At 58.4% G+C, this 109,235-nt stretch carries 119 protein-coding genes and 12 pseudogenes (1 of these 131 running past the window's edge); 55 read left to right on the plus strand and 76 right to left on the minus strand.

The window, feature by feature from the left end; all coding sequences use genetic code 11:
* Positions 1-92, minus strand: a pseudogene (locus tag AC1Q6Z_RS28770) (damage-inducible mutagenesis protein); the annotation flags it as partial.
* 210 nt (positions 93-302) lie between these two features.
* Between AC1Q6Z_RS28770 and AC1Q6Z_RS28775 the strand changes: the two are divergent.
* From AC1Q6Z_RS28775 to AC1Q6Z_RS28800, 6 genes are all read left to right on the plus strand, one after another.
* Positions 303-833, plus strand: a complete 531-nt coding sequence (locus AC1Q6Z_RS28775; RefSeq protein WP_439619132.1) for a lipocalin family protein — start codon at positions 303-305, stop codon at positions 831-833.
* Positions 834-1,198: 365 nt separating this feature from the next.
* Positions 1,199-2,161 (plus strand): galactofuranose ABC transporter, galactofuranose-binding protein YtfQ, encoded by a 963-nt coding sequence (gene ytfQ, locus AC1Q6Z_RS28780; RefSeq protein ID WP_439619129.1) that lies wholly within the window; start codon positions 1,199-1,201, stop codon positions 2,159-2,161.
* Between the two features lie 79 nt (positions 2,162-2,240).
* Positions 2,241-3,761 (plus strand): galactofuranose ABC transporter, ATP-binding protein YtfR, encoded by a 1,521-nt coding sequence (gene ytfR / locus AC1Q6Z_RS28785; protein ID WP_439619128.1) that lies wholly within the window; start codon positions 2,241-2,243, stop codon positions 3,759-3,761.
* A complete protein-coding gene (locus AC1Q6Z_RS28790) occupies positions 3,758-4,783 on the plus strand; it encodes an ABC transporter permease (protein WP_439619127.1) in 1,026 nt (341 codons plus the stop codon). Before ytfR ends, AC1Q6Z_RS28790 begins: the two co-directional genes overlap by 4 nt.
* Entirely contained in the window at positions 4,780-5,748 is a 969-nt protein-coding gene (yjfF, locus tag AC1Q6Z_RS28795; RefSeq protein ID WP_439619126.1) for a galactofuranose ABC transporter, permease protein YjfF, read from the plus strand. The genes AC1Q6Z_RS28790 and yjfF overlap by 4 nt, the downstream gene beginning before the upstream one ends.
* A gap of 76 nt (positions 5,749-5,824) precedes the next feature.
* On the plus strand, positions 5,825-6,547 hold the full coding sequence (locus tag AC1Q6Z_RS28800; RefSeq protein WP_439619131.1) for a FadR/GntR family transcriptional regulator: 723 nt from the start codon (positions 5,825-5,827) through the stop codon (positions 6,545-6,547).
* A gap of 51 nt (positions 6,548-6,598) precedes the next feature.
* On the opposite strand, the gene AC1Q6Z_RS28805 is transcribed toward AC1Q6Z_RS28800, so the two are convergent.
* The 14 genes and pseudogenes from AC1Q6Z_RS28805 to AC1Q6Z_RS28870 form a co-directional block, all read right to left on the minus strand.
* Positions 6,599-6,844, minus strand: a complete 246-nt coding sequence (locus AC1Q6Z_RS28805; protein WP_492649968.1) for a hypothetical protein — start codon at positions 6,842-6,844, stop codon at positions 6,599-6,601.
* Positions 6,817-7,054 (minus strand): annotated as a pseudogene (locus AC1Q6Z_RS28810) (type II toxin-antitoxin system RelE/ParE family toxin). The gene AC1Q6Z_RS28805 and the pseudogene AC1Q6Z_RS28810 overlap by 28 nt, the downstream one beginning before the upstream one ends.
* 41 nt (positions 7,055-7,095) lie before the next feature.
* A complete protein-coding gene (locus AC1Q6Z_RS28815) occupies positions 7,096-7,404 on the minus strand; it encodes a type II toxin-antitoxin system RelB/DinJ family antitoxin (protein ID WP_492649969.1) in 309 nt (102 codons plus the stop codon).
* A gap of 160 nt (positions 7,405-7,564) precedes the next feature.
* Positions 7,565-7,879, minus strand: coding sequence for a LysR substrate-binding domain-containing protein (locus tag AC1Q6Z_RS28820; RefSeq protein WP_492649970.1), 315 nt, complete (start codon positions 7,877-7,879; stop codon positions 7,565-7,567).
* The gene (locus tag AC1Q6Z_RS28825) at positions 7,797-7,988 is read right to left on the minus strand and encodes a hypothetical protein (RefSeq protein ID WP_492650074.1); all 192 of its coding nucleotides are present in this window, start codon (positions 7,986-7,988) and stop codon (positions 7,797-7,799) included. Before AC1Q6Z_RS28825 ends, AC1Q6Z_RS28820 begins: the two co-directional genes overlap by 83 nt.
* A gap of 336 nt (positions 7,989-8,324) precedes the next feature.
* A complete protein-coding gene (locus AC1Q6Z_RS28830; RefSeq protein ID WP_093003340.1) occupies positions 8,325-8,600 on the minus strand; it encodes a hypothetical protein in 276 nt (91 codons plus the stop codon).
* 90 nt (positions 8,601-8,690) lie between these two features.
* Positions 8,691-9,071 carry a DUF6481 family protein gene (locus tag AC1Q6Z_RS28835; protein WP_492649971.1) on the minus strand — a complete coding sequence of 127 codons (381 nt, stop codon included), beginning with the start codon at positions 9,069-9,071 and terminating at the stop codon, positions 8,691-8,693.
* 31 nt (positions 9,072-9,102) lie between these two features.
* The gene (locus tag AC1Q6Z_RS28840; RefSeq protein ID WP_492649972.1) at positions 9,103-9,327 is read right to left on the minus strand and encodes a hypothetical protein; all 225 of its coding nucleotides are present in this window, start codon (positions 9,325-9,327) and stop codon (positions 9,103-9,105) included.
* A 122-nt stretch (positions 9,328-9,449) separates the two neighbouring features.
* Positions 9,450-9,659 carry a cold-shock protein gene (locus tag AC1Q6Z_RS28845; protein ID WP_037135461.1) on the minus strand — a complete coding sequence of 70 codons (210 nt, stop codon included), beginning with the start codon at positions 9,657-9,659 and terminating at the stop codon, positions 9,450-9,452.
* Between the two features lie 356 nt (positions 9,660-10,015).
* Entirely contained in the window at positions 10,016-10,294 is a 279-nt protein-coding gene (locus AC1Q6Z_RS28850; RefSeq protein WP_492649973.1) for a hypothetical protein, read from the minus strand.
* Positions 10,295-10,303: 9 nt separating this feature from the next.
* Complete coding sequence (locus AC1Q6Z_RS28855) at positions 10,304-10,603, minus strand: DUF982 domain-containing protein (RefSeq protein WP_492649974.1); 300 nt, start codon at positions 10,601-10,603, stop codon at positions 10,304-10,306.
* Between the two features lie 78 nt (positions 10,604-10,681).
* On the minus strand, positions 10,682-11,152 hold the full coding sequence (locus AC1Q6Z_RS28860) for an Hsp20 family protein (protein ID WP_492649975.1): 471 nt from the start codon (positions 11,150-11,152) through the stop codon (positions 10,682-10,684).
* Positions 11,153-11,393: 241 nt separating this feature from the next.
* Positions 11,394-11,684 carry a hypothetical protein gene (locus AC1Q6Z_RS28865; RefSeq protein ID WP_492649976.1) on the minus strand — a complete coding sequence of 97 codons (291 nt, stop codon included), beginning with the start codon at positions 11,682-11,684 and terminating at the stop codon, positions 11,394-11,396.
* 93 nt (positions 11,685-11,777) lie between these two features.
* Positions 11,778-12,050: an usg protein gene (locus tag AC1Q6Z_RS28870; RefSeq protein WP_112821152.1), complete on the minus strand. Its 273-nt coding sequence runs from the start codon at positions 12,048-12,050 to the stop codon at positions 11,778-11,780.
* A gap of 276 nt (positions 12,051-12,326) precedes the next feature.
* Here AC1Q6Z_RS28870 and groES point away from each other — a divergent pair, with 276 nt between their 5' ends.
* Positions 12,327-12,641, plus strand: coding sequence for a co-chaperone GroES (gene groES, locus AC1Q6Z_RS28875; protein ID WP_492650067.1), 315 nt, complete (start codon positions 12,327-12,329; stop codon positions 12,639-12,641).
* Positions 12,642-12,693: 52 nt separating this feature from the next.
* The gene (gene groL / locus AC1Q6Z_RS28880) at positions 12,694-14,322 is read left to right on the plus strand and encodes a chaperonin GroEL (RefSeq protein ID WP_492649977.1); all 1,629 of its coding nucleotides are present in this window, start codon (positions 12,694-12,696) and stop codon (positions 14,320-14,322) included.
* A gap of 347 nt (positions 14,323-14,669) precedes the next feature.
* Here the strand turns inward: groL and AC1Q6Z_RS28885 are convergent, their stop codons facing one another.
* The gene (locus tag AC1Q6Z_RS28885; RefSeq protein ID WP_492649978.1) at positions 14,670-14,972 is read right to left on the minus strand and encodes an EamA family transporter; all 303 of its coding nucleotides are present in this window, start codon (positions 14,970-14,972) and stop codon (positions 14,670-14,672) included.
* A gap of 418 nt (positions 14,973-15,390) precedes the next feature.
* On the opposite strand from AC1Q6Z_RS28885, the gene AC1Q6Z_RS28890 reads away from it, so the two are divergent.
* From AC1Q6Z_RS28890 to AC1Q6Z_RS28900, 3 genes and pseudogenes are all read left to right on the plus strand, one after another.
* Positions 15,391-16,419 (plus strand): IS110 family RNA-guided transposase, encoded by a 1,029-nt coding sequence (locus AC1Q6Z_RS28890; protein WP_492649979.1) that lies wholly within the window; start codon positions 15,391-15,393, stop codon positions 16,417-16,419.
* A 327-nt stretch (positions 16,420-16,746) separates the two neighbouring features.
* Positions 16,747-17,444: pseudogene (locus AC1Q6Z_RS28895) on the plus strand (transposase); the annotation flags it as partial.
* Positions 17,445-17,624, plus strand: a pseudogene (locus AC1Q6Z_RS28900) (arsenical resistance protein ArsH); the annotation flags it as partial.
* Here the strand turns inward: AC1Q6Z_RS28900 and arsK are convergent.
* From arsK to AC1Q6Z_RS28920, 4 genes are all read right to left on the minus strand, one after another.
* Entirely contained in the window at positions 17,616-18,860 is a 1,245-nt protein-coding gene (gene arsK, locus AC1Q6Z_RS28905; protein WP_492650068.1) for an arsenite efflux MFS transporter ArsK, read from the minus strand. The pseudogene AC1Q6Z_RS28900 and the gene arsK sit on opposite strands and share 9 nt — an antisense overlap.
* Positions 18,826-19,191: an ArsR/SmtB family transcription factor gene (locus AC1Q6Z_RS28910; protein ID WP_492649980.1), complete on the minus strand. Its 366-nt coding sequence runs from the start codon at positions 19,189-19,191 to the stop codon at positions 18,826-18,828. The genes arsK and AC1Q6Z_RS28910 overlap by 35 nt, the downstream gene beginning before the upstream one ends.
* Before the next feature lie 245 nt (positions 19,192-19,436).
* Positions 19,437-19,805 (minus strand): response regulator, encoded by a 369-nt coding sequence (locus tag AC1Q6Z_RS28915; RefSeq protein WP_256120302.1) that lies wholly within the window; start codon positions 19,803-19,805, stop codon positions 19,437-19,439.
* A 30-nt stretch (positions 19,806-19,835) separates the two neighbouring features.
* Positions 19,836-21,275 (minus strand): DUF7125 family protein, encoded by a 1,440-nt coding sequence (locus tag AC1Q6Z_RS28920; RefSeq protein WP_492649981.1) that lies wholly within the window; start codon positions 21,273-21,275, stop codon positions 19,836-19,838.
* A 280-nt stretch (positions 21,276-21,555) separates the two neighbouring features.
* Here AC1Q6Z_RS28920 and AC1Q6Z_RS28925 point away from each other — a divergent pair, with 280 nt between their 5' ends.
* Together AC1Q6Z_RS28925 and AC1Q6Z_RS28930 are read left to right on the plus strand one after the other, a co-directional pair.
* The gene (locus tag AC1Q6Z_RS28925) at positions 21,556-23,577 is read left to right on the plus strand and encodes a hybrid sensor histidine kinase/response regulator (protein ID WP_492649982.1); all 2,022 of its coding nucleotides are present in this window, start codon (positions 21,556-21,558) and stop codon (positions 23,575-23,577) included.
* A 9-nt stretch (positions 23,578-23,586) separates the two neighbouring features.
* Positions 23,587-24,264, plus strand: coding sequence for an SDR family NAD(P)-dependent oxidoreductase (locus AC1Q6Z_RS28930; protein ID WP_492649983.1), 678 nt, complete (start codon positions 23,587-23,589; stop codon positions 24,262-24,264).
* 19 nt (positions 24,265-24,283) lie between these two features.
* Here AC1Q6Z_RS28930 and AC1Q6Z_RS28935 read toward each other — a convergent pair whose 3' ends face one another.
* A complete protein-coding gene (locus tag AC1Q6Z_RS28935; RefSeq protein WP_492649984.1) occupies positions 24,284-24,754 on the minus strand; it encodes a response regulator in 471 nt (156 codons plus the stop codon).
* Positions 24,751-25,878, minus strand: a complete 1,128-nt coding sequence (locus AC1Q6Z_RS28940) for a PAS domain-containing protein (protein WP_256120308.1) — start codon at positions 25,876-25,878, stop codon at positions 24,751-24,753. The genes AC1Q6Z_RS28935 and AC1Q6Z_RS28940 overlap by 4 nt, the downstream gene beginning before the upstream one ends.
* A gap of 297 nt (positions 25,879-26,175) precedes the next feature.
* Here AC1Q6Z_RS28940 and otsA point away from each other — a divergent pair, with 297 nt between their 5' ends.
* The 4 genes and pseudogenes from otsA (at position 26,176) to AC1Q6Z_RS28960 (ending at position 28,739) form a co-directional block, all read left to right on the plus strand.
* A complete protein-coding gene (gene otsA, locus AC1Q6Z_RS28945; protein ID WP_492649985.1) occupies positions 26,176-27,564 on the plus strand; it encodes an alpha,alpha-trehalose-phosphate synthase (UDP-forming) in 1,389 nt (462 codons plus the stop codon).
* Between the two features lie 33 nt (positions 27,565-27,597).
* A pseudogene (locus AC1Q6Z_RS28950) lies at positions 27,598-27,762 on the plus strand (hypothetical protein); the annotation flags it as partial.
* Positions 27,763-27,864: 102 nt separating this feature from the next.
* Complete coding sequence (locus AC1Q6Z_RS28955; protein ID WP_492649986.1) at positions 27,865-28,155, plus strand: cation transporting ATPase C-terminal domain-containing protein; 291 nt, start codon at positions 27,865-27,867, stop codon at positions 28,153-28,155.
* Between the two features lie 116 nt (positions 28,156-28,271).
* Positions 28,272-28,739 (plus strand): pyridoxamine 5'-phosphate oxidase family protein, encoded by a 468-nt coding sequence (locus tag AC1Q6Z_RS28960; protein WP_492649987.1) that lies wholly within the window; start codon positions 28,272-28,274, stop codon positions 28,737-28,739.
* A 28-nt stretch (positions 28,740-28,767) separates the two neighbouring features.
* On the opposite strand, the gene AC1Q6Z_RS28965 is transcribed toward AC1Q6Z_RS28960, so the two are convergent.
* Positions 28,768-30,609: a heavy metal translocating P-type ATPase gene (locus AC1Q6Z_RS28965; RefSeq protein ID WP_492649988.1), complete on the minus strand. Its 1,842-nt coding sequence runs from the start codon at positions 30,607-30,609 to the stop codon at positions 28,768-28,770.
* A gap of 156 nt (positions 30,610-30,765) precedes the next feature.
* On the opposite strand from AC1Q6Z_RS28965, the pseudogene AC1Q6Z_RS28970 reads away from it, so the two are divergent.
* Positions 30,766-31,104: pseudogene (locus AC1Q6Z_RS28970) on the plus strand (MgtC/SapB family protein); the annotation flags it as partial.
* A 322-nt stretch (positions 31,105-31,426) separates the two neighbouring features.
* Positions 31,427-32,020: a DUF4010 domain-containing protein gene (locus AC1Q6Z_RS28975; protein WP_492649989.1), complete on the plus strand. Its 594-nt coding sequence runs from the start codon at positions 31,427-31,429 to the stop codon at positions 32,018-32,020.
* A 44-nt stretch (positions 32,021-32,064) separates the two neighbouring features.
* Here the strand turns inward: AC1Q6Z_RS28975 and AC1Q6Z_RS28980 are convergent, their stop codons facing one another.
* The 3 genes from AC1Q6Z_RS28980 to AC1Q6Z_RS28990 form a co-directional block, all read right to left on the minus strand.
* Positions 32,065-32,565: a cytochrome b gene (locus AC1Q6Z_RS28980; protein ID WP_492649990.1), complete on the minus strand. Its 501-nt coding sequence runs from the start codon at positions 32,563-32,565 to the stop codon at positions 32,065-32,067.
* A 41-nt stretch (positions 32,566-32,606) separates the two neighbouring features.
* Entirely contained in the window at positions 32,607-33,032 is a 426-nt protein-coding gene (locus tag AC1Q6Z_RS28985; protein ID WP_492649991.1) for a plastocyanin/azurin family copper-binding protein, read from the minus strand.
* Between the two features lie 134 nt (positions 33,033-33,166).
* Positions 33,167-33,997 carry a universal stress protein gene (locus AC1Q6Z_RS28990; RefSeq protein WP_492649992.1) on the minus strand — a complete coding sequence of 277 codons (831 nt, stop codon included), beginning with the start codon at positions 33,995-33,997 and terminating at the stop codon, positions 33,167-33,169.
* Between the two features lie 177 nt (positions 33,998-34,174).
* Here AC1Q6Z_RS28990 and AC1Q6Z_RS28995 point away from each other — a divergent pair, with 177 nt between their 5' ends.
* Entirely contained in the window at positions 34,175-34,999 is an 825-nt protein-coding gene (locus AC1Q6Z_RS28995) for a universal stress protein (protein ID WP_492649993.1), read from the plus strand.
* Positions 35,000-35,108: 109 nt separating this feature from the next.
* Here AC1Q6Z_RS28995 and AC1Q6Z_RS29000 read toward each other — a convergent pair.
* The 9 genes and pseudogenes from AC1Q6Z_RS29000 to AC1Q6Z_RS29040 form a co-directional block, all read right to left on the minus strand.
* Positions 35,109-35,690, minus strand: a pseudogene (locus tag AC1Q6Z_RS29000) (methyl-accepting chemotaxis protein); the annotation flags it as partial.
* Complete coding sequence (locus AC1Q6Z_RS29005) at positions 35,663-36,223, minus strand: caspase family protein (protein WP_492649994.1); 561 nt, start codon at positions 36,221-36,223, stop codon at positions 35,663-35,665. The gene AC1Q6Z_RS29005 and the pseudogene AC1Q6Z_RS29000, both read right to left, overlap by 28 nt.
* 28 nt (positions 36,224-36,251) lie before the next feature.
* Positions 36,252-36,425, minus strand: coding sequence for a caspase family protein (locus AC1Q6Z_RS29010; RefSeq protein ID WP_492650069.1), 174 nt, complete (start codon positions 36,423-36,425; stop codon positions 36,252-36,254).
* A gap of 214 nt (positions 36,426-36,639) precedes the next feature.
* Complete coding sequence (locus tag AC1Q6Z_RS29015) at positions 36,640-37,893, minus strand: ATP-binding protein (RefSeq protein ID WP_492649995.1); 1,254 nt, start codon at positions 37,891-37,893, stop codon at positions 36,640-36,642.
* An 86-nt stretch (positions 37,894-37,979) separates the two neighbouring features.
* Complete coding sequence (locus tag AC1Q6Z_RS29020) at positions 37,980-38,588, minus strand: TraH family protein (protein WP_492649996.1); 609 nt, start codon at positions 38,586-38,588, stop codon at positions 37,980-37,982.
* A gap of 14 nt (positions 38,589-38,602) precedes the next feature.
* Positions 38,603-39,775, minus strand: a pseudogene (locus AC1Q6Z_RS29025) (conjugal transfer protein TraB).
* Positions 39,765-40,028 (minus strand): S26 family signal peptidase, encoded by a 264-nt coding sequence (locus AC1Q6Z_RS29030; protein ID WP_492650070.1) that lies wholly within the window; start codon positions 40,026-40,028, stop codon positions 39,765-39,767. Before AC1Q6Z_RS29030 ends, AC1Q6Z_RS29025 begins: the two are co-directional and overlap by 11 nt.
* Positions 40,026-40,450: pseudogene (locus tag AC1Q6Z_RS29035) on the minus strand (3-keto-5-aminohexanoate cleavage protein); the annotation flags it as partial. The gene AC1Q6Z_RS29030 and the pseudogene AC1Q6Z_RS29035, both read right to left, overlap by 3 nt.
* A gap of 26 nt (positions 40,451-40,476) precedes the next feature.
* Complete coding sequence (locus AC1Q6Z_RS29040; protein WP_492650071.1) at positions 40,477-41,196, minus strand: SDR family oxidoreductase; 720 nt, start codon at positions 41,194-41,196, stop codon at positions 40,477-40,479.
* A gap of 7 nt (positions 41,197-41,203) precedes the next feature.
* Here AC1Q6Z_RS29040 and istA point away from each other — a divergent pair.
* Positions 41,204-42,697 (plus strand): annotated as a pseudogene (gene istA / locus AC1Q6Z_RS29045) (IS21 family transposase).
* Entirely contained in the window at positions 42,694-43,452 is a 759-nt protein-coding gene (istB, locus tag AC1Q6Z_RS29050; protein ID WP_492649997.1) for an IS21-like element helper ATPase IstB, read from the plus strand. The pseudogene istA and the gene istB overlap by 4 nt, the downstream one beginning before the upstream one ends.
* 453 nt (positions 43,453-43,905) lie before the next feature.
* On the opposite strand, the gene AC1Q6Z_RS29055 is transcribed toward istB, so the two are convergent.
* Entirely contained in the window at positions 43,906-44,349 is a 444-nt protein-coding gene (locus tag AC1Q6Z_RS29055) for a DUF3597 family protein (RefSeq protein ID WP_492649998.1), read from the minus strand.
* 473 nt (positions 44,350-44,822) lie between these two features.
* Between AC1Q6Z_RS29055 and AC1Q6Z_RS29060 the strand changes: the two genes are divergently transcribed.
* Entirely contained in the window at positions 44,823-45,065 is a 243-nt protein-coding gene (locus AC1Q6Z_RS29060) for a hypothetical protein (protein ID WP_492649999.1), read from the plus strand.
* 93 nt (positions 45,066-45,158) lie between these two features.
* On the opposite strand, the gene AC1Q6Z_RS29065 is transcribed toward AC1Q6Z_RS29060, so the two are convergent.
* The 3 genes from AC1Q6Z_RS29065 to AC1Q6Z_RS29075 form a co-directional block, all read right to left on the minus strand.
* Positions 45,159-45,503, minus strand: coding sequence for a hypothetical protein (locus AC1Q6Z_RS29065; RefSeq protein ID WP_492650000.1), 345 nt, complete (start codon positions 45,501-45,503; stop codon positions 45,159-45,161).
* Between the two features lie 764 nt (positions 45,504-46,267).
* On the minus strand, positions 46,268-47,227 hold the full coding sequence (locus tag AC1Q6Z_RS29070) for a quinone oxidoreductase family protein (protein WP_492650001.1): 960 nt from the start codon (positions 47,225-47,227) through the stop codon (positions 46,268-46,270).
* Between the two features lie 40 nt (positions 47,228-47,267).
* Positions 47,268-48,008 (minus strand): alpha/beta fold hydrolase, encoded by a 741-nt coding sequence (locus AC1Q6Z_RS29075; protein WP_492650002.1) that lies wholly within the window; start codon positions 48,006-48,008, stop codon positions 47,268-47,270.
* A 94-nt stretch (positions 48,009-48,102) separates the two neighbouring features.
* Here AC1Q6Z_RS29075 and AC1Q6Z_RS29080 point away from each other — a divergent pair, with 94 nt between their 5' ends.
* Positions 48,103-49,011: a LysR family transcriptional regulator gene (locus AC1Q6Z_RS29080; protein WP_492650003.1), complete on the plus strand. Its 909-nt coding sequence runs from the start codon at positions 48,103-48,105 to the stop codon at positions 49,009-49,011.
* Between the two features lie 29 nt (positions 49,012-49,040).
* Here the strand turns inward: AC1Q6Z_RS29080 and AC1Q6Z_RS29085 are convergent, their stop codons facing one another.
* The 4 genes from AC1Q6Z_RS29085 to AC1Q6Z_RS29100 all read right to left on the minus strand — a co-directional run bounded on the left by AC1Q6Z_RS29085 (position 49,041) and on the right by AC1Q6Z_RS29100 (position 52,897).
* Positions 49,041-50,012 (minus strand): LysR family transcriptional regulator, encoded by a 972-nt coding sequence (locus tag AC1Q6Z_RS29085; RefSeq protein WP_492650004.1) that lies wholly within the window; start codon positions 50,010-50,012, stop codon positions 49,041-49,043.
* Between the two features lie 173 nt (positions 50,013-50,185).
* The gene (locus AC1Q6Z_RS29090; protein ID WP_492650005.1) at positions 50,186-50,911 is read right to left on the minus strand and encodes a L,D-transpeptidase; all 726 of its coding nucleotides are present in this window, start codon (positions 50,909-50,911) and stop codon (positions 50,186-50,188) included.
* Positions 50,912-51,097: 186 nt separating this feature from the next.
* On the minus strand, positions 51,098-51,874 hold the full coding sequence (locus AC1Q6Z_RS29095; RefSeq protein WP_492650006.1) for an MBL fold metallo-hydrolase: 777 nt from the start codon (positions 51,872-51,874) through the stop codon (positions 51,098-51,100).
* A gap of 108 nt (positions 51,875-51,982) precedes the next feature.
* Entirely contained in the window at positions 51,983-52,897 is a 915-nt protein-coding gene (locus AC1Q6Z_RS29100) for an AraC family transcriptional regulator (RefSeq protein ID WP_492650007.1), read from the minus strand.
* A 330-nt stretch (positions 52,898-53,227) separates the two neighbouring features.
* Here AC1Q6Z_RS29100 and AC1Q6Z_RS29105 point away from each other — a divergent pair, with 330 nt between their 5' ends.
* Complete coding sequence (locus AC1Q6Z_RS29105) at positions 53,228-54,223, plus strand: homoserine dehydrogenase (protein ID WP_492650008.1); 996 nt, start codon at positions 53,228-53,230, stop codon at positions 54,221-54,223.
* Between the two features lie 17 nt (positions 54,224-54,240).
* Here AC1Q6Z_RS29105 and AC1Q6Z_RS29110 read toward each other — a convergent pair whose 3' ends face one another.
* Complete coding sequence (locus AC1Q6Z_RS29110) at positions 54,241-54,981, minus strand: SDR family NAD(P)-dependent oxidoreductase (RefSeq protein ID WP_492650009.1); 741 nt, start codon at positions 54,979-54,981, stop codon at positions 54,241-54,243.
* Positions 54,982-55,154: 173 nt separating this feature from the next.
* On the opposite strand from AC1Q6Z_RS29110, the gene AC1Q6Z_RS29115 reads away from it, so the two are divergent.
* Positions 55,155-56,024, plus strand: a complete 870-nt coding sequence (locus AC1Q6Z_RS29115; RefSeq protein WP_492650072.1) for an AraC family transcriptional regulator — start codon at positions 55,155-55,157, stop codon at positions 56,022-56,024.
* A 23-nt stretch (positions 56,025-56,047) separates the two neighbouring features.
* On the opposite strand, the gene AC1Q6Z_RS29120 is transcribed toward AC1Q6Z_RS29115, so the two are convergent.
* A complete protein-coding gene (locus AC1Q6Z_RS29120) occupies positions 56,048-56,470 on the minus strand; it encodes a winged helix-turn-helix transcriptional regulator (protein ID WP_492650010.1) in 423 nt (140 codons plus the stop codon).
* 92 nt (positions 56,471-56,562) lie between these two features.
* On the opposite strand from AC1Q6Z_RS29120, the gene AC1Q6Z_RS29125 reads away from it, so the two are divergent.
* Positions 56,563-57,444, plus strand: coding sequence for an NmrA/HSCARG family protein (locus tag AC1Q6Z_RS29125; RefSeq protein ID WP_492650011.1), 882 nt, complete (start codon positions 56,563-56,565; stop codon positions 57,442-57,444).
* Positions 57,445-57,512: 68 nt separating this feature from the next.
* Here the strand turns inward: AC1Q6Z_RS29125 and AC1Q6Z_RS29130 are convergent, their stop codons facing one another.
* Together AC1Q6Z_RS29130 and AC1Q6Z_RS29135 are read right to left on the minus strand one after the other, a co-directional pair.
* Positions 57,513-58,511: an aldo/keto reductase gene (locus AC1Q6Z_RS29130; protein ID WP_492650012.1), complete on the minus strand. Its 999-nt coding sequence runs from the start codon at positions 58,509-58,511 to the stop codon at positions 57,513-57,515.
* Positions 58,512-58,613: 102 nt separating this feature from the next.
* Positions 58,614-59,717 (minus strand): Gfo/Idh/MocA family protein, encoded by a 1,104-nt coding sequence (locus tag AC1Q6Z_RS29135; protein ID WP_492650013.1) that lies wholly within the window; start codon positions 59,715-59,717, stop codon positions 58,614-58,616.
* Positions 59,718-60,034: 317 nt separating this feature from the next.
* On the opposite strand from AC1Q6Z_RS29135, the gene AC1Q6Z_RS29140 reads away from it, so the two are divergent.
* Positions 60,035-60,874 carry an SDR family NAD(P)-dependent oxidoreductase gene (locus AC1Q6Z_RS29140; protein WP_492650014.1) on the plus strand — a complete coding sequence of 280 codons (840 nt, stop codon included), beginning with the start codon at positions 60,035-60,037 and terminating at the stop codon, positions 60,872-60,874.
* A 114-nt stretch (positions 60,875-60,988) separates the two neighbouring features.
* On the opposite strand, the gene AC1Q6Z_RS29145 is transcribed toward AC1Q6Z_RS29140, so the two are convergent.
* The 4 genes from AC1Q6Z_RS29145 to AC1Q6Z_RS29160 form a co-directional block, all read right to left on the minus strand.
* Positions 60,989-61,243 carry a hypothetical protein gene (locus tag AC1Q6Z_RS29145; protein WP_492650015.1) on the minus strand — a complete coding sequence of 85 codons (255 nt, stop codon included), beginning with the start codon at positions 61,241-61,243 and terminating at the stop codon, positions 60,989-60,991.
* Positions 61,233-61,466 (minus strand): hypothetical protein, encoded by a 234-nt coding sequence (locus AC1Q6Z_RS29150; RefSeq protein ID WP_492650016.1) that lies wholly within the window; start codon positions 61,464-61,466, stop codon positions 61,233-61,235. Before AC1Q6Z_RS29150 ends, AC1Q6Z_RS29145 begins: the two co-directional genes overlap by 11 nt.
* 71 nt (positions 61,467-61,537) lie before the next feature.
* Positions 61,538-61,780: an alpha/beta fold hydrolase gene (locus tag AC1Q6Z_RS29155; protein ID WP_492650017.1), complete on the minus strand. Its 243-nt coding sequence runs from the start codon at positions 61,778-61,780 to the stop codon at positions 61,538-61,540.
* A gap of 61 nt (positions 61,781-61,841) precedes the next feature.
* Positions 61,842-62,540 (minus strand): type 1 glutamine amidotransferase domain-containing protein, encoded by a 699-nt coding sequence (locus AC1Q6Z_RS29160; RefSeq protein WP_492650018.1) that lies wholly within the window; start codon positions 62,538-62,540, stop codon positions 61,842-61,844.
* Positions 62,541-62,687: 147 nt separating this feature from the next.
* On the opposite strand from AC1Q6Z_RS29160, the gene AC1Q6Z_RS29165 reads away from it, so the two are divergent.
* The 11 genes from AC1Q6Z_RS29165 (at position 62,688) to AC1Q6Z_RS29215 (ending at position 72,516) form a co-directional block, all read left to right on the plus strand.
* Positions 62,688-63,590 (plus strand): LysR family transcriptional regulator, encoded by a 903-nt coding sequence (locus tag AC1Q6Z_RS29165; RefSeq protein WP_492650019.1) that lies wholly within the window; start codon positions 62,688-62,690, stop codon positions 63,588-63,590.
* Between the two features lie 525 nt (positions 63,591-64,115).
* Positions 64,116-64,877 (plus strand): helix-turn-helix domain-containing protein, encoded by a 762-nt coding sequence (locus tag AC1Q6Z_RS29170; protein ID WP_492650020.1) that lies wholly within the window; start codon positions 64,116-64,118, stop codon positions 64,875-64,877.
* A 233-nt stretch (positions 64,878-65,110) separates the two neighbouring features.
* Positions 65,111-65,518, plus strand: a complete 408-nt coding sequence (locus AC1Q6Z_RS29175) for a GlcG/HbpS family heme-binding protein (protein ID WP_492650021.1) — start codon at positions 65,111-65,113, stop codon at positions 65,516-65,518.
* A gap of 40 nt (positions 65,519-65,558) precedes the next feature.
* Positions 65,559-66,371: an SDR family oxidoreductase gene (locus AC1Q6Z_RS29180; protein ID WP_492650022.1), complete on the plus strand. Its 813-nt coding sequence runs from the start codon at positions 65,559-65,561 to the stop codon at positions 66,369-66,371.
* 69 nt (positions 66,372-66,440) lie between these two features.
* Complete coding sequence (locus AC1Q6Z_RS29185; protein ID WP_492650023.1) at positions 66,441-66,944, plus strand: nuclear transport factor 2 family protein; 504 nt, start codon at positions 66,441-66,443, stop codon at positions 66,942-66,944.
* 30 nt (positions 66,945-66,974) lie between these two features.
* Entirely contained in the window at positions 66,975-67,811 is an 837-nt protein-coding gene (locus tag AC1Q6Z_RS29190) for an oxidoreductase (protein ID WP_492650024.1), read from the plus strand.
* A gap of 44 nt (positions 67,812-67,855) precedes the next feature.
* On the plus strand, positions 67,856-69,667 hold the full coding sequence (locus AC1Q6Z_RS29195; RefSeq protein WP_492650025.1) for a monovalent cation:proton antiporter-2 (CPA2) family protein: 1,812 nt from the start codon (positions 67,856-67,858) through the stop codon (positions 69,665-69,667).
* A gap of 3 nt (positions 69,668-69,670) precedes the next feature.
* Complete coding sequence (locus tag AC1Q6Z_RS29200) at positions 69,671-70,411, plus strand: gamma-glutamylcyclotransferase (RefSeq protein WP_492650026.1); 741 nt, start codon at positions 69,671-69,673, stop codon at positions 70,409-70,411.
* Positions 70,412-71,750: 1,339 nt separating this feature from the next.
* Positions 71,751-71,891, plus strand: a complete 141-nt coding sequence (locus tag AC1Q6Z_RS29205; RefSeq protein WP_492650075.1) for a hypothetical protein — start codon at positions 71,751-71,753, stop codon at positions 71,889-71,891.
* An 11-nt stretch (positions 71,892-71,902) separates the two neighbouring features.
* The gene (locus tag AC1Q6Z_RS29210) at positions 71,903-72,037 is read left to right on the plus strand and encodes a BA14K family protein (RefSeq protein WP_492650073.1); all 135 of its coding nucleotides are present in this window, start codon (positions 71,903-71,905) and stop codon (positions 72,035-72,037) included.
* 212 nt (positions 72,038-72,249) lie between these two features.
* Positions 72,250-72,516 (plus strand): PepSY domain-containing protein, encoded by a 267-nt coding sequence (locus AC1Q6Z_RS29215; RefSeq protein WP_492650027.1) that lies wholly within the window; start codon positions 72,250-72,252, stop codon positions 72,514-72,516.
* Positions 72,517-74,549: 2,033 nt separating this feature from the next.
* Here the strand turns inward: AC1Q6Z_RS29215 and AC1Q6Z_RS29220 are convergent.
* The 3 genes from AC1Q6Z_RS29220 to AC1Q6Z_RS29230 all read right to left on the minus strand — a co-directional run bounded on the left by AC1Q6Z_RS29220 (position 74,550) and on the right by AC1Q6Z_RS29230 (position 76,341).
* Positions 74,550-75,212: a BA14K family protein gene (locus AC1Q6Z_RS29220; RefSeq protein ID WP_492650028.1), complete on the minus strand. Its 663-nt coding sequence runs from the start codon at positions 75,210-75,212 to the stop codon at positions 74,550-74,552.
* A 193-nt stretch (positions 75,213-75,405) separates the two neighbouring features.
* Positions 75,406-75,999, minus strand: a complete 594-nt coding sequence (locus AC1Q6Z_RS29225) for a general stress protein (protein WP_492650029.1) — start codon at positions 75,997-75,999, stop codon at positions 75,406-75,408.
* 24 nt (positions 76,000-76,023) lie between these two features.
* Positions 76,024-76,341, minus strand: a complete 318-nt coding sequence (locus AC1Q6Z_RS29230) for a PepSY domain-containing protein (protein WP_492650030.1) — start codon at positions 76,339-76,341, stop codon at positions 76,024-76,026.
* 177 nt (positions 76,342-76,518) lie between these two features.
* Here AC1Q6Z_RS29230 and AC1Q6Z_RS29235 point away from each other — a divergent pair, with 177 nt between their 5' ends.
* The 3 genes from AC1Q6Z_RS29235 to AC1Q6Z_RS29245 all read left to right on the plus strand — a co-directional run bounded on the left by AC1Q6Z_RS29235 (position 76,519) and on the right by AC1Q6Z_RS29245 (position 79,154).
* The gene (locus AC1Q6Z_RS29235) at positions 76,519-76,926 is read left to right on the plus strand and encodes a DUF1236 domain-containing protein (protein ID WP_256120283.1); all 408 of its coding nucleotides are present in this window, start codon (positions 76,519-76,521) and stop codon (positions 76,924-76,926) included.
* 135 nt (positions 76,927-77,061) lie between these two features.
* The gene (locus AC1Q6Z_RS29240) at positions 77,062-78,498 is read left to right on the plus strand and encodes a sensor histidine kinase (RefSeq protein ID WP_492650031.1); all 1,437 of its coding nucleotides are present in this window, start codon (positions 77,062-77,064) and stop codon (positions 78,496-78,498) included.
* Positions 78,495-79,154 carry a LuxR C-terminal-related transcriptional regulator gene (locus tag AC1Q6Z_RS29245; RefSeq protein WP_492650032.1) on the plus strand — a complete coding sequence of 220 codons (660 nt, stop codon included), beginning with the start codon at positions 78,495-78,497 and terminating at the stop codon, positions 79,152-79,154. Before AC1Q6Z_RS29240 ends, AC1Q6Z_RS29245 begins: the two co-directional genes overlap by 4 nt.
* Here AC1Q6Z_RS29245 and AC1Q6Z_RS29250 read toward each other — a convergent pair.
* Positions 79,151-79,576, minus strand: coding sequence for a hypothetical protein (locus AC1Q6Z_RS29250; RefSeq protein ID WP_492650033.1), 426 nt, complete (start codon positions 79,574-79,576; stop codon positions 79,151-79,153). The genes AC1Q6Z_RS29245 and AC1Q6Z_RS29250 overlap by 4 nt on opposite strands.
* A gap of 235 nt (positions 79,577-79,811) precedes the next feature.
* On the opposite strand from AC1Q6Z_RS29250, the gene AC1Q6Z_RS29255 reads away from it, so the two are divergent.
* From AC1Q6Z_RS29255 to AC1Q6Z_RS29275, 5 genes are all read left to right on the plus strand, one after another.
* A complete protein-coding gene (locus tag AC1Q6Z_RS29255) occupies positions 79,812-80,549 on the plus strand; it encodes a DUF1236 domain-containing protein (protein ID WP_492650034.1) in 738 nt (245 codons plus the stop codon).
* Between the two features lie 71 nt (positions 80,550-80,620).
* Complete coding sequence (locus AC1Q6Z_RS29260; RefSeq protein WP_492650035.1) at positions 80,621-80,797, plus strand: hypothetical protein; 177 nt, start codon at positions 80,621-80,623, stop codon at positions 80,795-80,797.
* Positions 80,797-81,117 carry a hypothetical protein gene (locus AC1Q6Z_RS29265; RefSeq protein WP_492650036.1) on the plus strand — a complete coding sequence of 107 codons (321 nt, stop codon included), beginning with the start codon at positions 80,797-80,799 and terminating at the stop codon, positions 81,115-81,117. The genes AC1Q6Z_RS29260 and AC1Q6Z_RS29265 overlap by 1 nt, the downstream gene beginning before the upstream one ends.
* A gap of 151 nt (positions 81,118-81,268) precedes the next feature.
* Positions 81,269-82,111: a DUF1206 domain-containing protein gene (locus AC1Q6Z_RS29270; RefSeq protein ID WP_492650037.1), complete on the plus strand. Its 843-nt coding sequence runs from the start codon at positions 81,269-81,271 to the stop codon at positions 82,109-82,111.
* Positions 82,112-82,373: 262 nt separating this feature from the next.
* A complete protein-coding gene (locus AC1Q6Z_RS29275) occupies positions 82,374-84,428 on the plus strand; it encodes a putative bifunctional diguanylate cyclase/phosphodiesterase (RefSeq protein WP_492650038.1) in 2,055 nt (684 codons plus the stop codon).
* A gap of 130 nt (positions 84,429-84,558) precedes the next feature.
* Here the strand turns inward: AC1Q6Z_RS29275 and AC1Q6Z_RS29280 are convergent, their stop codons facing one another.
* The gene (locus tag AC1Q6Z_RS29280) at positions 84,559-84,756 is read right to left on the minus strand and encodes a hypothetical protein (protein WP_492650039.1); all 198 of its coding nucleotides are present in this window, start codon (positions 84,754-84,756) and stop codon (positions 84,559-84,561) included.
* 799 nt (positions 84,757-85,555) lie between these two features.
* Between AC1Q6Z_RS29280 and AC1Q6Z_RS29285 the strand changes: the two genes are divergently transcribed.
* Both AC1Q6Z_RS29285 and AC1Q6Z_RS29290 read left to right on the plus strand, forming a co-directional pair.
* On the plus strand, positions 85,556-85,678 hold the full coding sequence (locus tag AC1Q6Z_RS29285) for a hypothetical protein (protein ID WP_492650040.1): 123 nt from the start codon (positions 85,556-85,558) through the stop codon (positions 85,676-85,678).
* A gap of 211 nt (positions 85,679-85,889) precedes the next feature.
* Positions 85,890-86,894: pseudogene (locus AC1Q6Z_RS29290) on the plus strand (chromate transporter); the annotation flags it as partial.
* Between the two features lie 115 nt (positions 86,895-87,009).
* Here AC1Q6Z_RS29290 and AC1Q6Z_RS29295 read toward each other — a convergent pair.
* Together AC1Q6Z_RS29295 and AC1Q6Z_RS29300 are read right to left on the minus strand one after the other, a co-directional pair.
* Complete coding sequence (locus AC1Q6Z_RS29295; RefSeq protein WP_256120293.1) at positions 87,010-87,303, minus strand: type II toxin-antitoxin system RelE/ParE family toxin; 294 nt, start codon at positions 87,301-87,303, stop codon at positions 87,010-87,012.
* Complete coding sequence (locus AC1Q6Z_RS29300) at positions 87,300-87,608, minus strand: type II toxin-antitoxin system RelB/DinJ family antitoxin (protein WP_492650041.1); 309 nt, start codon at positions 87,606-87,608, stop codon at positions 87,300-87,302. Before AC1Q6Z_RS29300 ends, AC1Q6Z_RS29295 begins: the two co-directional genes overlap by 4 nt.
* A 209-nt stretch (positions 87,609-87,817) precedes the next feature.
* Here AC1Q6Z_RS29300 and AC1Q6Z_RS29305 point away from each other — a divergent pair.
* Positions 87,818-88,965, plus strand: a pseudogene (locus AC1Q6Z_RS29305) (IS3 family transposase).
* A 257-nt stretch (positions 88,966-89,222) separates the two neighbouring features.
* Here the strand turns inward: AC1Q6Z_RS29305 and AC1Q6Z_RS29310 are convergent.
* From AC1Q6Z_RS29310 to AC1Q6Z_RS29325, 4 genes are all read right to left on the minus strand, one after another.
* The gene (locus tag AC1Q6Z_RS29310; protein WP_492650042.1) at positions 89,223-90,947 is read right to left on the minus strand and encodes a putative bifunctional diguanylate cyclase/phosphodiesterase; all 1,725 of its coding nucleotides are present in this window, start codon (positions 90,945-90,947) and stop codon (positions 89,223-89,225) included.
* Positions 90,948-91,013: 66 nt separating this feature from the next.
* Positions 91,014-92,000, minus strand: a complete 987-nt coding sequence (locus AC1Q6Z_RS29315) for a GlxA family transcriptional regulator (protein ID WP_492650043.1) — start codon at positions 91,998-92,000, stop codon at positions 91,014-91,016.
* 359 nt (positions 92,001-92,359) lie between these two features.
* Complete coding sequence (locus AC1Q6Z_RS29320; protein WP_492650044.1) at positions 92,360-93,007, minus strand: MEDS domain-containing protein; 648 nt, start codon at positions 93,005-93,007, stop codon at positions 92,360-92,362.
* Between the two features lie 15 nt (positions 93,008-93,022).
* Positions 93,023-93,580, minus strand: coding sequence for a GAF domain-containing protein (locus AC1Q6Z_RS29325; RefSeq protein WP_492650045.1), 558 nt, complete (start codon positions 93,578-93,580; stop codon positions 93,023-93,025).
* 441 nt (positions 93,581-94,021) lie between these two features.
* Between AC1Q6Z_RS29325 and AC1Q6Z_RS29330 the strand changes: the two genes are divergently transcribed.
* The 3 genes from AC1Q6Z_RS29330 to AC1Q6Z_RS29340 all read left to right on the plus strand — a co-directional run bounded on the left by AC1Q6Z_RS29330 (position 94,022) and on the right by AC1Q6Z_RS29340 (position 97,163).
* Positions 94,022-95,725 (plus strand): sensor histidine kinase, encoded by a 1,704-nt coding sequence (locus tag AC1Q6Z_RS29330; protein WP_492650046.1) that lies wholly within the window; start codon positions 94,022-94,024, stop codon positions 95,723-95,725.
* 4 nt (positions 95,726-95,729) lie between these two features.
* Positions 95,730-96,365, plus strand: a complete 636-nt coding sequence (locus tag AC1Q6Z_RS29335; RefSeq protein ID WP_492650047.1) for a response regulator transcription factor — start codon at positions 95,730-95,732, stop codon at positions 96,363-96,365.
* A gap of 303 nt (positions 96,366-96,668) precedes the next feature.
* Positions 96,669-97,163 (plus strand): hypothetical protein, encoded by a 495-nt coding sequence (locus AC1Q6Z_RS29340; protein WP_492650048.1) that lies wholly within the window; start codon positions 96,669-96,671, stop codon positions 97,161-97,163.
* A 108-nt stretch (positions 97,164-97,271) separates the two neighbouring features.
* Here the strand turns inward: AC1Q6Z_RS29340 and AC1Q6Z_RS29345 are convergent, their stop codons facing one another.
* The 10 genes from AC1Q6Z_RS29345 to AC1Q6Z_RS29390 form a co-directional block, all read right to left on the minus strand.
* Positions 97,272-97,700, minus strand: a complete 429-nt coding sequence (locus AC1Q6Z_RS29345; protein WP_492650049.1) for a PRC-barrel domain-containing protein — start codon at positions 97,698-97,700, stop codon at positions 97,272-97,274.
* A gap of 136 nt (positions 97,701-97,836) precedes the next feature.
* A complete protein-coding gene (locus tag AC1Q6Z_RS29350; RefSeq protein WP_492650050.1) occupies positions 97,837-98,379 on the minus strand; it encodes a DsbA family protein in 543 nt (180 codons plus the stop codon).
* A complete protein-coding gene (locus AC1Q6Z_RS29355; protein ID WP_492650051.1) occupies positions 98,366-98,857 on the minus strand; it encodes a redoxin domain-containing protein in 492 nt (163 codons plus the stop codon). The genes AC1Q6Z_RS29350 and AC1Q6Z_RS29355 overlap by 14 nt, the downstream gene beginning before the upstream one ends.
* 21 nt (positions 98,858-98,878) lie before the next feature.
* The gene (locus AC1Q6Z_RS29360) at positions 98,879-99,490 is read right to left on the minus strand and encodes an HdeD family acid-resistance protein (protein ID WP_492650052.1); all 612 of its coding nucleotides are present in this window, start codon (positions 99,488-99,490) and stop codon (positions 98,879-98,881) included.
* 337 nt (positions 99,491-99,827) lie between these two features.
* Positions 99,828-100,127 carry a putative quinol monooxygenase gene (locus AC1Q6Z_RS29365; RefSeq protein ID WP_492650053.1) on the minus strand — a complete coding sequence of 100 codons (300 nt, stop codon included), beginning with the start codon at positions 100,125-100,127 and terminating at the stop codon, positions 99,828-99,830.
* 72 nt (positions 100,128-100,199) lie between these two features.
* Entirely contained in the window at positions 100,200-101,882 is a 1,683-nt protein-coding gene (locus AC1Q6Z_RS29370) for a cation:proton antiporter domain-containing protein (RefSeq protein ID WP_492650054.1), read from the minus strand.
* A 345-nt stretch (positions 101,883-102,227) separates the two neighbouring features.
* On the minus strand, positions 102,228-102,881 hold the full coding sequence (locus tag AC1Q6Z_RS29375) for a BON domain-containing protein (RefSeq protein ID WP_492650055.1): 654 nt from the start codon (positions 102,879-102,881) through the stop codon (positions 102,228-102,230).
* 214 nt (positions 102,882-103,095) lie between these two features.
* Positions 103,096-103,599, minus strand: a complete 504-nt coding sequence (locus tag AC1Q6Z_RS29380) for an Hsp20/alpha crystallin family protein (protein WP_492650056.1) — start codon at positions 103,597-103,599, stop codon at positions 103,096-103,098.
* Positions 103,600-103,612: 13 nt separating this feature from the next.
* Positions 103,613-103,996 carry an Hsp20/alpha crystallin family protein gene (locus AC1Q6Z_RS29385; RefSeq protein ID WP_492650057.1) on the minus strand — a complete coding sequence of 128 codons (384 nt, stop codon included), beginning with the start codon at positions 103,994-103,996 and terminating at the stop codon, positions 103,613-103,615.
* Positions 103,997-104,009: 13 nt separating this feature from the next.
* A complete protein-coding gene (locus AC1Q6Z_RS29390; protein ID WP_492650058.1) occupies positions 104,010-104,447 on the minus strand; it encodes an Hsp20/alpha crystallin family protein in 438 nt (145 codons plus the stop codon).
* A gap of 191 nt (positions 104,448-104,638) precedes the next feature.
* Here AC1Q6Z_RS29390 and AC1Q6Z_RS29395 point away from each other — a divergent pair, with 191 nt between their 5' ends.
* Together AC1Q6Z_RS29395 and AC1Q6Z_RS29400 are read left to right on the plus strand one after the other, a co-directional pair.
* Entirely contained in the window at positions 104,639-105,553 is a 915-nt protein-coding gene (locus AC1Q6Z_RS29395) for a DnaJ C-terminal domain-containing protein (RefSeq protein ID WP_492650059.1), read from the plus strand.
* A 3-nt stretch (positions 105,554-105,556) separates the two neighbouring features.
* Positions 105,557-105,907, plus strand: a complete 351-nt coding sequence (locus AC1Q6Z_RS29400; RefSeq protein ID WP_492650060.1) for a chaperone modulator CbpM — start codon at positions 105,557-105,559, stop codon at positions 105,905-105,907.
* Positions 105,908-105,968: 61 nt separating this feature from the next.
* Here AC1Q6Z_RS29400 and AC1Q6Z_RS29405 read toward each other — a convergent pair whose 3' ends face one another.
* From AC1Q6Z_RS29405 to AC1Q6Z_RS29420, 4 genes are all read right to left on the minus strand, one after another.
* Complete coding sequence (locus tag AC1Q6Z_RS29405; RefSeq protein ID WP_492650061.1) at positions 105,969-106,556, minus strand: nucleotide exchange factor GrpE; 588 nt, start codon at positions 106,554-106,556, stop codon at positions 105,969-105,971.
* Complete coding sequence (gene dnaK / locus AC1Q6Z_RS29410; protein ID WP_492650062.1) at positions 106,549-108,465, minus strand: molecular chaperone DnaK; 1,917 nt, start codon at positions 108,463-108,465, stop codon at positions 106,549-106,551. Before dnaK ends, AC1Q6Z_RS29405 begins: the two co-directional genes overlap by 8 nt.
* A gap of 109 nt (positions 108,466-108,574) precedes the next feature.
* Complete coding sequence (locus AC1Q6Z_RS29415; protein WP_492650063.1) at positions 108,575-109,219, minus strand: hypothetical protein; 645 nt, start codon at positions 109,217-109,219, stop codon at positions 108,575-108,577.
* A gap of 5 nt (positions 109,220-109,224) precedes the next feature.
* Positions 109,225-109,235, minus strand: partial view of a helix-turn-helix domain-containing protein gene (locus AC1Q6Z_RS29420; RefSeq protein ID WP_492650064.1) — the 3' end only. The gene runs 640 nt beyond the window's last position; the window shows 11 of its 651 coding nt (coding positions 641-651); its start codon lies beyond the right edge, outside the window; the stop codon is at positions 109,225-109,227.

Here is a 109,235-nt window from a genome sequence, read left to right on the forward strand (position 1 = left end):
CGGCGAGATGCCACCATTGGCAGGCGCACAAGCTCGGCAACCATCACCGCCACGCCTCCGAACCGCAGTATCTCTTCCGCGCTGCCGAGGACGCCAACCGCATGCGGCAGCACTCTTCGCGATACCTCAAATTTTTGAAAGGCAGGCTTTTTGGGACGGTGCGACTGAACCGGTGCGCAAAAATTCTCGTAATGGACGCTGTTGAACGAATGCGCTTATGCGCACGATCGACAAGAAAGACCGCATCCTTCTGCCGCCAACGTGGGAGCCTGCATTTGCGTACAATTGCTTTGGAAACGACCATGCCATTAAAAGTTCGCTTCTTAGTTATTCTGGCCTTGGCGGCCAGCCTGACTGCGGGAGTCGCTGCCAGTGCTAGTGCCTCCCCAAAAGTGGTCAAGGTTGGGCTTGACCACTATCGCGGCACGTGGCTCGAAATCGCGCGGACGCCCATGTTCTTGACCGACGGTTGCGTCGCAGGGTATTCGACCTACCGGAAGGGTAGGGCCCCCGACGAAGTCCTGGTCGAAGACGGTTGCCGCGTCGATACCCCAAAAGGCCGCTTGAAGACTGTCACCGGTAGCGGAAAAATAGAAGATTTCGGGACAACAAACGCCAAGATGCGTGTCCGTTATCCGCTGCTGATCAAATTCAACTACTGGGTCCTCTACAAGTCCCCGGACAATTCTTGGTTCATTAGCGCTAGTCCGTCGATGAAGGAACTTTGGATCTACTCTCGAGCCGTTCCTTCGAAAAAGAGGCTAGAGCGGATGGTGCGAAAGGCGAGCGAGCTCGGCTATGATGTTAGAAAGCTCGAGTTCCCGGCTCAATGACTTTTTAAAGCTTGCCGGTTGAACGGCGATCACTTGATTGGCGATGTCTTGGCCGTCCCTTGCGACAGTTCCATCGTGGGGAGCTAACGCTCAACCGAGAACCCGCTGCTCAGCACATCTAGCGTTGCGTCGTTATCGGATTGCTCGCGTATGCCCGCGTGTAAGTTTGCGGACATCCGCGTTGCTAGGCGTCACGATCGACGCATCGCTTGAAGGCGGCGTTGTCACTTCATTACAAAACTTGCTCCGTCACCCATGGTAACTGAGCCTTTCGAGGATTGATCGAACTTTGATGGTTTACAATAGTAATACAATATGATGTTTTAAGGATGCTGCCGAGCGGTAGCTTTCTTTGGGAGGAAATCATGAAAATCAAAATCGCACTCGCGAGTGCAACGATCCTTGCTGCCTCGATGTTCGGCCCCGCATCCGCTGCCGAACTTACCGTCGGTTTTTCGCAGATCGGCTCAGAATCAGGCTGGCGCGCCGCGGAAACTACGCTCACAAAGCAGCAGGCAGAGCAGCGCGGCATAGACCTGAAATTCGCCGATGCGCAGCAGAAGCAGGAAAACCAGATCAAGGCTCTGCGTTCCTTCATTGCCCAAGACGTCGATGCCATCCTCGTGGCGCCCGTCGTGGCAACCGGCTGGGATGAGGTGTTGCAGGAAGCCAAGGATGCGGAAATCCCGGTCATTCTGCTCGACCGCACGGTCGATGCGTCCGACGACCTCTACATGACCGCCGTCACCTCCGACCTCGTGCATGAGGGCAAGGTTGCCGGCCAGTGGCTGGTGGACACGGTTGCCGGAAAACCCTGCAATGTCGTTGAGCTCCAGGGCACGACCGGCTCCTCGCCGGCGATCGACCGCAAGAAGGGTTTTGAGGAAGCGCTGGCCGGTAAAGACAACTTGAAGATTGTCCGCAGCCAGACCGGCGATTTCACACGCACGAAGGGCAAGGAAGTCATGGAAAGCTTCCTGAAGGCGGAAAACGGCGGCAAGAACATCTGCGCGCTCTATGCCCATAATGACGACATGGCCGTCGGCGCCATCCAGGCGATCAAGGAAGCTGGCCTGAAACCGGGCACGGATATCCTCGTCGTCTCGATCGATGCCGTGCCGGATATCTTCCAGGCTATGGCTGCCGGCGAGGCAAACGCCACCGTCGAACTGACGCCGAACATGGCAGGCCCCGCCTTCGACGCGCTCGATGCCTTCCTTAAGGACGGTAAGGCGCCGCCGAAGTGGATCCAGACCGAATCGAAGCTCTACACTCAGGCCGATGATCCGGCGAAGGTGTACGAGGCGAAGAAGGGCCTCGGCTACTGATCTCTCCCCAGCGCGCCCCACGTCCAGCTCCTAACTTGGCGTGGAGCGCGCGCGAAAAATTTCATGCGGGGTCGGGATCATGCAGCCGGTCAGTTCCTATGTTCTTTCGGCGACGGGGATCGACAAGATCTTCCCGGGCGCCAAGGCGCTCAGCCGGGTAGATTTTTCGCTCCGGCACGGCGAAGTGCACGCGTTGCTCGGCGAAAACGGCGCGGGAAAATCGACGCTCGTCAAATGCCTGACGGGTGCCTACCGCCGGGATGGCGGGCGCATTCTCGTCGATGGCGCGGATGTCGATCCGCAGAGCACGCTGGAAGCCCAGGCGCTGGGCATCGGCACGGTCTACCAGGAGGTGAACCTGTTGGCGAACCTGACGGTCGCCGAGAACCTCTTCCTAGGCCGCCAGCCGAAGCGGTTTGGCCTCGTCAGCCCGCGCGAGATGAACCGGCGGGCGCGGACGCTGCTTGCCGAATACGAACTCGAAATCGATGTCACCGCTGAGCTTGCCGCCTATTCTGTCGCCGTGCAGCAGGTGGTGGCAATTGCGCGTGCGGTCGATCTCTCCGGCAAGGTGCTGATCCTCGACGAGCCGACGGCGAGCCTTGATGCGCATGAGGTCACGATGCTGTTCGGCATCGTCCGGCGGCTGAAGGCGCGGGGCCTCGGCATCGTTTTCATCACGCATTTCCTCGAACAGGTCTATGAGATATCAGACCGCATCACCGTGCTGCGCAATGGCCAGCTCGTCGGCACGCGCGAAACGGCGGCGCTGCCGCGTCGGGAGCTGATCGCCATGATGCTCGGCCGCGAGCTGGTGCAGGAAGTCGCCGCCGGACACGGACCGAAAGGCGAGGACGGCGCGGTGCGCTTCCGTTTCCGCGATTTCGGCCGCAAGGGCCATATCCAGTCGTTCGATCTCGACGTGCGCACGGGCGAGGTCGTCGGTATCGCCGGCCTGCTCGGCTCGGGGCGCACCGAGACGGCGGAAATAATGTTCGGCGCCGAGCGTGCCGACAGCGGCACGGCGGAGGCCGACGGCCGCGCACTCGACCTTTCATCGCCGCGCGCCGCCATCCGCGAAAAATTTGGCTTCTGCCCGGAGGATCGTAAGGTGGACGGCATCGTCGGCGATCTGTCCGTGCGCGAAAACATTGCGCTCGCCTTGCAGGCCCGACGCGGCTGGGCGCGGCCGATCAGCCGTGGCGAGCAGGATCGCCTCGCCGACCAATACATCAAGGCACTCGATATCCGCACGAGCGACCGTGAAAAGCCGATCAAGCTGCTCTCCGGCGGCAACCAGCAGAAGGCGATCCTCGCCCGCTGGCTCGCCACCAATCCGGACTTTCTGATCCTCGATGAGCCGACGCGCGGCATCGATGTCGGCGCGCATGCGGAAATCATCCGCCTCATCGAATCCCTGTGCGAAAAAGGCATGTCGCTGATCGTGATTTCCTCCGAACTCGAAGAACTCGTCGCCTATTCGAGTCGTGTCATCGTGTTGCGCGACCGGGCGCATGTCGCGGAACTGACCGGCGAGCGCGTCACCACGCATGGCATCGTCGAAGCGATCGCCGCTTCCGCCGGGAAGGTGGACGCATGAGCGCGACACTGAAAACCTATGCCATTCGCCTCTTCCCGCAGGTCGCAGCCCTCGCCGTCATTCTCGTTATGGTGTCGATCGCCTTTCCCGGCTTCTTCCGGCTCGAAATGCAGAACGGCCGGCTGTACGGCAGCGTGATCGACATCCTCAACCGCGGCGCGCCGGTGGCGCTGCTGGCGATCGGCATGACGGTGGTCATCGCCACCAAGGGTATCGACCTGTCTGTGGGCGCCGTCATGGCGATCTGCGGCGCGGTCGCCGCCGCCTGCATCACATCCGGCCATTCGCTTGCTATCACGCTTCTCATCACGCTCGGCACCGGCATTCTCTGCGGCCTGTGGAACGGCATCCTCGTCGCGGTGCTCGATATCCAGCCGATCATCGCCACGCTGGTGCTGATGGTCGCCGGCCGCGGCATCGCGCAATTGATCACCGAGGGCGCTATCCTCACCTTCAACGATGCGGGCTTGATCTTCCTCGGCAGCGGCTCGTTCTTCGGTCTGCCCATGCCGGTCGTCATCTGGCTCGTCTTCGGCTTGCTGGTGGCGCTCCTCGTGCGCCGTACCGCGCTCGGCATGCTGATCGAAGCGCTCGGCATCAACCGCCGCGCCGCCATGCTGTCGGGCGTATCGACGGGCGTGCTGCTGATCGCGGCCTATGTGCTCTCCGGCCTCTGCGCTGCCATTGCCGGCATCATTGCGGCGGCCGATATCCGCGGCGCGGATGCCAACAATGCCGGCCTCTGGCTGGAGCTCGATGCGATCCTTGCTGTCGTCGTCGGCGGCACCTCGCTGCTCGGCGGGCGCTTTTCCATCGCGGCCTCGCTGTTGGGAGCGCTTATCATCCAGTCGATCAACACCGGCATCCTTCTGTCCGGCTTCCCGCCGGAGTTCAATCTAATCATCAAGGCGGCGATCATCGTGCTGATTCTGGTTATCCAGTCGCCGCGCGCGCAGTCGGCCTTCGTCTTCCTGTCGCGTCCACGAGCGGTGGCGGAGAAGACGGAGCAGGAGGCGAAATGAACCCGCGCTACCTTCCGCTCGTCGCCACCGTCGCGATCTTCCTGATCGCCTATGCTGTCTGCTTCGCCCAATACCCGAACATGCTGTCGACGCGGGTGATCGGCAATCTTTTGACGGACAATGCCTTTCTGGGCATCGCCGCCGTCGGCATGACATTCGTCATCCTATCCGGCGGTATCGACCTGTCGATCGGCGCCGTCATCGCCTTTACCGGCGTCTTCCTCGCGGTGCTGCTCGAACAGACGGCGATCCATCCGCTCGTCGCCTTTGCCCTGGCGCTCACGCTGACGACGGCCTTTGGCGCGCTGATGGGCGCGATCGTGCACCACCTCGAAATGCCGCCCTTCATCGTCACGCTCGCTGGCATGTTTCTGGCGCGCGGCATGGCCTTCGTCTTGTCGATCGACTCGATCCCGATCAAGCACCCCTTCTATGCGACGCTGAAGAGCTTCTACTACAAGCTGCCCGGCGGCGGGCGCATCACGCTGATCGGCGGCCTGATGCTTCTCATCTTCGCGGCAGGCATCCTGATCGCCCACCGCACCCGCTTCGGCGCCAATGTCTATGCGCTTGGCGGCGGGGCGGCGACGGCGCGGCTGATGGGCGTGCCGATCGGCCGCACGACGATCCTGATTTATTCGCTGTCCGGCTTTCTGGGCGGCCTGTCCGGCATCGTCTTCTCGCTCTACACCTCCGCCGGCTATTCGTTGGCGACGGTCGGCGTCGAACTCGATGCCATTGCTGCCGTAGTCATCGGCGGCACGCTGCTTACGGGCGGCTCCGGTTTCGTGGCGGGCACGCTGGTCGGCATCTTCATCCAGGGCCTCATCCAGACCTACATCACCTTCGACGGATCGCTCTCGAGCTGGTGGACGAAAATCCTAATCGGCCTGCTGCTCTTCGCCTTCATCCTGCTCCAGAAGGGCCTGATCCAGCTCACGGCGCGGCGGAGGCGATATGCCTGACGGATGCGCCTTCGCAACGACGTTTCAGCGCTTAGGAGAGGGCGGAGCTGTGCGCAAAAAGGGCCTGCTCGAAACGATGGTAAGCGGAGCGGTGGCACATACCAGCCACTTGCAGGTCGTCACGGAACTCGGCAAAGCCATCGTTTCCGGCGAGTTTCCTGTCGGAGCCACGCTGCCCCGCGATGTCGAGCTTGTAACCCGCTTCGGGGTGTCGCGCACCGTGCTGCGCGAGGCAATGAAGACGCTTGCGGCCAAGGGGCTCATTGTGCCGCGTGCCCGCATCGGCACGCGCGTGACCTCCAAAGACCAGTGGAACCTCTTCGACGGCGACATCCTAACGTGGCATTTCGCCGCTGGCGTGGATGAGAACTTCCTCTTGCATCTCAGTGATATTCGCGGCGGTTTCGAGCCACATGCCGCAGCACTGGCCGCCCGTGAGGCCAGCGAAGCAGAAATTAACCAGATGATGCACCTTGCAGTAGCCATGGGCGATCCGGATCATACCCCGGAAACGCTGGCGCTCGCCGATCTGCGCTTCCACCTTGCCGTCATGGAGGCTTCGCATAATCCATTCATGCGCACCGTAGGAAACCTTATCGAGGCGGCACTTGCCGGGGTGTTCAAGCTGAGTTCACCGGCCGGCGACCGGAGAAAGATTGGCGACGTCGCGGCCAATCACATGCGGATCGTTGAAGAAATCCGACGCCGCGACGAGATGGGCGCTCGGCAAGCGATGGAGAACGTTATCAGTGTCGGCCGGAGGCGCATTCTTTCGAGAAAGGGTGATCGAGGGGATTGAAGGCTGTCAAATTCTAACTCGCTCGATTGGCGCAACCTGCCATAGATACCATCACGAGACGGCCGCGCCCGTGCCATAGCCGGCTTCCAAGGCAAGAGTGGTTGTCGCCATCCAAAGCGATGCGACATTGGTGGGGTTGTCATAGCGGTTGGCTTTCAGAAGGATACTGACCCATTTTTTTGACCCAAAGACACAAGACACAGAATTCACGTTCGCATTTGCTTCAGCCATAGGGGATACGAACTGCCGCCCCGCTGATGGGAGTCGAATCACCCGCCTGGCAATGAGTCCGGCCATTCCTGCGCACCATGTAGGACGCGAAAAATACGGATCGTTGTCTCGGCAACGGTATATGCCACGATATAAGGCGTGCCGTTGATCACAAGCTCGCGCGTCCCGGCAATCCTACCAACGCGCCCGCTCGCGGGAAAATCGATCAGGCGACGAGTGGCGCTCGTCGATCAAGATGGCGGCTGAAGGATTGACTTCCTCAGAATATGTGAAAATGCCGTCGCGATCCGATAATGCAAACGCAGACTAGGTGAGCTTCACGATCTGGATGCAACGGATTTGCGACGGGCCGCTGCTCGACGTTGCGCAAAATGCGAATCGACTTCTTCATCGGACACATCTGGTCGAGTATCGCTCAACGCTTCGAGCACCCTCGCGCGAAACCAAGCATCATGCGCTTCACTTCTCGAAAGAAGCTCAAGTGGCAGCGCACCCTCGTTGGCTGTACGGGTTAGCAAAATACGGACCGCATCAGATACCGTAAGTCCCATGCTCTCAAGCACGGCGGAGGCACGGTCCCGAACGTCGGAATCAATGCGTGTTGGGACAAGAGCGTTTGCAGCCATAGCGATCTCCCACATCTAAGGATATAGTAATGCAATTGCATGACGAACTCCAGAGTGGAACTCAAACCATTTTCGCGCCGCCATGTGCTAATTAAGTTCTTGAACCGTATCGAACCACCGACCTGTTGTTGCTGAAGGACAGGACGTCCGGCATTCTCGGTCACACGCTTTGCGCGGTAACGATCGATCCTGCGAAGCCGGCGAAAGCGCGCGCTTTCGCGCTTGCCAGCCTGCCGGTCGGGAAGACCGCCCAGAGATCGATCCGTGGAAGTTCCCAGTCTTCAAGGACGCGCCGCACCGTACCGTCTGCCAGTTCCGGCGCAAACATCCAGTCGGACGCGACCGCGAGGCCCATATGTGACAGGACAGCGGTGCGGATGCCTTCCGCAGCGCTAAACCGCGCCCGGCCCGAAAACAGTGACCGAAGCCTGTGTTCCCTCACGGGTGCTCGACGCGCCGACGAGTTCGCCGCCACGGCTTTTGATTGCGGAGATGGTAATCGAGATCGGCACCTTCCGGCCGTCTCGATAGCGGCGCGTCGTCTGGAAGGGTTCGATCCGCTCGCTCATCTTCAGCCGGAGCAAGATGTCGCCTGTTCATCCCGTGTGTCATCGGGAATGATCAGATCGATCGACTTTCAGGCCGCCTCGGTTTCCGCATAGCCGAACATGCGTTCGGCCGCCTTATTTCAGCTACAATCGTGCCGGAAAGATGCTTATTGATGATCGCGTCGAAGGAAGACTAGACGATAGCTGCGAGCCGTTCTGCGCTGTGCTCTTCCACGTAAGACCGCTTGTATTGCTACGGATTCGATAGTTTGATTTAGGCGGACGCCTGACAGGTCAACCTCGCGGACCATAAGAATTTCAATCAAAACATCGTACTCACCCAAAGACTGGTTGCCGATGACAGTTCGTCACTTAGGCGCGGTCGAAGGTAAAGGAGGTGAGCAGCGTGGTCACGAAATTGCTCGCTCGTTCCTTGACGAGCACCTCGGTCCATTCGGTGGTTCCCCGAAGCCGGAGATCAGTATGGATGCTGTCGACCGCGGCCTCTTCGATGCGCGCGATCTGCTCCTTGAAATGTTCCTCTCCGCCGGCGCGGTACATGTCGCGAATGACCATGCGCAGGATTTCCTGGATTGCGATTTGCCAAGCTGTGTCTATTGCCTGAAGTTCGTTCGTATCAGCTGCCATGGGCGGCTCCTGAGGAATGAGTAAGTTCGGGCATGACCAGGTCATGCCTGATTTTACGGACCCATCCAGCCGAGGGTGGGTGCGTGAACGTCAAGCCTGCCGAGCCTTGCGGGCGGCATAACGTCTGTCGGGTTCAACCTTGCGAGCGGCCTCATCTTGAACGACCCGTGATATCCGGGCATTCTCCGCCGCCTGTCGGGCCTCGATCTCGGTCGCAGCTGCTGCCTCGATGGCCGCCTGTTCCTGAGCCGCAAGGATCTCGAGCCGGTTACGCTCCTCATGCTTCAGTCGATCCCGTTCCGCACGGCGCGCCTCGCGCGCTTCAAAAAGGGAGATGCGCTCGGCCTGTCTGGTGGCCTGTGACGGCTCAGTCGCCGTCTTTGCAGCTCGGTAGGCTGTGAGAAGAGCTGTCATTGCGTCCGCAGCAGCGGAGCGTCGGTCGGTAAGTTCGTTGTTTCTGGCGTGTCTCAAATTTTTATCCTAATATTCGTATTTGGGATGATCAGCCGGCCTTGGATCGTTTGGCACGCAGGGCAGATGTTGCAGACATCCGGTCGGCTTGCTCCTTGGCGAGGCGAGCTTCGCGCAGCCTGAACGTCTTGACATCGCGCGCCTGGGCCACGGAATCGAGCTCTTCCGCCGCATTATACTTGGCGAAAAATTCGGTCTGGAGATTGCCGAAGGCGGTCTCTGCCCGCTGGCGGGATTTACTATAAGTCTCTGTCATTGAATGTCCTGGATCTTGGCTGTGAGGCCAACGAAAAAGGCCAGGCGAAGTGCCTGGCCTTAAACTGATAATTGCTTCCGGCGATGCCAGTACATCCGTGGTCAAAGGGAAGCAGATACCGATTAAGCGTTCTGCAGATTGCAGGCCGACATCTTGCCCGACTTGTTGTCGCGCTCGAGTTCAAAGCCAATCTTCTGGCCTTCGACCAGCTCGCGCATTCCGGCGCGCTCGACAGCGGAAATATGAACGAAGGCGTCAGCGCCGCCGTTGTCAGGCTGGATAAAGCCGAAGCCCTTGGTGGAATTGAACCATTTTACTGTGCCAGTGGTCATGATGAACCCTTTCAAGCATAGAGTGAGGGACCGCGAAGCAAGCGCCACGCAGCAGTAAACCGACTATTTTTGAAAGAGAAGTTCGCTTAGAGCGCGGTGCCAATCGCGCGGTAGACAAAGCTCGGCAAGCAAAAGATCGATGACGCACCATTATGCGAATTGTAACGTTCCGTCAACGATTAGTTTTTTGACAGCCCTCGACTGCGCGCAAGTGTTGAACGCCAGCGCCGAAATAAACGGTAACGGCCAATTGTGCCGAATTCATCGAGCGCTGAATAAACCACCACCAGGAAGAACGGTCGCGGGTCGCTCGAAATTCGGACGCGTCCGCGACCTGGAACACCCGTGGGGCCCCTCTACGAATGATGCAGCCCGTCCAGTTCTTTGAGCGCAGACTGAATCTCGTCGATTAAGACAGGCTCATTCATCCCTGGCAATTGTCGAAAAGCCGGCTTTGAATCGACCGCATAGAAGTCGGATGCCCACGCAGCAAGGATGGCGCGCTTGTCATCGACCGAGAGAGATGGGGTTCTCACGACATCGATCGGCCGCCGGAGTTGCATGCCTGGCATCAATACGGCAGGGCCCATGGTGACTGCACAGTCGATCGCCTGCTGCAAGATGGCGTTTTCCATGGCATGGCCTCATTGCACGTGGGGATCGCGGTCGCGCCGCATGCGAGAGGCAGCAATCGCTGACGTTTCGGGAGCCAGCAGATCATGCTTCGCCGCAAATGCTGCGAACAGGCCGCGTGCCGTCTCTGCTTCGATTTCCCCGTGAAGCGCCGCCCGACACGCTTTCAGGGCAACCGAATGCGCCGCGTCTTTGAACGATACCGGCCATTCGACCAGGTGTCGGTATGCATCTAGCACGCCACGAACCTCCGCAGGGAAGCCCAAGCCGACAAGAATGGTGAAAGGTTGTCTGAACATATCGGGTTTCATCGCTCTCTCCTTTCCAACCCGGAATGTTGACGGGCGCCACCGCAATGGCGCCCCTGACCTACTGGATGAACTTAACGATCAAGCCGCCTTATGTGCTTCGATCTGAGCCGGAGCGGCCGAAGTTAGAGCAGGCGTGCTCTGGATCGAAATCTTCCTGGGCTTCAGGGCTTCCGGGATTTCACGAACAAGATCGATGGACAGGAGACCATTGCTCAGATCCGCGCCGTTCACCCGCACATGGTCGGCAAGCTCGAACCGATGCTCGAACGGGCGCCCAGCGATCCCGCGATGCAGGTAGGCGTCGGCAGAGGCCTCCTGCTTCTTGGCGGTGACAGTCAGCAGGTTGGACTGGAAAGTGATTTCGAGGTCGTCCTGGGTGAAGCCCGCCACCGCAATCGAGATTCGGTAGCCGTCATCGCCTGTCTTGACGATGTCATAGGGCGGCCAGTCGCTGATCGAGCGGGCGCGCTGGGCGTTTTCGAGAAGATTGAAGACCCGATCGAAGCCAACGCTCGAACGGAAAAGCGGTGCGTAGTCAGATGTTGCCATAGCCATATCCTCCTTGAAGCAACATGGGTACAGAAGCGCGGAAAGACGGCGCTCCCAGCAAGGCCAGCTCTATGTTCAGCAGCTGGCGGCGGACGATTTGGTTTTTGAGAATTCTGAATTCAAGATCCGCGGCGCGAAAAATTTTGCCTCAAGTAGGCTCAGCTGATTTCGATGTTTTCGCTCTCGCCGCCGAATTCCCCGGCCTCGACGAAGGCCCGAGACCACGTCTGCCTCATCATCCTTAGTGAACAGACCGACTGATAACCCGATGAGGATACGCAGCCTTGAATTGCGCCATCATCGCGCTAGCCTGCTGGAGCACACTTTCTGTCTTTTCAGGATTATCGCGAGCAAGCTCGTCGGCATTGACCCGCATTGCTTCCGCCATGCTGGCCGACATCATGGCAAAGCGACCTTCGCCGTGAACCAGTGCGCCCTGCGACGCTGCGCCAAGCCATCGGGCGAAATCGACGATGATCTCTTCGCGTTCATCGATACCAGCGCTCTTGATGATGTTGATATTCTCTTCCATAAAGGTGTCACTCCATACGCAATCGGCGCTGACACCGAGGTCAACGCCTCGGCGGTCGATCAGCTAGGAAGCGGAAAAATCAAATTCAAGAGTTCATTGAAGCTTGAACTCGCCCTCGACACGGCGCCATTCGTTCGGTCCAATCAGGCGCTGGTGTGTATAGCGGACAGAGTGGAGAGGCCCGTCGAGGCTGTCGCGCCAAAAGTCCAAGAATTTGCGCATCTCGGGGAAGTCGGGAGCGAGGTCGTAATCTTGCCAGACGTAGGTTTGAAGGACAGATTCGTAATCGGGAATGCGATAGAGGATATGCGCGGTGGTGAGACCGTAACCGTTGAGTTGACGCTCCAGATCCGACGAGAATTGCATGCTTCATCTCCTTTCATGACACTGCCAAAGGTGGCGTAACATCATGCATCCATCAACGGTTTTCGTAAATCTTCAAGGGAGGTTATTGTTCCTTTCCAGCATGTTAGCAGCCAGCGACATCGAGTGCTGATTTTTTCTCGCGAGTCTCTTGAAATCAAAAAATCTCGAAAATAAATTTTGCCTGCGAACGCTCTACGAGGTTCTCACCCGCCCGGACTGGTCATCCGGTCCGGCCTGGGTCTTCAACGTCATCATTTTTGCTCAACGGAGGAAAACATGTCGTTCCGACCGCTTCATGATCGCATTCTTGTCCGCCGGGTCGAATCCGAGGAAAAGACCAAGGGCGGGATCATCATCCCTGATACTGCCAAGGAAAAGCCGCAGGAAGGCGAAGTTGTCGCCGTCGGCCCTGGTGCACGCAACGAGGCCGGCCAGACCCAGGCGCTCGACGTCAAGGCTGGCGACCGGATCCTGTTCGGCAAATGGTCTGGCACCGAAATCAAGATCAACGGCGAAGACCTCCTGATAATGAAGGAAAGCGACGTCCTGGGCACTATCGAAGCTCAGGCCGAGCAGAAGCAAGCCGCGTAATCACACATTACCGCCCATCAGTCAAGAAACTGCCTATTGAAGGAGTGAACAAATGGCTGCGAAAGAAGTCAAATTTAACACAGATGCCCGTGAACGCATGCTGCGTGGGGTCGATGTTCTCGCCAATGCGGTGAAGGTCACGCTCGGCCCAAAAGGCCGAAATGTCGTCATCGACAAGTCGTTCGGCGCGCCACGCATCACCAAGGACGGCGTTTCCGTCGCCAAAGAGATCGAACTGGAAGACAAGTTCGAAAACATGGGCGCGCAGATGCTGCGCGAAGTCGCATCGAAGACCAATGATCTCGCCGGCGACGGTACCACCACGGCAACTGTGCTCGCCCAGGCCATTGTTAAGGAAGGCGCCAAGGCGGTTGCATCGGGAATGAACCCGATGGACCTCAAGCGCGGCATCGATATTGCCGTCGACGCTGTCGTCAAAGAATTGAAGACCAACGCCCGCAAGATCACCAGCAATTCCGAAATTGCCCAGGTCGGCACCATCTCGGCCAATGGCGACGAGGAGATCGGCAAGTATCTGGCCGAAGCGATGGAGAAGGTCGGCAATGAGGGTGTGATCACCGTCGAGGAAGCCAAGACTGCCGAGACCGAGCTGGAAGTCGTCGAAGGGATGCAGTTCGACCGCGGTTATCTGTCGCCCTACTTCGTGACCAATCAGGACAAGATGAGGGTCGAGCTCGAAGAGCCTTATATCCTCATCTATGAAAAGAAGCTCTCCAACCTTCAGTCTTTGCTGCCGGTGCTGGAAGCCGTGGTGAAGTCCGGTAGGCCTCTGCTCATCATCGCGGAAGATGTCGAAGGCGAGGCGCTCGCAACGCTGGTCGTCAATAAGCTACGCGGCGGCCTGAAGATCGCTGCTGTCAAGGCTCCGGGCTTCGGCGACCGCCGCAAGGCCATGCTGGAAGACATTGCGATCCTGACGGGCGGCACCGTCATCTCGGAAGACCTTGGCATCAAGCTCGAAAACGTGACACTCAACATGCTCGGCCGTGCCAAGAAGGTGGCGATCGAGAAGGAGAATACGACGATCATCGATGGCGTCGGTTCCAAGTCCGAGATCGACGGACGTGTGGCCCAGATCCGCGCGCAGATCGAGGAGACCACCTCCGACTATGACCGCGAAAAGCTGCAGGAACGTCTCGCCAAACTCGCGGGCGGTGTCGCCGTCATCCGCGTCGGCGGCTCGACCGAAGTCGAGGTCAAGGAGAAGAAGGACCGCGTCGATGACGCACTGCATGCGACCCGTGCTGCCGTTGAGGAAGGCATCCTCCCGGGCGGCGGTGTTGCACTGCTTCGCGCCGTGAAGGCACTCAACGGTCTGCCGACTGCCAACGACGATCAGCGGGTCGGTATCGATATCGTCCGCCGGGCGATCGAGGCACCTGTGCGTCAGATCGCTGAGAATGCCGGCGCCGAAGGCTCGATTATCGTTGGCAAGCTTCGAGAAAAGTCCGATCTGTCGTTCGGATGGAACGCGCAGACCGGCGAGTACGGCGATCTCTACGCGCAGGGTGTGATCGACCCGGCCAAGGTCGTCCGCACCGCTCTCCAGGATGCGGCCTCGGTTGCCGGCCTCCTGGTGACGACGGAAGCGATGATCGCCGAAAAGCCGAAGAAGGACGCCGCCCCCGCCCTCCCCGCTGGCCCGAGCATGGACTTTTAAATAAGCTGTGGCCTGCCCCATTCGTGGGGTGGGCCATCTTGGGGAGATAAAAAGTGCCAGCAACGATCTCGAAAGAAGATGCGCGCTTTTGTGCGAGTGTGGTCAAGGAGGTCGCGCGCGCTCAAGGCGTCGCGCGGGATCCAGCTGCGATCGGCAGGCTGACCGCAGCGGTCGCGAGACTCTATAATAGGGGCACGCACGATCGTGACGAGCTTTTACAAGCGGCTATGCGGTCGGTTCGCCTTGAATTAAACACGCTGCCTCCGTCTGATGATCAGCCGGTGTAGGCAGCGCGGTGTACCCCGTGCGCGACAGTAGTTCCAGTTCTTCTGCGGCAGTGGACCCAATCACGCCTCACCTCTAGCAGTGTATTTACGGTGCCTTGGTGCATCCGCCATAGCGAAATTGGCGCCGCTGAGCATCACTATGATGCCAATGATGTCTAGCAGCTTAACCTCCTCGGCGAACAACATCGCTCCAAGCGCCACGGCGATGACAGGCGAGACAAACGCATAGCTGCCTGCCCTTGAAGCTCCGACATCTCTTAGGAGGCGCATGTAGGTGGTGTAACCAATAGGCGAGCCGAAGACGACAAGGAAAAGCCAGCTTATCCAGGCGATAGATCCCCAATGCCCTGAAAGCGCCGTCATAGCACCGGTCTCAAATATCACCGCCACGACGACAAGGCCCAGTCCCCCACGAAGGTCGTGATCCCTGCAATCAATAATGCTGGATAAGCACGAAGAAGCGGGGGGGGCCAGGACCGATCCGTAGCCGTAGGTGAATGCGGCCGACGCCACCCCCATGTCACCTACCAAGCTTGCGCCGGGAAAGGCCTCCGGCTTAGGCAATGCAGCAACTGTCGTGGATGGCCAGAATAGGACGATTAGGCCGGCGACCCCCAACCCTATCGCGATGATGCGCCTCACACCTAAAGCCTTTTCACGCAGCAACAGGGCAAAGTGTTGATTGCCACTGAGAACTGATGGAGTGGATGCCCCCTACCGACGGCATTGCAATGTGCCAGAGTGATGTTCGCCAGAACGTCACTTAGAGGAGAGAGCATCCATGAAGGAAGTTAGCATCGTCGGCCTGGACCTTGCAAAGCGGGTGTTTCAGGTTCATGCCGCCGGAAGCGGTGGCGGTGTGGTCTTGCGCAGGAAACTGTCTCGCGGCCAAGTGGTGACCTTTTTTTCGGAACTGCCCAAATGCACGGTCGCGATGGAAGCTTGTGCCACAGCGCACTACTGGGCGCGCGAGATCGGCAAACTTGGCCACGATGTTCGCTTGATCCCGCCGGCTTACGTTAAGCCGTTTGTCAAACGGCAGAAGAATGATGCGGCCGACGCAGAAGCGATCGTTGAAGCAGCGACCCGGCCGTCGATGCGGTTCGTCGTTCCGAAGACTGAATCCCAGCAGGCCTGCTCCATGCTCTTCCGGACGCGGGACCTCTTCGTTCGTCAGCGAACACAGCTTATCAATGCCCTTCGCGCACATCTGGCCGAGCATGGTGTTATTGCACCTCAAGGCGTTGCGAACCTGGCCCTGTTGGCGGAGATTATTGAAGATCACGAGGCCGGCCTCGAACTTATCGTTGTAGAGACCGGGCGACTGTATCTGGACCAAATCGACGCGCTGTCCTCTCGGATCGCATCGCTGGAAAAGGCCCTCAGATCGGAAGCGAAGCGTTCGCAGAGCACCGCTCGCCTCATGTCCATGCCCGGCATGGGACCAATTACCGCCATGGCAGTTGAGGCCTTCGCGCCCACGATGGCTACTTTCCGCAGGGGGCGAGACTTTGCGGCCTGGCTCGGCTTGGTGCCAAAGCAGCATTCGAGTGGAGGAAAGCAGGTTCTAGGCCGAACATCGAAGATGGGACAACGCGACATCCGCCGGCTTCTCATCATTGGCGCGATGACCGTCATTCGATGGGCATGCCGGAAGGCTCCACCCGAGAACTCGTGGCTGGCACGAATGCTGGCGCGCAAACCTCGCATGCTCGTCGCGATCGCCCTCGCCAACAAAATGGCTCGATCCATCTGGGCAATGATGACCAGGAACGAAGATTACAAGGATTCCGCTCTGGCTGCAGCGTAAGATGGCTGAGCTGAAGTCAGGACAGATCGTCGGCGTGTGAGGAGGTCAGCGAACGGTAAGGACGAAGATCGGTGAGAGTGGGTCTGGGAATGCATCCGGGTCAGTGAGCCACGAGCTCGTAGAGCTGATTTTGCACCAGGTCCGCGTAGCTCCATACCGGCCAGCGGTCGTATTCGGGCCGCACAACAGGCCTGATACATGACCGCACCCGATCACACGTTCAAAGCCGCTCGACGAACTGCTTGCATGAACGGGGGCATCCATACGTGACCCGGCGTGGCCTGATAGGGGATGCGGACTAAAACTTGGACCACCAGGAGGTAGTTCATGTATTCCCACGCTGACAGAATTCGCGCGGTCGAGCTGTATTTCAAGCTCGGCAAGCGGGTTAACGCGACGATCCGCCAATTGGGGTATCCGACCAAGAATGCGATGAGGAACTGGTATCGCGAATACCAGCAGCATCAAGACCTGCGCGTTCGTTGTGCGGCACGCGCGCCGAAGTTTTCCGAGGCCCAGAAGCAGGCGGCGCTTGAGCACCACCGCACCCACGGTCGCTGTATCTCTGCGACGATGAGGGCGCTGGGTCATCCAGGTCGGGGGACTTTGACAGCATGGGTTCGAGAGGTGTCTCCTGAGGCGAGGACTTCGATGGTCGGTCGATCCTGGCTTCCGGGTTACCCTGAAGCGTTGAAGCAGGTCGCTGTGCTCGATCTTTGCAGTGGAGAGGAAAGTGCCCAGCAGGTAGCCGACCGGATAGGCGTATGCCGGCCGACGTTGTACGCTTGGAAGAATGAGTTACTCGGTCATGAGGCTGCCTCATCGATGAAACGCCGCAAAACCTCTGCGCCAGCACCTGAGCGTGAAGAGCTCGAGCGACAGCTTGAGGCCCTCCAGCGCGATGTCCGACAATTGCAGCTCGAGCATGATCTGCTGAAGAAGGCCAATGAACTGCCAAAAAAGGTCCGGGCGTCGATCTGCAACTCCTGAGTAATCGGGAGAAGACACAGCTGGTTGACGCCCTCGACGCTGACGGCCGGATGAAGCCCTCGCCCTACTACGACCGGGTCGTGGACGTCTGCGAAGAACTGGTGAAGTTCACCATCCTCACGCGCGATGCTTCGGCCTATCTCACCGACCGCTATAGCGAGCGCAAGGAACAGGCGGCCGAACTTGAGAAGCGCGTGGCGTTGCGGTCAATTTGACGGGCTCGGGCTGGCGACGAGGGTCCGCTTCGTCGCCATCGCCACCGAGACAAAGGCAGCTATGCCTATAAAACCGAGAGCCGCGCTCAAGATGAGCGACGCGCCTATGCCGAACTGCTCCATCGTCGCCGCGAAGGCGAAGGGGGCTGCTGCGCCTGCAGCCAGTCTTGAGGCGGCCATCTTACCGGTCAGCGCGCCGTATCCGTCGGAGCCGAACAGGTAGAGGGGCAAGCTGCCCTGGGCGATGCTGTTGATGCCCGATCCGAGGCCAAGGCAGATCGAGAAGGCAACGGCACCGGGAAGCCAATTGCCGGACAGCGCCAGGATGACGACACTCAGGACCATGAGAGTTGCGGAGACCACCGCAAGGCCCGGCGGTGCGAGCCGCGTGCCGAAGATCATGTTGATCAGGCGGCTAAGAACCTGGGCCGGGCCAAACAGCGAGCCGATGACGACGGCGGCGCTTCCGAAGCCGAGCGCTCCGAGCATCGGCACCATATGCGCCAGCATCGCGCCAAGGGTGAAGCTGATCAGCGAGAATGCAGCCGACACGACGACCACCGCGCCGCGCCGACGCTCGCGCGGAATGGCCCCGATGACAGGATCGCGCATCGGTCTTTGCCCACCGGCCGCGGCCACCTTGCCTTTCCGCATGATCCAGGCGTGGAACGGCATGCAGACGAGAAGGTTGAGACCGGCATAGACGAGGTAGATTTCTCGCCAGGACAGATAGCCAAGCAGCGCCGTGGCGATCGGCCAGAAGATCGTCGAAGCAAATCCCGCGATCAGCGTGAGATAAGTGATACTCCGCGATGCTGACCGGGGATCGGCCTCGACCAGCGCCGCGAAGGCAGCCTGATACTGGACCATGCCGGACGATATCTCCAACAGGACGATGGCCAGCGCGAAGACGGCCACTGATGGCGACCAGGCGCAGAGGATCAAGGTCAGCGCGGACAATGCCGAGCCGATCGCCATAACCGTCGCGGCGCCCATGCGATCCATCTGCCGGCCGATGTAGGGCGCTGATAGACCGCCAACGAAGAGCGAGGCGGAGAAGACGGCAAAGACCTGCGCGACGGTGATGCCAAGATCCGCCGCCATGCCGGGCGCCAGGATGCTGAAGCTGTAATAGAGCGTGCCGTAACCAATGATCTGGGTAAGGCCGAGCGCGGCGACGATACCGACAGGTACATTCCGATCACGCAACGGCGTCGCCCTCGCTCTGGGCAGCATCCGGCTTGCAGCAGCCATCGGATCGCTGCACATCGCGGACCATTGAATGACCGGCGCAGCAATCCTCCATGAGGAATTTCACAAGATCGGCCAGGGCATCGTAGCTGGCGCTATAGACGATGGAGCGCGATTCCCGCCGCTGCGCGATCAGGCCCGACCGTTCCAGCTCCTTCAGATGGAAGGACACGTTCGAGCGCGAGACGCCCATGCGCTCAGCGATCAGGCCGGCGGCAAGTCCGTCAGGTCCGGCGACGACAAGCGTTCGGACGATGGCGAGGCGGGTTTCTTGCGACAGGGCCGCGAATGACGTGAGGGCTTGACGCTCGTCCATATTTCAATAATCATTGAATCATTGAATAACAGCAGTAGCGCACATGAACGCGATCGGCAAGCGAGTTTCCAGCGATACTACGTGTGGCGCGCTTCTCTGCCTGCTTGCGTCCGCCGCTGATTTTTTTCTACGAAGAGCAGCCCATGACGGGCATCTATTATGGCATCGATTTCAAGGTGGGTGCGTTTACGCGCAGAGCGTTGTTGTGCCAGCATCGCGTGCGTCTGCAAGATCTGATATCTGCCTCATGAGCGCCCGTCAGAGAGAAGCTCTTCGATGATGGTAAGCATGGTACCAAGTTGGTACGGCTTGTCTAGAACGGCGTCGAAAAGTCCAGGATGTGCACGGCCGATAGATGCCTGCGCCCCGCTTACTAGAACGATCGGCAGTTCCTTCTTGTCTGCATTGTCGCGGACGGCTTGAGCAAGCTCAAGTCCGGTCATCGCAGGCATCATATAGTCGGTGACGATGAGATCCACACTCTTCGAACGAATCATCTCAAGTGCTGCCAGCCCGTTCGGCGCCGCCAAAGCTTCGTGCCCAGCATCTTCCAAGAACGACACCAGCATGTCGGCCAGCAGGAATTCATCCTCGGCGACTACGATCACCGCCATGTTTCGTCTCGGCTCGAGTGTCTCACAGGGTCATTGCTCCAAAGGTTGGGCGATACCTGTCGCCGCGCCTGCCACCGGTTGGAGCGGTAACGCAACCTTGACCCCCTGGTTCCCAATCGCAATTTCATGGATTATCGGCTCAAATTCGCCGTCTCTGACCTTGAGAACGGATATGACGCGCTTCAGTCGAGACTCCAGCTCCACGTGGCGCAGCATGATGAGATTATCGACAACGCTGGAAATCTCGGGTCCCGGAGCTGCGACTGTCGGGCCGAAAATGTCCCGCAACTCCCACGTTGCAACGGTTGTCGTGCCCAAAGCGCGAAGTTGGTTTGTTAAAGCAGCAAAAAATTCCACCAGCCGCGGCCGATAAACTGCGGCTCTTTCGAAGCCGCCCAGCCCATCTATAAACAGGCGTTTTACGTTGTTTCGGGTCACGCGCTGCAAGAGATCATGGGCCAGTTTGTCGAGGATATTTTCCGTCAGCGGGTGCCAGGCGAAATCGAGATGGCCCGATGTGTGCTTTTCCTCGAGGTCGATGTCAAACGCGCGGGCTTTCGCAAACAGTCTGGCCGGTGTCTCGTAGAAACCAAAGTGCAGGGCATGCTCTTCTTCGCTCGCCTGCTGCAAGAAGTTTATGCCGAACGACGTTTTCCCACTTCCCGAGGGGCCAAACAACAACGTCACAGAGCCACTTGGAACACCGCCCCCCAGCAGGCGGTCGAGCCCTCGAATACCTGACGGTACGCGCGCATTGTGGAAGACCTTGTCCTCCAATCCGCTCCCTATCGATTCCAGCCTCGGCCAGACCGAGATGCCGGTTGCAGCAATCTCAAACTGGTGAAAGCCTCCCAGCGCTGCGCTGCCACGCGACTTCTTGACCTGCAACCGCCGGACCGAGCGCACGCCGGCCAGTTCGTCATGCAGTTCGATGACGCCATCAACCATCGTATGTTCCGGGCTTTCTTCCTTAACCCGGGCACTCGTCAGAAAAAGCACGGTACATCCGACAAATGCGGCTTGGCTTTGCACCTCCGCTACGAAGGTTTTGACGTCGAGATCTGAATGGGAGGTATCCCGGGCGTTCAACAATCCATCGAATATGAGAAGCGACGCATTATGACGCTGCGTTTCCTTCCGCAGAAGCTTCACGACGGCGCTCAGTCCATCGTCTCTCAGCGTCTGAAACACGCTCATATAAGTGATGTCACGCCCGAGCCGCGCGCGATCAAAGAAATCGAATGTGCTTAGTGATTGGAACAGCCGGTCATGAGTCTCGGCCAGCAGCGTTACATAAAGGACCTTGCGATCCTTCAAAATGTTGGAGAACGCAACCTGGTTTGCAAAAATCGTTTTTCCCGCACCAGGCTGACCCTGGATGATATAGGAAGCGCCTTCGATGAAGCCCCCTCCCAAAATATCGTCTAGCCCGGCGATGCCCGATCGAAGTCTTGGAAGAAGCGTGCTCACGTGTGACCCTCATCTAATCGGGTGCACCTTATAAAAGCGGTGTGGATTTGCAAAGCAAAAGACGGCTCTGTGTCCCCTGCATGCAAGGGCAACGGGCGAAACAAGCTTTGGGCTTTCACCGGGTGGATCGGGCCTTGCCCTCTTGCGACGCAGGTTAAATTGACAAAGATTGATCATTGCCTATCAACCGCTTCCAAAATCGCGCGAAGGGAGCATATACCGTCCTTTGACGAGCCAGAGATCCTGCACCATGCATTTTATTAGAACGACAAGTGGGGAAATGAGTGAGCGGATCGCCGGCAACAACTGGGAGGCGACGGATTTCGGCCCGCTTCAAAGCTGGCCGGACGAACTCAAGATGACAATCAACCTCTGCCTTGGCACGACGATGCCCACCGCGATCTATTGGGGAAAGGACTTGCGCCTGCTCTACAATGATGCGTGGGCTCCCATTGCGGGCGAAAAGCATCCGTGGGCGCTGGGGCGTCGGGCACAGGAGGTATGGTCTGACATCTGGGATGTCATTCAACCTCAACTTCATGCCGTGCTCGAAACAGGCATAGGCTTTTCTGTAAAAGATCAGATGCTGCCTATGAGCAGGGGCGGCCGTATCCAACAGACGCATTGGGACTATAGTTTCACGCCTATCCACGACGCAGATGGAGCCGTAGTCGGCATATTCAATCAGGGGAACGAGACGACCGCTCGCTTGTCAGCCGAACGGGCGCTGCGCGCGAGCGAACAAAGGCTGGAATACGCGCTAGGAGCGACCGATACCGTCGGAACATGGGACTGGGACGTTCCGAATGACAGGGTATTTGCAGACGCGCGTTTTGCAAAACTTTACGGTGTGGATCAGGCGCGCGCGGCTGAGGGCGTCTCGATCTTGGAGTTCTTTCTAGGCGTTCATCCAGAAGACTTGCCCCAGCTGCGACGCGCCGTAGAGATTGCGATAAGCGCCGGCACGCTCTTTTCGCAAGAGTACCGGCTTCTTCACGCGGATGGTTCCGTGCGCTGGGTGATTGCGGAAGGCCGACCTGTCCTGACCCCGAATGGCACGCCGCTTCGCTTTCCGGGCATCAGCTTCGATATAACGCAACGAAAGAATGCCGAGACCGCGCTACGCGAAAGCGAGGAACGCTTTCGCGCCATAACGAACTCCATCGATCAAATGATTTGGTCGACCAAACCCAACGGCTTTCATGATTTCTACAACTCAAGATGGTACGAATTCACGGGCGTGCCTTACGGCTCCACTGACGGCGAAGCCTGGAATGATATGTTTCATCCAGATGATCAGGAACGCGCTTGGGCAACCTGGCGTCACTGTCTTGAGACAGGAGAGCCTTACCACATCGAATACCGGCTGAGACATCATAGCGGTCAATACCGCTGGGTTCTCGGGCGCGCCCAAGCGGTTCATGACGACAACGGAACCATCACCCGATGGTACGGCTCGTGCACCGACATTCAGGAGATCGTCGATGCTCGTGAAGTTCTGGCGAAGTCGCGTGGGGATCTTGAGCGAGAGATTGCGGATCGCACAGCCAAGCTGATGGAAACCGAAGCGCATTTGCGCCATGCCCAGAAAATGGAGGCGATAGGACATCTGACGGGTGGTATTGCGCACGACTTCAACAATATGCTGGCGGTGATCCTCGGTGCGATCACCATGCTGGAAAGGCGAGCAGCACGCGGCGAGACGGACCTGACGCGCTACATCGAGGCCGCCATGGACGGCGCCAATCGCGCCGCATCGCTTACCCACCGCCTCCTCGCCTTTTCCCGCAGGCAGTCCCTTGAACCCGTTGTACTCGATGCCAATCGACTGGTGCAGGGCATGAAAGATTTGCTGGAGCACGCTCTGGGGCAGGCGATCGACGTCGAGATCCGCATGCAGACGGGGCTTTGGACGATACGAGCCGATGCCAGCCAGCTCGAAAATGCGCTCTTGAACCTCGCCGTCAATGGAAGAGACGCGATGCCTGACGGCGGGAAGCTCACTATCGAGACGGCAAATGCGAACATCTCGAAAGAATACGCAACGGAAAACGCTATCACAGCCGGTCAATATGTAGTGCTGACCGTCACCGACACCGGCATCGGAATGGACGAAGACACGGTCGCGAGAGCGTTCGATCCGTTCTTCACCACGAAAGATGTAGGCAAAGGCTCAGGTCTCGGCCTCAGCCAGATATTCGGCTTTGTCAGACAGTCGAACGGGCAAGTGAAGATTTTCTCGAGACTGGGCTCTGGAACGACCGTCAAAATCTATCTTCCCCGTCATCACGATCAGAACTAGGCCGCACGCATGAAGGCACTCGTCATCGGTTCGTCCGGGGGAATTGGCAAAGCGCTGACGGAGTGCCTGAGGGCTGACACTCGATTTGACACGGTGGCGACGCTGTCGCGAAGCGCCGATGGCCTCGACATCAGCAACGAGAACTCAGTGTCAGTCTGCGCCCGCCAAATGAAACAGGTGCACCACGCTTTCGACCTGATCATAAATGCGGCGGGCGCGCTCGTCATCGACGGCAGCGTGCCCGAGAAGTCCATCAAGGCGATCAGGGTCGACGCCTTGATGAACCAGTTTCTGGTGAATGCCATAGGTCCTGCACTGCTGCTCAAACATTTCCATGGGCTTTTGCCGCGGAATGCGCGCAGCGTATTCGCATCCCTGTCGGCCCGCGTCGGCTCGATCGATCATAATCGCCTGGGCGGCTGGATCTCGTATCGGGCAGCAAAGGCGGCCCAGAACCAGATCGTCAAGACAGCCTCGCTGGAGATCGCCCGCACGCATCCCGCAGCCATCGTGGTCGCACTTCATCCGGGAACAGTCGCGACGCAATTGTCGCATCCGTTCATAAGCGGCCATCAGGCTACATCGCCGGAAGATGCAGCGGCGAGGCTATTAGCGACCATCGAAAGACTTCAACCGCATCAATCCGGCGGCTTCTTCTCCTATGATGGCCAATCTATTGCTTGGTAGCACGTTGCCACCGCGCCTGTTAGCTTCGACCACCAAGTCCGTATTTGTAGTGAGGATCAGCCTTACACGAGCCCGGCTCCGCCCCAGCGCTTGCATTCGCCAGTACGAGGCTTACAGGCGGCAAACCAGGATCGTCACCCGCTACGATCGCGGACACATAGGCGAGCGCGTTCTTCATCCCATTCATCGTGTAAGGCTTCTCGATCGCGCCGACAGCACCGGCGAAATCCTGGGGGATCTTCTTGATGTTCCCGCTGACAAAGACGTAGGGAATGCGCGCCGCGGCCAATTCTCGTCCGACTTCGATCCCGGTCGGACCGTCCTTCAGATGGATGTCCACGAATGCGAAGTCCGGTCTGGACGCACCGATCTTCTCGCGTGCCTGGCTGCTGCTCATGGCGATGCCCGTCACCTCATGTCCTGCAATCTCCACTTCGCTCTCGAGCTCCATGGCGAGCAGCACTTCGTCTTCAACAATCATGACTTTCAATGCGCATTCTCCTGATCATCGCCGACAAGCAGAACAACGTCGACGATCGTTTTGTTGCCTTCACGCTTTCGCTCAATCTGCGCGCCGAGCTGATGCGCCGACGCCTCCAGCAGCAATCGGCCGAGCTCAGCGTTCTCGATGTCCGGCTCCACAGGCTCCGACGTGTCTTCTATCCTGATCAGGAAATGTCCGTTTAGCCGCCGGACGACGACATGGATGTCGCCGCCGCCGTCGTTTAAGCCGCGGCGCACGGCATCGCCAACCAATTCGTTCACGATCAGGGAAAGCGGCGTGGCCTTCACGGCCGGCACCAGCAGCGGCGAAAGCTCTAGCGAGAGCCGGATATCTTTACGTCCGGTCGCGTCCACGAGGTCCGTCACGAGCTCGCGCACGAATTCGGACATGTCGAATTTTGAGACGTCGTCGAGCGTGAACAATTTTCGCTGGACCGTGCTGAGAGCCTCTATGCGGTTGAGTACGGACATCAGCGTCTGCCTTCGACCAGCGTCCGTCGTGATTCTGGCCTGCATTTTCACGATCGAAGCCATCGTAAGCAGGTTGTTCTTCACCCGGTGGTCAACTTCATGGACGAGCAGCGTACGTGCCTCGAGCGCTGCACGAAGGTTGGCCGTGTGTTGGGCAACCTGGGCTTCCGCCTCATGCCGTGCGGCTGCCAGATCGGCTTCACGGCTTTTGACATTTGTGAAATCGAGCTGCGACGCAAAGAAATAGGCAATCGCACCCGCCTCGTCCCGCACGGGGCTGATGAAGACGGCGTTCCAAAATGTGCTGCCGTCCTTTCGATAGTTGAGAATGTCGACGGCGACGTCCTGACCGACGGCAATCGCAGTACGGATCTTCCCAATCGTAGCCCTGTCCGTCTCCGGCCCCTGCAAAAAGCGGCAATTGCGGCCAATGATCTCATCGTCGCCGTACCCCGTCAGCCTTCTGAACGCCTCGTTGCAGAAGATGATCGGATTGTCGTGTTGATTGGGGTCCGTCACAATCATTGGCATGCGGGTTGCCTTGAAGGCGGCCGCGAAAGGATCCTCGCTGACATGTCCGGCGACAAGACGATTGCCCGCATCCCGGGCGTCGGTTCGTTGCTGATCCTTTTCCTGCATAAAGGCCCCGTCAGTGTTATCGCGCGATAAAAGCCACCACACATGAAATGGTTCCCGTCGCGGGCATTAGATCGGCGAGTGGCATCTACTCCAGGCTGCTACTCGCTGGATCGGGTACGACGAGCGATGGCAGCCGGCATGCAGGCCTGTGGCTATTTCGGAACCTTTTTGCCGCCAAGAGGTTTCCAATGCACTGCAATAAAAGTGCGATGGCACCTCGCTTTTGCGAGACATTCCTTCCTTGGCCTTCTGCCCAGCGAAGGTTAGCCCATCCGAAAAATCTGGTGCCGTAACATCATGAGTCATCTTATCGTCGTTTCCAACCGCGTTCCCATTCCGGACAAGACGGGGACGGCGCCTGCCGGCGGCCTTGCGGTTGCGCTTCAATCCGCACTCGAAGCGCGTGGCGGATTGTGGCTCGGCTGGTCGGGACAGTCCTGCGCGGAGGACCGTATCGGGCCGTTGCAGATGCTGCGGGACGGCAATATCGACTATGCGCTAACGGACCTCACCGAGCGCGATGTCGAGGAATATTACCAGGGTTTTGCGAACCGTGTTCTCTGGCCGATCTGCCACTACCGTCTTGACCTTGCCGAATATGGCCGGCGTGAAATGGCCGGCTACTTCCGCGTAAACCGTTTCTTCGCCAGCCGTCTCCTACCGCTGATCGGAGAGAACGACCTTATCTGGATACACGATTACCACCTGATCCCGCTTGCGGCGGAGCTTCGCCGACAGGGCGTGAAAAACCGGATCGGCTTCTTTCTGCACATCCCCTGGCCGGCGCCGGACGTCTTTCTTGCCATGCCCGTGCACGAGGAAATCCTCTCCAGCCTGACCGCCTACGACGTGCTCGGTTTCCAGACCGAACACGACCGCGAGAACTTCGCGGCTTGTCTTGCACGGCAAGGGCTCGGCGACCGGCTTGACAAGGCGCATTTCGCGCTGGGCAGCCGGACATTCACTGCACGGCCCTACCCGATCGGCATCGAGACGAATGAGTTTGTGACGCTGGCGCAACGCGCGGCGGGGACCACCCTTCACAAACGCATGCTAGACAGCCTCGACGGCAAGGGTTTGATCATCGGTGTCGATCGGCTCGATTATTCCAAGGGCATCACACAGCGCATCGACGCCTTCGAAACCTTTCTCAAGCGAAATCCCGATAGCCAGCGCAAGGTGACGCTGCTGCAGATCACACCAAAATCCCGCTCTGAAGTCCCCGAATATGAGGCGATGCAGCGGGCGGTGGCCGAGCAGGCCGGCCGCGTCAACGGCGCGCTCGGAACTGTGGATTGGGTACCGATCCGCTATATCAACCGCTCCCTCCGGCGTCCGGCCCTGGCCGGCCTCTACCGCATGGCCAAGCTCGCCCTCGTCACGCCGCTTCGCGACGGTATGAATCTTGTCGCGAAGGAGTTCGTCGCAGCGCAGAACGAAGCGGACCCGGGCGTGCTTCTGCTATCGCGGTTCGCGGGGGCGGCACACGAATTGAAAGACGCGGTGCTCGTCAATCCCTACGATGTGGAAGGAACTGCGGATGCTATCGCGCGCAGCCTGACCATGCCCTTGGATGAACGCCGTGACCGATGGAAAAGCATGATGAACGCACTACGTGCGAACGATGTCTTCACCTGGTGCGACACCTTCCTTGGCGATCTTTCGAGATATGAACAAGTAGAATAAAAGAACACCGCCTGAGAACAGGCCTATAAATATGTTACCCGCCGCCGAATTGAAAAAGCTCAGGAAATGCTTGCCGGGTCGCAGCTTTCAATTCCTGCCATCGCATCTGCGTGCGGGTTTAACGGGGCGACGCAGGTCGGGCACGCATTGAGGGAACTCGTGGACAAAATGCCGATTGGGTTCCGCCGATCAGTTTAGGATATACCTGCCCCTTCCAATGCTCATGGTAATCTCGAGATCTTCGTTTCTAACTCCAGAGGGCTCCACTCGGATCCCCTTCGGAGATCGCAGCTCAGTGTCGTGTGCTTCCGCATCTCACGCGGGGGAGATGCGAGCCTGGCCGGCACCAAGGGTACCCCTGCCGTGCCCGCCGCCATCGCAGTCGTTGTGGCCGCACAGCTCCTCTTCACCTTCGCGCCGTTCATGCACGCGCTTTTCGGCACGGCTCCCATCGCCTTGCCCGACGGACTGCTCATCCTCGCCATCGGCGTGATCACGATGGCGGTGCTGGAATCCGAGAAGGCAGTGGTCCGAAAGGTATGGTCTGGAAGCGCGAATGGTAATGGGAGTAGCGGGTCGGCTAAAGCCTAGAGCATTTCCGCCCGATTGGGCGATGCGTGAACTCCTTTGCCTTGCGTCCATGTGCTGGGAATCAAAGTCGACGAAAGTGGCATCAATCCGCGCACGGATCGAAGGAGGAACTTCCGATGATGATCCGCGAAATGACCCATAACGAATGCGTAGCGACGATTGCGGCTCAACGGCTGGCGCGACTGGCTTGCGCCGAAAACGACAGTCCTTACGTCGTCCCGAACTGCTATGCTTATTCGGCAAGCCGGCTTTTTGCATTCTCGATGCCCGGCAAGAAGCTTGACATCCTGCACGCCAATCCTCGCGCATGTCTGCTCGTCGACGCTTTGGAAGCGCGGCACAAATGGAAGAGCGTCATCGTTGACGCCCTGTTTCATGAGCTTCCCGATACTGAAGAACTGCACGAGGAGCGCCTGAAAGCCTGGGCTCTCCTCGCAAAGGATTTCGACTGGTGGGAGCCGGGCGCACTCAAGCCTCAGCCGCAACCCGTCGTGACCACCTCGCCCCACGTCTTCTTTGAACTCGAAATCCTCGGGGTGAGCGGGCGAGAAGCCGTGAGCGAAACAACCGAACTGTCGCACTGAGAACTCCAGCGGGGTTTTCAGCCTCACATCACCGAAGGGCCCTCAGCGCATTGAGGATCACGGCCACGTCGATCGCCTCCTGGAGGATCGCACCTTCGACAGGCTGCAGATATCCGCATGCCGCCGCAACCATCGCCCCGACCGAAAGCGTCAGTCCCACCGACAAACTCTGCAACGCGATCCGGCGGCTTCGGCACGCAATGGCAATTGCTTTGGCCAGCGGCGCAAGCTCGTCGACAAGGAGCACGACACCGGCAGCCTCCGACGATGAAGCCGTACCGCGCGCGCCCATGGCGACACCGATGTCGGCCGCAGCGAGCGCAGGCGCATCGTTGACGCCATCGCCGACCATCATGACCGGGCCATTGCCGGTCTCCTTCCTGACAGCATCGACCTTGGCTTCCGGCGTTAGATCGCCGAAGACGCTATCCATACCAAGCACCTTGCCCACGGACTGGGCGATCTCCGTACGATCGCCGGAAGCCAGCACCAGCTTTCGGACGCCCGCAGCGCGGAGATCGTTCAGAACCGACAGCGCATCCATGCGGACCTGATCCTTCAGAACGATCATTCCCGCGAGCGCTCCATCGATGGCGACTGCTACCGTCATTGAGGCGCGCATTTCGGGTGCGATCAATTCATGCGGATCGTCGCAGCCGGACGTGCGCTGCACGAAATCGCTGCCGCCGACAACAATCCGCCTTCCGTCGACATAGCCTTCGATGCCAGTGCCTGGCACTTCGCGCACACCCTCTGGCCTCGAAAGAGGCAGGCCTCTTTCGGCTGCCACGCGGACCAGCGCATCGGCGACGACATGGCCGGAAGCCTGATCGAGGCCTGCGGCAGCCTGCAGTACGGCCTCCGCCGCAAAAGGCGGTCTCGTCCTGATATCGACCACCGCTGCCTGGCCATGGGTGAGCGTGCCGGTTTTGTCGAGAACCGCCGTCTGCACGCGCGCCAGCATTTCAAGCATGCCGCCGTTCTTCACGAGAACGCCGATACCCGCCGCCTTCGACATGCCGGAAATGATGGCGACGGGAACCGCAAGGATCAGGGGACAGGGAGTCGCGACGACAAGGACGGCGAGTGCACGGATCGGATCTTGCGAAAAGTACCACGCGGCGCCCGTAATGATGAGGGTCAGGACAAGGAAGCCCATCGCGAAACGGTCTGCCATGCGGACCATGGGCGCTTTGCTCGCCTGCGCGGCCTCGACCAGCCGGACGATCCCGGCATAGGTGCTTTCGGCGGCCGTCCGGTTGGCGACAAGATCGAAGGCCGCGCCCACGCAGGTCGAGCCGCTGAGCGCCTCGGTTCCAGGTTGAGCGGGCTGCGGCAGTGGCTCTCCCGTCAAGGCCGCCATGTCCAGTGCAGCACCATCACCGGAAACGATCCCGTCCACCGGCAGCACCTCGCCCTGCCGGATCAGCAACCGGTCGCCTGGCTGTATTCGGGAGATCGCGACTTCTTCGAGCCCGGAAGAACCATAGCGCATCGCAAAATGCGAGACGCGCCCCATCAGAGCCGTCATCTCCCGACGCGCACGCCCTTGCGCAAAGGATTCCAGCAACTGGCCGCCCGCGTACATCAAGCCGACGACGTTTCCGGCAAGCGGCTCGCCGAATACGATTGCCGCAGACATGGAAAGCGCCGCAACGATATCGAGCCCGACATCGCCCCGGCGCAATGCACTGAAAACCTGGAGGAGCAGACTCATAAGGACGGCCAGCGTCGCGGCGCTCCAGACAAGATGCGCGTAGCGAGCGGCCTGCCACGACAAGACCAACCCGATCGCCAACCCACCGGCGGCGATGGCGACAAAGATCATGCTCGAATGTCGTTGCCAGAGGCCGTTGTCGGTTTGTGGCACGTTCCCCGCTCCTATCGGCAGAATGCAAAGAGAGTAAGCCCAACCACGGTTGCAGTCGCCTTGCGCAAGATCAATTCCGGGAGCGGCGATTTCTCTACAATGCAATAAGCGACCACCGCGACTTGGCCGGCTGGTTCATTCTTTGTGGTTCTGCAAATGGATACGCTCATAGCCAGATTGGGTCTCGCGCTATCGATCGGCCTTCTGGTCGGACTCGAACGTGGCTGGCAGGAGCGGGAGGCTCCCGAGGGCAGCAGAACCGCCGGCATGCGCACGTTCGGGATATCGGGACTGCTTGGCGGCGTGCTGGCGGCCCTCGCTCAGACCCTTAACTCTCCGATGATGTTTGCAATCGGGTTCCTGGGCTTCGCCGTGACGCTGGGCGTGTTCAAGCTGCGCGAGGCGCGTTCGGATTCCGATTATAGTGTCACCACCGTCATGGCGGGTCTCGGCGTTCTGGCGCTTGGCGGCCTGGCGGTCACCGGCGATGCGCAAGCAGCGGCAGCGGGCGGCGCAGCCCTTGCAGCCACGCTTGCAAGTCGGAACGTCCTGCATGGCTTCCTGAAGCGCCTGACCTGGATGGAACTGCGCTCTGCGTTGATGCTTGCTGTCATGACGGCGGTGGTCCTGCCGATCCTGCCGAACGAGCCCACCGACCCGTGGGGAGGGCTTAATCCTTGGAAGGTTTGGTTCTTCACCGTTCTGACCGCAAGCCTCTCGTTCCTCGGCTATATTGCCGTCAGGATCTTCGGAGCGAGCAAGGGCTTCGTGCTGAGCGCGGATTGCCGGCTCCCTCGTCTCGTCCACCGCCGTCACCATGGTTCTCGCGCGAACCGCGAAACGCTCTTCCGATCCGCTTCCGCTTGCCGGCGCTGCGGCGCTCGGCGCAGCAGTGTCCATCCTGCGCGTGATGGGCCTGATCCTGCTGATCGATCCGGCAGCGATCATTGCCGTCGGCCCGACTGCTGCCACGGTAGCGATCGTCTTCGCCGGGTCTGGGCTCACTATCTTCTACTGGCGGCAGGACAAGCAAATCGCGGACGTGCCGGCCAGCAACCCCTTCGAGATCGCTCCGCTCCTGATCTTCTCGACGGTTTTCGCGGCAGCCGCCATTGCAAGCGCTGTTCTCGTCTCGCGCTTCGGTAGCTCGGGTCTTTTGGCCACAAGCGCATTGACAGGCACGGTCGATGTCGATGTCGCCGTACTGGCTGCTCTGCAAGTGGGCCGGAACGCCATGCCTATCGACGTGATTGGAGAGGCAATCCTTATCGCCATAGCAACGAATGCCGTATGCCGTGCAGGCATCGCAACCGTCCTCGGACCATCGACCTTCAGCAAAACTTTTGTCGCCCTCACAATCACCGCCGGCGCGGCAGCGTTTGCCGTTCACACCATTATCGCCGGAATGTGACAAGCGCGCTCGACGGCGTGGCCGCCGAGCACAGGAAAGGACGATCAGCCAATCGTCATGCGCCGCAGCACATTCGTCCTCCAATAGAACTGATGCGCCAGCGCGCCGAGGACATGAAGGCCGACAACAGCCCACAGCACGGCCTTGAGAACATCGGCATGGAGGTCGCCCGCGCCCTCGAATCCGATGTAGTAGGCAGCGGCGCCGGTAACCGGCATTGCGAGCAGAAGAAGGTAGAGGGTCCATTCGGAAACCTTCGCAACCAACTTGAACATCTGTGGATCCTCGGATGGTGCAGCCGGCACGCCCTGGACCTGCCGGAGCAAAAGGCGAGCCGCCAGGAGAACGAGGATCGCAATACCGGCATAGGCATGGATGTTGGCGCTTGCCACCTGTTTGGCGCTCGCCGCACCGGTTTGTTTGATGCTCCGGTTCCACGCATTCATGCCGTCCGGAAAGAGCAGGTTGAAGAAGACGAACCCCGCAGTGAGCCAGTGCAAGACGCGCTGCGGCAGGGAAAAGGAAAGCGATGCGGTCGTAGCCACGGGCGTGGTTCGCCTTGTTTCGTGTGATAGCATCAGGGGGATTACTTCGTCACCGTCAGCAGGGCGTGCATTCCCACCTCGTAGTGACCCTTGATGTTGCAGAGCAGGAGATAAGATCCAGGGGCAAGTTTCGCCTTCAGCTGCCCGTCTGTGCCGGGCTTCAGGTCCGATACTTCGCCCAGACTTTTCAGCTGCTTCTCATTCACCCGATGTTTGGACGCGATCACATCGATCTTCTGATCGGCCGACTTCAGCTTGACCAGGACCATTTCGTGCTCCTCGGTCACCGCGTCGTTGTGCACCACGAACGTCGTTTCTCCAGCCTTTATCGTGGAGTGGTCGAGTGTGAGCGTCATCGGACCGCCGCCTTCGCCACCTTCTATGACCTTGACGGTTTTCGCGGCCCATGCAGGCGAGGTGATTGCGACGACGGCGAGCGCGGTGAGGATATTGCGACGGATATTCATGTCAGCTTCCTTTTGGCTGGAACTCCATCGGGGATTAGGTCGTCATGCTGACAGGCGCCTGAACGATAACCGGAGACGCTAGTGAACCGGGATGAGCGTCCCATTGCAAAATGAGCATTGGGGCGCTCCCTCTCTTACCGCACCATGAAGACCGGCACGTCGCATTTGTCGAGGATCGAAGCGGTAACACCCCCAAAGACACGTTCGCGCAGACGTGAATGGCCATAGGCTCCCATGACGATCATGTCGCAGCCGAGTTCGAGCGCATGCTGACGGATGGCGTCTTCCGTCGGCCGCTGGCCGCTCGCGATCTGCTCGACCACGACCTTTGCGCCATGGCGCGACAGGAACGCCGCCATGTCGGCGCCCGGCTCTCCACCATTCTCGAAGTAAGACGAATCCGGATCGACGACGACGAGACGGACCGTATCGGCGCATTTCAGCATCTCGATAGCCGCCTTTGCGGCGCTGGCCGCTTGCGGGCGGGAATTCCAGGCCAGAAGCACGTTTTTCGGCTTCAAGGTGGCACGACCGGTTTTCGGCACCAAGATCAGAGGCGTACCGGCATTGAACGCTGTCGCCGCAATTGCAGCCTTGCGAAGCTCGGTGTCTGAGCGGACACCTTCACCGGCGACGACCACGTCTGCATACATTGCCCGCGTGCCAATGTTGCTCTCGATAATGAAGCGATCGTCGTAGATATGGTCGACATCGAACGATACGCCACCTTTCCTGCAGCGCTCGTCGGCGATGCGTCGAACATCCACCACCTCGTCGATTTCCCGTTGGCGCTCATTCAGCCAGGCGGCTGCGGCCGGGTAGTCGGCCCCGAAAGGCGTTTTCGCCGTTCTCAGCGCCAAGACGGAAAGGTGCGCGTCGCTTTCTGCTGCCAGCGCGACGGCCTTGTCGATATCTGCATCGGCACTTGTCGTGCCGATGAGCGAAAGTATGGTCCTGAACGACATTTCTGAGCTCCTTCACCAGAATGGATGCGATGAAGGAGAGATTGCTCTGGGCAGATGCACGCCGCGATGATCTGCGTCAAAAGAGAATCCTGAACTGGCCTACTTGACCGGTGTCAACGCGCATGGCGCGGCGCACGCTAGTCTCATGATATTCCAACTGTCGGCGGAGGCGGAACCGTGAGCTATCGTACCATTCTCGTGACCCTGGACATCGATCGCCCAGTCAAGCCGATCACAAATGCTGCGGTCGACCTGGCATCGCAAGTAGGTGCGCGACTGATCGGTCTGTGTGCTGCCCAGCCCCTCCTTTCTCCGTTCGCCGTGCAAGCGACTAGCTCCGCGGCAACGATCGCCATGCAGCAAATGTACAGGGACCTTGAAGACCGCATGGAGCAGGTCCATCAAAAGTTTCATGCCACGGCGGCCGGTAGGGTCGAACTCGAATGGCGCGCGGAGATGAGGGCGCCCACCGAGGCAATTGTTGAAGCTGCCCGCGCCGCCGACCTGATTATCATGGCTGCAGCGGAAGGTGCGCATTCTGGGGATTCCTATAGAACCGCTGATCCGGCCAGTGTCGTGCTGCGCGCAGGTCGCCCCGTGCTTGTTGCGGGAAGCGGGAAAAATGCGATACCGGTGGAAAAGATCGTAATTTGCTGGAATGACACGCGCGAGGCAAGGCGCGCAGTGATCGATGCCATTCCCCTGCTTCCGTTGGCCAAGGATGTGACCGTCGTCTCGGTCAGCTCCGAACCCGACGCTTCGCTGCGAAAGAGCAATGCGGATGTCGTTTCCTACCTCGCCGGTCACAACGTGAAAGCCAGGCCTCATATCTCCAAGAGCGCGGATGAAACGATCGGACTGCTGCAGTTTGTCGATCAGAGCGGCGCAGACCTCATCGTGACGGGTGCATATGGACATAGCCGCCTACGAGAATGGGTATTTGGCGGGATCACTCGATTTCTTCTCGACGAGACCACGCGGAGCCGGTTCATGTCGAGCTAGCGATAGACTCTTGAAAGGGATCGAACTCCCGACCCAGTCAACTTCGCTCCTAGCAAATGCGAATTTGTCAATTGAGATCATCATCGTATGAGACGCCGTCTACGTCCCATCAAAACTCTTCCCAATAATCTGCCTTAAGAGCAGCGTTGCCTCTAAAGGAACTCATGACCTTTGTGTCCGTACCACGGGCTGGAGAAAACGAACCTACGCTCGACTGCCGCACAAGACCGGGCGCATGTTTAGCCGGTGCACCTACGTTGAACTGGCCCAGCAGTTCAAACAGTTGTTCGGCCTCACGCGCAAGGCTGTGGGCTGCAGCCGTCGTTTCCTCAACCATCGCTGCGTTCTGTTGCGTTCCTTGGTCCATCGTATTCACGGCGGTGTTGATCTCTTTGAGACCAGTCGCTTGTTCCCTCGAGGCTTCAACAATGGCGCCCACATTGCTGTCGACTTGAACGACCTGCGTTACAATTTCCTCGAGAGCCTTGCCCGTGTCGCCCACAAGTGTGACGCCGCTCTTCACGTGCCCATTTGACGCGTTTATCAGTTCCTTGATCTCTTTCGCCGCCTTGGCGGAGCGCTGAGCCAATTCACGGACTTCCTTTGCGACCACTGCGAAACCTTTTCCCGCTTCACCCGCACGGGCGGCTTCGACGCCAGCATTCAAAGCCAGCAGATTTGTTTGGAAAGCGGCAGGATAAGCACAGTTGCAGTCTCCCCGTAGGCCGCGGAACGCTGACTGCCATCCATTATGTCGGCGTCACGTTTCGCGGTCTGGGCGACGACCTCATCCAGCGTCGGGCCGGGCGCGGACAATGTCTGCAGTAATATGATGAAGAACGGGCTGTCCATGGCATCCCCATCGCCCGCCGTGCTGCCGGGCTGCGTGGGGTGGGGTGGGGTGGGGTGGAGGACGATGTTGTTGTCTGCCGGCGTCGGTGAAGCGGCGAGACCCATACGCATCCGCTCCGCAATCGGATCGTTCGACGGGCGCGCGGGGCCACGGGATTTCCCAATCGTCTTTGCCGCGACAAACGGATTATCCCGGCAGGCATCGACTATCAGCAGAGCGCCCTTCCGCACCCTGCTGACCGCCGCCGTCAGATCGTGCCGTGTCAGCGCGACGTACCGTAGCTCTTCCTTGTCGCGAACGACCGTGTCGACGGGTAAAAGGTAGCGGACGCAGCCTGTTTCGACACAGTGACCGGCATAGAACACGACCACGATATCGACACCGGCCGCCCTTTGGAATTTAGGCAGGTAGCGTTACCAGGTCTGCCCGGCTGAGATTTTCAACGATCTCGACGTCGTCGAACCCGATGTCCGCCAGACGGTTGGCGATCACGGTCGCATCGCGTCGCGCATTCGGCAGACTGGAGATTTCGGTGTAGTCGGAACTCCCGGTGACCAGGGCGAGCCGCTTCAGACCGTCCTGGGGACGGCGTACCCGGCGTAATCCCGAATCCTAAGCCGGGTGCGAAATCTCTGCACGTCGTTTCAGCATAGGGTGAGTCAGGCGTTTGAGCCGCGAGGCCGCCTCGTTCTGCTCCAGCAGGTCGGGTGTGGCGGCAGTCAAATCGGCAAGCTTTTGTCAACTGCCGGTATCACTGCTGAATAGTAGGACGACTGAAGTCCCCACTTCACATCGACCAGAGGATCGAGAGGGGCGCAGCCTGAAGGCGTTGGGCAAACGGCGTGATCCGGTCATGATCATGCAGGACGAGGCCACGCACGAAACGGTCACCCACCGCTGCCTGCAACTGACGTAACCCGCGAAAATCATCGGCCTTGACGGTCGCAGACGCCTTCACTTCAATACCGATGATTCGCCCGCGCCGATCCTCAATCACGACATCGACCTCATCCAGATCCTTCGTTCTATAATGCGAAAACGATACGCGTCTCTCGGACCAGGATGCCAGCTTCATCAGTTCGGAGACGACGAAGCTCTCCAGCAGGGCGCCAAATCGGGTCTTGTCGTCGGATAGCCTGGCCAGTTCGTCTTCGCGCAAAGCCGCCAGAAGTCCTGTATCGATGAAATGAAGCTTTGGCGTTTTGACAAGCCGGCTGAGCCGGTTGTTCGACCATGGCACCAGGGTTTTGATAAGGAATAGCCGCTCTAGAATGGCTATGTATTTCTGAGCGGTGACGCCGGACAATCCCAGTGCGGAACCGAAGCTGCTATTGTTGATCAATTGGCCGGCATGTTCCGCAAGGATGTTCAGGAGGCGCGGCAAACGATCGAGCTGATCGATGTTGGCAACGTCGCGCACATCACGATCTAGGATCAGAGTGACATAGTCTTCGAGCCACGAGACGCGCCGGGCCAACGTGGTTCGCCTCAAGGCTTCAGGATAGCCTCCAGCCAGAATCATGCTCATCAAGTCCTTGCCCAGAACAACCTCACCCTCTACGGCCGGTTCGTCCCCCGCAAACAGCCTGTCGAGCATGAGGCCCGGACTCGATCGGATTTCGGCCTGCGCGAAGGGAAGAAGCGGAATGACTGCCATTCGGCCGGCCAGGGAGTCGGCAATAGCCGGAATGGTCGCGAGATTGGCGGAGCCCGTTAGCAGAAACCGTCCCGGCTCCTGATCGTCATCCACGCTTGCCTTGATTGCAAGCATCAGATCGGGGGCTCGTTGGACCTCGTCGACAACCGCGCGCTTGATCCCGCGGATAAACCCGGTCGGGTCGGCCTTCGCGGCGTTCAAGGTACCCGCATCATCCAATGTGATGTATGGTCGATCCTTGTCCGAGAACATGCGCGCGAGCGTCGTCTTACCAGCCTGCCGTGGCCCCGATATCAATACGACACGGGTGTCGGCCAGAGCTGCCTCCACGAGAGGCAGCGCTTTACGATCAACAAGGGACTTAGAATTCGAGTGCTCGTTCATACGGCCATTCTTAACTGATTGAGCGTCTATTTTAAAGTGGAATGCCGTCCATTTTTAATCGAAAAAGCGTCCAAATTTGATTATCATCACTTTCGGCCTCCAATCCTCGTCAGATCGATCCGGATGCTAGCATTGTCGGGCTTGATCGGCGTTTCCTCCGGCATTTCAGGACGTTCTTGGTTCTGGACTTTATCGGCATTCTCGACCTCCACCTTCGAACGCTGCACGACCGCGCCACCCGGATCCTCAGCCTGGAACACGCTCTCACGCTCGAACTTGCCGGTCCGCCAGGCGTGGAACGCGTCATCGAACAGCTGCGGGAACACCTCTTCGCTTGTCGGATTTCCATACCACTTCGCAACGATGCGGAGGATCTTGGCGAACATCGCTGTGCCCATCCGCAGATTGGCGCAGGGATCGACGAGATCCACCTGCAGCTCCGACGCGTCTTTCACCCCTATACCCGCCGGGATCTGGGTGAGACCAACCCGCACGATAGAGCCAGCAATGTTCTCTCGGACGATCTCGATCGCTTCCTCGGGTGTTTTCGGTTGGGGAATCAGGATCAGACGGCCCCCGGACTTCACCGTGATGGCAAGCGGATCGTCCGAGCCGACCGCCTGGACGAACTGCACGACGATGGCAGGCTTCAACGAAGGATCGGCACATTCCTCGATCAACGCAGCATCCAGCATGCGAGCTCCATGTTTCAAATGTTGAATGACGTGACGAGAGGAAGATCAAACAGGCGGGCCCAGGCCTCGCTGCTCGCTCGTTGAATGTCGATGATCGACGTCCCCGCGGTCCACCAACCGTTTCCGACTGCGATTATGACGTCGGGGCGGTGGAATGCCGATTGCAAAACCGGCCAGATGAGGAGTTGTTCGTAGCAGATCAGCGGCGCGACTTTTGCAGTACCGACGTCGACAACGGGGTTGGCGAAGAAATGTGCCCGCGCGCCAGCTTCATCATCGCCACCGCCGCCACTCCAACCTCGCCACGGCTGCCACATGGATCCAGGCACCGGCATTCACTCCCGGTAGAGAATCTCCGTCTTCTTAGCGGATATCGTCACGAGCACGTTGTCGTAGCCGCGACCATCGATGAGTGCCGCTCCAGCGATGACCGTGACATCGGTCCCGGTGAGCCCTTTCTGCCAGAGGCGAGCAACCGTCGGCGTCCAGAAACCGAGAGCACTTTCTGGCAACACGATCCTCGTGCCGGGCGGTCGGGCGCGAGCGATATCAATCAGGTCCTGTTGCCGCTGGAGGCCAGCTTCGCGGTCGAGAGATATGCCCATTCCAAGGTCGACACCGGTCCACGACGCAGGTAGAATCGGCGGCGTCCACTCAGCGGCGGACCAGAGCCATAAGCCTGCCAAGGCCATGGCTGCAGCCGGCCTATAAGGCGTCGCCAGGACGGCCAGGCCGGCTGCCATGACTGCCAGACCCCAGCATCCCCCGCTTGAGAACAGAACACCTGCGGCGGTGATCGGATGTGACCATCCCAGAATGCCAAAAGGTGGAACTGCCATTACAACACACGCAGCCATGTATCGGAGCGGTTTCTGCCACCCCTCGCGATTCGTCCCGAGCACCACATGGACGACCACGAAGGCGGAGGTGGCGACAAGCCAGAGCAGCCGACCGGGCCAGATATGCGATGAATAGAAGTTTGCCACACCCTGCGGCAATCCACGCGATGCAGCGAGGAAGTAGGCTGCAGAGACCGCCGTCGCCTGGAGCCGCGTCCGTGCAAGGGACCAAAGCACGGGGAAGGCACCTGCGACGGGAAGAAGGAGCACATGCCCGCTCCAGCTGATCCATCCGGCGCCGGCTGATAATGCGACGAGGACAACCGTTCGGAAGAACTCACGGTGCATAGGTCCAGACCGCATGCGCCAATTCAAGGATGCCATCCATCGGCAGAGGACCGAAGTACCGGCTGTCGAACGCACCCGGGAACTCGGAATGGAGAAAGACCGCGCCGGGCGGAACGACACCACCATCGTAGTGCACCGTCTCACGTCTCTGGCCGTCCGTCCGTACAACACGAGAGTGAGCGAGTCCACGTCGGCATAACTGGGGAATTTTACTTCGGCACTTCTGGGGAAAATTCACGCGGCATTGACACACTAGGTCTCGTGTGCTCTCCAGATGGTTCGGCTCCCATTCGTGCTGGAACGTCTTGTACTTGTTGAGAAGCGGACAGAGGCCGAAATTGATGGAGCCCATGTTGAGCGAAGCGAGTTCCGGCGCAAAGGACACGCTCCTCCACCTTCATGAACGGGCTTCCACCGGTCGTGCGGTTGACCACCGCATCCGTACCGGCCGCGACCGACGGCAGGAGCTGCGCAAAAACCTTCGGGACTCCGGTCCGGCCGACCGTCCACGCGGTTCCGGGCATGGATATGAAGGATGGCGGCGCCGGCTTCTGCGGCGGCAAGCGCTTCGGCGATGATCGCCTCCGGCGCTACAGGCAGATGCGGCGACATACTGGGCGTGTGAATGGAGCCGGTCAGGGCACAGGTGATGATGACGGGGTGACCCTTGGACATTGCTGCGATCCGTATTGGCTGAGTGATCAGAGAGTTTCGAAGTTGCCGTCGACACCGATAAGCTGGCCGGAAATGTTGCGCCCGGCCTTCGAGAGCAGAAACGCCGTCGTCGTCGCCACATCCTCTGGATCGACCATGCGGCGAAGCGAAATATTCTGGAGATAGCGATCACGCATCTCTTCCACCGGCACACCCACCTGCGCCGCGCGCGACGAGATCACGCCATCCATGCGCGGGCCGGCGACGATGCCGGGCAGAAGCGCGATGACTCGGATTTCGGAGGGGCCAAGTTCCTTGGCAAGGCTGAGAGTGAAGCCGACCACACCGAACTTCGCCGCAGAATAGGGCGTGCGATAGGCATAACCGTGTCGGCCTGCGGATGAGGACATATTGACGATCGCGCCGCCACCCGTCGCCTTGAGCACGGGCACCGCGGCGCGCGCGCACAGGAACTGGCCCGTCAGGCAGATATCGAGCGTCCGGCGCCATTCCATCGGATCGATCTCGTCCACCCCACCCGTTGGGCCGGCGATACCAGCATTGTTGACGAGGGCATCCAGCCCACCGAGCTTTTCGGCGGCCGCTTCGAATAGGCGGGCGACGTCCCCCTCGTTCGACACATCCGCCTTCATGAGAGCGGCGGTGGAAAAGTCGGCCACGTTAGCGGCGGAATAGTCCAGCCGCGGGCGGAGTAAAATCCGGCCACCTATTTCCTTTCTGCAATGAACGCAGGAGGGACAGGGGATCTACACCGTGGAACTTTATCTGAGGGTTCGGCTGGCTGTTTCGGAAGGGATGACGAAGCGCCAGGCAGCAAAGCATTTCAATATATCGCGCGACAGCGTGGCCAAGATGATGGCCTATTCGACGCCGCCGGGCTATCAGCGGCGATCACCGATCCGGCGTCCGAAGCTGGATGCGTTTGTGTCAACGATCGAACATTGGCTTGATGGAGACCTGAAGGTGCCGCGCAAGCATCACCATACGGCCAAGCGGGTGTTCGACCGGCTTCGCGACGAGTGCGGGTTCACGGGCGGCTACACGATCATCAAGGATTACATGCGCGAGCGGGATCAGCGTCGCCAAGAGGTGTTCGTGCCTCTGTCGCATCCACCCGGCCATGCGCAGGCTGACTTCGGCGAGGCGACGGTGGTGATCGGCGACGTCGAGCAGAAGGCGCGCTTCTTCGTCCTCGATCTGCCGCATAGCGACGGCTGCTATGTGCGTGCCTATCCGGCGGCAGTGGCCGAAGCCTGGGTGGATGGTCATGTCCACGCCTTTGCGTTCTTCGGGGCGTGCCGCAGTCGATCGTCTATGACAACGACCGTTGCTTGGTGGCAAAGATCCTGCCCGACGGCACACGCAAGCGGGCAGCGCTGTTCAGCGGCTTCCTGTCCCACTACCTGATCCGGGATCGCTATGGCCGTCCGGGAAAGGGCAACGATAAAGGGAATGTCGAGGGTCTCGTGGGCTATGCCCGTCGCAACTTCATGGTACCGATCCCACAGTTCCCGACATGGGATGCGTTCAACGCCTTTCTGGAAGAGCAGTGCCGCAAACGCCAGCGCGACAAGCTGCGGGGCGAGAGCGAGACGATTGGCGAACGGCTGCAGCGCGATCTTGCGGCCATGCGTCCCTTGCCGGCATCGCCGTTTGATGCCTGCGACCAGGCCAGCGCTGTTGTGACAGCCCAGTCGCTGGTGCGCTACAAAACGAACGACTATTCCGTACCGGTAGCCTACGGCCATCAGGACGTCTGGGTCCGGGGCTATGTCGATCAGGTGGTGATCGGCTGCCGCGGCGAGATCATCGCGCGTCATCCGCGATGCTGGGAACGGGAAGACGTCGTCTTCGATCCCGTCCATTACCTGCCGCTGATCGAGCAAAAGATCAATGCGCTGGATCAGGCAGCGCCACTCCAGGGCTGGGATCTGCCGGACGAGTTCGCGACGCTGCGCCGGCTGATGGAAGGCCGCATGGCAAAACATGGGCGGCGGGAATATGTGCAGGTTCTCCGTCTTCTGGAGAGCTTCGACCTTGCCGACCTGCATGCGGCCGTGAAGCAGGCCATCCAGCTCGGCGCGATCGGCTTCGACGCCGTCAAGCATCTGATCCTGTGCCGGGTCGAGCGCCGGCCGCCGCGGTTGGACCTGGCGATCTATCCCTACCTGCCGAGGGCGACTGTCGAGAAGACGTCGGAAAAGGCGTATGCGCCTCCTGTCATCTGATGCGGGAGAAGCGGCATGAGCAGCGACGCGCCAGAGATCTTGCTTGGCCACTATCTCAAAACCCTCAAGCTGCCGACCTTCCAGCGCGAGCACCAGAAGCTGGCCCGGCTATGCGCCACCGAAGGCGTCGATCATGTCGGCTACCTGTTCCGGCTTGCCGAGCGGGAGATGATCGAACGGGACCGCCGCAAGGTCGAACGTCGGATCAAGGCGGCCAAATTCCCGGTCGTCAAAAGCCTCGACAGCTTCGACTTCGCCGCCATTCCGAAGCTGAACAAGATGCAGGTGCTGGAACTGGCCCGCTGTGAATGGATCGAGCGCCGCGAGAACGTCATTGCGCTCGGCTCCAGTGGAACCGGCAACACGCATGTCGCGCTCGGTCTCGGCCTAGCCGCGTGCCAGAACGACCTGTCCGTCGGCTTCACCACGGCCGCCGCCCTGGTAAGCGAGATGATGGAGGCGCGCGACGAGCGGCGTCTGCTCCGGTTCCAGACGCAGATGGCCGCCTACAAGCTGCTCATCATCGATGAACTGGGCTTCGTGCCGCTGTCGAAGACCTGGGCGGAATTGCTGTTCGAGCTGATCTCCAAGCGTTACGAGCGCGGCGCCACCTTGATCACCAGCAATCTGCCTTTCGACGAATGGACGGAAACACTGGGGTCCGAACGTCTCACCGGCGCGCTGCTCGATCGCATCACCCACCACGTCAACATCCTCGAGATGAACGGCGACAGCTATCGTCTCGCTCAAAGCCGCGCCCGAAAAGCTGGCTGAAGCCCCCTCGAAAATCGCCGCGCCGGCCTGAGACCCCCGCTCGGGCTACGCCCTTCCGGCCGTCTCAGGCCGTGTGCCGACTGTGCGATGTTGGGATATAGAAAGGCGAGAGCGGACATCAAGGGGACGGGTATCCTGCCGGGCGGTGGTGTTGCGCTATTGCGCGCCGTCAAGGCACTCGACAATCTCGCAACCGCCAACCAGTACCAGAAGGTCGGTATCGAGATTGTCCGGTGCGCCAGATCGCCGAGAAGCCCGAGAAGGGCGCCGCCCCCGCCCTGCCTGCCGGCGCTGGGAAGGATTTCTGATTGATCATACGGGCTCGCCTCACCGCCAGAGGCGAGCCTTTCTAGAGGAAAACTATGAGCTTGCCGTCGAGAGAAGATGCGCGCCTCTCCGTGTCCGCAATAAGCGTTCATATTTTTGCCAGCCAGCGTCGCTCCGTCTCAGCCTCTATTCGAGGAGGTTGGAGGGAACCTTGCCTGCGTTCTCTGCAATGGCTTTCAACAGCGCGCTGTGTAGCCACTCGTCCATAGTAGCCTTGTCGTCCGTGTTGCCGGCATATCCAAGCTTGACCGCAAACCTCTCGTGCTCGGCAAGCCCGGTATCAAGGTTTAGGAGCGTGAGCAGATCTGAGAGGGATTCTCGCCAATCGAGCTTCTCGCCGTGTCTTTCCTCCAACTCGTCGAGAACGCCCGCAACGTCCACCGGGCCGTTGGGACCAACATTCGCGGGCTCGGCGTTTGCACCCCCGAGTGCGGCGGCGACTTCGCTTTCAAGGTTTTTCACGGGCGGGATAGAGGATGTTGTGGGGTCGGCGGCTTTGGTTCTAACCGCGTCATCTGAAGATGCTTCAGACGTCGGCATGAGTGAGTTGTCGTTTTCTGGCTTTATCATGGATGCTCTCCGCTTTGGAGGAGAATGCCATGGCATCGCGGCCGGTTCCTTCGTCCCGCTAGACTAGCATGCGCTTGTTTGGCTCAAGGACCGGCAAGGGGAATGTTTAGCGGGATTTCGATGTTCAGGGGCTTCTGGTTGTGAAAAGCTGGCCAGTGAGTCCGTATACCCGAATGTTTGGCGGCTAAGTAGACAAGATTCATGCCGCCGCAGCCGCTTCCTTTACCCTGGGCGCCTCAACCCTGTATGGGCGCGCAGACGTTTGGTCAGCTTCACATACCTTTTTTGGACGGCTATCGGTTTTGATCGATGGCCACGCTGTGAGTAGCAAAATACCCGGTCGTCATGCCGAATTGCTAATAGCTTGGCCATGAAACTGGAGAGATGAAAACAAGCGTTAACTAATGAGCCGGGGATTTTGGAACTAGGAGTTCGGCTGCGAATTTAGTGCCTGTCCGATCTAGGAGGGTACGATGCGGGGATGGTTCAGAGCGAAATATATCGAGCGCAGTGAACACCAGCGAGTTGTGGCGCAGTACGCAAGGCTGGTTGGAGAACTGCGCGAAAATCTCGAACTCCTGCAAACCCGGACGTACGAACTTCAATACATTCTTTCTCAGCGAAATAGTCACAAACGTGGGCCGGTGGTTGAGCAGCCTTCGGTAACTCAGGAAGAAAATGTCGTTCGCGTCGATTTCCACAAGAGCGGACGTTAGGCGGCGACCGACACAGCCGGCCGAACAGTCTACAACGCAAACGGCAGGTCATTCTTTGTGACCTGCCGAGAACACCGTCACGCGCTGAAGTGATTAAAAGTTGATTTCCAGGCCGTCTTCGCAGAAATCGAACTTAGCCGGTTCCGACTCGGACCCGTCAGCATAGCTTGCCTTAACCCACTGAGCGCAGTTTTCGCTATTTGTGCTTTGGTCCCAAACCAGGTTCGCAGTTGCGCCGGACTTAATGCCGCTACCGATGTCAAAGTAGCCCCAATCCTTTTTGTTCTCAGAGACCAATACTTCGGTAATGGCGGTATTGGTCGTGTTGGTTGCTGTAAAGGAAAACTCTGCGGCGTAAGCCGACGTGCTGATAGCACCGCTTACTGCGGCACTGAAAGCGATAGCAACAAAACCCAGGCGTGCGTTATTCAATTTCATGTTCAGGTCCTAGATTAAATGTGAGTTCGACGTGGATGATGTTGCATTTCTCGCGTTACAAGTCGATGGACATAACTGGTTTTGATGCGTCTAAGCTTTGGTAATGTTAACGACGCAGATTTGAGCCGTTGCGCAGGAGCAGTCCAGTGGAGACGTTTTTCAGATGCGGAAGACCGTGACGAGGCCAAGCAAGAGGCGGTCACAGGTAGGCCCATCGACAGAATCGTCGCGATAATCGGAAAGCTGCTCAATATCATCCCCTATTGCCGGCGTTTACGTTTTGCCGGATGACGAGCGGGAACGGGTGTTCTTGTCGGTGAGGTCGACCAGCGCGCCCGTGATGCCAAGTCGGCCTACTTCGGCGCGCTTGAGGCGGGGACGACGCGATGACAAGTGCCATTCTCCTCCAACTCGGCGCATCGTTCGCCGCGCTCATGGCCGGTTACCGCGCGGCGCAGTCTCAACTCTCGGCACTCCAGCACGACATTGTCAAAGTGCCGCGGAGTTCGCCGGAGCGAACCTCCTGTTCACTTCCGGCCATTCAGATGCCGAAAACAGGGTGACGGCCATTCCCAGTGACAATAAAATCGATTCCCGCAATATTCCGGTTCCCCATCTCAGCTCCATGTGCGGCTTGGCTACTACAGCTGCATCTCGAGGCGATACCAAGCGTCTCTCGGGACACCTGTTGAAATCTACGCCCGTTTACGGCACCACCAAGGCCGCATGGATCCCAATCCTCTGGTAGGTGTTCCGAATCCGGATCACGGCCTCATGATAATGCGGCCCAGCGGCTTTGCCGTTTCGGCAAAATCATGCGCAGCGGCGGCCTCCGATAGCGAAAAGGTCCGATCGATTACGACCTGAATACGCCCTGCGTCGAGCGCCACAAACAGTTCGTCTACCATCGAGTGAACATCGGGCCTTTCGAAAAGAGGCCCCATGAACACTCCAAGGAGTGTCTGGTTGGATTGCATCGGGGACCACAGATCGACTGAAAGGCTGCCCCCGCCCGCGTTTCCGACGAACACAACACGACCCTCCACCGCGAGGGCAGAAATGGATGTCGGCAGCGTCGTCCCCACCGGATCGAGAGCGAGATCGACACCCATACCGTCGGTGATCTGGCGGACAGTATCGGCAACGTCATGCGACACTCGATCGACAACATGATCGGCCCCGAGCGAGCGCAACCGGCTTGCGCGCGTTTCTCCGCTTGCAACGGCAATCACCCTTGCGCCGGCCTGGGCTGCAAGCTGGACGGCGGCAAGGCCAACGCCGCCGGCGGCCGCCTGGATGAGGACGGTTTCGCCGCGTTGGAGCCCGCCTCTGGTAAAGAGGCAATGGCTCGCGGTGCCAAAAGAAATCGGCAACACCGCTGCATCAACCGCATCCACGTCATCCGGCATCCGCCAAGTGCGCGCGGCACGGACCGCCCAGAGTTCAGCATGAGAGCCCTGCATGTCGAAGGCAGCAACCCTGTCGCCGACTTTGCGTTCCTTCGCCTCTGCCCCAACCGCGACGATCACGCCTGAAGCGGCGTAACCAACGACCCAGGGTGCTCGCGGCGGCGGCTTCAAGCGCCGGTTGATCAGATCACCGCCCTCGATGGAGATCGCTTCGACGGAAATCAGCACCTCGTCAAGGGCCAACGCCGGATCGGCAATATCGATGTACTTGAGAACACTAGGAGCGCCAGGGGTATCGTAGACCGCTGCCTTCATGATTTTTCTGCCTTTGCAATGTGGCTGCGCGACCTCGGGTCTATTTTACCGCCTCGATCGCCTGCACGATCACCGCGGCGGTCTCTTCCGGATGAGATATGTAGACCATGTGACTGGATGTGATGTCCGTCGTTTGGGCGCCAGAGCGTTGATACATCCAGCGGGCAAGATCAGGCGGAATGACCCTGTCTTGCGTCGCCACGATCGCAAAACTCGGCTTGTCCCGCCAAGCCGCATGGCCGAACTTCATCTCGAAGGTGGCGACCGGCATCGGTGTCGACGAAGCAGACATAAAGTCCGTCAGGCTTGGTGGCAGGTCCGCCGCGATCGTATCATGGTAGGACGTAGGATCGGGAACGAACCTGTCATTGCCCATCATCTTCATGTCGATCTTCATCGGATAGCGCTTCGACAGCTCCGAAAGCCTTTCGCCCCCATCCGGCTGCAGCGCCGCGACATAAACCAGTGCCTTCACGTTTGTTTCGGATCCTGCCTCGGTGATCACGGCTCCGCCGTAGCTATGGCCGACAAGCACGGTCGAGCCCTGTTGTTGCCGGAGCACAAGGCGGGTGGCGTCGATGTCATCGGCAAGGCTGGTATGCGGCAACTGGACGACGCTCACCGTCAAACCTCGAGCCCGCAAGATATCGTAAACCGCTCTCCATCCCGAACCGTCCATGGTCGCGCCGTGAACAAGCACGACATTGGTTGCATCGGCCATTGCCGGACCAACAAGGGAACCGGACAGCATGGCGGCCAGGATTGTTTTTGCGATTGTCATTGAGGAGCCTCCTTAAAGCCACTCGACCATAAACCAGTGCGCAGCTCTCGATTAGATGCTACGGATCGTTAGCGCTTATAGAGAGGATCGATAAATGGATCGCTTCGTCCTGCGTGACCTTGCGGTGTTCGAGGCGGTTGCGCGCCATTGCAGCTTTACCGATGCGGCAGCTGAACTTGGCGTCAAGCAGTCCTCTCTGAGCTACGCGATCGTCCAACTCGAGCAGAAAATCGGGGTCGCCCTGCTAGCCCGCACCACGCGCAGCGTCGCCCCAACCGATGCAGGCCGGCGGCTGCTCGAAACGCTCGGCCCTGCATTGCGGGATATCGGCGAGGAATTGCTGAAACTGCAAGACATGCGCGCATCTGTAACGGGGACGGTCCGTCTGACGATGATACCCGTCGCTTTTGAAACCATAGTTCGGCCAAAGCTTAGGAGTTTCTACGAACGTTATCCGGATGTGTCCGTCGAAATTTCCACCAACGAGGGATTGAACGACATCGTTGCGCAGGGCTTCGATGGCGGCATCCGCTTTGGCACCCTGATCGAAAAGGATATGGTGGCACTTCCGCTGACAACATCGAGCCGCGTCGTGATTGCCGGATCGCCTGCATATTTTTCTGAGCGTCCGATCCCCATGAGCCCTGACGACCTGGCCGGTCATCGATGCATTTCCTACCGATTTTTGACATCGACGAGGCTGTATCGCTGGCCTCTCGCGAGGGGCAAAAGCAAGATCGAATATAAAACCGATGGTACGCTCGTGTTTGACGATGGCGACGCTATCCGCGCAGCCGTCATTGATGGTTTGGGACTTGGCTTTCTCTTTCGATCACAGGTCGCAGCTGATCTGGACGCTGGCCGCATTCAAGAGGTACTCGCGGACTGGGTCACTGATCTTCCAGGTTTCAGCCTCTATTATCCCAGCCGTCGCAGAACCTCTTCCGCATTTCGAGCACTGATTGACCATCTTCGTGAGAGTAAAACCCGCGACGACGTGTAGAGGTCAAATGCCCCACCGATCTGGCGCTATTATCCCGCTACGGGCGCTAGTGTCTGGACAAGTTCCGCATCCGCCAGGTTCTCCGGTGAAGGCCTGTCGAAAATACCGTCTATCGATCGTAGTTCCGCCACCGTAAATTCGCTGAATGCCCGAACGACGAGGCTCATGAACCGAAGGGACGGGTAGGCAAGAAATGCCTCCGTGGGCTTGACCACGTATTCCGGCAGGAGGCGCACAAGAAGCCCTTCAGCAAGCTCCTCGTTTACCATGAGTTGCTGCACCGCTCCTGCTGCGTGTCCTTCCATCAGCGTCGATGCGATGATGGCAGCGCTGTTCGTACGGATGATCGGACGGATTGGAACCTCGACTGTTCCTCCGTCGCGGTGGAAAAGCATCAGCGTATCTTGCAACGTCAATGATCTGGAACTGGCAACCATGCTTACCTGCGAGAGCCGTTCGATTGTCTCGATAGGTCCATGCCGAGCGAGGAAGCTCGGAGCAGCGACAATAATCCGGCGGATTGATCCAAGCCGCCTGATGATGAGTTCCTGATTGACGGGCCGACCATATTTTATGGCCACATCGAAATTCTCGTAAATGAGATCGGCGTCTCTGTTTTCGAGAATAACGTCTGCTGTCACCGCCGGATACCAACGCTGGAATGCCATCACGATGCCATGCAGGTGCTTCGTGCCGATACAGGACGGCGCATGGATCCGCAGGTGGCCTTCCACCTTTCCCATATCCTGTCTGACGCCTTCAATCGCTGCATCTATTGTGAGCAGCGCTTCACGGCTTGCATCATAAAGCGCCTGCCCCTGCGACGTCGGCCTTACGATGCGCGATGAACGTTCCAGTAATCGTGCACCGACATGCCGTTCGAGATTTCGGAGGTGTTTGGTGACGCCCGGCTGCGACAGCTTGAGATCACGCGCCGCGGCGGTCACCGATCCACGCTCCACCGTGCGCACAAAAGCCTTCAGGGCTGCCGCAATATCCACGATACACCTCCCGCGATTAACATTGCAAACGGTTTGCCCTCCGATCAAGGTGCACTCGTTCGTAGTGCAAGGATAAACACCAATATGGCTTTTTAATCCGGCACTGCTCGGCGCTCCACCCTTCCGCGGACACCTCGCCGCGAAAGGAGGCAGAGTCGAAATGCTGCGGGGTCTCAGCTGAAGGTCGGCGCCTGATGCACGACGATGCGCGCGTGATAAGGGATACGCTGGTAGAGATCGACGATATCGTGATTGGTCAGGCGCACGCATCCCGATGACACGCTCTCGCCAATCGATTGCCATTCCGGGCTGCCATGCAAACGATAGAGCGTGTCGTTGCCGTTCTGGAAAATATAGAGCGCACGTGCGCCAAGCGGGTTCGTAACTCCGGGATCCATGCCGCCGTTGGCGACAGAATATCGATCCAGTTCCGGCTGACGCGCAATCATCTCTGATGGCGGCTTCCAACGCGGCCAATGCTGCCTCCAGTGGATGATACCCTCTCCCTGCCAGGAAAATCCCTGACGACCGATACCAACCCCGTAGCGCATGGCAGTCCCGCCCTCTTCGACCAGATAGAGAAAACGGTTGGGGGTATCGACCACGACCGTCCCGGCTTTCTCACCCGTCGGATCTGCCACCTGCTGTCGATAGTATCTCGGATCCATCTGCCGATAGGGAATGGCCGGCACGATATGCCCGCCGTCTTCGAATGCCGCATAACGCGCCTCAAGCTCCGCGTCGGGCGTTCCAAGATTCGGGAAAGGTTCGAGCTGCGTCGCCGTTACCGGTTGCGCCACGGGCACATTGCTTGTCGCGCATCCGGACATGGCAGCCGTTGCTGATAATGAGCCGATCAAAAAAGCGCGGCGCGATAATGTCATGGTGTCTGGCTGCATCTGCAAATATTCGCTGCTGGTTGAAAAGCGCCGGAGCGGAACTGGTTTCTGGAGAGAAACAACACAACCGAGCAAACGACGCTATAGCTTATGGGGTAATCGCCGGCATAACCGTTGGTTATGCAAATAGCCATCGAGCGACGACGGAGCAACCGAGACAGTCCTCGTTTATGAGGACATTGCTCCTTACGAACCGATGTCGCGAGCGATGATCGTCGTAGCGCTTGGCTTAAGCTTCATCTTCTCGACGAACTCGTCGCGAGTGCGAACGCTGTTATACTGATAGATATAGGTGACCTCGGGCTTGAACGACGAGACGGCGTCTATGGCGTCATCGACACCCAGCGCATAAGGCGGGTAAAGCGGCAGAAAGGCGATATAGATGTCTTTCAGCTCCCGCATTTCGAGCGTGGCATCGGATGACCCGGCGATGTAGATGCGTCTCCCATCAACTTTGACGACATAGCCGTTGCCGCGATCCTTGGGATGCCATTGTGCAGATTGTCCCGTCAGCCCATAGGCCGGGATTGCCTCGATCGTCATCGAACCCAATTCGGATAGCTTGCCGTTTCCAAGCGGTACAGCCTTGCGTCTCAAACCTGGGGAAAGCTGATCCATCACGAAGAGCGGCACGACGAGCCGGGTCCCGGGCCCTGCAAGCTCTTCGAGCGTATCTTTATCATAGTGTTCGTGATGCTCATGGGAGATCAGGATTATATCCGGCACCGGATGAGCTGCATAGCGGGCTTTGCCCCCGGTCGGGTCGGTGTAGATAACGCCGCCTGGGGTCTCGATCACCACGCTCATCTGCCTGACCTGACTGACGACGATCTCTCCGCGGTCCGATTCGAAGCTGTCTTTTTGTGGCCCATCCAACTGGGCGACCGCATCGGAGACACCTGCACCGAAAAGCAGAAGAGCCAGGTAGATCCGGCTTGGGCGAAATCTTGGTCGAGTGCGCATCTGGTGTTGATCCTTGTGGTTTCGATCTATCGGTACGACGCAGGTAGCTCTCCACGCCCACCGTTCGATGGGTCGGATGTAAAGGGCTCTTATCAATGAAATGCAGGGCTAATGCTGAGTGGAATGGCCCAGTTCGCGCTTGAGGGTGGCGCGCAAAGTCGCTGCGTCGTTGCTTGGGGTCAGGTTGAACAGGCGGCGATAATCGCGATTGAATTGCGAGATGCTCTCATAGCCTACGTCATAGGCGACAGCCGAGATGGTGCTGGCGCCGGACAGATTGCGTCGGGCTTCCTGCAGGCGAACACGCTTCTGGAACTGGACCGGGGACATGGATGTCACTGCCTTAAAGTGCCTGTGAAAGCTTGGAATGCTCATGTTCGCCTGCGCGGCAAGATCGGCGATGCTCAGTGTCTCGGAGATGTTCTCCCTGATCCACGCCGTCGTCCGACCGATGCGTGCAGCGTGGCCGTTGGCAAAGGCGAGCTGGCTCAGAAGAGGCCCATGTTCGGTGTGCAGCAGGCGCCATACGATCTCTCGTCTGATCAATGGCGCCATAACGGGAATATCCCGTGGCCTCTCGATCAACGAGACAAGCCGAATCAGAGGATCGAAAAGCTCGGGATCAAGACGGTATTTGCCGGCGACCAGATTATCCGGTGCCTTGGGGCGGTAACCGGATTGTTCCCGCAAAAGGTCCGCGACGACCCCAGGATCGATGTCGAGATGAATGGCGAGATAGGGAGCGGAAGGATGCGCTTCGGTGACCTGGGACGTCACGGGAACGTCTGCCGCACAGAGCAGGGATTCGCCGGCTGCGTAATGAAACGGGGTTTCCCCCACCATCAATTCCTTGACGCCCCGCCCGACCAGACCAAACGATGGCTGATAGATCGAATGCCCTACCTCGGTAGGTGAATCCGTTCGTCCTACCTTCAAGCCTGGAACAGGCGTGATGTAATCATACCTGGCGTGATGCTCGATGACCTCAAGCAGGTCGGAAAAAGTCGGCTTCAGCATCGGCATCAGATCTCCTCAAACTTACCTGATCCGAAATGACAGATCACGCAATCACCTCTCATGGCATGGCAGACAGCATCAGGGTCGCCTGCTCCGGAGCCTCAATACGAATACATTTCACCCGATCCGCGGTCCTATCGCTATGCAAATTCTATCAAGATCACATACGAAGTTATCAAACCGCATTTAAGAGGTGTCGGTGAAAACGAACCTGTGCAACCAAGAGGGTCGCATCAAACCGGAGATCCGCTTCACAGGGATGGTGGCACCTTCGAGATGAAGGGTCCGATCGACCTCGAGACGTTTCTACCAAGTAACTATCAGGAGATCAGTACGGTGAAACATATCCATGTCGCGATCGCCGGTTTCGGGGGCGTCGGCCGCGCTGTTGCCGGTCTTCTCCTCGCCAGACGAGATCGCTATCGCAGCCTTTATGACGTCGATGTCCGTCTTGCTGCGGTCTGCGGTTCTAGGGCTGGCCTTTCCAGCACTGACGGATTGGAACTCCAGGATTTCGACCGGCTGATCGAAGGTCGATCAGGGCCTGATTTCCTGATGGCTGCCAGACCGGACGTGCTTATCGAAGCCGGTCCTTCCAATTTCAGGACCGGCAGCCCGGGCCATGGCTATATCGGATCCGCGCTCGATGCGGGCATCCATGCGATCGTGATCTCCAAGGGAGCACTCGTCTTTGACGGCAAGGGGCTACAGGATCGAGCCAGAAAAACCGGCGCGTTTCTCAAGGTCAGCGGGGCAACGGCGGCCGCGCTGCCGACAATCGATCTGCTCGACTATAATCTGAAGGGTTGCGAGTTCATCCGTATCGAAGGCATATTGAACGCCACCACCAACTTCCTTCTGAGCGCCATGATGGACGACGGCATGAGTTTCGTCGATGCTCTGGCGAAGGCCCAGCAAGGCGGCTTCGCAGAAAGCGATCCCCGCAACGACACGGAAGGTTGGGACACCGCAGCTAAGCTGCTGATCCTGGCAAATTTCGGGTTGGATGCAGGCCTGACCATGGACAACATCGCTGTCGATGGCATTCAGAACGTGACGGACGCGCAGGTCAAAGCGTGGAAGGGCGCCAAGTTGGTGCCGAAACTAATCGGGTCCATTGTCCGCAACGACGGCATCTCCAGCGCGATGGTCGGTGTAAAAGCGCTGCCGGCATCCGATATTTTTTCGCAGGTCGCGGGCAAGAGCAAGGCGATCCGGATCAGCACCGACACGATGGGCGAGATCGTTGCCATCGGCTCCGGTGCGGAGCCGATGGCAACCGCTTCTGCTGCGCTGAAGGATTTCGAACACATTCTGTTGGCTGCGCGCTGAAGCAGTTCTGGAGCGGCTTAGGCGTTTGCGCCTCCGTCTGCTGCGATCACCGCACCGTTGACCATGCTCGCGGCCGGACTTGCGATAAACGCGACAACGTCTGCGATTTCACGTGGCTCGGCAAAACGGCCTATCGACGTGAGGCTTCGCTGGAAATCGGCACCCTCGCCGTTGGCCGGGTTGGCCTCGGTGTCGGTCGATCCGGGCGAGACGAGATTCACGGTGATACCCTTTGGCCCAAGTTCGCGCGACAGGCCACGCGTAAACGACAGCAGCGCCGATTTCGACATTGCGTAGGCCGTCACACCCGGAAAAGGAACGCGATCTCCAAGACCCGATCCGATCGAGATGATGCGACCGCCTTGGGGCAGATGCGGTATCGCCGCCTTCGCAAAGGCGACCGGGCCGCGCACGTTGACGTCCATCATCGCCTGGAATTTCTCGAGATCGAGATCGGCCAATGGTCCGGCGACTCCAATGGCCGCACTATTGACGAGAATGTCGAGGCCGCCGAGTTTTTCGACAGTTTCGCTAACGGCCCGCTTGACGGCGTCCAGATCGGCGCTGTCTGCCTTGACGGCCAATCCGCGGCGGCCCAGCTTTTCGATCTCTGACACAACGCCATTCGCACGCTCGGGCGAATTCTGATAAGTAATCGCAACGTCCGCGCCATTTTCTGCCAAAACCAATGCGATTGCGGCGCCGATACCTCGAGACCCGCCGGTTACCAGCGCACGCTTGTTCTTGAGATCAATCATAGTTCATCCTTTTTTTCTGTCTGTCTTTGGAAGCTCCGGGACCGGTCACGCCGTCACCAACGTCTCCTTCCAGCATGAAGGTAAGGACGCGCCACAGAAGCAACATCTCCGATCTTACCAGAGACTTGCCTAATCCTTCCAAATCGTCTCATAATGCAATCATGGCTGATACTATGGTTACGACTAAGCGCCTCCTGGAAGAGGTCGCTCCCTTTATCGCTGCACATATGGGCACCGTCGGTGTTCCAACGCCTGTGCCACGCTTGACGGTGTGGACAAGCACCCGTGACACCCTACCGACGCCCGCAATATTCGAGCCTATGTTTTACGCGGTCTTGCGCGGCATCAAGGTCTTGATCATGGGCGCCAATCGCTTCGACCTTGTGACGGGTGCCTGCGCGGCATCGTCCTTCGGTGTGCCCTACATCCATCAATTGACCGGTGCTTCGCCAGGCCTCCCTTATGTCGGGATCAGCCTCCACATCGATATCGGCATGCTCACGCGCATCATGCTCAATATGCCCAAATCCGATGATCGCTGGACATGCGCGGTGGCGGCCGGGGACCTGAGCGGAACGGTCGGCGAAGCCTTGGCTCGCATGGTGGGGCTCCTGGGCACGCCCGGCGACATTGGCATGCTCGCGCCGCATTATGAGGCCGAACTGTATTACCGACTTCTACAGAGCCCGATGGGTGATACGCTTCGCCAGATCGGCCAGCGCAACGGCCGGTTCCAACAGCTAAAGTCGGCCGCCGACTGGCTCGCAACCAACCACAGCGCGCCAGTGAACATCCCCGATCTGGCTGCGTCAGCCGGCATGAGCGTCACCTCGTTTCACCGGCACTTTAAGTCCGTCACCGGGTTCAGCCCGCTGGCCTTTCAACGCCATATTCGACTGCTGGAAGCCCGAAAGCTGCTGGCAGCCGGCGCCGCCAACGTCTCAAGCGTTGCCTTTGAGGTCGGCTATGTAAGTCCTTCGCAATTCAGCCGCGAGTACAAGAGCATGTTCGGCAGCTCCCCTGTCGCGGACTTGCAACGCTGATCTGCAGCGGCTGGCAGACAACTTCATTGCGTATCGGATGTCCCGTCGTCGTAGAGGCGACGTGCTGCTTCGACACGCGGAAGATTGTCCCGTATCCAGACGTTGAGGGTTTCGAGTGCTTGCAGCACCCCATTGCCCATTTCGGTGAGAGAATATTCGACCCGCGGAGGCACCTCGGGAAAATAGTGGCGTTTCACAAGTCCATCACGTTCCAGGTTTCTGAGCGTAAGCGTCAGCATGCGCTGGGTGATCTCGCCAACCTCGCCTTTGAGTTCGGAGAAACGAAGCCGTTGCTCATCCGCCAGCGAAAGACGCCAGACGACCTGGACAGTCCATTTGTCGCCGAGGCGTGTGCAGAAGCCGTTGGACGGCAATGGGCGAAAACCTGTTGAGTCGCCGGCTTTCTGATCGCTCCAGGCTTGCTTTGTCTTTGCCAAAAGTATCATCCCTGTAACCGATGCTAAGATATGTGCCGTCTTCCGGCAGATCATCAAGTGTATATATGAGGCTCCCTTGATCAACACGCGAGGGCCTCTCGATGACAAATGACAGTCAGCAGATCCTGGTTTTTGGCGCAACCGGCCGACAAGGCGGGTCGGTGGTTAATGCACTGCTGAAGCGCTGGCGTGTGCGGGCATTTGTGCGGAATGCAGCGAACCCCGCATCTGCCGCGCTTCGCGAAGCGGGGGTGGACCTGTTCTCGGGATCTTTTGACGATAGAGGTGCGATTTCCGCCGTGATGAAAAATGCCTACGGCGTCTTCATCGTCTTGCCGGGCAACCTGTCGGCCGAGGACGAGGTCAAGTACGCAACCGAAATTGCAAATATCGCGACTGAAAGCGGTGTCGCCCATCTCGTGTATTCGTCGGGAGCGAGCGTCGGAGAGACGTTGACCGGCGTGGCACGTTTCGATTCCAAGCCCCGGATCGAGGCGTATATTCGCAACCTGCCGATCGTCTCGACCATCGTTAGGCCGATGATCTTCATGGACATGCTGGTGCGGCCAGGTTCTGGGCTCGACAAGGGGCAACTCGTTTCACTCATGGTCCCTGACAAGCCCATTCAGCTCACCGCAGTGGAGGACATCGGAAAATTTGTCGCCGCGATCTTCTCCGACAGGCCGAGGTTTGCCGGCCAGACGCTGAAGATCGCGAGCGACACCGTGACCGGCGTTGAGCTGGCGGCGACACTCAGCGCGGTTGTGGGGCGTCCGATCGCCTACTCCCGCTTTGCGGATCATGTGCTCGAACAAAACGCCGATCTTCGCCAGATGGCTGCAAGTCTGGAAAATGGGCCACTCTCCGAACATGCGGATCTGACTTTTCTGCGTCAGATCAATCCGGAGATCCTATCATTCCGGGCATGGCTTGAAGGAAGCGGGTGCAAGGCTCTCGGAGAAGCATTGTCCCCTTCTCCTTAAGCAAATGGCGATCTGACCTCGGGCCTCAAGCGGTCGCGCCCGATTGGGTGTCAAAGATCCGAGTTGCTCTACGCATTGAGCAACCAGCCGGGATATTCGATCGGGAGGCGGCTAACTGCATCGAGCGTCGCCATGTCGTCGCCGTCCAGCGAGATATCGGCAGCGCGAATGTTTTCAAGCAACTGCTCGACGCGCCTGGCGCCGATAATCACGGTCGAAACGACGGGCTGCCGCAACAGCCAAGCAATAGCGATCTGGGCCGGCTGATGCCCATGCTTTGCGGCCACCGTTCTAAGGACGTCGATGAGTGGCTCGCCGCGGTGGCGATCGATGGGTGGGAAATCCAGTCCGGTTTGCCGGCCGCCATCTGCATTGCTGCCGGTCGAATATTTGCCGGTCAGGTAACCGCCGGCAAGCGGACTCCACACCATGAGCCCGACCCGCTCCGACGTGAGAAGCGGTACGATCTCGCGCTCCAGATCGCGACCGACAAGCGTGTAATAGGCCTGAACCGAAGTGATCGGAGCGAAATGTCGCGCACGGGTTATGCCGATTGCCTTCATGATCTGCCAGGCCGCCCAGTTCGACAATCCGATATAGCGCACGTCGCCGGACCGCACGAGGGTGTCGAGTGCTTCCAGCGTCTCTTCGATCGGCGTGTCCGGATCGAACGCATGAATCTGATAGAGATCGATATGGTCGAGACCAAGCCGTTTAAGACTCGCGCGGGCTTCACTCAGGATATGCCCCCTCGATGCGCCGCGCCGGTTTGGACCTTCGCCCATCGCGGACGCGACCTTTGTGGCGATCACCACGTCGTCTCGCGCGACACCGAGATTGCGAAGGGATTTCCCAAGGATCTCCTCGCTGCGCCCGTTGGCATAGATGTTCGCCGTATCGAAAAGATTGATGCCCTCCTCGAGTGCAGCCCTGATCAGAGCATCGGCTTCCTCCTGCCCCAGTTTTCCCACATGGCCCCAGATGCCGTCAGTGCCGCCAAAGGTCATCGCACCAAAACACATCTCGGACACAAATAGCCCACTTTCACCAAGCTTACGCATTCGCATGATCGTTCTCTTTCCATGATGAGAGATTTTTGATGGCGCCGCCGCCAGCGCCGTCGATCACGGTAGACCGGCGCCCTCTGAAGGCACCGGCACCTATTCAGATCAGGCAAGGATGAGCTGCCGCTCGCCCGTTTGGGCGGCACGTTCGACAGCCTGAACCAGACGGCTGTTGTGAAGCGCGTGCGAGAATCCCGGTGTGTCATACGTCCCGGCCACAAGGTCGCGGCCAAGCGAGGCATAAACCTCGCCGACATTGATCGCGGCGCCCGCCCAGAAGGGAGCCGCAGTCGGCCCCACGCCTGTGGCGACAGGTGCGTCAGGGGCGGCAAAGTTGAAGCTGGCAGACAGAGTGAGATCGCCGACTTGCACACCGGCGAGATGGTTGCCGGTCAACCTCAGCCAGCCGCCCGCTCCCCGAATCTCAAAAACGAAGTTCGCGTCCTCCGCAGGAACGCCTGCCAGAACCTGAACCGAGACGGGCGCGCCGCTTGTAGTCTTGGCGATCAGATCGACGTGGTCGGCAATGTCGCGAATGGATGTTTCACCGGTATCGACGATCTCGATCGTCGGCCAAAGCAGTTCGGTGCGTGCGTCCACCTCCGTGATATTGCCGAGCACTGCTTCGATCACGTCAAGTACGTGAGCCGTCGTGATGGTCATGAAGCTTGCGCCAGACGCCGCCTTGTTGAAGTAGTCGTAGGCTTTCGGGGATTGCGGACCATAACCGAAGGTCGTGGCGCTGACACGCGCCGACATCAGCCGGCCCAGCTTTCCGGACGCGACCAGCTCGGCTGCACGACGGACGGAGGGGTTCATGCGACCTTGCAGGCCGATCGCCGTGTGTAGCGACCCAGAACCTGCGGCCATTTCTTCGGTCTCGGCCACGCTCACCCCAAGCGGGGCCTCGCTATAAACCGCCTTGCCTGCCTTGAGCGCTGCCAAAACCAGATCCTTATGGGCCGGAACCTTCACGGCGACCGTGACGACGTCGATGTTTTCGTCTCGGATCATGGCATAGGGATCGGCGAACCAGCGCTCCGCCCCAAAGGCGGCGGCTGCGGCCCGAGCGCTCTCTTCCCGACGCGTCGCAATCGCCGCAAGAACCAGCGATGGCTGCGCCTGAAGCGCGGGTATATGGGAAGCGCCTGCCCAACTCGCCTGCGTATCTGCCCCGATGATCCCGACGCGAAATTTCATGTCCGACATGTCTCTTGCTCCGATGGTGGTTGGTTCGTGGCGCCATCTGACGCCAGTCCTCGGAAGATGGGGATTCTTCGCCATCGGGAGTTATGCAATTTCTATCAATAAATTGTCTGCCGCTCTCAACCGTTGAAGCCCGCGACTTGCCCGGTGTTTCTTACGTCAATCGCTTGGCAATGCTGACAGAATCAAGCCGACCCTTGATCCTGAATGCGTAGCCGGCGGACGGCTTTCCGAATGAGATAGCCAGCAGGGTTTGAAGAAACAATCTGTGTTTTCCGGCCCAACAACACCTGTCACAATGTTTTAATCGGAGATCCATGATGAACAACAGACGTAACATTCTGATAGGCGCCGCCGCAGGAGCAGCCGCTCTCGCCACCGCCGGCACCGCCAGGGCGCAGACGACGCGAGCCGTCGGAAGCAACGACCTCACAGGAAAACGCGCACTCGTCACAGGAGCATCCCGCGGAATAGGTGCAGGGATCGCGCTTGCGCTTGCGGACAAGGGCGCCGATGTGGTGATCACCTATCTCAATTCACCGGATCGTGCCTCCGACGTCGTGCAGGCAATCCAGGCGAGAGGCCGTCGTGCGATTTCGGTTAGAGCAGACAGCGGCGACCCTTCGGCTGTCAGTCGTTCGATCGATGAAACCGTACAGGCGTTGGGTGGCATAGACATCCTCGTCAACAACGTCGGCATCTCCCGCGGGGGGCCGCTGGCGCAAATGAACTTCACCGATATCCAGGATGTCTTCAACGTCAACGCCCGCTCGGCAGTGCTGGCAGCCCAAGCCGCCATTCCGCATCTCAGCGAAGGCGGGCGCATTATCACGATCGGCTCCTGCCTTGCCGAGCGAGTCCCTTATCCGAACCTGACTGTATACTCGATGTCCAAATCCGCGCTTATTGCCTTTACCCGAGGCCTTGCGCGGGAGCTCGGTCCTCAGGGGATCACGGTCAATCTCGTTCAGCCGGGCCCTATCGATACCGATCAAAACCCTGCAAATGGCGCGTGGGCCGAGCCTAACCGCCGTCTTACCTCACTCGGAGGCTATGGCAAGCCCGCCGACATAGCCGCTGCGGTGACATACCTGGCAAGCCCTGCGGCCCACTTCATGACCGGATCGGTGATGACGGTGGACGCCGGCTTCAACGCTTGAAGTCGATTTCACGTCACAAATATCCCGCGCAAAGGGCCGAGATTTTCGGCCCTTTGCGCGGCGTCAGCCTAGCTTTCGCGCTTGCCAATCGCTGTGAAAGCCACTCCGAGCCTGTCATTGCGTTTTGCCGACGATAGGTAATTCCAAAAGCGCATCGCGGAGCGCAATCGCATCCCATGGGGTATACTCGGTAATGCCAAGTCCAAAGACATCGACTTGTACTGCGACGTCGGACAGCAATTTGACGACCTGGGCGAGCATCATGCAACCGGGCTGAATGTCGTCTTCCGTTAAAGCGGGCGCGCCAGGCTTCGAAAATGTCGGCGACCGAAACAGGTTTACGTCTAGGACGTCGAGCTCAAAATGCACGGCGACATGCTTGGCGCCCGTCGCCCGTAGGGGGCAGCAGCAGTCCGATTGATACGATCCCCGGACGAAGATCGATGGCGACCAGCACGATCGCAGCGACGGTGGCGGCGAACGAAAGCGCCGGGCGGGCGCGTGCTGCCGGAACACCTGATGTGGCAGCATCGGTCTCGATAACCCGAAGACGATAGTGGGCTAACGGACGGGTGGAAAGAATATGCGTCATCGGGGATCTCCAGAGCGAGAAGCAGACTGATGGGCATGGCAGGCAAGGACGAAGCCACCATGACATGGGAGTTACTTCGCAGCCTCGATGATCAGCTTCGCCACCACGTCCGGGTGCGACAGCATGACGACATGGCTGGCAGCCACCTCGACGGCTGTCGCCTTGATCCGCTTGACCTGATCTCGCTGGAGCTGCGGCGGGATCACCTTATCGTCCGTCACAACCTCGAAGGAAGAAACCGTGTGCCAGGCTGCCTGTGTGACGGCTGTTGAAACGGACTTGACGCCAAATGCAACCTGTGTGGCCGCGATCAATGCACGCTCGCTGCGAGGAGCCGACCGCCGACTGCTGGCGGTCGGCCACGATGCTCAATGATCAGGCTGCCCGTATACGGGGCTGGCGCAGGGCGGTGAGCAGAGCTTCGGCGGCCTCACCGGAAGATCCCGGGTTCTGCCCGGTGATGAGCTGGCCATCCACGACCGTATGAACACCCCAGTCTTTTACCTTGGAGAACACAGCACCCTGGGCGATGAGCACGTCCTCGACCAGGAAAGGGACAACCTTGGTCAGGCCAACGCCTTCTTCTTCGGTGTTGGTGAAGCCTGTGAGGTAGCGACCCTGAACAAACGGCGATCCATCGGCATTCTTGACATGGCGCAGCACGCCCGGAGCATGGCAGACCAGCGCGATGGTCTTGCCGGCGGCGATGAAGGATTCGATCAGCGCGATGGAGTTCGTGTCTTCAGCCAGATCCCACATCGGGCCGTGACCGCCGGGATAGAAGACCGTGTCAAAATCCTTGTGGTCGACCCCGTCCAGGCGCACCGTCTGGGCGAGCTGCGCGTTGGCGTCGGCGTCTGCCTTGAAACGAGCCGTCAGCTCGGTCTGGAACATCGGTTCGTCGCTCTTCGGGTCGAGCGGCGGCTGGCCGCCCTTGGGCGAAGCGAGCGTGATCTCGGCGCCAGCGTCCTTGAAGACGTAATAGGGAGCTGCCAGCTCCTCAAGCCAGAACCCGGTCTTGCGGCCGGTGTCGCCGAGTGTATCGTGCGAAGTCAGTATCATGAGAACTTTCATCGTCTTATCCTTTGATGATGGCGGCCAGATCGGCCTAGGATTTCGATCAGCGCTGCTGGCCTTTCGATGAAGTGATCATGTCATCCGCAGAGATATTTGAGAAATTTACTTGTTGGATTCTAGATATTCACATGACATTATATCTGGATGAGATATGACCTGAACCTTCTGCCCGTCTTCCTGGCTCTAATGGAGGAGCGGAGCGTCACCCGCGCTGCCGGCCGTCTTGGCATCACCCAGCCTGCGCTGTCGAATTCGCTCAATCGGCTTCGCGAAATGCTGAAAGATCCGCTCTTCATCCGCGAACGCTACGGCATCAGGCCGACACAGCTTGCCGAAGAGATTTCGCCGACAATCGAGACAGCACTGGCGCAGCTCGACGATCTCGTCGTCCATCAGCAGGATTTTGATCCGGCAAGCGCGGAGCGTCTGTTTCTGATCGCGCCGAACAGCTACGTCGAACTGGTGCTAATGCCAGCGCTGGTGGCAAGGCTGCGAGAGCTAGCTCCGGGGATCAAACTTCGCATGACGCCTTTCGGCAACGATCTCGCCGATACCGGAGTGATTTCGGGGACGACGGCGATGGTTCTGGGAAGGATTATTGACCCACCAGACAACCTCGTTGTCCAGCATCTGATGGACGATGGATTGGCCTGCATCGTGCGCCACGACCATCCGGACGTCAGTGCCAGCCTGACGCGGGATATTTACGAGAGCCTGAAACACGTCAACGTTTTGCCGCCGGGTCGGATTCGCGCGGGGGTATTTCAGGCGTTGGGGCAGCAGAACCTCAAGCGTGAGGTTGCTGTCTCCGTCACACATTTCCTGTCAGTTCCCGAGATGGTCGCGGTGACCGATTATTGCGCAACATTGCCGCGCCTGATCTGCCGCAGCCTCGAGCGCGACCCGCGGCTTAAGGTCGTCGAAGCACCTGTCGATCTTGGAACTTTCCCGGTCGAGATGGCTTGGCATGTGCGATATCGCCACGATCCCGCGCATCGGTGGCTTAGGGGTGTCGTAAGCGAACTTGCGAAAGACTTGGTAGCGTAACAGAAGCCGACACCGCATTTCGCTCGTCCGTGCGATAGCATACGCCTTGAAGGGAGTCGAACCGTCGACCCCGTCGTTCGGTCGATGCGTTTGCGCCGAATTTCCGTTTACGGGCATCTACTTACGCTGGGAATGGCTGATAGGGGGCCGCATGCGTCTGACAGCTTCCCGAGCGCAACAGACGAAAGCAGCCCGACCGCGGCGGTTCGACGAAGTCCTCTATCCGCCGGGAGCGGACTGTCCGCTTCCTGAGCAAAATTTACAAAATCGGTTTAACCGCCGTAGCCAGCCCCTGCTTCGCTCTGCGCGTCGCGGACATTAAGTCTGTAGTTTTCAGGAAGCTTTGGTATCCTGCTTGCACGGCATCAATTGGGGGCAAGACTGATGCAGAAAAGGATTCGCAGTCCGGATCGTTTCCACGGCGTCGAATGTCCTACGTCGCTTGAGCTTAGCCACATCGCCTTGAGCGGAGCTACGGCCGGGCGATTGAAGTGGCAGGAGGATGTTGGAGGCGTACCCGTCCAGATGGAGCAGATCGACGGGTATATGGTCTGCTACCAGCGTGTCCATCTTCCGGTTAGACAGGAGTGGGTCGATGGCAAAAGACTGGCCAACGATCCGGTCGCGCCCGGCCAGTTCATGTTGTTGGATTTACGGCGGAACTATCGGGCAATCAGCCCTCTGAAGGTGGATTGCCTCTCTGTTTTCACATCACACGACTCCCTCGTCGATTTTCATCGCGAGCAGGGACTTCCCGCTTTTGCGGGCCTGCGTGTCGCGCTCGGCGCGACCTACACGGATCCTATGATCAGCAATCTGATGGAGTGCCTGATCCCCGCTTTCGAGTCGCCGGACACGACGTCAAGGCTGTTCCTTGACCAACTGATGATAACTATGCTCGTGCATATGAGCTCGGTACACGCTTACCGACCGATCGAGTTTCGGTCGCGCCGAGGCGGTCTGGCACCATGGCAGGAGCGCCGTGTGAAGGAGCTGCTCCTAGCGAACATGAGCGGGAACATCGGGCTTGATCAGCTCGCCGCCGAGTGCGGCGTTTCTCGCGCTCATCTGGCCCGTTCGTTCAAGGCCAGCACTGGTTGGTCCCCTATGGCCTGGCTCCAACAGCAGAGGTTGGAAAGAGCAAGCGACTTGCTGCTGACATCCACGCTGTCGGTTTCGGAAATCGCCCATCGCTGTAGCTTCGCAGATCAAAGTCACTTTTCGAAAGTGTTTACAAGGAGCTATTGTGTATCACCTGGGGAATGGCGTCGCGCCCGGAAGGTGTAGCTCCTCTGATCTGCTTTTTATGGTCATCCCGGACATGGCAGCGCAAGTAGGAGATGTGACGGCTGCGAGCCCGTCTGCTTGAGGCTCGAGGTCCTCGAAACGGGGCTTCCAGACCGGCTGCAAATCAGCACTCTCGTACACAAAACAGCACCCACATACATCGCCACCGCGGAAATGCTGGATAATCTTCCGATCCGTGGACGCAGGGTGGCGTTCGAACAGTGGGGATGACCATGCAGATTTCGTCCCATCAAGCTCGCTCGATCATCGCAGCCGGGGAAGCCCGAGCGACGACGATCGGCGTTCCGGTCAACATCGCGGTGCTCGATGCAGGAGCACAGCTCAAGGCGTTCAGTCGGATGGATGGAGCGCTCTTAGGCTCGATCGACATCGCTGTCGGCAAGGCTAAAACGGCGGCGCTTTTCCAGATGACGTCAGAGGCGGTCGGAGAGTTTTGCAAGCCCGGCGGAGGGTCGCCAGGTTTGGAGCAGACCAACGGCGGGCTCGTGGTCTTCGGCGGGGGGCTTCCGATCTTCGCACCTGACGGAACTTTCCTCGGTGCCGTGGGCGTTTCCGGGGGCGCGGTGCAGCAGGACATGGAAGTTGCCCGCGCTGCGCTCTCAATCTTCGAACCGACCTGATGCCGTCCACACCAATCAAACCAAGAAAGAGGAGATTAGCATGTCCAAGACCATTCTCATCACTGGCGGTGGTTCAGGCTTTGGCAAGGCGGCAGCCATAGGCATGGCCAGGAACGGCCACAACATCATCGCGACCTGCCAAGTCTCGCCAATGGTCACTGCGATGCGTGAAGAAGTCGCCAGACTTGGCCTTGCCGAAAGAATTCGCGTCGAACGCCTCGACCTCACCGATCCCTACGATATCCGACAGGCTTTGGGCTGGGATTTCGATGTGCTGTGGAACAATGCCGGCCAGGGTGAGCCTGGTCCCGTCTGGGAAATTCCGGTTGATATCGTCCGTCGCAATTTCGAAATGAACGTGTTCCTGCCACTCACACTCACACAGGGCGTTATCCAGCGCTGGATCCGCGAAGGCAACCACCACGGGAAGAAGGTGGTCTTCACCTCCTCAATGGGGGGACTTTTCACTCCTGCAAACTGGGGCACTTATGTTTCGACGAAACATGCGCTCGAATCCATTGCAGAAGCGCTGCAGCAGGAGCTTGCTGCCTACGGCATCAAGATTCAGACCATCAATCCCGGCGCCTACTTTACGGGCTATAACGAGACGATGGCCGACAATCCGTTCCGATGGCTGGATGACAGCAAGAACTTCACGAAGCGCGCCGATCTCCGAAAAGGCTTTGATGATTTCTTCGCAACGCCGGAGGGCAGAATGGATCCCACGGAAATGATCGAGCGCATGATCGAGATTGTTCCTGCCGATATGGGCAAATTCCGCAACGTCTGCCCGAAGGTGATCGAGGACATGCTGAAGGATCACCAGCTCAAAGCGTGGGAAGCCACGATTTAGGCGGGCCTTCATTCGCATCTGCCGCCGGCGATTTCCGGCGGCCCCGATCCTATTAAAGGGAGTTAAGAGATGAGCAACGGAGTGCTTCTTTCAGAATTTTTGCGGAGTATCGCGATCGCAGCTTCCTTTTCGGTATGCATGCCTCTGGCAAACGCAGTTGCGTCTGACGAGGTTGGAAACAAAGCGGCGGTGCAAAAGGCTTTCGACGCCTGGGCGGACGGCACGGGAAGTCCATATGACCTTTTGGCGGATAATGTCACGTGGACGATCACGGGCAACTCGGCTGCTTCCAAATCCTATCCTAGCCGGGACGCTTTCATCAACGAGGTGATCAAACCGTTTAACGCTCGCATGAGCGTCGGGCTCAAACCCACGATCCGCAACATGTACGCCGAGGGAGATACAGTCATCGTGTTTTTCGATGCTGCCGGAACCGCAAAAAACGGCAAGCCTTACAAAAATACCTACGCCTGGTTCCTGGATCTTGCCGACGGAAAGATCGTCAAAGCCTCTGCATTCTTCGACAGCATAGCTTTCGACGAGCTTTGGAAACTTCCGGTAACAGTGCAGTAGGAAACGACTGGACCATCCTTGGAGACCGCTATGAAAACATGGTTCATAACCGGGGCCTCACGCGGCTTTGGGGCCCGCATAACCCAACTCGCGCTGGAGCGCGGCGACAACGTTGTCGCCACCGCCAGAAACGCCCAGTCGATAACCCATGCTCTCGGAGAGTTGCCCAATCTCTTGGCGCTGCCACTCGATGTAGCCGAGGAACAACAAGCCAAGAGCGCCGTTTCCGCGGCTGCCGATCGCTTCGGTAGCATTGATATCCTTCTGAACAACGCGGGATTCGGACTACTCGGAGCCGTCGAGGAAGCAACTAGCGCCGAAGTGGAACGACTCTATCGGACCAATGTCTTCGGCCTTCTGACCGTCACTCGAGCCGTTCTTCCCTATATGCGCGCCCAAAGATCGGGGCGCATTCTGAACATCTCGTCGATCGGCGGTTATCGCTCAGGAGCCGGCTTCGGCGTGTACTGCTCAACGAAATTCGCGGTCGAGGGTTTGTCGGAAGCTCTGCACGCTGAATTAGCTCCACTCGGTATCCATGTAACCGTGATTGAACCCGGATATTTCCGGACCGAGTTCCTGGACACTAGCTCCCTGTCTGTGAGCGGCAATCATATCGACGACTACGAGGGTACTGCCGGAGCCCCCCGTCAGCACGCCACAGCGATGAACCATAATCAGCCAGGCGACCCTGACAAGTTTGCTCGACAAGTCGTCGCATTCGCCGATGTGCAGGAACCTCCCGTCAGAATGCCATTCGGCAGCGACACTGTTACTGCCATAGAGGCCAAGCATGTTTCGGACTCAGAGATTATCAAGAAATGGAGGCATGTCTCCGTCTCCACAGACTTCCAAGTCCCCGCTTAGATGGCGATCGATTAAGCAATACGGTGAGAAGTGGGAGTAGTTCGATGGCAGTGGAATCGCACGGACCGGACCTCCTACCCGTCATAGCACTCCTCGGCGCCGGGATTGTCGCGGCCACGATTTTCAAGCGCTCGGGGCTCGGCTCTGTGCTGGGTTATCTCGCCGCGGGTGTTGTCATTGGCCCATTCGGGTTACGCGTATTGCAGGAGCCGACATCCATTCTACATTTCGCTGAGCTTGGCGTTGTCATGTTTTTGTTTCTGATCGGTCTTGAGATGCGACCGTCCCGACTTTGGGAACTTCGTAAGGAGATTTTCGGCCTCGGTGTTCTTCAGGTCGGCATCTGCATTTTTTGTCTCACAACCGTGGGCATAGCGACAGGCTTTCCGATCGCTCCATCATTCGTTGCCGGGACCGGTTTCGTACTGACATCGACAGCGATCGTGATGCAACTCCTTGAGGAGCGAGGCACTATCTCTGCGCCGCCTGGCCAGCGCATTGTATCGATATTGCTCCTTGAAGATTTGGCGATCGTACCGCTGCTTGCGTTGGTTGCCTTTCTTGCCCCAATCGTTCCCGGTTCGGCTTCGAGCGGGCAAGGAATTGACTGGGTCGCGATAGGTGTGGGTGTTGCGGCGATAGCTGGGGTCGTGGTCTCTGGCTTATATCTTCTAAATCCTCTTTTTGGGGTTATAGCCGGCGCGCGGGCGCGTGAGGTAATGACAGCGGCGGCGTTGCTTGTCGTACTCGGCGCGGCTTACGTGATGCAGCTCGGTGGACTATCCATGGCGATGGGCGCGTTCCTGGCTGGCGTTCTCCTGTCCGAGTCAACTTTCCGACACCAGCTCGAGGCAGACATCGAGCCATTTCGCGGCATCCTTCTGGGCCTCTTCTTCCTTGCTGTCGGCATGTCATTGGACTTGGGTGTCGTGGCGGCCAATTGGGAGGTGATCGCATTCTATGTGGCGGCATACATGATCGTGAAGGGGATAGCTGTTTACGGCTGTGCTCGCTTGCTCCGAAGTTCACATTGGGAAGCCGCCGAACGAGCAGTGCTTATGGCCCAGGGTGGCGAGTTTGCCTTTGTGCTCTATGCATCGGCTTATTCTTTCGGGATCATCACATCGGAACAGAATGCCGTGCTGACAGCGATCATTATCGTGTCGATGGTAGTTACCCCACTTATGATTTGGGCGTTAAAGCGTTTCGAAAGTGCAAGTTCGTTACGGGTCGAAGACCTGGCAATTCCCGAAAATTTGCAAGGGAGTGTTTTGATCATCGGCTTCGGCCGGGTCGGACAGGTGGTGAGCCAGCTTCTGTTAGCCCGAGGTCATGAGATTTCGATCATCGATACCGATGTCGAAATGATCAATGTCGCTCGTGAGTTTCAGTTCGATGTGTACTACGGTGATGGAACACGTCTCGATATTCTCGAAGCTGCTGGCGCAGGAAGGGCCAAGTTGATCGTTGTATGCGTAGACAACGGTGATGATGCGACCGCTGTTGTTCGCCTGCTCAAGTCCGAGTTTCCTTTGAAACCAGTCGTCGCTCGCGCGACGGATCGGCGACATGCGCTCGAATTGATTAGGTCAGGCGCCGATGTCCAAGTGCGAGAAACCTTTGAGTCCGCCATGATGCTCGGCAGTAAAGCTCTTGAGGCTCTCGAAGCCACACCGGAAGAGCTCTCGCGTCTTTCAGACGATCTTCGAAGACGCGATGGCGCGCGCCTTGAGCTGGAGCTCGTGGGCGGGATGTATGCGGGACGAGCGTTCTTCAGCGGCAAATCTCGGGAACGGCAAATAATGACCGAAATTGAAGCTCCGGGGAAACTTTGGGACCCGCAAACGAGACTCTAGGCGATGCGTCAGGGTGTGATGGCTCTTACGGAAGATCTTGTCGTTCGGTGTTGGCGAGCCGAGAAGGACGAAGGCCGCAATCCCGCGCTCACACCAATGAGTGATGCGGAATATGTCGTCCTCGGCGAGCGTCTCGTCATTGAAAGCGGACGCGGTCCATTTTGGGTATTTGCCTACGGTTCGCTTATTTGGAAGCCTATTTTTCAATATGCTGAGAAGCGCCGGGCAGTTGCCTACGGATGGCATCGTTCTTTTTGCCTCGAATTGCAGAATTGGCGGGGGAGCCGAGCTCAGCCTGGCCTGATGATGGCATTGGACAATGGTGGATCCTGTACCGGCCTCGCCTACCGGGTGCCGGAAGCAGATCGGGAGACTGCCATTTATGAACTCGTCGACCGTGAAATTGGATATCGCGAGGATATTCGTTCCGTTCGATGGCTTCATGTGAACACGAATGAAGGGCCGATCCGAGCGCTGGTCTTTTATGCCGCACCGCGAGGTGTCGGCGTTAGCCGCCATCTTCCTCTCCAGCAGGTTGCTTGGACACTGGCCCGAGCCTGTGGCCATGTCGGCTCGGGCGCCGAATACCTCTTTCACACCGTATCTAAGCTTGAAGACCACGGGATCCATGACCGCAACCTGTGGCGCCTCCAAGAGCTGGTGGCGCGCGAAATATTGGCGCTCTACCCTGACAATTTCGATCAGGACGGCAAGGCGGTCATAGATGTGCGTCTAAGCTCTTGAAGGGATCTGAACCGCCGACGCCTTGCTCCGATGGGATAAGCGCATGATAAGACGGACTTCGGCGCGCAACCAGATTTATGAAACCGACGTTGGAAGTTTATGAAAGAAGGTACGCCTCGGGTAAGGCGGTACTGATAGTTTCTACACTCTAGCACTGCTGCCCGAATTAGCTTGTAACGAGAGCTTGATATGAGCGATCAACCCACTGCAACATCAAAGGCAGCCCTGTCGCCCGGAGATCTGGAGATGCTCGAGAGAATCCTTCGCGCATGGTGCGAAGAAAACGGTGCGGCCAGAGACTCTTTAGCAGCTGAGAGCATAGCATCGGCTCTTGTCGCTTGGTACGAGCAGGATGCGATAGCACGGATCCGGTCTCAGCCTGAGAACTCCGATACAGAGCCGTTGTCACCTGAGATCGAACGACTTTTGCGACAGATCACCTAGCGACAAGCCGCAGTTGCCTGCGAAATAACGCAAGCCCGCCATGCTGGTCCCCATAGGTTTTGCCTATTCCAGGAACTCAAGCCCGATCCGGCTGAAGTACATTTTTTATCACGAAACTCACGTGAATTTGGAAACACGGTCCTCCGTGGAGCGTCGCAATGGAAGCTCACAGAAGAGCGAAATCATACGTGGAAGCGTACGGATGGAGCGTGTGAGGGGGGAAGAAATGCCAGCTTCGGCCGGATAGCAGCAGCAGGCGGGGAAAAGATTTCGAGGCGAGTCCCCGCCTGCTGCAATGTCCACACCAAACATAGGGATTTGGAATGGACAAGCAGCAATAGCATACCCGCGCTCGTCGTTTCAATCGATGGCGAGGTCTTGACGATCCGCGAGAGCGAAGCGAACCTTGCCTTAAAATACATCCTGCTAACAAGCTCGGGCTCTATGAACTTAAGGCCTTTCCGCGCCTTATTAAATGTTTTTCAGCATAGCTTGGAAACTAGGACCCCGGGCTTAATCAACCTTCGCGCTAGGCACGACAACCCACTCGTTGCCGTCTTGGAAAACGTCGATGGAGCTTCGCTGCACAGCCGCGCCCTTTTAGTTTAGGGCGAGAACTCCCTAGCATCCTAGATCATTTTACGTTGATATCCGACACGCCTTTCGCGCCTTTCACCTTACGTTCATTGCGCCCCTTTATTATCAACGGAATTGAAGCAAGGTGGCACCATAATGAATATTATTTCCATAATAGCCGTAGGCGTCGTGGCTGCGTAATGGCCATGACGTCCGTGGCCCTGTCTACGCCGCCCCCATTGGTCCCCTCCGGTGGAGATTGGATCGGACGTGGAGCCGGTTCAATATAGGGAAATGAGACCCCAGCGATGGGACAGACATGACAATCGTCGCGGTAACAACTGGCGCGCTGAACGGCGGGATTGGAATGGGCATCGCGGTTATCGCGACCGCCGCGCAGGCTGCCGCAACAGCGATGGCTTTTGGTACCCGCTGGCCGCCTTTGGTGCAGGCGCGATAATTGGTGGCGCTATCAGCAATCAACCGTCGTACAGCGGCGGGTCGCACGCTCAATGGTGCGCCAACCGGTATAGAACCTATCGCGCCTACGACAACACTTACATCCCCTACGCAGGCGTCAGGGCGAAATGCGTGTCGCCGTACTAGCAGTCAGGTAAGCTGACGGGACGTTCGAGGGCGCGGTATTCTGCGGCCCTTTTGATTCCGGGCGCCTTGGCTTACTGGAGCTGAGAAAAACGGGCGCTGCCGCTCATTTCCTGCGCCTCCAGACCCGGGCGCTTCCCACACTCCTGGGATCGAGCATGGGAACCTAAGTCCGAGATCTTCGTTTCGCCTCCGTTATTGAAACGGAGATCATTATGAGAAATTTGATATTCGGTGTGGGTATCGTCGCCATCTGCGCGTGGCCAGCACAGGCCCAGCAGCAGGCCGAAAAATCCTCTCCGCAGGCGGGGAAAAAACCGTCGGAAATTTTATCGCTTATCGGAGCAAGGCCCGACTTTGCGCGCCTCGACGAAATGTCGTGGAGCGACCGCGGGTATTATGAGATCCAGTACCGCACAAGCGACAAGGCCCGTGTTGAAATCAATATCGACGCTGGCGGAAACCCAGTGGACCAGGAATAGGCCGCCCCTCTCAAGGAACACGTGCCAAATTCGCGATTAGCCTGTGCAACCTGGCAAAACCGTTCGAACGAGCGTCTTTTGCAGCACTAAGGTCGATTGGGGCACCTTCATGCAGAATGCGGTCCCTTTCAGTTACCGCCAAAGCCGCACCCGACTCCCGCCAATGCAATCGAGGCGCTTCGCATAGGCGAGCATGTCGAGAGCGCTGACAATCTGTTGCTGCTTGTAACGCGGCAACCAGGTGGCCGACCAACTGGAGGTCGACGATGTTCTTGGCTGTGCATCCGACCGCGCCCAGTTCGACGAGCACGGCGTCCTTGCAGGGTTGATTGGGTGGCGGCATTATCCATCTTTCATCGCTCGGACAGGAAATCGGGCCACCGGTCTATGAAGCAAGCGACGCCGAACACAGTTGTGACAGTGCAGCCGAATCAGTGCTTCCAATCAAGCCCCTCCCCGCCGGCCGCCCTCAGGGGGCTGCGTAACATCGCGGCGCAGCCTCTTTGTCCAAAACATGGCGCGCGGCCCACCAACCACGCCAGGCGCCAGCCTGCTACCACTAATACGGTACACGATAACGCAGTCGGCATGTGCGCCAGCGGCATTCTTCAGTCTCGTGATTATCCCACACGTTCTGAGGTTGAGGCCATGACGCAACTCCTACGACAATGGTGATGACGAGCAGCAAAGGAGGCCCATCTATTTAAAGTGACGCGCCACCGGTAACTCGTGCACCGGGTTTCGCGACAAGGCCAAATACCCGAAGCCACGCGCATCATCCACAAACCGGCGCAAAACACGATGAAGTTGTCGATATAGGTGCCGATCATCGTAGTGCTTCCGGCGTTGAATGTGCGGTGCAATAGCCTTGACTGCTGCGGCGTAGAGATCGTGATCGCATCGCCAATTTTTTAAGCCCTGCCGCAATCTCGTGTTTCATCCTGGACATCAACCGCCACGACTGTGTAATTGGCCCAGACGCTCCGGGAGATCTCGTCGCTTTCGGCGTACACGGCGTCGAACTCTTCTAGAAGAGTGAGAAATCCGCCCCTCTTATCGATCTCCGCCGGGGTAAGGTATGCCCATTCGCATTCTTCACAGTGCGCGTAAATGTCATCTGTAGATAGATTGCGAAATAGAAACAGTCGCCCTTGGCGACAGGACGAACAGTTTCCGGTGTGGTAGCGGCGGTGCATGGATTTAATTTCGGCAGAGCCTCTCTAATATCCAGTGTTTCGGCAGCACCTCCGCCCATCTTGTCGACCGTCGTTAGATTTGATGTTCCTTATTTCAACCGTCAGTTAGCTGGCCAATTGGGTCACCTCGGCGGCTTTCAAGGACGAATTATGAAAAAAGGGCCGGAGACGATGTCTCACGGCCCAAGCTTTTCTCATCGACGCGTAGGGAGGAGATCGCGTCGGAAATTCCAAACTAGCGGATCATGGTTAACGACGCGTAAAAGCTGGGCGCGGCTTGGGTGTCGCGTGCGACTGTTCCTCTGGAGCGACGATTTTCGATTCATGATCTCAGGACGTCCGAACATGAACCCCTGCAACGAATCGGGAGCTTTAGCGGTCACGCGAACTCGCTGTGCTTCGGTTCGATGCCCTCGACGACAACCGTTAGGCCGAGACTCTTGCTGAGCGCCAGATGGTTTGATGACCGACTGGTCCGGAGCGAAACAGACATACGTTATGACCATTCGATTGGGCGTCTGTCAGCTTCAACATAAATCGTAACGATCCCTTCGCGACGCTCTCTTTGCGGAAAAGGACTTCATACTAAGGACGAAAAGCGCAAGCTGCGTAGCGTTCCATCACGCGTGATGGGCGAGATCGAATACCTGTGGATAGTCTTGGTCTTGACAGACCCGACCGCCGACATCAACGCTTCAGTGATCCAAATACCCACTTTGGCGCTAAGCTATGCTGAGCATACATAGCCTCCTGTGGGCTCCTCTTAGCGTTCGCCGTATTCCGCCCGACGCTGAAGTTGAGCATGGAAACAAGTGGTTACCACAGGTCGCATTGGTTTTACCGGCACTGACGCCGGGGGCCCCCGTCGAACGGCTGGTATGAATTATCTTCAGGGCGGTAAGACCTATAGCGCTTGCTGCACCTGTAGACATGGCTGTCCAATTCCGCGACGATTTCTGTCACGACCGTGTCGCCAAGCGCACGGCGTGCGCTCGAAAGCACCTCGTCGGCGGCTCCATTTTCCTCAAGAGGCATTTCGCTATCAATTGCCATGTAGGGAGAAACACAAAGCCTGCGTTTACCGTGGTAGGGTTGATAGGTGCCATCGTCGACTCGGTAGGAATTATACCTCGACATACACCATTGCACATGTTCGCGCGGCAAGGTCATGGCACGTTGGTTGTCTTGTTCGTCGATCGAGCCAGAAACCAGCGCGTCCGACTCGTCATTCGATAAAACTTCTCGTTCAACGCTCTCGATGTCTGGGCTGATCGATCCGGTGTGCAAAACAGATTCCTGGCGAGCAGCATCTCGTTCCAGCTGTTGCTCGTTGCGCGTGACGACGGTGGGCTCTGTGGTCCACAAATCCGATATTTCGGAAGTTTCTGAAATCGAAGCCTGTTCAGGTGTTGAGAGATAGAAAACGGAACCGAGCACACCGGCTGTAAATGTAACAACTGAAAGCAGAAGGCCCGCGATGAGGGCCGCCAACGTTTTCATAATTGCACCTCCATGGAGCGCCTGGCGCAGTTCGCATTTGGCGGCTTAGCGCAGGCCGAGAAATGAAAGAACTAAAAGGACGACGACGATGAGGCCAACAATGTAAATGATGCGATTCATGACTGTTCTCCGATTTTTGAGTATTATCCAGACTACGATGGCAGGCGGCTCCAGAGCCGCCTGCTTTTTTAAGCTAGCGGCGATATCGTAGCCGCTCTTTTTCGATCTCCGCCGGGCCATAGGGGTCGAGACTGTCGTCAAAGCGCGACCAGCCTTGCTCAGAATAGGCCGCGCGGCGCGCCGTCGGATCGACCCAGTTATTTTGGCGAAGGATGGCCTCAGCTTCCGCGTATGCGCTCTCGTCCACGCGCGCTGTCACCAGCGTTCCACCGCGGCGAACACCTTCCGCATAGACATGTGCGTGTTCTGCCGGCACGCCAGATTCCGTAAGGGCCCCGATAAGGCCACCGGCGGCACCGCCAGCCACAGCTCCCGCAACAGCACCTGCAGCCGTTGTCGCCAACCACCCTGCAGCAACGACGGGACCGACGCCGGGGATGGCCATAATTCCGAGGCCGGTTAGCAAGCCGCCAACGCCGCCTACGGCCGCGCCGATTCCGGCGCCGGTGCCCGCACCTTCCGCGGCATTTTTGTCATTGCCATGTCGCTTGTCGGCATTGTTGGAAACAATGCTGATATCTTTGGACGGCACGCCTCGTGCCTCAAGGGCGCTGACGGCGGCGCTTGCATCCGAATACTCGTCGAACAGTCCGGTAACGGTTTTCATTGGAAATCTCCTGAATCGTGAAGGTTATTTGGCGACGATGTTGCCCTGATAGTCGAGCGCGACGGCCACAGCCTTACCGTCCTTCATCGCCTTGCCTTGCCAGACACCCTTGTCATCGAGCGTCAGGCCGGTGACATCCGCATATCCTGCTTCGCTTATGCGTTCCTTCGCCTGGTCCTCGGTGAAGCTATTGGCACCCTCGACCGGCGCGGTCGCATTCTTGGTATCTGGTGTAGCAACCGCCGGGGTGTCGCCTTCCGTCGTCGTCGTGGTGGACGTCTGAGCAAAGGCGCCAAGGGTCGACGCACCGACAAGCGCTGCGGCTAGGAAAAGTTTTTTCATGGTAACGTCCTCATTTCGAACGGTTATGTCGCGCTGTAAAAATGACGGGCCGAAAAAATAGTTCCGGTCTGGCGCGCGGATCAGACCTTTGTCCCTATCGGATCGGCATTGGTCCTACGACGGAACCTTCCTCACTCAAACCGCTTCCTTTGCCGTCCAACCTAAAGGAGTGGAACAATGAAACTCAACCTTCTTGCATCGGCTGCTATCGCGGCCGCTCTCTTCACATCGCCGGTGATGGCCGATGACGATAATGATGGCGCCGTCACCGGTGCTGCCGGTGGCGCGGTAACTGGTGCAGTCGTCGGTGGTCCGGTAGGAGCCGTGGTCGGTGGTGTTGTCGGCGCTATAGCAGGCACTGCGCTTGACCCGCCGCCGCGCAAGGTGGTTACCTATGTCGAGCAGCAACCTATCCCATCCGAGACGATCGTCGTCGAGGAAGTGGTGGAAGTCGGCAAGCCCTTGCCCAAGACCGTGGTGCTGACTCCGATCCCCGAAGACCCGACCTACGCTTACGCTGTGGTAAACAAGCAGAGGGTCATCGTCGATCCCAGCACTTACACGGTGGTGCAGGTACTCAACTGACGCAACTCCGCCTGCCATCCTTACCGACGGCAGGCGGTCCCCCACATGGAACTAACCCCTCGTTTGCTCGTTTGTCGGATCATCTTTGGGTAGTGTGTTGTATGGAGGCGAAGGGAACAGAAGGTGCTAACGCGCGTGAACGCATCGGATCCCGCGTGTACAGGATCGGAACGACCGACCTCCCATTATTCTTTTTGGGGGCGTCAAACCCTCGCCCGGCAGTTCTTCATCGCCGGCAGCGCATTCTCCCTGGCGGCGATGGCCCTTGTCGGGTTATTCGTGACACAGCTTATCGAGCAGACTGTTACTCGCAATGCCGCCTCTGCCACAGCTCTATATGTCGATAGCATAATTGCTCCTCTCCTCCCTGATATGGCGAGCAACGATATTCTCGATGAGACGAGTAGCCGCGCCCTTGATGAAACCCTTGCGCAAGGTCCGTTGGGCGAGCGGCTAAAAGCATTTCGTCTATGGGCTCGTGACGGCCGGATCCTGTATTCGAGTGACCCGTCTCAAATCGGAGGACAGTTTACGCCAAGTGAGGATTTGAAAAAGGCATTCGGCGGAGAGCTTGTTGCCGAGTTCGACGAACTCGACGATATCGAAAGTGCGGCCGAGCGGGAGTCTGGCCTTCCGCTGCTCGAGATCTATAGCCCGCTTCTGCAACCATGGTCCGGTGAAGTTGTTGCTGTCACGGAATTTTACGAAGTTGCACAGGGTTTGAAGGCGGATCTGTCCGTGGCCCGATGGCAGAGTTGGAGCGCGGTGGCGACTGTCACGCTTGCGTTCTTTCTCTCGCTGTCAGCAATCGTTTTCCGAGGAAGCAGGACAATCGACCACCAAAGTAGGGAGCTTCAGTCTCGCGTTTCGGAACTCACACAGCTTCTCAGCCAAAATGACGCTTTGAAGTCTCGAATTCAGCGCGCAGCCGCTGCGACAACTGCCCTGAACGAAAGCTATCTTCGCAATCTCGGAGCAGACCTCCACGACGGTCCGGCGCAACTGGTCGCCTTCGCCGCTTTGCGTGTCGATAGCGGTCTGTTGACTGATCCCACCACTTCCACGGAACGCCGGGAGAAAGAAGTCAGTGTCATCAAGACCAGTCTTGATGAGGCTATGACTGAGATACGCACGATATGCAGCGGACTGGTGCTGCCGCATATCGAATCAATCAGTCTCGAAGAGATGTTGGCAGAGTTGCTAAACAGCTATGGCGCGCGCACCGGCACGGCAGTCGAACTACACAATCGTGCTATAGTCTCGATTTTGCCGATAGCGGCAAAAATCTGCATTTATCGTTTCATTCAGGAAGCTCTCAACAACGGTTACAAACACGCTGCCGGGGAAGGGCAGTGGATCGCCATAGCGCCCTATGGTGATGGGATCGAGGTCCAAGTCGGCGACGCAGGGCCTGGGCTCTTACGTCAGAGCTCAGGTGGTAGCAGCATCGGTTTGGCCGGAATGAGAGACCGAGTTGAAAGCCTAGGTGGTGCATTCAGCGTAGCGACTGCCCCCGCTGGCACAATAGTGACAATGAGACTGCCGCTCCACGACATGGAGACATCGACATGAATACCATCCGCGTTGCGGTCGTTGACGACCACCCCATCTTCCGGGAGGGGGTAGCGAGTTGCTTAATCGAGATTGGTGGTTACGACATCGTCGGTAAAGGCGGAAGTTGTGACGATGCCCTGGCGATCGCACAACAGGTTGATCCCGACGTCATGCTGTTAGATATCTCGATGCCGGGAGGTGGCCTCAATGCTTTGGCCTCGATCCTGGATCGGCGGCCGGCGCAAAAACTCATCATGCTAACCGTATCGGAATGTCATTCAGATATCGCAACGGCATTGAAGCTGGGAGCCAAGGGCTACGTGCTTAAAGGTGTCGGATCTCGAATGCTCTCGGAAATCTTGCGCGCTGTACAGGGCGGGGAGATGTACCTCTCGCCAACCCTATCCGCGCGGATGATCGCAGGTTTGTCGCACACAGCGGCCTCTGCAGGACCAGTAGGGATTGGGGAACTGACGGAGCGCGAGCACGCCGTTCTGCGCCTCGTCTCAGCGGGGTTGAGCAATAAAAGAATTGCGCGCGATCTCGACCTTCATGAGAAGACGATTAAACATCATTTGACGCGTATATTCACTAAATTGAACGTCAGCAACCGGACCGAGGCGGCGATGGCCTTCCGGGATGCAGGTGAAACGCACCGGCCATCCGCTGGTTAGGGCATGATCGTCTTGAGCCAAAGCCGCATACGGTCCTGCGCGGTTGCCCTTCGGTTGACAATTGTTCGACCTCTCGGATCTTTCATGATGAAGCGGCCTTTGACGACCTGCTCCTGGTAGCCATTGCGATAGCGAACGGCAACGGAATTGGGCGTGACTTCCTTCTTGGTTACGGAGGCAGCGCGACCCTTTGCTTTGCCATTGGAGCCATTTGGCCCCTTGCCTTTGCCGTCGGACTCGCCCTTGCCGCCTTTGCTATCAGATCCCCCCTTGCCGCCCCCGCCGCCGCCGTTCTTCGCATCCGCGCTGGCAAGCGTGATGGAGGGGGCGCTTGCCTTCCACCTGACATGAACGGGTACTGCAGCGACCGCCAAGGCGATGCTGATCGTTAACACTGCGGTTGCGGGTTTGTAGGGCTTCATCATACACATCCTGCGTTCTTGCCGATGAAACGCGTAAGAACATTATACGTTCATTCATGTGGCTGAAGTCGGGACTGATGTCGGAATGACCGGTCCATCGGTCCAGTCTGGGAAAGACTTTAGTCCTGTCCTCTTCGGCAGAAGCCTAATCCCTGGAACACCGCCAGCGGTCTTCCGTTGACGGCTCCGTGTGCATTCTAAGCGCACAGAGCAACAATCGGAAGGAATGAGCCTCATGAATATCGTCTCGAGAAAAGCGATCGCTGCTGTCCTGCTGGGCAGCACTGCCTTCATGGGTGGAACGGCCATCGCACAGGACCAGTCCGTAGATGGCGCCGGGAAGTCGCAGAACGGTGCAAAGGTGATTCTCCCCCAGGACGGAGCGTCCGGCGAGGTGGACACAAGGGCCGGCGCGAACACTTCGGTGGAAGGAAGTGAAGTTGGCGCCGATGCTGCTGCGTCAAAGAAAGTCGAAAACGGTTCTGTAGCTGAAAGTTCTGCGCAGTCCGAGAGCAGCGGCAGCAACTCCGAGACAGCCAGATCGGCGGGTAGCGGCGTGGACGAAGGCAATGCCGAGTCCCCACAGCTTGACGCCAACGGGCAACCCTCGACGGCCGCAACTGTCGAAAAAGATGCCAAAGCTTCGGCTGACGCCCCAGCCACCGAGCAATCCAATGAGGCCGCGACAAGCGAGCCGTCGAACGAAATCACGGCGAGCATCGATATTACGACCGAGCAGCGCGCAGAGATTCGCAACGTGATCGTCAAGACCAAGGCGGAGCCCGTTGATCTCGATATCGAGGTCAATGTCGGCGTCGTCGTTCCCAGGACGGTCGAGCTTCGTCCGTTGCCGTCCCGCATCATCGAAATCGTACCGGCCTACCGCAGCTACGAATATTTCGTGCTGGCCGATGGCCGCATCATCATCGTCGAACCTGGCACTTTGGAGGTGGTTTACGTCATCGCCGCGTGATCGACGAGTTGAGACCCTGGAGAAGGGGCGAGCATCACCGCCCCTTCGTACTTCCGAAAAGGAACTAAATTATGGCGAAACGCGCGTTCGATAAGTCGGCCGATCAAGAGTTCAGCGTAGGCCTTCCCGTAGGAATTATTGTCTTCTGCATGCTTGGAATTTCCGCCTATCTTGCTGTTCTGGGTGTGGAGATCCCGCCGCCTTCAACGAAGGTGTATCTGGCCTCGGACGTTAACGGAAACCCGTGATGTTGTCCCTCGCGTTCGAACATATGTCCACAACACCCCTGGAGTTCAGGCAAATGAGCAGGTCTCTCTATCGGTATCTCCTAACACGGTTGGAGAACAACGAACCAACGATCGCTTCGCTCGAGCAGACGATTGAGGACATCAAGGCAATATTAGCTGCCAGCAACGTCCCGATCCCGGAGGGGCTCGCTCAACTCCACCAGTCCGGCACCATCAAGATCATCGATGATGTCCCAGCTGGAAAGATCGAGACAATTCTCATGGCGAGAGCAGATCGTGCCGGCGCAAGCGAACCGTCACGAACGGGGGAAGTAAACTAGCCAGTGCGGAAGCGCTTTCGAAGACGCGGCAAGGACGACGACGCCGCTGGCGCAGCATTCACAATTTTGAGCGTTTGACAGCCGGTCTCACGATATAGAGAGAACCAGACGCCTCCTTTCGCGTTCCAAACGCGAACACGGGGAGTGACCCATGAATCGACGAATTGGTTTTCAAATCCTGGCACGCAGTGGTTATGTCGCTCGAGGGATCGTGTTCCTTCTTCTGGCGGCTTTGGCACTGTACACGGGAACTGCGACGACGAATTCTGCGCTCGATTCCCTGCTTGACCAACCATTCGGCCGGTTATGGCTTGGGCTGATTGGCTTAGGCCTTGTTGGGTTCGTGGCCTGGCGACTGGCGCAATCGATCGCTAACGCTGACAATCACGAGCAGGACTTCAAGGGCTACACGGTCAGGGCCATGTTGTTTGGCAGCGCGGCGGTTTACATAAGCCTCGCGTACTACAGCTTTGACCACGCGTTTGGCATTGCGGCTGCACGAAGCTCCGACGGTGAAAAGGACCTCGCCGGTTGGGCAATGGCGCAACCGTTTGGTCGCTACTTCGCAGCGTTGATCGGGTCCGGTTTCTTGGTCGGGGGCGTGGTCACGGTCGCAAAAGGCGTGATGGGAAAATACGAGCGATACCTTGAACCGCAGGCAAGGGGTAGCACGCTGATAAAAATCATCTGCGTGTACGGGCTTGGCGCTCGCGGCGTCCTGTTTGCGGTCGCCGGTGTGTTCTTCTGTTATGCGGCGTTCACTCTCGATCCTCAACAAGCAGGCAGCCTTGCTGATGCACTCATTTGGTTGCGTCAACTGCCGTTTGGAGGGATCCTCTATGTACTGGCGGCACTAGGTCTATTCTCATTTGGCGGATACAATCTTATCGAGGCACGGTATCGGTTGGTCCACACGCCCGATCTGGGTGACGCGCGAAAAGCGGTTTCGCCGAACGAACAGTCCGGATTAGAAGATTGCCCTCCCCGGCGGTAAAATGCTGGGCGTCTGGTCCGCTACCGTACAGAGCTCGCTTAACGGACGATTCAGTTACCTGTACTACGGTTGCCGGCTGACGCTGAACGCAGGCATGACGCCGAGCAACCGCCCGATGTGTGGGCATCCTTGTCGTCATGGATTGACTATGACCGTTACTCCGCGACTTCGCGCCCGCCTTTTTGCCGTCTCGATGACGAGCGCACTAATTCTATCAACGCTCGGTGGACTAGCATATGTCGTGTCAGCCGCAATCTCCTCCATGGCTGCATCGGCTGACGAGATGGACGATATGCGCGCGCTCGCAGCAGCGAAAGGCGCTTTAGACGCGTTGAGAAAACAACTGGGCGCAACCGTCAGAGACAACGCCTATTGGGACGACGCTTACTTAAGCCTTAAGGGAAATGGAGCGCAGGCCTGGGCAACTGAAAACTGGGGAGCCACAACCGCTGATTACCCATTGTATGATACCGCAATCGTTTTAGACGCGGCAGGTAGCGCCTTAATGGCCTACCATAAGGGCATAACCCTGACCGACGAAGCTGTTGAGCGTTTCTTTCTCGGTAAGCTTCCCAAAATCGTTGCCGCCGCGCGTGATGTTGAATATGCCGCGGACGACCTTCCTGTCGCTTTTGCAAAAACGAGCGAGGGGATGGCACTGGTTGGCGCGGCGGCAATTCAGCCAGCCGATGATGCCGAATTTGACATGAAAAACGCCAACGTGCTCCTCTTTTCTAAGCAGATGAGTGCGAACGTCGTAGCCGAGATCGCTCGGACATTCAGTATTGCAGGTCTGGCAGTGGAGGTTGGGCTGGGAAACCCAGCGATGCTGCATGCAGACGTGCTGGATATTGACGGCCATGAGATCGGAAGGGTGACGTGGCCGCCGATGCATCCTGGGACTGCAAGCTATAATCGTGCGCGGCCAACGATTATCCTAGCTGCAATAGTGCTCGTATCTGTACTCCTAGCTGTGGTGATCTGCGGACTCTTGATATTTCGTGGCCTGCGGAAAAGTGAACAGGTCTCTAGATACAAGGCACGCCATGATGCCCTTACAGGCCTTTGGAACCGAGCTGGGTGCCTGGAACAGCTCGATGAAATGCTACGTCCCGAGACTGGAGGATCCAATGCAAACCTATATATCCTTGACCTTGACGGCTTCAAACCAGTTAACGACGCGTGGGGACACCCGGTTGGCGATAAACTGATTAACGCAGTTGCCGTGAGACTCCTAGAGGGCCTTCCTGTAAGCGCTATCGTGGCACGTCTCGGTGGCGATGAATTCGCGGTACTGAGCGCAACCGATAATATCGGATCCAATTTCACCGTGCATGAAACCATCCTCCGCGCGCTATCGATACCGTTCAAAATCGAGGGGAGAACGATAGAGATCGGTGGCAGTATCGGCTGGGCAAGGGCCGGGAACGGTGCGCTGGACAGCACTGAACTTCTCCGGCGCGCTGATCTCGCTTTATACCGGGCAAAGAGCGTCGGGCGAGGTGTAGCGGTTGAATACGAACCCGGCTTGGACGAAGAAGCGATTTGGCATGCTGAACTCGAGCAAGAGCTGCGCCTGGGTCTCCTGGCAGGCGAAATCCACGTCGTATTCCAACCATTGATCGAGGCATCCACCCGCGAGATCGGAGGCGTGGAAGCTCTCGCACGATGGACCAGTCCGACACGAGGACCGATATCGCCAGAGACCTTTATTGGCGTCGCTGAAAAGGCCGGTTTGATCGATCAACTCGGTCTTCAGGTCTTGCGAATGGCAATTCAAGAGAGTGCACAATGGCCGTCTATAGGGGTGGCCGTGAATATCTCTCCTCTTCAACTAAAGAACCCCTATCTCTGCAGGCAGATCAAAGAGGTGCTCGAGGAATATCGTTTCCACCCCGCTCGCCTGACAATCGAGGTAACTGAAGGGGTATTTATCTCTAATCCAGACCAGGCAAAGCGAGCGTTTGACGGATTGCGTAAACTGGGGGTCAAGATCGCACTCGATGACTTCGGATGCGGCTATGCCAGTATTGGCACACTAAGAGAGTTCGGATTTGATAGCATGAAAATCGACCGCTCCCTCGTCTTCAACCTTGACAAGGAGGGCAATGGCGGAGCTGTGCTGCATGCAACGATAGCCCTTGCGAACGCATTGAATCTGCCTGTAACGGCAGAAGGAATCGAGACCGAAGCGCAGGCTACGGCCGTTCGCCTGTCGGGTTGCGACCGTCTCCAGGGTTACCTCTTCAGCAAACCAGTCGATGCAACAGAAATCACACGACGGTACTTCAAGGAACACCAACAATTGGTCTGCTAATCGGCACGTTTTCGAAATGTCTTCCGTGGCTCGCCTAGGCCATATGACCCGACCCAAAGCTGCCTATCGTATCCGCTTCCGTGTTTATCGGCTTTTTGCCCCAGTGGAGACAAGGGCGGTAACGTCGACGTCAAACCGTTCTACGATTTTTGACGTCCTCCCACGGGCCGGTTCGACTAAATGCAGCAAAAAAGAGCTGCTTCCGGTGATGCTGTTGCTCAATCTCAGGTCCCGAAATCTTCTGTCCGACGTAGATTCCGTAATGGACTTTGTATCCCTCGACCAAAACAGCATGCTTCACCGTGACTTTCACTGGGGTGATGGTCATTGGTTTCCTCCGCTTGGCAGCTTTGACACGGACCTGGCGGAAGCAAAAACTCGATTATATGGTAAAGGCCTATGTCGTAAGCACTGGGATGCCTCAATAGCCATTTTCTTTTACACCGTCATGAAGAAGCTCGGGATCAAAATCAGCCGGTCGATGGGCATCAGGTGTACTCGAACACTTCTATGACCGCCCCTTAAGTCGATCGTTGCCGGCACTCAATCCTGTGTAAACGGTGTATGAAATTAGTACGAATATCGACAGCGGCTCGAGGGAATTAAGGTTTTGAAGACCAAAAGGCCTTGCGCAATCTCCGGTAGCTTGGATCGATCGAACAGAAGGATAGGTTGGCCGGGCTCCAGGATGGAGCCTGATTCGAGGAATGAACATGCCGCACCGGTACCTTCGCCGCATCGCGCCAAAACACGCGCCGGCCGACGATCTGGCTCGTGCAATTGCCGATATAGATAAACGACTTGAGCAAATTAGACACGCCAACGAGCCCATTCCATTTGACGCCTATCGCGCTCGGCGAATTCTGGGAGAGGCACATGCCCGCTGCTCCAAGCGAGTGGGGCCCCCTATCCCCATACTTTCCAACACACGAGCTGCACGGATCGATTCGATACCTAGATCAGATCGATCCCGCAGGGACCCGGTTGAGCGTCACGAGGCGCTCCCGGGTTTTCCCTATCCACCATCCGAGCCCCAAGATTTAACGGGTTGTCTTACGCCGATGCCGAGGACAGATTTGCGTTTCCGCAAATCAGTATGCGGCTTGCATGCCTATGAAGGGACAACTATGGCCTACGACTGGACCGGCGAAACGACGCGTAAACGCAATCGATTGAAGCTGGCAATGAGCATAGTCCTGAGCCTCACCATCGTTCTCGGTATCCCCGCGGCGCTCTCACCGTTCATGTGAAACGCAACTAATGAAACCGCACAAAGGCAAGCCAGGCACCGCCCATTCTTAGGACTTACTCACACTTTAAAGCTTACTGTCGAGCCTGCCAAATTATCTGCTGATGGTCGGTTTGGCGCATTTTGTCGGCGTGCATAGATGGAAATCGCGGAGTTGAGCGCAATCGTCCATGCGCCTCTCAAACCGTTGAAGTCAGCGCGACCACGATTGCGTCCTTGCCGTCGTCGTCCAGGCGGTCTTCCTGATCGGCAGTGGGGCGCTGAAAAACAACGTCTCGGTTGCCATCGCGGCGGCAGCGTTCGTAGCGCTCTTTTTTCCTCGACGTGCCCTTCCCGCTGATCATCGTCGCGGCCGGGCTTGTAGGCTACATCGGGGGGCGGGCGGGCGGGCGGGTCTTCCCGCGTTCAAGGCAGGCTGGGCACAAGTCGGGATCGGGCAAGATACTGGAAGACAGCAATTCCGTTCTCGGCGAGGATATCCCGCATCACGCCAGGCCCAATCTCGCCTGGTCGCTCGAGACCTCCGGTGCTCTGGCGGCGCTCTGGCTCATTCCCGTCGCGGGGCTGGTCCTGGCGCTCGGCTGGGACACCGTGTTCTCGAAGATCGCTCTGTTCTTCAGCCAGATGGCCGTCGTGACCTTCGGCGGCGCCTATGCGGTCCTTGCCTACGTGGCTCAGGCTGCCGTGGAAAACCACGGCTGGCTCCGTCCGGGAGAAATGCTCGATGGCCTTGGCATGGCCGAGACGACGCCCGGTCCGCTCATCATGGTGACGCAGTTTGTCGGTTTTCTCGCGGGCTATCGCGATCCGGGGGCACTGTCTCCTCTGGCAGCGGCGACGTTTGGCGCGATCTTGACGACCTGGGTGACCTCCCTGCCAAGCTCCTCTGGATATTCGCCGGGGCGCCCCTCATCGAGAAAATGCGCGGCAACGTCGCGCTCGGCGGCGCGATGTCGGCAATCACGGCGGCGGTCGTCGGAGTCATTCCTAACCTCGCAGTCTGGTTCGGCACAAACGTGCCGTTCGCCAAGGTCAAGTCTGTCGCCCTAGGTCCGCTCACCTTCGACGCGCCTGTCCCCGGATCGCTGCTCCTGCCGTCGCTGGTCCTGACCGTGTTGGCAGCGCTCGCCATCTTTCGTCTCTGCGTGTCCGTCATCGCGGTCCTAGCGATGTCGGCCGCTGTCGGGAGCGGCTGGCAATTGGTCATGCGAGGCTAGGGATAGGAACGCGTCCATGACGGGAACTGCGGCGAGAAACTCAAATCCAAATGGCTGCGAGATCTCTTTTGGTCTAGGAGGGATACGAACTGCCGCCCCGCCGATTGGAGTCGAATCACCCGCCTGGCAATGAGTCCGGCCATTCCTGCGCACCATGTAGGACGCGAAGAATACGGATTGTTGTCTCGGCAACGGTATATGCCACGATATAAGGCGTGCCGTTGATCACAAGTTCGCGCGTCCCGGCAATCCTACCAACGCGCCCGCTCGCGGGAAAATCGATTAGGCGACGAGTGGCGCCCACGATCCGTTCGTCGATCAAGATGGCGGCTGAAGGATTGACTGCCTCAGTATATGTGAAAATGCCGTCGCGATCCGATAATGCAAACGCAGACCAAGTGAGCTTCACAATTTGGATGCAACGGATTTGCGACGGGCCGCCGCTCGACGTTGCGCAAAATGCGAACCGACTTCTTCATCGGACACATCTGGTCGAGTATCGCTCAACGCTTCGAGCACCCTCGCGCGAAACCAAGCATCATGCGCTTCACTTCTCGAAAGAAGCTCAAGTGGCAGCGCACCCTCGTTGGCTGTACGGGTTAGCAAAATACGGACCGCATCAGATACCGTAAGTCCCATGCTCTCAAGCACGGCGGAGGCACGGTCCCGAACGTCGGAATCAATGCGTGTTTGGACAAGAGCGTTTGCAGCCATAGCTATCTCCCATATCTAAGGAGATAGTAATGCAATTGCATGACGAACGCCAGAGTGGAACTCAAACCATTTTCGCGCCGCCATGTGCTAATTAAGCTCTTGAAAGGACTCGAACCAGCGCTCCACTTTCAGTAAGTCAATAAGTGTGGCCTGCTGCCGGTTTCATGGACGCCGAGTTAAGGTGTTTCCAATGAAGCTGGAGCGCATGAATGCAACGAAGGAAGTTCAGCCGCGAGTACAAGTTTGAGGCGGTGAAGTTGGTGCGAGAGCGGGGCGTCAGTGTTGCGCAGGCAGCCCGGGATTTGGATGTTCACGAGAACGTCCTGCGTAAATGGGTCAGGGAATATGGCTCCGACCCTGTGCAGGCTTTTCCCGGCCACGGACAGATGAAGCCTGAGCAGCTTGAGATCGAGAGGCTGCGCAAGGAAGTTGCAAAGCTGAAGGCGGAGCGTGATATCTTAAAAAAGGCCGCCGCCTACTTTGGGAAGGACGTGATATGAAGTTCGCGTTCGTTGCAAAGCACCGTTCGATCTGGCCGGTGGCATGGCTCTGCGAAGCGCTGGGGGTCTCTCGTTCTGGTTTCCATGCCTGGCTCAACCGTTCTCCGAGCCGACATGCCAGGCAAGATGAGGTTCTGCTCGACAAGATCAAGGACAGCTTCCAAGACAGTGACCGTACCTATGGTGCCCGACGTGTCTGGCACGACCTTCTCGCCGAAGGCTTCTTCTGCGGCCTGCATCGCATCGAACGCTTGATGCGCGAAAATGCTCTGAGGGCCAGGCCGAGGCGACGCGGGCTGCCGAAAGATGGCGGTGAGCGCCCGGTCATCATGCCGAACGTGCTGGACCGGCAGTTCGAAGCGGGTCGGCCGAACCAGAAGTGGGTGGCCGATTTTACCTACCTATGGACGGCTGAGGGCTAGCTCTATGTGGCTGCCGTCATCGACCTGTTCTCTCGTCGTGTCGTTGGCTGGTCGATGAACAACAGCATGACCTCCCAACTCGTGACCGACGCGCTGATCATGGCCATCTGGCGCAGAGGCAAGCCGGATGCGCTGTTGCATCATTCGGACCAGGGTAGCCAATACACCAGCGAGCAGTTCCAGCGCCTCATGGCCGATCACGGCATCACCTGCTCGATGAGCCGCTCCGGCAATGTATGGGACAATGCCGCAATGGAAAGCTTCTTCTCATCACTCAAAACGGAAAGGACAGCACGCAAGGTCTACAGAACCAGAGATCATGCAAAAGCGGACGTATTCGACTACATCGAACGCTTCTACAACCCGAAGCGTCGGCATTCGACACTGGGCTATCTCAGCCCGATGGAATTTGAAATCAAAGTGGGATTAGCCTAACTCGGTGTCCGAAAAACCGGCAGCAGGCCAGTGTCTGTTTTTCTTATATGGCTCGGGAAAACCACCGGATCTGCTCTTTAAACAAAGGCTCCCTGGACCCACTCTCGACTGGCGCAGGGAACTTTTAAAGCAAGCAAGCTGTCTCCTAAGGCGGCGAAAGCCATCAGGACCTGATCGCGTGCAGCGTCAATGGCTAACGGTCAACTTCGGGCTAAAGATAAACTCGCGTGCCCGCTGCAACCTTTATCAATCGTACTTCATGTCAGGCCGCCTGCAAAAGTTTCAGCATCGCTAGGGCGCCCGAACAGATAGCCTTGTCCAACCTGACAACCCATGTCAGCGAGCGTTGCGCGCTGGTCCTCAGTCTCCACACCCTCCGCAATTACCGTCAAGTCCAGAGCCCGTCCGAGGTCGATGATGGCCTGGACGATGACCCTTCTCGAAGGCCTGGTCGTAAGTTCGCTGATAAAGGTTCGATCTATCTTGATCTCTGTCACCGGGAAAGTCTCGAGAGAGCGTAGGTTCGAGTAACCAGTACCGAAGTCGTCGACCGAAAGCCCTACACCGATCTGTCGCAGTCGCTGGAACGCGTCCATCACGCCGGGCGTATCGCCGAGGAACATGCTTTCCGTGATCTCAAGGGTCAGCCATGCCGGGTCGGCGCTGGTTGCACGCAGAACACGCTCCAGCATATCGGCCATGTCATGCCGCAGGAACTCTCCGGCTGACACATTCACCGCGAGACGCAGTGGCTTGTCGCGCTGCGCGTTTATCTGCCGGGCGAATGCCGCACCGGTTGCCAGGCTTTTCTCGGTCAGATCGAGCAGCAGACCCGATCGCTCCGCGGTCTCGATGAAATTGCCGGGAAGCTGAGTGCCGAACAGCGGATGGTTCCAGCGGATCAATGCTTCAGCGCCCACCCACTGACCTGTGAGGAGGTCCACTTGAGGCTGAAAGTGATAGACGAATTCGTCATTCGCAACCGCGACCTTCAATTCGCGCGTCATTCTCAAACGGCGGCGCGCCTGCTCATCGTCCTCGTCCCGAAACTGGCGCGGACCAGCTAGAGGGTCGGACTTGGCTGCCCAAAGTGCGGTGCCGGCGTTCCTTATCAGCGAAATGGTGCTGCTTACAGGCTTGCCAATCGCATATCCGATTGCAAACCGTAGGGAGACCCTGGCGCCTGCCACCGCAAACTCTGCAGCAAGCGAGGCGGATACCGACGCAACGGTTGCGTCTACGTCCATTTCATCCGGAAGCTCGAACGCTAAAGCAAACTCGTTCGCGCCCATCCGGGACACAAGCGAAGCACCCACCTCCCTTAGCCGTCGTCCGGCCTCACAAAGAACGGCATCCCCGACTTCGAAACCGTATCCGGTGTTGAGGTCGTGAAAGTCGATTATATCCAGTTTCACAACGAGAACTGTCAAATCTGAATGCGGCGAAAAACGTTCCTCGGCTGCAACGAGAAAGGACTGACGGTTCAGGCATCCTGTGGTGCCGTCCAGGTTGGCGAGACGATCCAGAGCGCTGTTGGCTTGGCGGATTTCCGAGACGTCGCGCACTATACCGACGTAGAAAAGCTCCTTTCCCACTTGGACAGGCCTTAGACTGAGACTGTTCCAGAACGCCGTTCCGTCCTTGCGATAGTTGCGCAGCGTCGCATCGACGGGCTCCGCAGCCTCGATCCCTTTGCGAATACGAGCAATCTCCTGCTGGTCGCGCTCGTTGCCCTGAAGGTAGCGGCAATCCTTTCCGATGACCTCGTTGCGAGGGTAGCCTGTTAAACGCTCGAAGGCTTTGTTCACGTAGAATAGCGGAGTATTTGCGCCTGAACGCCGGCCGATCGCGATCCCTTCCGTTAATTCCTCGACTAGTGTCGGAAGGATTTTAAGGATCGCTTCAGAGCTAGGATGTGTGTCGTCGCTCATCACGGACACGCGCGTTAAGAGGTATGATAGCGTATTTTCGAATTCTTCCATGACGGAAGCATGGATGCCGAACACCAGACGGATCAACCCACAGATTAGGCAGTCTTGAGACAATCATCAGCCGTTTTCGGACAAACTGCCTCTTGCTCCGTCGCCGGACGTACGGAAGCGATCGCGGTAGTCGGATGGCGCCACGCCAACATGCGAAATAAAGGCACGCCGCATTGCACGTGCCGATCCAAAGCCACTTCTCTCGGCGATCGATGCGATCGAGAGCCGGCTCCCCTCCAAGAGAAAGCGGGCCACATCGATCCGCGTTAGATCGACGTAGTCCGATGGCGATATGCCAACTTCTTGAGAAAAAACACGGTTGAAGTTCCGCGCGCTCATCGCCGCTATTTTTGCCAGTGCTGTGACTGAAAGGTCTTCCGCTGGGTGATTCAGGACATATTGCTGGACGACATGTAGACGGCTACGGTCCACCGCCTGCGCCGCCAAATGCACGCTGAACTGAGATTGATCACCGGGTCGCTTCAGGAACACGACGAGCCGGCGGGCAACGTAGAGTGCCACCTCGCGGCCAGAATCCTCCTCGACGAGGGAGAGGCCAAGATCGATGGCCGCGCTCGATCCGGCCGAGGTGATCATTCTGCCGTCGCGTAGAAAGACCCGGTCGCCTTCGACACGCGCCTCGGGGAAGCGCTGGGCAAGGAGAGCGGCAAACTGCCAGTGCGTCGTGACACGGCGGCCTTTGAGCAGGCCAGCCTCGCCGAGTATAAATGCTCCTGTGCATACGGAGCCGTAACGCCGCGCTTGCGAGGTCATGGCGATCAGCCAGTCGACGACCTGCCTGCTCAAGCCATGCGGAACTCCGACGCTCCCAGCCACGAGTATGGTGTCCGGATGACCGGGGTATTTATCGAAAGCGCAATCGGGCATCACCCTGAGCCCTGATGCGCAGCGAATCGTGCGATCGCCTTCCGCCACGATCGTGACCTCGTAGTGTGGTGTGTCCACGCGAGTGTTCGCCTCCGCGAACACGTCCATGAGCCCGGCTAGTTCCAGGGAATGCACGTCCGCTGGCACGAAGATGACGATCCGCATCGGAATTCCATCGCCTCCGGATTCGAATTCAGTCCGCATATGTCTGCATGAAGGGATGCGCAGAGGACTGCCTAAAATGCATTTTCAAAGGTGGGCTGGGCCTTCCGCAGCGCTTACGGTGGTCACCCGCATGGGTCGGATTTCGGATTACGTCGTTGAGGTCGTCGAACGCTACATACGCGTTCTGGATGTGTACATAATCAGGCTAGATCTCGGCGCGCTTCGCCGACCTCAACCCAGCTCCGGTCTGTGTGGCCCGGCTGTGGCGAGTATGGAGCGATACCACAGGAAGTTATCACGACTCTCCTTCCGACGTTAGTCGATCGGCTTACCAGTGCGGCCTTGGTGCGGCCGCCGGCCTAACCCCGGTAGGATCGGCTTGGTTCGGTTCGCGACTGGACCTCTCGAATGAATTCCTGTGGGCGCGTGAAAAAACTGTTCTCGACCAGGACGCCACCGATGATCACCATCGGATGTGTACGAAGGATATCAATGGCATGCGGCACGGTCAGCAGATTGGCATCAAAGGTGCAGATCACCGGATCGTCGTAATTTGGCAGCACGCCATTGAGGCGCATTTCGTATTCAACCCATTCGTTGCTGCTCTTCCAGTCGTCTACGGCAGCTTCGGCGTGTGCGATCATCCGCGTCAATGGGAAGCCGAGCTCAGCGCCCGCCTTCAAGGCGTCCTGGATGAGGACGAGCATGGCGTCTTTGTTGACGCGCCCGGTTCTGAGATAGGTGTCCTCCGGAACAGCGACTTCGAGTTGGCGGCTTATCAGGGCCCCCTCGACATCGATCCCGGCGTTGCGCAACCGCTGAAAGTGATCCTCCTTATGATGATCAGGTAGGACGTGATAAGCTCGCTGGCCACAATTGATACCGTCACAGACGAACGGAAGCAAAGTGTCGTATTCTTCCACCGCGGAGTTGAAAAACGCACAGACATGCCGATGCTCTCGCAGCATGGTTTCAGCGAACGGAATGGGCTGTGTCGTCGATTTCATCTCGGTTTCCCCGATTTATCTTCCATTGGAATGCGGCTTGGAGCAGATCCTTAACTGTTCCAAGCTGTCAGCGATCTGGCCGGCAAGGTGATCGAGTGAAACAAGGTCGAACGCTCTCTCGATTTGCGTTTTCTGAAAGTGTGTTGAGATCATACCCAAGAATTGGCCATTGCGACTGATTAGCGGCGTGGACTGCGCGGCAGCAACGCCATTGGCCGTCAGCATGTCGAGCTCGGGAGTGCCCACAAACAGATAACTCGTTGAGACGTTTTCGACAAACACACGCATACGCCGTGTTAACGCGGCCGCGCAAGTGGTGTTGGTATCCCGACGCACGATGCCAAAAAAGCTCATGGCTTCGCGCGAGAATCCATGGCTGGCAACGAGATAAAGGCAATCTGCATTTTCGTCGAAGCGCTGGATAGTACCCATTTCGGCGCCCGTTAAACGGATCGCGATATCGAGAACCGGCATCAGGTCCAGACTGGGGTTCTCGGAGTCTCTGAGCCGCTGTAGCGCCACATCAATATTTTGCCCAATCGCAGAGCCGAGCGAATGCTCAAGTTTTGCCATCGCCGTGCCTCTGAGAGCTCTGCTATTGCGACCGAGTAGGTTAAAAAGTGTAAGGCGGGCTGGCTGCCGGGACAATTAAGCAATTTTCCGTAATTGTCTTGGTAGTTCTTGTTCGTCTAGGAAATTCCAGGCGCTTACGCTCGACCTCGGCTATGCTCTGCGTCCGATGTCGGGGCCCGCCTTCGTACCTCTGGCGTTAATTCGCTTGGCAATCGACGCGAGTGGTGTATGGTCCACGCCGGGCGCGGTTGCTGCGGCGCCTCAATGTTTCTTGACTTTCAGCAAACATTGGAAATTGCGCATTAGGCCTGCGCGAAAAGTTTCGCGACCGCGGGTGGCGCAAAGCCCGGCAACTTCTGAGGTTAATCTCTGCCGCTCCGCCTTGGCGTTATGGACATGCGCTGAGGATCCGATGTGCGTCCTGTATTTGGATCAGGCGAAATGCGCAGGGTTGACGAGCTTTTCGAGCCGCAAGAGCTCAGGCACTGCATCCGCGACCTCGTCGCGCTTTCGACGCTGCCGGCAATCTGGAAAGACTACAACCCGCTGCAGATCGCTGACAGTGTGGCGGCGGCGTTAATCTCTATGCTCAATGCCGACGTAATTTACGTGTCCGCACCGGGGCTACGCGACGAAGCTCCCGTGAAGGTTATGCGAACGAGCCAGGCGGTATCCGCGGGATCGTCCGGTACCGCCGAACAAAGTCTCCGCGGAGCGTGGCTCAGAAGCCGCGAGCAGACGTTCGCGATCGACAATCCCCTTGGCGAGGGAGAATTACAAATCGCGGCGGTACCAATTGGCTTCGGTAGCGACGCCGGGATTGTCGCTGGTTTCGTCAATCGGCATTTTCCGACCGAGACACATAGGCTGCTTCTCGGAATTGCGGCAAGCCATGCGACACTGGCCATTCAACGCTGGCATGCGGAGGCTCAGCAACGGCGTATGGCGAGCCTGATCGAGCGATCGTCCGAATTCGTCGGTGTCGCTGGCTTAGGGGGCGGGGTGGAATATCTCAATAAGGCTGGTTGCGAGTTACTTGGACTTTTCGACAATGAGGAAGCGCGTCGGCATGCCATTTTCGATTTTCTGGCTCCCGATGAGCGATCTCGGGCGCACGAGGAGCTGATGCCTCTGGTGATGGCGACCGGACGCTGGCTCGGCGAACTCAATTTCCGGCACTTCAAGACGGGGGAAGACATTCCCTTCCTGGTTGACTGGTTCCGCATCGACGACCTGCGCACGGGCCGCCCTATGAACATAGCGACCGTCAGCCGCGATCTTAGGGGCCAGAAAATGCTCGAGGAAAATCTTCGCCGCCTCAATGAATCGCTTGAGACGAGGGTGTTTGACAGGACATCGGAGTTGGCGGAAGCCCTAGAGCAATTGACGCTGGAAGCCCAGCAACGCGAGCGCGCGGATGTCCGCGCGCAGGAACTGCAGCTGGAGCTGCTTCATGCGTCCCGGCTGAGTGCAGCCGGGCAGATGGCCGGCGCATTGGCGCATGAATTAAACCAGCCGCTGACCGCGTTCACCAACTCAGTCAACGCTGGACGCCGGATGATGGAAAAGAGCACGCATAAAGTCGAGACCGTTCGGGAAGTGCTCGACGAGGCCGCAGGACAGGCCCTTCGGGCTGGCGAGATCATTCGGCGTCTGCGAGAGTTTGTGACACGTGGCGAGACGGAGAAGCGGATCGAAAGACTCCCCGACTTGATCCGCGAAGCGAGCGATCTAGCTTCAGGGGGAACTGGAGCGCATGGCGTGCGGGCCCAGCTGAGATTCGATCCGCGCGCGGATGCGGTGGTAGGGAACCGGATTCAACTTCAGCAAGTCATGCTCAACCTGATACGCAACGCCCATGAGGCGTCGGCGGACAGTGAGCAGCGCGAGGTGGTCGTGACGACGTCGCGGCTCGATCACGATTCGATCGAGATCGCTGTGGCAGATCGTGGCTCCGGCCTTCCGGACGAGATTGCTCAATACCTCTTCGAGCCGTTCCACACCACAAAAAGCGATGGGATGGGGTTGGGACTGTCGATCTGCCGCACGATTGTCGAGGCGCATGGCGGCAAGCTTCGCTACGAGCCGAATGGCGGCGGCGGCGCAATCTTTTGCTTGACCCTGCCAGTCCCCTTGGAGCGATGACTCGATGATGACCACCGCTCCGTTCGTTTATGTTGTTGATGACGACCCGGCGATCCGCCGGTCGCTGGAACGCCTACTCGACGCAGTTGGTTTCCGGGTGTCGTCCTATGCTACGCCCATGGCATTCCTCGGTGTTGCGGACGACTTGGCCATGGGCTGCGTTCTGCTGGATCTTCGCATGCCAGAGATGGACGGCTTTGAAGTTCAAGCTCGTCTTATACTGATAAACCCAGACCTGCCGGTCATCGTGATAACCGCTCAAGGCGACGTTCAGACAGCCGTCCGAGCGATGAAGGCAGGAGCAGTCGATTTCATCGAAAAACCCTATAGTGACGAAGCCTTGATAGCGGCGCTTGAGTCTGCACTGAAGACCGGTGCAGCGAAGGACCGAGCCAATGATATTGCTGCGGCGTCGTTGTTGATCGGCACGCTCAGTGCACGCGAGGGGGAAGTTCTCGAAGCACTGGTCGCCGGGCACCCGAATAAGGTCATTGCCTTCAGCCTCGGTATTAGTGTGCGCACAGTCGAGGTTCACCGTTCGCGCATGATGGACCGCTTGGGCGTGCGGCAACTAGGCCAAGCGGTTCGGCTTTCTGTTCTAGCGAGCTTGGCAGAACGAGGTGAACGATACTTACATTGATGGACGTGCACTGGATCATTCGGCATTCTCACGCGCTTCTAGAAGCGCCGAGGCGCAAATGCTCCACCCAGATCTTTGATACAAAAGCGGAAGCTCCCCTTTCTGCGTCTCCACACGTCCGCAAAGTCGGTGTTCTCCTTACAAGGGGCGACCATGGCGTAGACGCCATTGGACGAGCCTAGAAGGAACATACATTCGATAGTGTCATCGGCCCTGCCGTTACGGATTTGTAAGTTTGAATCCGCGAAGCCTTCGCCTATCTTCATAGGCAGAACAACAATATGCGCAAGGACAACGCCGCCTATGAGCTTTCTTCCCCGCGTAACGGAAGTCACCCGAGAATTCGTGTGCCGGCAGTTCGATGATTTGGGCCCGGAGGCGTGCGTAGCCGAGATCACCGCGTGCCTGGCGCGAGAAAATCCGGAGTTTCTAGAGATGGCGGGCAAGTGCGCAGCCGACATAGGCGATGAGCCCCGGATCATGGTTGGCTTCGGCATGTTTTATCAGTTGCTGGTCTCGCAGTCCGTAGATGGCACCGATGATCGCGTCATGCATGCCCTGCCCTGCGTCACAGCAGAGACGCGCAAGGCGCTCGTGCGTGAAATCGATGCAAACGGCTCAGAAGTGTTCACGTTTCGCGCAATCGAAGATTTGGAGCGCAACAATCCCGAGCTCATGCAGATGGCACATGGTTTCGCCTCGCGCCATGGAGATTACTTACCCTTGATGCAAGGATTTGCCCTGCTCTATAAATCTCTCGCCATTCAGGCGGCGGCCGACCGCAAGTATCTGCATTAACGAACGGTCCAAGCCTACGCTCGGAACGGGCGACTTATGAAGCCTGCGACGTAGGCTCCGTTGATCGTCGACCCACCCGCCGCTCTTTCGACGGGTGGGGTGCAACAATTACTTTCCTTCGTATTTAAACTCCGGAAGTTTCTGCAGCTCTTCCTTGCTTCCCTGGGCGAGCACAATCTTGGATCCGTCTGCATTGACCTGCAACGAATTGTAGGGGACCGCGACGAGGAATCCGCCGATCCCAAGAAAGCCACCCACCTGCAGGATTGCGAACAGGACCTTCTCGCGGTCGACGATAAGGTCATCGATTGAACCGATCGTCTTACCCGTGCTGTTTTCAACATCTGCACCCACCAGTTCGGTAGCGCGGTAGCCCTTGGCGACTTCCTTCACATCCACATCGATGACCACGACATTTTGCGCGACTGCCGAAACTGGGAACGGCAGGAAAACGGCCACCGTCGAGACGATGCTCATACGGATTGCCAGTGCCAGGCGGGCATTGCGATATGTCTCTGAAGCGCTGTTGTATTTCATCTCTAATCCTCCGGCTTTGAAGCAATTCTGGCGGACGGGGATCATCCCATTCCTTCAGTTTTGCGGGTTAGGTGATATTCGAACGACGCAGCCGCGACGGCCTTGACACCCGTCAGTTTTCTTCGCGTTCGGGGCGTCAACGCACGGGAGCCAGGAGGTCCATTGCTGCCTGGATCGAAGCGGCGAGCTCCGGTGCGGACAAACCACCCTGATGTCGCATGCCATTGACGAAGAAGGTCGGGGTCCCATTGACGCCGCTGCGGACGCCGCCGATGAAATCAGCCTGGATCTTGTCGGCATGCAGCGAGCGGGCGAGGGAGTCGCGAAGCTCCATCTGAGACAACTGCAGCGTACCGGCGATAGCGAACAGGAGTTGTGTGCTCAGCCGATGCTGGTTCGAATAGATAGCGTCGTGCATCTCCCAAAACCGGCCCTGATCTCCGGCGTACTCCGCTGCCTCCGCTGCTGGCGCTGCGAGCGGATGGATCTCGACCAGCGGGAAATGCCGAAAGACGACACACAATGACTGGCCATAGCGGTTTTCCAGGGATCGGACGATCGGATTGGCGATGGCGCAGTAGGGACACTGATAGTCGCCATATTCCACGAGCGTGACGGTAGCGTTCGGTCCGCCACGCCTGTGGTCGCGCGGATTGACAGGAACTTTAAGCGTCGACATTTTTCTTCTCCAGGTTTGGCATCTGGTCGAGGGCGTCGAGAACACCGTCCGCACCGGGATTGACGGCGATCGGGGACAGATGGCTCCATGCAATGGTGCCGTGCTCATCGATAACGAAGAGTGCGCGGGCACTCTCGCCGACATCATCGCGATAAGCGCCGTAAGCACGCGAAACCTCTCCCTTTGGATGGGAATCCGAAAGCAATGGGAAATGGAGGTTCCGCTCCCGAGCAAAGGCCTGATGGCACCATGCGCCATCCACCGAAATCCCGACAAGTTCTGCATCTTTCTTGCGGAACTCGGAAAGGACGTGGTTGTAGAGCGTCATCTGGTCGCCGCAGACAGGGCTCCAGTCCGCTGGATAGAATGCCAGGATCACGCGCCGACCCGCAAACTCCGACAGGGACAGGGTCTGGTCGGGCGTCACGCGTAGCGTGAAACCGGGTGCTTTTGTTCCCGAAGTAAGAATAGAAGACATCCATTTTCTCCCTTCAAACGGTCACGCCGTGGCGGACGTGGCAAAAGTGCCCGGTAGGCCAGTGCGGCGGGACCGCAACTTGTAAGACAGGACGAGCAGTGTGGCGCCCAGCACGAGGGCATGTGCACCGATCCAGAAAGTCAGCACCAATGCGCCGATCAAGGGCGATATGGCGAGGAGAATGCCGAGCACGACGCTTGCGATGCCGCCGATGACCAGCCAGACGCGGCCGTGGTCGATCTTTAGCCGGAAGGCCGAGACCAGCATAAACGTCCCCGACACCAGCGCCCATGCCGCCACCAATATGACGAAGGCAAGGACCGTAATGCCGGGCCACAGCAGCGCAACCGCACCTGTGATGATGCCGAGGATGCTGCTGAGCAGCAACCAGACCCAGCGCTCGCCCTTGCGCGCACCGCGCACTGACATGACGACCCCGAAGACGCCGTCGATGAAACTGAATACAGCGAAAACCACCACAAGCGAAAGCATCGTCACGAACGGCATCGCGAATGCGGCTATGCCGAAGAGGATGGCGACGGCGCCTCGCAGCGCGACGGCCCACCAATTGTTGGCAAGCACGTCGTTCATCTCCTTGGTTTTGCGGCTATCGGTTGATGGGATGCTCGTCATTGTGCTCTCCGTTCGCGTTCGGGGGACGCTTGTCGATACTCAGGACGCCAGACACGAACGATATGATGGCCGCGCCGCGCGGGCCGTGATGATCGTCAGTTTTTGGCGATTTCTGCGACTATGATCGTGGTGACAGGATCAACTTGGCAGCCATCACCACTGGCGACGAGGTAGCAGCCCGATCGTAATTCATATATCGAGCTGACCTCCGCGTTTTCGGAAGAGCCGCGTCGCGCCTGACAGCGGCTTCCCCTAGGAAATCAGCAGGAACATAACGCGGCTTCTCGCCACCGGGCGGCAAGCAGCCGCTGGAGTAATCTAGTTCGGCAGTACCGCCTCACGGCAGCTTGGCCGCAATCACATCGATCTTTTCGATCTGGGGCGGCGTAAGAAGCAATTCTCCCGCGCGCGCCATCAATGCCTCGGCGACCTTTCCCGCCAGATGCGCGTCGCGACCTGCATCGTCCGGGAATACGTCGAAAATGCCGAATGTAGCGGGACCTATCTTGATGGCGAACCAGGCCTTTGTTGCCGGCTCTGCCTCCACAAGCGGCAAGGCGCTCGCGAGAAACTCCTCGACCTTGGATTCGAAACCCGGCTTTGCATCCAATCGCACGTAGAGCGCTTTCTTAATCATGATCATTTCCTCCATCGGTTACGTTTGTTCAGTCAAACTGGCAGCGGCACACTTGGGTCTCGGCTTGTCTCCCTATCCCTGAGCAAGCTCCGCCCTGACCGTGTTCACAACGCGGGCGGCGTCGTCTTGCGTCTTTCCACAAAGCAGCAGCGCCCGATCCGCCAGTTCCAAGCCAGCCGCGAGATTTTCCGGGAACACCGCGGTTGCATCGAGCCGCGCAAAGTCCGCTAGATCGAGGTCGTCGGCGGTCGACACGAGGGAAGCCGGCGCCGGTTCGAGCGCCTTTATCCGATGCAGGATGCTTTCCACCGTGTTGCGGTGATCGAAGGTGATGATAACCAGGAGCGCTCGTTCCACCCCCGCCGCCTCAAGAATGCGGTGATGTCTTGCGTCGCCGAAAACGACCTCGTGAGATTGCCGGCGCGCGGCGCGAAAACGGGACAGATCCGTTTCAATGGCGATGTAGGGGATTTCAGCCGACTCCAGGACCGTTGCGACGAGCCGGCCCACGCGACCGCAACCGCACAGAATGACGTGATCATGGAAGTCACCGCTTTGCGTACGGATCGATGCCTCCGTCGCCGCCAAGCGGCGATCACGACGGCCGAAAGGCCATTCTGCCCAATGGTTGCGCTGGATGACGAGCGGCGCGAGGCCCATCGTTACCGCAAGAGCAATCAGCATGGGCTGGCCCAGTTCGGGTAAGACGACGCCAGACTGAAGCGCAAGCGCCATGAGGAGTAATCCGAACTCTCCGCCATGCGCGAGAATGACGGCGGTCCGTGCCGCCGCCTCGCGGTGCGCACCGGCGATCAGGCCTGTCACGAAGGTCAGGAGCGCCTTTAAAGGGATGAACACCAGCACCCAAAGGATAATCGAGCTCGGAAAGCTCGTTATTGCCGACAGATCGATACCCATGCCCACGGTAATGAAGAACAGGCCCACCAGAACGTCACGAAATGGCCGCACGTCTTCCTCAACACGATGGCGAAATTCGCTCTCGCCGATGACCATGCCGGCAACAAAAGCTCCGATCGCAGGAGCCAGCCCCGCAAGATGGACGACGTAGGCGGTGCCAAGCGCGGTCATCAGCACCCACAGCAGGAAGAGGTCGGCTGAACGGGACTTGAGCACCCACGAGAACCCAAAGCGGATCAGAGGCCGCGCGATGACGGCTGCAGCGAGAAGAGCGGTGGCCGCAACCGCCATCTGTTTGAGAATTGCCATCGGAGCCAGCGTTCCGTCCTGGGACCAGGCATCTACCAGGACGAGCAGAGGGAGCGTGGCCAAGTCTTGAAAAAGCAATATTCCGAGCGCGAGCCGCCCATGCCGGCTGGTGATTTCGCCCTGCTCAGCGAGTTGCTTAAGCGCGATGGCTGTCGAGGACATGGCAATGACACCGCCCATGATGATTGCCGGCTGTACCGCTACCCCGGTCACGGCAAGCCCGGTCGCTACGAAAGCGATCGTCATGCCGACCTGCAGGCTGCCGGCTCCAAGCACATCCCATCGCGCGCCGAGAACGGTTGGAATGGAGAATTCAAGGCCGACCATGAACATCAGAAAGATCAGGCCGAGTTCTGCGAGAAACCGCGTATCCTCCGCGGAGCCGAACACGCCGAAGCCATGCGGCCCGAGTGCTAAGCCGACAAGCAGATATCCCGTGACGGCGGGCATCCCGAATGCGCTGAGAAGACCGATCGCGAGCCCCGACGCGGCGATGAGGATCAGTGTTCGGGCCAGTAAATCGTGCATTGCTACCTCGGCGCTCTGGGACGGGCGCTTTTTGGATGTGCTGATTCTTTGTAAGCACATCGACGGCGTTCAAAGGCGTCGGCGTGAGGGTCGTCCTGCCGAGTGCCAGCCATTTCAGGGGGAACTTGTCCTGCAGGTGTGTGGGGGCGGCCGATATGGACAGGAATCCATGACGGGGGATCACTCGCGGGAAACGAATCCATGCTGGCCAGTTCAATCTGGTCTGGCTCCATGGTCCCCGCCTGATGAGTTCCGAGGTTCGGTGTACGGCTCAAGCCACAAACTCCTTCGTCGAGAGATAGCAGCCAGTCCGGTAAAAGCCCGGCTGCTATCAACGTTGATCGATTACGGTGAAATGGTGATCCGGTTCTCAACCTTGATGACGCCCGGCGCCCGCCAGGCCGCACGCTCCGCCTCCTGCCGTTCAGCCCAGGACCGCACGGTGCCCGTCAGGGTCACCTCGCCTCCGCTGGCTGTCACGGTCACGCGGTTCGCATCGACCTCGACCATTCGCTTCAGTGCCGCCTCGATCTGAGACTTGACCTCCGTTGGCGTGACGCGCGGTTTCAGGGTCACCAGGTTCGAGATGCCCTTGACGCCCTTGACCTTTCGCACGGCCGCTTCGGCGCGGTTGCGTTGATATTCCCACTCGGCACTGCCTTCGAGAGTTATCCAGCCGTTCTTGACAACGACCTTGATGTTTTCGTGGGAGTAGGGAAGCTCGTACTTGAGTGCCTCGACGGCCGCGCGCGCGATCTCCGGATCGGGTTTCTCGTGGACCGACGGCAGCCGAACCTCGAGGTCGTTAGCGACGCCGAGGACGCCCTTAACCCGCTTTGTCGCTCTCTCAGCCTCATATTTCTGGGTGAAGCTGCGCACAAAGCCGCTCAGGGTGACGACCCCATTTTTCACCGCCACTCCGATGTCAGTGGCGTCGATGTCCGGATCCCATTTAAGTTCGCTTTCCACATCACGTTTGATGTCGGCATCTGTTGTCATCTCGCAATCCTCCGGTTGGGTGATTAAGCTACGCTGTAATGGCGGTCTTGCCTGCGCAGCAATGCGAAGCTAGCTCACATCCATGGCCTCCCACCTTGACAGGCATCAGTTTTGGCCTGGCAACGTCTCGATCGTCGGGCCGGCGCAGAATAAAAAAGTCCGCAACCGGGAGGCGGTTGCGGACAATTCGGCGGGCTGAGAGGGGGAGGACAGCTTAACCCGCCTGAACGGAAATGTGCTTTGTGTCGGCTTGCAATTGCGGCGACTTTGGAATGACAAGCGTCAGTACACCGTTTCTGAAACTGGCCGTTGCCGCGTCGGGGTCAATACCTTCTGGAAGAGGCACGGTCCGCTCCATGGCGCCACATGTCCGCTCTCTGACAAGGATGCTGTTTGTCTCGGCTTCATGGTCGGACTTCTTCTCGCCACGGATCGTCAGCAGACCGTCGCTGATAGACACATCGATGTCCGCGTCACGCATACCCGGCAACTCTGCCGTCACCGTGATCTCCTTGCCATTATCGGTGACATCCACACGAACATCGTCCGCCCGTGGCAGACCCTCCATCGCAGCAAACGGAAATGGCATCATCCGCCAGAAGTTTTCGAAAGCGCGATCGACATCAAGTTGCAGCCCGCTTACGGGGTCCGGGGGAGCAGAACGGGACGTTACGTCGCGGCTGGAGCCCCGCCATGGAACGAGATCTGTGATTCTCATTTCGAAACCTCCCTCATCCTGCCTTGACGCTGATCTTGGCGGCGGGCGAAGGCGCCATTTTCGGCAGTGTAAGCTCAAGCACGCCGTCCCGGAACACGGCCTCGATCTTTGTGGTCTCGATAGGCTCGGAGACCATGAAGCTGCGTTCATAGTTTCCATCGCGATACTCGGCGTGCACCAGCGTATAACCTTCAGGCGCGCTGGAAACGGATCTCGCTGAGATCCGCAGGACACGTTTGTCGAGTGTGACATCAAGGCTCTCTGGATCCGCGCCCGGCATGTCGAGCAACATTCGGACGCCTTTCGTGTCCTCAACAATGTCGGTCGGCGGGATGAAGACAGGCTCTGCCCGAGTGGCTTCGGCGGACATTGTGCCCTGGCTTTCGTGGTCGGTCATTGCGGCGTTCTCCTCAAGCGCGGTTGACGGTTATCTTGTGCGGCCTGTCCGCATCCGGGCGGGGTAGATCAAGACGGAGCACTCCCTGCTTGAACTTCGCCGTCGCACGGTCGCCATCGACGCGGAATGGCAGGATGAGGTTTCGGGCAAATGCGCCGGTGGTGCGTTCCTGGCGGTGGATGACTGCGTCCGCGAGCGACTCGGCCGGTCGCCTGCCACGCAGAGTAACCGTGTTCTGGTGGACGGAGATATCGAGTTCTTCTGGTATCACGCCAGGTATCTCAGCCGTGATCACAGCTCCATCAGCGCCTGCCCAAATGTTCATCAAGGGGAATTCAGGCGCCGCCGCCAGACGGAGGTTGTCAAACAGACGGCTCATATCACTCTGTGCGGAGCGCATCTGGCGCAGCGGGTCGAACCCTCTTCCCGTGTTCTCGATTTTGTGCAGCATGCCGATCTCCCTTGTTGTGTCGGATGAAGCGTCGATGTCTCCACAAGGTGCATCGGAGCCGCCGAGGCGACATTGATGACCGTCAGTTTAAAGTTGGAAAAATCCATGTAACTGCTTTTGTCGTCATGGCTTAGGTCACTAGCGGTCTTCCTCCCGCCGAGGGAGCATTCACAAAGGACAGGTCTGCATCGATGGCAATGAGCGACGGCGATCCCTACGAAATCCTTGGCGTCAAGAGAGACGCGTACCAGAACGACATCCGGTCGGCTTACCGCCGCAGGGCAAAGAAGCTTCATCCTGATCTCAACCCTGGAAACAAGCAGGCTGAACGGGACTTCAAAGATCTGTCGGCAGCCTACGAGATTCTGCGTGATGAAGACAAACGCAGCCGTTTCGACAGCGGCGAGATCGATTCAACCGGCGCCGAACAGCCAGAACGTCGATACTATCGCGATTTCGCCGAGGCCGGCAAAGGCGGCGCCTATGAGAATAGCGGGGGCTTCGGGGAGCCCGGCGATGCCGATATCTTTGCCGAATTCTTCTCCCGCCGCGGGCGTCGGGGTTTCCGCATGGCTGGCGCCGACGTTCGGTACTCAATGGAGATCGACTTTCTGGAGGCGGTCAACGGCGGCACACGCCAGGTTACGCTTTCGGACGGCCAAACGCTGGAAATCAGAATACCACCAGGCGCGCGAGACGGCCAGACACTCAGGCTGCGTGGCAAAGGCGGTGCTGGTGAAGGGGGAGCGGCGGCGGGCGATGCGCTGATCGAGCTCCACGTTCATCCTCATTCCTTCTTCCGCCGCGAGGGTGACAACATCCGCCTGGAACTCCCGATTACGCTCAGTGAAGCAGTTCTTGGCGGCAAGCTCAGGGTGCCGACACCTGCCGGCCCTGTGGTGGCGACCGTGCCCGAGAATTCGTCGAGCGGCAGGACGCTGCGTGTGAAGGGAAAGGGGGTGGCTCGGCAAAACGGCAGCCGGGGCGACGTCTACGCCACTCTGAAGATCGTGCTCCCGCAAAATCCAGACGCCGAACTAAAGACGTTCGTGGCTGGCTGGTCTGGCGGCAAAGAATACAATCCTCGACAGGGGATGGGAGTATAGATTATGGACCATCAAGAATTTGCGCGCGATCTTCAAATCGATATGGCGAGGCTGCGGGTTTTCGTCGACCGGAGCTGGATATCGCCGCTGGTCATCGACGGAAGGCCAATTTTTCGGGATATCGACGTCGCTCGAGCCAAGCTGATAAAAGATCTGACAATTGACATCGGTATCAACGAGGAGGGCGTCGATGTGGTTCTGGATCTGCTCGACCAACTCCATAGCCTGCGCTTCGCATGCAACAGTCTAATCGAGGCCCTGGAAGCACAGCCACTGGGCGTCCGCCGCCACATAGTGACCGACGCACAAAAGCTGAGGAAGCTCACCAAGCTAGGATCGCGAGCACCTCGCTAAAAACAGTATCGAACCCGACCAACTGACCTTCAACCGAAGTAAACCTGCGGTGCAACCGAAATCAGGGGTTAGCGGTTTCGCCATCATGATCTCCATTTACTGCAACACCGACCATCGCGGGACGAAGCACCCGACCGTGAAGCATGTAGCCTGGCTGCAGCACCTCAATGACGGTGCCCTCCGGGACTGTCGCGTCGGGATGTTGGCGAATGGCGTGATGAAAGTGCGGATCAAAAGCATTGTCGAGCGGGTCGATGCGCTGCAATCCATGGCGAGCAAGCGTCGCCAACAGATTGGCTTCTGTAACCTCGACGCCTCTAAGGACGGGGTTGACCGCGTCACGGCTAGAAGTATCTTGGGGCGCACTCTCAATTGCCCGCCTGAGATTGTCGAGTGTCTCCAGCAAGTCCCCCGTCAACTGCGACGCGGCGAACTTCACCGCTTCTTCGCGTTGGCGCTGCATTTGCTGTCGGATATTCTGCTGCTCCGCCAGGGCGCGCAGCAGCTTGTCCTTCGTGTCGGCGAGTTCACCCTGCAGATGCTCTCGCGAGCCATCTTCAACTTCGGATCCAGATACCGGCGCCTCGGCGCCGGGTCCAAATTCTGCAGGTTTTGGCCCTGGCTCTTGTCGATGATCCGTGTCAGCCATGGCGCTGGCCGTCCTTGTTGTCGACTTCCTCAAAATCGGCATCGACGACATCGTCGCCCGATGCGCTACCCGACGGTTCCCCCGACCCAGAGGTCGAGGCGCTAGAAGCCTCGTGCACCTTGGCGCCGAAATTTACCGAAGCGATTTGCAAGGCCTTGGTCTTCGCCTCAATCTCGTCTGCCGAGTCTCCGGCTATTGCCGACCTCAGCTCGTCGATAGCTTTTTCAACGGGAGCCCCGTCGGCAGACGGAGACTTGTCCTTGGCTTCGTCCAGCGCTCTTTGGCTGGTCCCAATCTGCGCATCTGCCTGGTTGCGGGCTTCGACCAAAGCGCGCCTCTTCTTGTCGGCCTCCGCATTCGCCTCGGCCTCCTTCACCATTCGGTCGATATCAGCCTGCGATAGTCCGCCGGAGGCCTGGATCTTGATCTGCTGCTCCTTGCCAGTGGACTTGTCCCTTGCCGTCACATTCACGATGCCATTGGCGTCGATGTCGAAGGTGACCTCGATCTGCGGCGTTCCACGCGGCGCGGGCGCAATCCCGACGAGATCAAACTGGCCGAGCAGCTTGTTGTCGGCCGCCATCTCACGCTCCCCCTGGAAGACGCGGATCGTGACGGCGTTCTGGTTGTCCTCTGCCGTTGAGAAGACCTGGCTTTTCTTTGCGGGAATGGTGGTGTTGCGTTCAATCAGCCGTGTGAACACGCCGCCCAGCGTTTCGATGCCGAGCGACAGCGGCGTGACGTCGAGCAACAGCACGTCCTTGACCTCGCCCTGCAGCACGCCTGCCTGGATAGCCGCCCCGATTGCCACCACCTCGTCCGGGTTGACGCTCTTGTTAGGCTCCTTGCCGAAGATTTCTGAAACGACTTCCTGCACCTTGGGCATGCGCGTCATGCCACCGACGAGAACAGCTTCGTTGATGTCAGCCGGCTTTAATTTGGCATCCTTCATCGCCGCCTTGCAGGGTTGTTCGGTGCGCCGGATAAGATCATCAACCAGATCTTCCAGCTTCGCCTGCCTGAGCTTGATCTCGAGATGCTTGGGGCCGTTCTGGTCGGCGGTGATGAAGGGAAGGCTAACTGTCGTCTCCAAGGCGGAGGAAAGTTCGATCTTGGCCCTTTCCGCTGCCTCGCGCAGTCGCTGGAGTGCCAGCCGGTCGTTACGCAGATCAATTCCCTGGTCCTTTTGAAACTCGTCGGCAAGCCAGTCCACGATCCGCTTGTCGAAATCCTCGCCACCGAGGAACGTATCGCCATTGGTTGCCCTCACCTCGAACACACCGTCGCCGATGTCGAGCAAAGAGATATCAAATGTGCCGCCCCCGAGATCGTAGACCGCGATCTTGCTGCCGTCCTTCTTGTCCAACCCGTAGGCCAAAGCGGCCGCGGTCGGTTCATTGATGATGCGCAGCACATCCAGTCCGGCAATCTTTCCCGCATCCTTCGTCGCCTGGCGCTGGCTGTCGTTAAAGTAGGCCGGTACGGTTATGACGGCCTGGCTCACCTTAGCACCCAGATAGGCTTCTGCCGTCTCCTTCATCTTCACCAGGATGTGAGAACTGATCTGGCTCGGGCTGTGTTTCTTTCCCGCCACCTCGATCCAGGCATCGCCGTTGTCGCCTTTTACGATCTTGTAGGGGACAAGCTTCTTGTCTTTTTCCACCATCGGATCATCGTACCGGCGGCCGATCAGACGCTTGACGGCAAAGATCGTATTTTCGGGGTTGGTCACCGCCTGGCGCTTTGCCGGCTGGCCGACGAGAATCTCCCCATCCTTGGTAAACGCAACGACGGACGGGGTGGTACGACCGCCCTCTGCGTTCTCGATGATTTTGGCCTGCCCCCCTTCCATCACTGCGACGCAGGAATTTGTCGTGCCTAGATCGATACCGATCACCTTGCCTGCCATAGCCGTATCTCCCGAGATTGGGCACAAGCGTCACTGCCGCGCCACATGCAAAGTCTTGCCGAATAAGCAGATCCCGGCCCTGACGGTCGTCAGTTTCAAACCAATTCGGTCAGTGGCGGGCGGGCGGCTCGTTACCGAGCCATGGGTCGGGATTGAATTTTGAGAGCGGGAGATCGTCCAGTCGCTTTTCGATCTCGATTTCGTGCACGCGGATGGATTCACCGCCTGACTTAGCCAGGACTTCCTGTGCTCGTTCCTCCATTTCGCGATTGTGAACGCGCACCCAAACCACAATGCCTCCCGCCATAAGCTGAAGCTCCAAGTCTTCTGCCTGCTTCTTTCCGAGATGGTGAATGGCCGCCGCGCCGATGCCAGCGCCAGCGGTTCCTGCAGCCGCGGCGATGGCAGCAACCAGCGCCAAGCTTCCGCCCGAAGCAACGACCGTCATGGCCGCCGTGGCGGCACCCAGGTAGAACAGCATCCCAGCAACGCTAGCGGTGGCGGTGGTGATATCGTCGCGCGTGATGTACGCGCGACGCGGTGCGCCTGGGACGTCAGCGATTTCTTCGGACGGCACATAGAGCTCTCCCAGGCGCCGGCGGACGGTTTCGATATCGCCCATGATGTCGATATCGGAGCGATCAAATCCTGTGTGAAGCAGTGTCTGCACCGCGTCTTCGAGAATCTCCTCCAGATGGAACACGGCGGCCACTTCACGGATAACACGCCTTTCTACATCGTACGCCTCGCCCATCTGGATTACCTCCGAT

This window comes from Shinella sp. GW835-FHT14H05, assembly GCF_058793575.1.

What these genes read in the sequence shown, in the direction of transcription:
- AC1Q6Z_RS28775 (WP_439619132.1), top strand. Translation starts at nt 303, where the DNA reads ATGCCATTAAAAGTTCGCTTCTTAGTTATTCTGGCCTTGGCGGCCAGC.
- ytfQ (WP_439619129.1), top strand. Translation starts at nt 1,199, where the DNA reads ATGAAAATCAAAATCGCACTCGCGAGTGCAACGATCCTTGCTGCCTCG.
- ytfR (WP_439619128.1), top strand. Translation starts at nt 2,241, where the DNA reads ATGCAGCCGGTCAGTTCCTATGTTCTTTCGGCGACGGGGATCGACAAG.
- AC1Q6Z_RS28790 (WP_439619127.1), top strand. Translation starts at nt 3,758, where the DNA reads ATGAGCGCGACACTGAAAACCTATGCCATTCGCCTCTTCCCGCAGGTC.
- yjfF (WP_439619126.1), top strand. Translation starts at nt 4,780, where the DNA reads ATGAACCCGCGCTACCTTCCGCTCGTCGCCACCGTCGCGATCTTCCTG.
- AC1Q6Z_RS28800 (WP_439619131.1), top strand. Translation starts at nt 5,825, where the DNA reads ATGGTAAGCGGAGCGGTGGCACATACCAGCCACTTGCAGGTCGTCACG.
- AC1Q6Z_RS28805 (WP_492649968.1), bottom strand. Translation starts at nt 6,844, where the DNA reads ATGGCCGGACTCATTGCCAGGCGGGTGATTCGACTCCCATCAGCGGGG.
- AC1Q6Z_RS28815 (WP_492649969.1), bottom strand. Translation starts at nt 7,404, where the DNA reads ATGGCTGCAAACGCTCTTGTCCCAACACGCATTGATTCCGACGTTCGG.
- AC1Q6Z_RS28830 (WP_093003340.1), bottom strand. Translation starts at nt 8,600, where the DNA reads ATGGCAGCTGATACGAACGAACTTCAGGCAATAGACACAGCTTGGCAA.
- AC1Q6Z_RS28840 (WP_492649972.1), bottom strand. Translation starts at nt 9,327, where the DNA reads ATGACAGAGACTTATAGTAAATCCCGCCAGCGGGCAGAGACCGCCTTC.
- AC1Q6Z_RS28845 (WP_037135461.1), bottom strand. Translation starts at nt 9,659, where the DNA reads ATGACCACTGGCACAGTAAAATGGTTCAATTCCACCAAGGGCTTCGGC.
- AC1Q6Z_RS28850 (WP_492649973.1), bottom strand. Translation starts at nt 10,294, where the DNA reads ATGGAAAACGCCATCTTGCAGCAGGCGATCGACTGTGCAGTCACCATG.
- AC1Q6Z_RS28855 (WP_492649974.1), bottom strand. Translation starts at nt 10,603, where the DNA reads ATGAAACCCGATATGTTCAGACAACCTTTCACCATTCTTGTCGGCTTG.
- AC1Q6Z_RS28860 (WP_492649975.1), bottom strand. Translation starts at nt 11,152, where the DNA reads ATGGCAACATCTGACTACGCACCGCTTTTCCGTTCGAGCGTTGGCTTC.
- AC1Q6Z_RS28865 (WP_492649976.1), bottom strand. Translation starts at nt 11,684, where the DNA reads ATGGAAGAGAATATCAACATCATCAAGAGCGCTGGTATCGATGAACGC.
- AC1Q6Z_RS28870 (WP_112821152.1), bottom strand. Translation starts at nt 12,050, where the DNA reads ATGCAATTCTCGTCGGATCTGGAGCGTCAACTCAACGGTTACGGTCTC.
- groES (WP_492650067.1), top strand. Translation starts at nt 12,327, where the DNA reads ATGTCGTTCCGACCGCTTCATGATCGCATTCTTGTCCGCCGGGTCGAA.
- groL (WP_492649977.1), top strand. Translation starts at nt 12,694, where the DNA reads ATGGCTGCGAAAGAAGTCAAATTTAACACAGATGCCCGTGAACGCATG.
- AC1Q6Z_RS28885 (WP_492649978.1), bottom strand. Translation starts at nt 14,972, where the DNA reads ATGACGGCGCTTTCAGGGCATTGGGGATCTATCGCCTGGATAAGCTGG.
- AC1Q6Z_RS28890 (WP_492649979.1), top strand. Translation starts at nt 15,391, where the DNA reads ATGAAGGAAGTTAGCATCGTCGGCCTGGACCTTGCAAAGCGGGTGTTT.
- arsK (WP_492650068.1), bottom strand. Translation starts at nt 18,860, where the DNA reads ATGCTGCCCAGAGCGAGGGCGACGCCGTTGCGTGATCGGAATGTACCT.
- AC1Q6Z_RS28910 (WP_492649980.1), bottom strand. Translation starts at nt 19,191, where the DNA reads ATGGACGAGCGTCAAGCCCTCACGTCATTCGCGGCCCTGTCGCAAGAA.
- AC1Q6Z_RS28915 (WP_256120302.1), bottom strand. Translation starts at nt 19,805, where the DNA reads ATGGCGGTGATCGTAGTCGCCGAGGATGAATTCCTGCTGGCCGACATG.
- AC1Q6Z_RS28925 (WP_492649982.1), top strand. Translation starts at nt 21,556, where the DNA reads ATGAGTGAGCGGATCGCCGGCAACAACTGGGAGGCGACGGATTTCGGC.
- AC1Q6Z_RS28930 (WP_492649983.1), top strand. Translation starts at nt 23,587, where the DNA reads ATGAAGGCACTCGTCATCGGTTCGTCCGGGGGAATTGGCAAAGCGCTG.
- AC1Q6Z_RS28940 (WP_256120308.1), bottom strand. Translation starts at nt 25,878, where the DNA reads ATGCAGGAAAAGGATCAGCAACGAACCGACGCCCGGGATGCGGGCAAT.
- otsA (WP_492649985.1), top strand. Translation starts at nt 26,176, where the DNA reads ATGAGTCATCTTATCGTCGTTTCCAACCGCGTTCCCATTCCGGACAAG.
- AC1Q6Z_RS28960 (WP_492649987.1), top strand. Translation starts at nt 28,272, where the DNA reads ATGATGATCCGCGAAATGACCCATAACGAATGCGTAGCGACGATTGCG.
- AC1Q6Z_RS28975 (WP_492649989.1), top strand. Translation starts at nt 31,427, where the DNA reads ATGGTTCTCGCGCGAACCGCGAAACGCTCTTCCGATCCGCTTCCGCTT.
- AC1Q6Z_RS28985 (WP_492649991.1), bottom strand. Translation starts at nt 33,032, where the DNA reads ATGAATATCCGTCGCAATATCCTCACCGCGCTCGCCGTCGTCGCAATC.
- AC1Q6Z_RS28990 (WP_492649992.1), bottom strand. Translation starts at nt 33,997, where the DNA reads ATGTCGTTCAGGACCATACTTTCGCTCATCGGCACGACAAGTGCCGAT.
- AC1Q6Z_RS29015 (WP_492649995.1), bottom strand. Translation starts at nt 37,893, where the DNA reads ATGAACGAGCACTCGAATTCTAAGTCCCTTGTTGATCGTAAAGCGCTG.
- AC1Q6Z_RS29020 (WP_492649996.1), bottom strand. Translation starts at nt 38,588, where the DNA reads ATGCTGGATGCTGCGTTGATCGAGGAATGTGCCGATCCTTCGTTGAAG.
- istB (WP_492649997.1), top strand. Translation starts at nt 42,694, where the DNA reads ATGAGCAGCGACGCGCCAGAGATCTTGCTTGGCCACTATCTCAAAACC.
- AC1Q6Z_RS29055 (WP_492649998.1), bottom strand. Translation starts at nt 44,349, where the DNA reads ATGATAAAGCCAGAAAACGACAACTCACTCATGCCGACGTCTGAAGCA.
- AC1Q6Z_RS29060 (WP_492649999.1), top strand. Translation starts at nt 44,823, where the DNA reads ATGCGGGGATGGTTCAGAGCGAAATATATCGAGCGCAGTGAACACCAG.
- AC1Q6Z_RS29065 (WP_492650000.1), bottom strand. Translation starts at nt 45,503, where the DNA reads ATGAAATTGAATAACGCACGCCTGGGTTTTGTTGCTATCGCTTTCAGT.
- AC1Q6Z_RS29070 (WP_492650001.1), bottom strand. Translation starts at nt 47,227, where the DNA reads ATGAAGGCAGCGGTCTACGATACCCCTGGCGCTCCTAGTGTTCTCAAG.
- AC1Q6Z_RS29075 (WP_492650002.1), bottom strand. Translation starts at nt 48,008, where the DNA reads ATGACAATCGCAAAAACAATCCTGGCCGCCATGCTGTCCGGTTCCCTT.
- AC1Q6Z_RS29080 (WP_492650003.1), top strand. Translation starts at nt 48,103, where the DNA reads ATGGATCGCTTCGTCCTGCGTGACCTTGCGGTGTTCGAGGCGGTTGCG.
- AC1Q6Z_RS29090 (WP_492650005.1), bottom strand. Translation starts at nt 50,911, where the DNA reads ATGCAGCCAGACACCATGACATTATCGCGCCGCGCTTTTTTGATCGGC.
- AC1Q6Z_RS29095 (WP_492650006.1), bottom strand. Translation starts at nt 51,874, where the DNA reads ATGCGCACTCGACCAAGATTTCGCCCAAGCCGGATCTACCTGGCTCTT.
- AC1Q6Z_RS29100 (WP_492650007.1), bottom strand. Translation starts at nt 52,897, where the DNA reads ATGCCGATGCTGAAGCCGACTTTTTCCGACCTGCTTGAGGTCATCGAG.
- AC1Q6Z_RS29110 (WP_492650009.1), bottom strand. Translation starts at nt 54,981, where the DNA reads ATGATTGATCTCAAGAACAAGCGTGCGCTGGTAACCGGCGGGTCTCGA.
- AC1Q6Z_RS29115 (WP_492650072.1), top strand. Translation starts at nt 55,155, where the DNA reads ATGGTTACGACTAAGCGCCTCCTGGAAGAGGTCGCTCCCTTTATCGCT.
- AC1Q6Z_RS29120 (WP_492650010.1), bottom strand. Translation starts at nt 56,470, where the DNA reads ATGATACTTTTGGCAAAGACAAAGCAAGCCTGGAGCGATCAGAAAGCC.
- AC1Q6Z_RS29125 (WP_492650011.1), top strand. Translation starts at nt 56,563, where the DNA reads ATGACAAATGACAGTCAGCAGATCCTGGTTTTTGGCGCAACCGGCCGA.
- AC1Q6Z_RS29130 (WP_492650012.1), bottom strand. Translation starts at nt 58,511, where the DNA reads ATGCGAATGCGTAAGCTTGGTGAAAGTGGGCTATTTGTGTCCGAGATG.
- AC1Q6Z_RS29135 (WP_492650013.1), bottom strand. Translation starts at nt 59,717, where the DNA reads ATGTCGGACATGAAATTTCGCGTCGGGATCATCGGGGCAGATACGCAG.
- AC1Q6Z_RS29140 (WP_492650014.1), top strand. Translation starts at nt 60,035, where the DNA reads ATGAACAACAGACGTAACATTCTGATAGGCGCCGCCGCAGGAGCAGCC.
- AC1Q6Z_RS29150 (WP_492650016.1), bottom strand. Translation starts at nt 61,466, where the DNA reads ATGACGCATATTCTTTCCACCCGTCCGTTAGCCCACTATCGTCTTCGG.
- AC1Q6Z_RS29160 (WP_492650018.1), bottom strand. Translation starts at nt 62,540, where the DNA reads ATGAAAGTTCTCATGATACTGACTTCGCACGATACACTCGGCGACACC.
- AC1Q6Z_RS29165 (WP_492650019.1), top strand. Translation starts at nt 62,688, where the DNA reads ATGAGATATGACCTGAACCTTCTGCCCGTCTTCCTGGCTCTAATGGAG.
- AC1Q6Z_RS29170 (WP_492650020.1), top strand. Translation starts at nt 64,116, where the DNA reads ATGGAGCAGATCGACGGGTATATGGTCTGCTACCAGCGTGTCCATCTT.
- AC1Q6Z_RS29175 (WP_492650021.1), top strand. Translation starts at nt 65,111, where the DNA reads ATGCAGATTTCGTCCCATCAAGCTCGCTCGATCATCGCAGCCGGGGAA.
- AC1Q6Z_RS29180 (WP_492650022.1), top strand. Translation starts at nt 65,559, where the DNA reads ATGTCCAAGACCATTCTCATCACTGGCGGTGGTTCAGGCTTTGGCAAG.
- AC1Q6Z_RS29185 (WP_492650023.1), top strand. Translation starts at nt 66,441, where the DNA reads ATGAGCAACGGAGTGCTTCTTTCAGAATTTTTGCGGAGTATCGCGATC.
- AC1Q6Z_RS29190 (WP_492650024.1), top strand. Translation starts at nt 66,975, where the DNA reads ATGAAAACATGGTTCATAACCGGGGCCTCACGCGGCTTTGGGGCCCGC.
- AC1Q6Z_RS29195 (WP_492650025.1), top strand. Translation starts at nt 67,856, where the DNA reads ATGGCAGTGGAATCGCACGGACCGGACCTCCTACCCGTCATAGCACTC.
- AC1Q6Z_RS29200 (WP_492650026.1), top strand. Translation starts at nt 69,671, where the DNA reads ATGCGTCAGGGTGTGATGGCTCTTACGGAAGATCTTGTCGTTCGGTGT.
- AC1Q6Z_RS29205 (WP_492650075.1), top strand. Translation starts at nt 71,751, where the DNA reads ATGACAATCGTCGCGGTAACAACTGGCGCGCTGAACGGCGGGATTGGA.
- AC1Q6Z_RS29215 (WP_492650027.1), top strand. Translation starts at nt 72,250, where the DNA reads ATGAGAAATTTGATATTCGGTGTGGGTATCGTCGCCATCTGCGCGTGG.
- AC1Q6Z_RS29220 (WP_492650028.1), bottom strand. Translation starts at nt 75,212, where the DNA reads ATGAAAACGTTGGCGGCCCTCATCGCGGGCCTTCTGCTTTCAGTTGTT.
- AC1Q6Z_RS29225 (WP_492650029.1), bottom strand. Translation starts at nt 75,999, where the DNA reads ATGAAAACCGTTACCGGACTGTTCGACGAGTATTCGGATGCAAGCGCC.
- AC1Q6Z_RS29230 (WP_492650030.1), bottom strand. Translation starts at nt 76,341, where the DNA reads ATGAAAAAACTTTTCCTAGCCGCAGCGCTTGTCGGTGCGTCGACCCTT.
- AC1Q6Z_RS29235 (WP_256120283.1), top strand. Translation starts at nt 76,519, where the DNA reads ATGAAACTCAACCTTCTTGCATCGGCTGCTATCGCGGCCGCTCTCTTC.
- AC1Q6Z_RS29245 (WP_492650032.1), top strand. Translation starts at nt 78,495, where the DNA reads ATGAATACCATCCGCGTTGCGGTCGTTGACGACCACCCCATCTTCCGG.
- AC1Q6Z_RS29250 (WP_492650033.1), bottom strand. Translation starts at nt 79,576, where the DNA reads ATGAAGCCCTACAAACCCGCAACCGCAGTGTTAACGATCAGCATCGCC.
- AC1Q6Z_RS29255 (WP_492650034.1), top strand. Translation starts at nt 79,812, where the DNA reads ATGAATATCGTCTCGAGAAAAGCGATCGCTGCTGTCCTGCTGGGCAGC.
- AC1Q6Z_RS29260 (WP_492650035.1), top strand. Translation starts at nt 80,621, where the DNA reads ATGGCGAAACGCGCGTTCGATAAGTCGGCCGATCAAGAGTTCAGCGTA.
- AC1Q6Z_RS29265 (WP_492650036.1), top strand. Translation starts at nt 80,797, where the DNA reads ATGTTGTCCCTCGCGTTCGAACATATGTCCACAACACCCCTGGAGTTC.
- AC1Q6Z_RS29270 (WP_492650037.1), top strand. Translation starts at nt 81,269, where the DNA reads ATGAATCGACGAATTGGTTTTCAAATCCTGGCACGCAGTGGTTATGTC.
- AC1Q6Z_RS29275 (WP_492650038.1), top strand. Translation starts at nt 82,374, where the DNA reads ATGGCTGCATCGGCTGACGAGATGGACGATATGCGCGCGCTCGCAGCA.
- AC1Q6Z_RS29280 (WP_492650039.1), bottom strand. Translation starts at nt 84,756, where the DNA reads ATGACCATCACCCCAGTGAAAGTCACGGTGAAGCATGCTGTTTTGGTC.
- AC1Q6Z_RS29285 (WP_492650040.1), top strand. Translation starts at nt 85,556, where the DNA reads ATGGCCTACGACTGGACCGGCGAAACGACGCGTAAACGCAATCGATTG.
- AC1Q6Z_RS29300 (WP_492650041.1), bottom strand. Translation starts at nt 87,608, where the DNA reads ATGGCTGCAAACGCTCTTGTCCAAACACGCATTGATTCCGACGTTCGG.
- AC1Q6Z_RS29310 (WP_492650042.1), bottom strand. Translation starts at nt 90,947, where the DNA reads ATGGAAGAATTCGAAAATACGCTATCATACCTCTTAACGCGCGTGTCC.
- AC1Q6Z_RS29315 (WP_492650043.1), bottom strand. Translation starts at nt 92,000, where the DNA reads ATGCGGATCGTCATCTTCGTGCCAGCGGACGTGCATTCCCTGGAACTA.
- AC1Q6Z_RS29320 (WP_492650044.1), bottom strand. Translation starts at nt 93,007, where the DNA reads ATGAAATCGACGACACAGCCCATTCCGTTCGCTGAAACCATGCTGCGA.
- AC1Q6Z_RS29325 (WP_492650045.1), bottom strand. Translation starts at nt 93,580, where the DNA reads ATGGCAAAACTTGAGCATTCGCTCGGCTCTGCGATTGGGCAAAATATT.
- AC1Q6Z_RS29330 (WP_492650046.1), top strand. Translation starts at nt 94,022, where the DNA reads ATGCGCAGGGTTGACGAGCTTTTCGAGCCGCAAGAGCTCAGGCACTGC.
- AC1Q6Z_RS29335 (WP_492650047.1), top strand. Translation starts at nt 95,730, where the DNA reads ATGATGACCACCGCTCCGTTCGTTTATGTTGTTGATGACGACCCGGCG.
- AC1Q6Z_RS29340 (WP_492650048.1), top strand. Translation starts at nt 96,669, where the DNA reads ATGAGCTTTCTTCCCCGCGTAACGGAAGTCACCCGAGAATTCGTGTGC.
- AC1Q6Z_RS29345 (WP_492650049.1), bottom strand. Translation starts at nt 97,700, where the DNA reads ATGAAATACAACAGCGCTTCAGAGACATATCGCAATGCCCGCCTGGCA.
- AC1Q6Z_RS29350 (WP_492650050.1), bottom strand. Translation starts at nt 98,379, where the DNA reads ATGTCGACGCTTAAAGTTCCTGTCAATCCGCGCGACCACAGGCGTGGC.
- AC1Q6Z_RS29355 (WP_492650051.1), bottom strand. Translation starts at nt 98,857, where the DNA reads ATGTCTTCTATTCTTACTTCGGGAACAAAAGCACCCGGTTTCACGCTA.
- AC1Q6Z_RS29360 (WP_492650052.1), bottom strand. Translation starts at nt 99,490, where the DNA reads ATGACGAGCATCCCATCAACCGATAGCCGCAAAACCAAGGAGATGAAC.
- AC1Q6Z_RS29365 (WP_492650053.1), bottom strand. Translation starts at nt 100,127, where the DNA reads ATGATTAAGAAAGCGCTCTACGTGCGATTGGATGCAAAGCCGGGTTTC.
- AC1Q6Z_RS29370 (WP_492650054.1), bottom strand. Translation starts at nt 101,882, where the DNA reads ATGCACGATTTACTGGCCCGAACACTGATCCTCATCGCCGCGTCGGGG.
- AC1Q6Z_RS29375 (WP_492650055.1), bottom strand. Translation starts at nt 102,881, where the DNA reads ATGACAACAGATGCCGACATCAAACGTGATGTGGAAAGCGAACTTAAA.
- AC1Q6Z_RS29380 (WP_492650056.1), bottom strand. Translation starts at nt 103,599, where the DNA reads ATGAGAATCACAGATCTCGTTCCATGGCGGGGCTCCAGCCGCGACGTA.
- AC1Q6Z_RS29385 (WP_492650057.1), bottom strand. Translation starts at nt 103,996, where the DNA reads ATGACCGACCACGAAAGCCAGGGCACAATGTCCGCCGAAGCCACTCGG.
- AC1Q6Z_RS29390 (WP_492650058.1), bottom strand. Translation starts at nt 104,447, where the DNA reads ATGCTGCACAAAATCGAGAACACGGGAAGAGGGTTCGACCCGCTGCGC.
- AC1Q6Z_RS29395 (WP_492650059.1), top strand. Translation starts at nt 104,639, where the DNA reads ATGGCAATGAGCGACGGCGATCCCTACGAAATCCTTGGCGTCAAGAGA.
- AC1Q6Z_RS29400 (WP_492650060.1), top strand. Translation starts at nt 105,557, where the DNA reads ATGGACCATCAAGAATTTGCGCGCGATCTTCAAATCGATATGGCGAGG.
- AC1Q6Z_RS29405 (WP_492650061.1), bottom strand. Translation starts at nt 106,556, where the DNA reads ATGGCTGACACGGATCATCGACAAGAGCCAGGGCCAAAACCTGCAGAA.
- dnaK (WP_492650062.1), bottom strand. Translation starts at nt 108,465, where the DNA reads ATGGCAGGCAAGGTGATCGGTATCGATCTAGGCACGACAAATTCCTGC.
- AC1Q6Z_RS29415 (WP_492650063.1), bottom strand. Translation starts at nt 109,219, where the DNA reads ATGGGCGAGGCGTACGATGTAGAAAGGCGTGTTATCCGTGAAGTGGCC.